General features: G+C 72.2%; 103 protein-coding genes and 1 tRNA gene (2 of these 104 only partly in view). 57 read left to right on the top strand and 47 right to left on the bottom strand.

Translation table 11 applies throughout. The features are described from left to right. Together OHA81_RS09355 and OHA81_RS09350 are read left to right on the top strand one after the other, a co-directional pair. Positions 1 to 292, top strand: partial view of a YggT family protein gene (locus OHA81_RS09355; RefSeq protein WP_030155988.1) — the 3' portion only. Its footprint begins 5 nt before the window's first position; the window shows 292 of its 297 coding nt (coding positions 6-297); its start codon lies off the left edge, out of view; it ends in the stop codon at positions 290 to 292. Positions 293 to 374: 82 nt separating this feature from the next. Next, entirely contained in the window at positions 375 to 1574 is a 1200-nt protein-coding gene (locus OHA81_RS09350) for a DivIVA domain-containing protein (protein WP_329194536.1), read from the top strand. A gap of 409 nt (positions 1575 to 1983) precedes the next feature. On the opposite strand, the gene ileS is transcribed toward OHA81_RS09350, so the two are convergent. Then, entirely contained in the window at positions 1984 to 5142 is a 3159-nt protein-coding gene (gene ileS / locus OHA81_RS09345; protein WP_329194535.1) for an isoleucine--tRNA ligase, read from the bottom strand. Positions 5143 to 5559: 417 nt separating this feature from the next. Continuing rightward, entirely contained in the window at positions 5560 to 6324 is a 765-nt protein-coding gene (locus tag OHA81_RS09340; protein WP_329194533.1) for a hypothetical protein, read from the bottom strand. Between the two features lie 61 nt (positions 6325 to 6385). On the opposite strand from OHA81_RS09340, the gene OHA81_RS09335 reads away from it, so the two are divergent. The 5 genes from OHA81_RS09335 to OHA81_RS09315 all read left to right on the top strand — a co-directional run bounded on the left by OHA81_RS09335 (position 6386) and on the right by OHA81_RS09315 (position 10865). Then, positions 6386 to 6874, top strand: coding sequence for a TraR/DksA family transcriptional regulator (locus tag OHA81_RS09335; RefSeq protein WP_329194531.1), 489 nt, complete (start codon positions 6386 to 6388; stop codon positions 6872 to 6874). Positions 6875 to 6983: 109 nt separating this feature from the next. Beyond that, positions 6984 to 7544: a signal peptidase II gene (lspA, locus tag OHA81_RS09330; RefSeq protein ID WP_329194529.1), complete on the top strand. Its 561-nt coding sequence runs from the start codon at positions 6984 to 6986 to the stop codon at positions 7542 to 7544. Between the two features lie 41 nt (positions 7545 to 7585). Further along, positions 7586 to 8527 carry an RluA family pseudouridine synthase gene (locus OHA81_RS09325; RefSeq protein WP_190182118.1) on the top strand — a complete coding sequence of 314 codons (942 nt, stop codon included), beginning with the start codon at positions 7586 to 7588 and terminating at the stop codon, positions 8525 to 8527. Continuing rightward, positions 8524 to 9006, top strand: coding sequence for a GNAT family N-acetyltransferase (locus tag OHA81_RS09320; RefSeq protein WP_329194526.1), 483 nt, complete (start codon positions 8524 to 8526; stop codon positions 9004 to 9006). The genes OHA81_RS09325 and OHA81_RS09320 overlap by 4 nt, the downstream gene beginning before the upstream one ends. Before the next feature lie 266 nt (positions 9007 to 9272). Next, positions 9273 to 10865 (top strand): Na+/H+ antiporter, encoded by a 1593-nt coding sequence (locus OHA81_RS09315; protein WP_329194524.1) that lies wholly within the window; start codon positions 9273 to 9275, stop codon positions 10863 to 10865. Positions 10866 to 10869: 4 nt separating this feature from the next. On the opposite strand, the gene OHA81_RS09310 is transcribed toward OHA81_RS09315, so the two are convergent. Continuing rightward, positions 10870 to 11922 carry a mechanosensitive ion channel family protein gene (locus OHA81_RS09310; protein ID WP_329202121.1) on the bottom strand — a complete coding sequence of 351 codons (1053 nt, stop codon included), beginning with the start codon at positions 11920 to 11922 and terminating at the stop codon, positions 10870 to 10872. A 55-nt stretch (positions 11923 to 11977) separates the two neighbouring features. On the opposite strand from OHA81_RS09310, the gene OHA81_RS09305 reads away from it, so the two are divergent. Beyond that, positions 11978 to 12547, top strand: coding sequence for a dienelactone hydrolase family protein (locus tag OHA81_RS09305; protein ID WP_329194522.1), 570 nt, complete (start codon positions 11978 to 11980; stop codon positions 12545 to 12547). A gap of 165 nt (positions 12548 to 12712) precedes the next feature. Here OHA81_RS09305 and OHA81_RS09300 read toward each other — a convergent pair whose 3' ends face one another. The 5 genes from OHA81_RS09300 to OHA81_RS09280 form a co-directional block, all read right to left on the bottom strand. Next, positions 12713 to 13657, bottom strand: coding sequence for a zinc metalloprotease (locus tag OHA81_RS09300; RefSeq protein ID WP_329202119.1), 945 nt, complete (start codon positions 13655 to 13657; stop codon positions 12713 to 12715). Positions 13658 to 13880: 223 nt separating this feature from the next. Next, complete coding sequence (locus OHA81_RS09295) at positions 13881 to 15539, bottom strand: alkaline phosphatase D family protein (protein WP_329194521.1); 1659 nt, start codon at positions 15537 to 15539, stop codon at positions 13881 to 13883. A 139-nt stretch (positions 15540 to 15678) separates the two neighbouring features. Further along, positions 15679 to 16473 carry a DsbA family protein gene (locus OHA81_RS09290; protein ID WP_329194520.1) on the bottom strand — a complete coding sequence of 265 codons (795 nt, stop codon included), beginning with the start codon at positions 16471 to 16473 and terminating at the stop codon, positions 15679 to 15681. 53 nt (positions 16474 to 16526) lie between these two features. Further along, positions 16527 to 17219 carry a hypothetical protein gene (locus OHA81_RS09285; protein WP_329194518.1) on the bottom strand — a complete coding sequence of 231 codons (693 nt, stop codon included), beginning with the start codon at positions 17217 to 17219 and terminating at the stop codon, positions 16527 to 16529. 60 nt (positions 17220 to 17279) lie between these two features. Then, entirely contained in the window at positions 17280 to 18605 is a 1326-nt protein-coding gene (locus tag OHA81_RS09280) for a DUF2252 domain-containing protein (protein WP_329194516.1), read from the bottom strand. Positions 18606 to 18764: 159 nt separating this feature from the next. On the opposite strand from OHA81_RS09280, the gene dnaE reads away from it, so the two are divergent. Beyond that, complete coding sequence (dnaE, locus tag OHA81_RS09275; RefSeq protein WP_329194514.1) at positions 18765 to 22307, top strand: DNA polymerase III subunit alpha; 3543 nt, start codon at positions 18765 to 18767, stop codon at positions 22305 to 22307. Between the two features lie 88 nt (positions 22308 to 22395). Here dnaE and OHA81_RS09270 read toward each other — a convergent pair whose 3' ends face one another. Further along, on the bottom strand, positions 22396 to 22560 hold the full coding sequence (locus tag OHA81_RS09270) for a hypothetical protein (protein ID WP_329194512.1): 165 nt from the start codon (positions 22558 to 22560) through the stop codon (positions 22396 to 22398). A 213-nt stretch (positions 22561 to 22773) separates the two neighbouring features. Here OHA81_RS09270 and OHA81_RS09265 point away from each other — a divergent pair, with 213 nt between their 5' ends. The 4 genes from OHA81_RS09265 to OHA81_RS09250 are packed head-to-tail and all read left to right on the top strand — an operon-like array spanning position 22774 to position 26602. Further along, complete coding sequence (locus OHA81_RS09265) at positions 22774 to 24093, top strand: NYN domain-containing protein (RefSeq protein WP_329194510.1); 1320 nt, start codon at positions 22774 to 22776, stop codon at positions 24091 to 24093. A 22-nt stretch (positions 24094 to 24115) separates the two neighbouring features. Then, on the top strand, positions 24116 to 25171 hold the full coding sequence (locus OHA81_RS09260) for an ABC transporter ATP-binding protein (RefSeq protein WP_443056485.1): 1056 nt from the start codon (positions 24116 to 24118) through the stop codon (positions 25169 to 25171). Next, positions 25168 to 25944 (top strand): ABC transporter permease, encoded by a 777-nt coding sequence (locus OHA81_RS09255; protein WP_329194508.1) that lies wholly within the window; start codon positions 25168 to 25170, stop codon positions 25942 to 25944. Before OHA81_RS09260 ends, OHA81_RS09255 begins: the two co-directional genes overlap by 4 nt. A gap of 34 nt (positions 25945 to 25978) precedes the next feature. Further along, the gene (locus OHA81_RS09250) at positions 25979 to 26602 is read left to right on the top strand and encodes a hypothetical protein (protein ID WP_329194506.1); all 624 of its coding nucleotides are present in this window, start codon (positions 25979 to 25981) and stop codon (positions 26600 to 26602) included. Between the two features lie 47 nt (positions 26603 to 26649). On the opposite strand, the gene ybaK is transcribed toward OHA81_RS09250, so the two are convergent. From ybaK to OHA81_RS09235, 3 genes are read right to left on the bottom strand one after another with little or no spacing between them, the layout of a single operon-like run. Further along, positions 26650 to 27147, bottom strand: a complete 498-nt coding sequence (gene ybaK / locus OHA81_RS09245; RefSeq protein ID WP_329194504.1) for a Cys-tRNA(Pro) deacylase — start codon at positions 27145 to 27147, stop codon at positions 26650 to 26652. Next, positions 27147 to 27887 (bottom strand): LON peptidase substrate-binding domain-containing protein, encoded by a 741-nt coding sequence (locus OHA81_RS09240; RefSeq protein ID WP_329194502.1) that lies wholly within the window; start codon positions 27885 to 27887, stop codon positions 27147 to 27149. The genes ybaK and OHA81_RS09240 overlap by 1 nt, the downstream gene beginning before the upstream one ends. Before the next feature lie 34 nt (positions 27888 to 27921). Continuing rightward, on the bottom strand, positions 27922 to 29520 hold the full coding sequence (locus OHA81_RS09235) for an oxidoreductase (protein ID WP_329194500.1): 1599 nt from the start codon (positions 29518 to 29520) through the stop codon (positions 27922 to 27924). Positions 29521 to 29655: 135 nt separating this feature from the next. On the opposite strand from OHA81_RS09235, the gene hisD reads away from it, so the two are divergent. The 8 genes from hisD to hisF are packed head-to-tail and all read left to right on the top strand — an operon-like array spanning position 29656 to position 35357. Next, positions 29656 to 30978 (top strand): histidinol dehydrogenase, encoded by a 1323-nt coding sequence (gene hisD / locus OHA81_RS09230; protein ID WP_329194498.1) that lies wholly within the window; start codon positions 29656 to 29658, stop codon positions 30976 to 30978. Further along, entirely contained in the window at positions 30975 to 32084 is a 1110-nt protein-coding gene (locus OHA81_RS09225; RefSeq protein ID WP_329194496.1) for a histidinol-phosphate transaminase, read from the top strand. Before hisD ends, OHA81_RS09225 begins: the two co-directional genes overlap by 4 nt. Then, positions 32081 to 32674 (top strand): imidazoleglycerol-phosphate dehydratase HisB, encoded by a 594-nt coding sequence (gene hisB / locus OHA81_RS09220; protein WP_136230470.1) that lies wholly within the window; start codon positions 32081 to 32083, stop codon positions 32672 to 32674. Before OHA81_RS09225 ends, hisB begins: the two co-directional genes overlap by 4 nt. Before the next feature lie 2 nt (positions 32675 to 32676). Then, a complete protein-coding gene (locus tag OHA81_RS09215; protein ID WP_329194494.1) occupies positions 32677 to 32844 on the top strand; it encodes a hypothetical protein in 168 nt (55 codons plus the stop codon). Then, entirely contained in the window at positions 32841 to 33491 is a 651-nt protein-coding gene (hisH, locus tag OHA81_RS09210; RefSeq protein WP_329194493.1) for an imidazole glycerol phosphate synthase subunit HisH, read from the top strand. Before OHA81_RS09215 ends, hisH begins: the two co-directional genes overlap by 4 nt. Then, positions 33491 to 34222 carry a bifunctional 1-(5-phosphoribosyl)-5-((5-phosphoribosylamino)methylideneamino)imidazole-4-carboxamide isomerase/phosphoribosylanthranilate isomerase PriA gene (gene priA, locus OHA81_RS09205; protein ID WP_329194491.1) on the top strand — a complete coding sequence of 244 codons (732 nt, stop codon included), beginning with the start codon at positions 33491 to 33493 and terminating at the stop codon, positions 34220 to 34222. Before hisH ends, priA begins: the two co-directional genes overlap by 1 nt. Beyond that, a complete protein-coding gene (locus OHA81_RS09200; protein ID WP_329194489.1) occupies positions 34219 to 34605 on the top strand; it encodes a RidA family protein in 387 nt (128 codons plus the stop codon). The genes priA and OHA81_RS09200 overlap by 4 nt, the downstream gene beginning before the upstream one ends. Then, entirely contained in the window at positions 34602 to 35357 is a 756-nt protein-coding gene (hisF, locus tag OHA81_RS09195; RefSeq protein WP_329194487.1) for an imidazole glycerol phosphate synthase subunit HisF, read from the top strand. Before OHA81_RS09200 ends, hisF begins: the two co-directional genes overlap by 4 nt. A gap of 75 nt (positions 35358 to 35432) precedes the next feature. Here hisF and OHA81_RS09190 read toward each other — a convergent pair whose 3' ends face one another. Continuing rightward, entirely contained in the window at positions 35433 to 36065 is a 633-nt protein-coding gene (locus OHA81_RS09190; protein WP_329194485.1) for a TIGR03085 family metal-binding protein, read from the bottom strand. 92 nt (positions 36066 to 36157) lie between these two features. On the opposite strand from OHA81_RS09190, the gene hisI reads away from it, so the two are divergent. From hisI to lgt, 11 genes are all read left to right on the top strand, one after another. Continuing rightward, positions 36158 to 36514: a phosphoribosyl-AMP cyclohydrolase gene (gene hisI, locus OHA81_RS09185; protein WP_329194483.1), complete on the top strand. Its 357-nt coding sequence runs from the start codon at positions 36158 to 36160 to the stop codon at positions 36512 to 36514. A 19-nt stretch (positions 36515 to 36533) separates the two neighbouring features. Then, positions 36534 to 38024, top strand: a complete 1491-nt coding sequence (locus OHA81_RS09180) for an anthranilate synthase component I (protein WP_329194480.1) — start codon at positions 36534 to 36536, stop codon at positions 38022 to 38024. A 14-nt stretch (positions 38025 to 38038) separates the two neighbouring features. Continuing rightward, on the top strand, positions 38039 to 38695 hold the full coding sequence (locus tag OHA81_RS09175) for a TIGR02234 family membrane protein (RefSeq protein ID WP_329194478.1): 657 nt from the start codon (positions 38039 to 38041) through the stop codon (positions 38693 to 38695). Positions 38696 to 38792: 97 nt separating this feature from the next. Further along, positions 38793 to 39044, top strand: a complete 252-nt coding sequence (locus OHA81_RS09170) for an HGxxPAAW family protein (RefSeq protein WP_329194476.1) — start codon at positions 38793 to 38795, stop codon at positions 39042 to 39044. A gap of 87 nt (positions 39045 to 39131) precedes the next feature. Further along, positions 39132 to 39611, top strand: coding sequence for a DUF2752 domain-containing protein (locus tag OHA81_RS09165; RefSeq protein ID WP_443056483.1), 480 nt, complete (start codon positions 39132 to 39134; stop codon positions 39609 to 39611). 190 nt (positions 39612 to 39801) lie between these two features. Next, a complete protein-coding gene (gene trpC, locus OHA81_RS09160; protein WP_190182089.1) occupies positions 39802 to 40611 on the top strand; it encodes an indole-3-glycerol phosphate synthase TrpC in 810 nt (269 codons plus the stop codon). 7 nt (positions 40612 to 40618) lie between these two features. Continuing rightward, complete coding sequence (gene trpM / locus OHA81_RS09155; RefSeq protein ID WP_329202657.1) at positions 40619 to 40828, top strand: tryptophan biosynthesis modulator TrpM; 210 nt, start codon at positions 40619 to 40621, stop codon at positions 40826 to 40828. A 196-nt stretch (positions 40829 to 41024) separates the two neighbouring features. Continuing rightward, positions 41025 to 42299 carry a tryptophan synthase subunit beta gene (gene trpB / locus OHA81_RS09150; protein ID WP_329194471.1) on the top strand — a complete coding sequence of 425 codons (1275 nt, stop codon included), beginning with the start codon at positions 41025 to 41027 and terminating at the stop codon, positions 42297 to 42299. Beyond that, positions 42296 to 43114: a tryptophan synthase subunit alpha gene (gene trpA / locus OHA81_RS09145; protein WP_329194469.1), complete on the top strand. Its 819-nt coding sequence runs from the start codon at positions 42296 to 42298 to the stop codon at positions 43112 to 43114. The genes trpB and trpA overlap by 4 nt, the downstream gene beginning before the upstream one ends. Before the next feature lie 95 nt (positions 43115 to 43209). Then, positions 43210 to 44208 carry a DsbA family protein gene (locus tag OHA81_RS09140; protein WP_329194467.1) on the top strand — a complete coding sequence of 333 codons (999 nt, stop codon included), beginning with the start codon at positions 43210 to 43212 and terminating at the stop codon, positions 44206 to 44208. Between the two features lie 78 nt (positions 44209 to 44286). Next, the gene (lgt, locus tag OHA81_RS09135; RefSeq protein WP_329194464.1) at positions 44287 to 45348 is read left to right on the top strand and encodes a prolipoprotein diacylglyceryl transferase; all 1062 of its coding nucleotides are present in this window, start codon (positions 44287 to 44289) and stop codon (positions 45346 to 45348) included. Between the two features lie 91 nt (positions 45349 to 45439). Here the strand turns inward: lgt and OHA81_RS09130 are convergent, their stop codons facing one another. From OHA81_RS09130 to OHA81_RS09100, 7 genes are all read right to left on the bottom strand, one after another. Next, positions 45440 to 46261, bottom strand: coding sequence for an HpcH/HpaI aldolase/citrate lyase family protein (locus tag OHA81_RS09130; RefSeq protein WP_329194462.1), 822 nt, complete (start codon positions 46259 to 46261; stop codon positions 45440 to 45442). Further along, positions 46258 to 47502, bottom strand: coding sequence for a CaiB/BaiF CoA transferase family protein (locus OHA81_RS09125; protein ID WP_443056754.1), 1245 nt, complete (start codon positions 47500 to 47502; stop codon positions 46258 to 46260). The genes OHA81_RS09130 and OHA81_RS09125 overlap by 4 nt, the downstream gene beginning before the upstream one ends. Before the next feature lie 68 nt (positions 47503 to 47570). Continuing rightward, complete coding sequence (rbsK, locus tag OHA81_RS09120; protein WP_329194458.1) at positions 47571 to 48530, bottom strand: ribokinase; 960 nt, start codon at positions 48528 to 48530, stop codon at positions 47571 to 47573. Then, entirely contained in the window at positions 48527 to 50260 is a 1734-nt protein-coding gene (locus tag OHA81_RS09115; RefSeq protein ID WP_329194457.1) for an ADP-ribosylglycohydrolase family protein, read from the bottom strand. The genes rbsK and OHA81_RS09115 overlap by 4 nt, the downstream gene beginning before the upstream one ends. Continuing rightward, positions 50257 to 51411: an ADP-ribosylglycohydrolase family protein gene (locus OHA81_RS09110; protein ID WP_329194455.1), complete on the bottom strand. Its 1155-nt coding sequence runs from the start codon at positions 51409 to 51411 to the stop codon at positions 50257 to 50259. The genes OHA81_RS09115 and OHA81_RS09110 overlap by 4 nt, the downstream gene beginning before the upstream one ends. Then, the gene (locus OHA81_RS09105) at positions 51408 to 52589 is read right to left on the bottom strand and encodes an ADP-ribosylglycohydrolase family protein (RefSeq protein WP_329202115.1); all 1182 of its coding nucleotides are present in this window, start codon (positions 52587 to 52589) and stop codon (positions 51408 to 51410) included. Before OHA81_RS09105 ends, OHA81_RS09110 begins: the two co-directional genes overlap by 4 nt. A 605-nt stretch (positions 52590 to 53194) precedes the next feature. Then, positions 53195 to 54181 (bottom strand): ADP-ribosylglycohydrolase family protein, encoded by a 987-nt coding sequence (locus OHA81_RS09100; protein WP_329194453.1) that lies wholly within the window; start codon positions 54179 to 54181, stop codon positions 53195 to 53197. Between the two features lie 312 nt (positions 54182 to 54493). Here OHA81_RS09100 and OHA81_RS09095 point away from each other — a divergent pair, with 312 nt between their 5' ends. The 3 genes from OHA81_RS09095 to OHA81_RS09085 all read left to right on the top strand — a co-directional run bounded on the left by OHA81_RS09095 (position 54494) and on the right by OHA81_RS09085 (position 61622). After that, the gene (locus tag OHA81_RS09095) at positions 54494 to 55225 is read left to right on the top strand and encodes a VIT1/CCC1 transporter family protein (RefSeq protein WP_329194452.1); all 732 of its coding nucleotides are present in this window, start codon (positions 54494 to 54496) and stop codon (positions 55223 to 55225) included. A gap of 378 nt (positions 55226 to 55603) precedes the next feature. Next, on the top strand, positions 55604 to 60169 hold the full coding sequence (gltB, locus tag OHA81_RS09090) for a glutamate synthase large subunit (protein ID WP_329202113.1): 4566 nt from the start codon (positions 55604 to 55606) through the stop codon (positions 60167 to 60169). Beyond that, positions 60162 to 61622: a glutamate synthase subunit beta gene (locus tag OHA81_RS09085; protein WP_329194450.1), complete on the top strand. Its 1461-nt coding sequence runs from the start codon at positions 60162 to 60164 to the stop codon at positions 61620 to 61622. The genes gltB and OHA81_RS09085 overlap by 8 nt, the downstream gene beginning before the upstream one ends. 465 nt (positions 61623 to 62087) lie before the next feature. Here the strand turns inward: OHA81_RS09085 and OHA81_RS09080 are convergent, their stop codons facing one another. The 4 genes from OHA81_RS09080 to OHA81_RS09065 are packed head-to-tail and all read right to left on the bottom strand — an operon-like array spanning position 62088 to position 64975. Continuing rightward, on the bottom strand, positions 62088 to 62591 hold the full coding sequence (locus OHA81_RS09080) for a hypothetical protein (protein ID WP_329194448.1): 504 nt from the start codon (positions 62589 to 62591) through the stop codon (positions 62088 to 62090). Between the two features lie 11 nt (positions 62592 to 62602). Continuing rightward, positions 62603 to 63112, bottom strand: a complete 510-nt coding sequence (locus tag OHA81_RS09075; protein ID WP_329194447.1) for a hypothetical protein — start codon at positions 63110 to 63112, stop codon at positions 62603 to 62605. A gap of 36 nt (positions 63113 to 63148) precedes the next feature. Further along, positions 63149 to 64477 (bottom strand): hypothetical protein, encoded by a 1329-nt coding sequence (locus OHA81_RS09070; protein WP_329194445.1) that lies wholly within the window; start codon positions 64475 to 64477, stop codon positions 63149 to 63151. A 30-nt stretch (positions 64478 to 64507) separates the two neighbouring features. Then, the gene (locus OHA81_RS09065) at positions 64508 to 64975 is read right to left on the bottom strand and encodes a hypothetical protein (protein ID WP_329194443.1); all 468 of its coding nucleotides are present in this window, start codon (positions 64973 to 64975) and stop codon (positions 64508 to 64510) included. Positions 64976 to 65322: 347 nt separating this feature from the next. Between OHA81_RS09065 and OHA81_RS09060 the strand changes: the two genes are divergently transcribed. After that, positions 65323 to 66618, top strand: a complete 1296-nt coding sequence (locus tag OHA81_RS09060; RefSeq protein ID WP_329194442.1) for a glycoside hydrolase domain-containing protein — start codon at positions 65323 to 65325, stop codon at positions 66616 to 66618. A gap of 27 nt (positions 66619 to 66645) precedes the next feature. Here OHA81_RS09060 and OHA81_RS09055 read toward each other — a convergent pair whose 3' ends face one another. Continuing rightward, positions 66646 to 67146, bottom strand: coding sequence for a pyridoxamine 5'-phosphate oxidase family protein (locus OHA81_RS09055; RefSeq protein ID WP_329194441.1), 501 nt, complete (start codon positions 67144 to 67146; stop codon positions 66646 to 66648). Positions 67147 to 67201: 55 nt separating this feature from the next. After that, on the bottom strand, positions 67202 to 67804 hold the full coding sequence (locus OHA81_RS09050) for a PadR family transcriptional regulator (protein WP_443056753.1): 603 nt from the start codon (positions 67802 to 67804) through the stop codon (positions 67202 to 67204). An 86-nt stretch (positions 67805 to 67890) separates the two neighbouring features. Here OHA81_RS09050 and OHA81_RS09045 point away from each other — a divergent pair, with 86 nt between their 5' ends. From OHA81_RS09045 to OHA81_RS09035, 3 genes are all read left to right on the top strand, one after another. Beyond that, entirely contained in the window at positions 67891 to 68619 is a 729-nt protein-coding gene (locus OHA81_RS09045; RefSeq protein WP_329194439.1) for an SDR family NAD(P)-dependent oxidoreductase, read from the top strand. Further along, positions 68616 to 69497 (top strand): alpha/beta hydrolase, encoded by an 882-nt coding sequence (locus OHA81_RS09040; protein ID WP_329194438.1) that lies wholly within the window; start codon positions 68616 to 68618, stop codon positions 69495 to 69497. Before OHA81_RS09045 ends, OHA81_RS09040 begins: the two co-directional genes overlap by 4 nt. A 126-nt stretch (positions 69498 to 69623) precedes the next feature. Beyond that, positions 69624 to 70361, top strand: a complete 738-nt coding sequence (locus OHA81_RS09035) for a class I SAM-dependent methyltransferase (RefSeq protein WP_329194436.1) — start codon at positions 69624 to 69626, stop codon at positions 70359 to 70361. On the opposite strand, the gene OHA81_RS09030 is transcribed toward OHA81_RS09035, so the two are convergent. Together OHA81_RS09030 and OHA81_RS09025 are read right to left on the bottom strand one after the other, a co-directional pair. Then, complete coding sequence (locus OHA81_RS09030) at positions 70348 to 71346, bottom strand: acyl-CoA dehydrogenase family protein (protein WP_329194434.1); 999 nt, start codon at positions 71344 to 71346, stop codon at positions 70348 to 70350. The two genes, OHA81_RS09035 and OHA81_RS09030, sit on opposite strands and share 14 nt — an antisense overlap. Continuing rightward, a complete protein-coding gene (locus OHA81_RS09025) occupies positions 71346 to 72491 on the bottom strand; it encodes an acyl-CoA dehydrogenase family protein (RefSeq protein ID WP_329194432.1) in 1146 nt (381 codons plus the stop codon). The genes OHA81_RS09030 and OHA81_RS09025 overlap by 1 nt, the downstream gene beginning before the upstream one ends. Positions 72492 to 72546: 55 nt before the next feature. Here OHA81_RS09025 and OHA81_RS09020 point away from each other — a divergent pair, with 55 nt between their 5' ends. The 5 genes from OHA81_RS09020 (at position 72547) to OHA81_RS09000 (ending at position 77400) form a co-directional block, all read left to right on the top strand. Further along, positions 72547 to 73365, top strand: coding sequence for an SDR family oxidoreductase (locus OHA81_RS09020; RefSeq protein ID WP_329194431.1), 819 nt, complete (start codon positions 72547 to 72549; stop codon positions 73363 to 73365). Between the two features lie 26 nt (positions 73366 to 73391). Next, positions 73392 to 74006 (top strand): TetR/AcrR family transcriptional regulator, encoded by a 615-nt coding sequence (locus tag OHA81_RS09015; protein ID WP_329194429.1) that lies wholly within the window; start codon positions 73392 to 73394, stop codon positions 74004 to 74006. Positions 74007 to 74026: 20 nt separating this feature from the next. Then, a complete protein-coding gene (locus OHA81_RS09010; RefSeq protein ID WP_329194428.1) occupies positions 74027 to 75184 on the top strand; it encodes an acetyl-CoA C-acetyltransferase in 1158 nt (385 codons plus the stop codon). A gap of 255 nt (positions 75185 to 75439) precedes the next feature. After that, positions 75440 to 75643 carry a cold-shock protein gene (locus OHA81_RS09005; RefSeq protein ID WP_008743912.1) on the top strand — a complete coding sequence of 68 codons (204 nt, stop codon included), beginning with the start codon at positions 75440 to 75442 and terminating at the stop codon, positions 75641 to 75643. A 101-nt stretch (positions 75644 to 75744) separates the two neighbouring features. Further along, positions 75745 to 77400 (top strand): DEAD/DEAH box helicase, encoded by a 1656-nt coding sequence (locus OHA81_RS09000; protein ID WP_329194427.1) that lies wholly within the window; start codon positions 75745 to 75747, stop codon positions 77398 to 77400. Positions 77401 to 77508: 108 nt separating this feature from the next. On the opposite strand, the gene OHA81_RS08995 is transcribed toward OHA81_RS09000, so the two are convergent. From OHA81_RS08995 to OHA81_RS08975, 5 genes are read right to left on the bottom strand one after another with little or no spacing between them, the layout of a single operon-like run. After that, complete coding sequence (locus OHA81_RS08995) at positions 77509 to 78432, bottom strand: tyrosine-protein phosphatase (RefSeq protein WP_329194425.1); 924 nt, start codon at positions 78430 to 78432, stop codon at positions 77509 to 77511. A gap of 38 nt (positions 78433 to 78470) precedes the next feature. Further along, entirely contained in the window at positions 78471 to 79538 is a 1068-nt protein-coding gene (locus OHA81_RS08990) for an NAD(P)H-dependent flavin oxidoreductase (RefSeq protein ID WP_329194423.1), read from the bottom strand. Positions 79539 to 79542: 4 nt separating this feature from the next. Continuing rightward, a complete protein-coding gene (locus tag OHA81_RS08985; RefSeq protein ID WP_329194421.1) occupies positions 79543 to 80274 on the bottom strand; it encodes a CoA-transferase subunit beta in 732 nt (243 codons plus the stop codon). Next, positions 80271 to 81122, bottom strand: a complete 852-nt coding sequence (locus tag OHA81_RS08980) for a CoA transferase subunit A (RefSeq protein WP_329194419.1) — start codon at positions 81120 to 81122, stop codon at positions 80271 to 80273. The genes OHA81_RS08985 and OHA81_RS08980 overlap by 4 nt, the downstream gene beginning before the upstream one ends. Then, a complete protein-coding gene (locus tag OHA81_RS08975; RefSeq protein WP_329194417.1) occupies positions 81119 to 81868 on the bottom strand; it encodes an enoyl-CoA hydratase family protein in 750 nt (249 codons plus the stop codon). The genes OHA81_RS08980 and OHA81_RS08975 overlap by 4 nt, the downstream gene beginning before the upstream one ends. Positions 81869 to 81924: 56 nt before the next feature. Between OHA81_RS08975 and OHA81_RS08970 the strand changes: the two genes are divergently transcribed. From OHA81_RS08970 to OHA81_RS08960, 3 genes are all read left to right on the top strand, one after another. After that, positions 81925 to 82689: an SDR family oxidoreductase gene (locus OHA81_RS08970; RefSeq protein ID WP_329194415.1), complete on the top strand. Its 765-nt coding sequence runs from the start codon at positions 81925 to 81927 to the stop codon at positions 82687 to 82689. A 1-nt stretch (position 82690) separates the two neighbouring features. Continuing rightward, positions 82691 to 83602: an SDR family oxidoreductase gene (locus tag OHA81_RS08965; protein WP_329194414.1), complete on the top strand. Its 912-nt coding sequence runs from the start codon at positions 82691 to 82693 to the stop codon at positions 83600 to 83602. 232 nt (positions 83603 to 83834) lie between these two features. Next, positions 83835 to 84689, top strand: a complete 855-nt coding sequence (locus tag OHA81_RS08960) for an alpha/beta fold hydrolase (RefSeq protein WP_329194413.1) — start codon at positions 83835 to 83837, stop codon at positions 84687 to 84689. A 32-nt stretch (positions 84690 to 84721) separates the two neighbouring features. Here the strand turns inward: OHA81_RS08960 and OHA81_RS08955 are convergent, their stop codons facing one another. Further along, entirely contained in the window at positions 84722 to 85612 is an 891-nt protein-coding gene (locus OHA81_RS08955; RefSeq protein ID WP_329194411.1) for a hypothetical protein, read from the bottom strand. Positions 85613 to 85765: 153 nt separating this feature from the next. On the opposite strand from OHA81_RS08955, the gene OHA81_RS08950 reads away from it, so the two are divergent. From OHA81_RS08950 to OHA81_RS08930, 5 genes are all read left to right on the top strand, one after another. Continuing rightward, positions 85766 to 86548 (top strand): serine protease, encoded by a 783-nt coding sequence (locus OHA81_RS08950; RefSeq protein WP_329194409.1) that lies wholly within the window; start codon positions 85766 to 85768, stop codon positions 86546 to 86548. Between the two features lie 249 nt (positions 86549 to 86797). Further along, complete coding sequence (locus OHA81_RS08945) at positions 86798 to 87154, top strand: chorismate mutase (RefSeq protein WP_329194408.1); 357 nt, start codon at positions 86798 to 86800, stop codon at positions 87152 to 87154. A 41-nt stretch (positions 87155 to 87195) separates the two neighbouring features. Then, entirely contained in the window at positions 87196 to 89700 is a 2505-nt protein-coding gene (pepN, locus tag OHA81_RS08940; RefSeq protein WP_443056481.1) for an aminopeptidase N, read from the top strand. Positions 89701 to 89873: 173 nt separating this feature from the next. Beyond that, positions 89874 to 91313: a pyridoxal phosphate-dependent decarboxylase family protein gene (locus OHA81_RS08935; protein ID WP_329194405.1), complete on the top strand. Its 1440-nt coding sequence runs from the start codon at positions 89874 to 89876 to the stop codon at positions 91311 to 91313. Next, the gene (locus OHA81_RS08930) at positions 91285 to 92694 is read left to right on the top strand and encodes a lysine N(6)-hydroxylase/L-ornithine N(5)-oxygenase family protein (RefSeq protein ID WP_329194403.1); all 1410 of its coding nucleotides are present in this window, start codon (positions 91285 to 91287) and stop codon (positions 92692 to 92694) included. Before OHA81_RS08935 ends, OHA81_RS08930 begins: the two co-directional genes overlap by 29 nt. Before the next feature lie 111 nt (positions 92695 to 92805). On the opposite strand, the gene OHA81_RS08925 is transcribed toward OHA81_RS08930, so the two are convergent. After that, a complete protein-coding gene (locus OHA81_RS08925) occupies positions 92806 to 94620 on the bottom strand; it encodes a bifunctional metallophosphatase/5'-nucleotidase (protein ID WP_329194400.1) in 1815 nt (604 codons plus the stop codon). Positions 94621 to 94749: 129 nt separating this feature from the next. Between OHA81_RS08925 and OHA81_RS08920 the strand changes: the two genes are divergently transcribed. Then, complete coding sequence (locus OHA81_RS08920; protein ID WP_329194398.1) at positions 94750 to 95454, top strand: SIMPL domain-containing protein; 705 nt, start codon at positions 94750 to 94752, stop codon at positions 95452 to 95454. Between the two features lie 145 nt (positions 95455 to 95599). Continuing rightward, a complete protein-coding gene (gene pyk, locus OHA81_RS08915) occupies positions 95600 to 97027 on the top strand; it encodes a pyruvate kinase (protein WP_329194396.1) in 1428 nt (475 codons plus the stop codon). Between the two features lie 65 nt (positions 97028 to 97092). Here the strand turns inward: pyk and OHA81_RS08910 are convergent, their stop codons facing one another. Beyond that, entirely contained in the window at positions 97093 to 97803 is a 711-nt protein-coding gene (locus OHA81_RS08910; protein WP_329194395.1) for a helix-turn-helix domain-containing protein, read from the bottom strand. Positions 97804 to 97967: 164 nt separating this feature from the next. After that, a tRNA-Leu gene (locus OHA81_RS08905) sits at positions 97968 to 98040 on the bottom strand. Between the two features lie 100 nt (positions 98041 to 98140). On the opposite strand from OHA81_RS08905, the gene OHA81_RS08900 reads away from it, so the two are divergent. Then, positions 98141 to 98794: an ANTAR domain-containing response regulator gene (locus OHA81_RS08900; RefSeq protein ID WP_329194394.1), complete on the top strand. Its 654-nt coding sequence runs from the start codon at positions 98141 to 98143 to the stop codon at positions 98792 to 98794. A gap of 72 nt (positions 98795 to 98866) precedes the next feature. On the opposite strand, the gene OHA81_RS08895 is transcribed toward OHA81_RS08900, so the two are convergent. The 9 genes from OHA81_RS08895 to OHA81_RS08855 form a co-directional block, all read right to left on the bottom strand. Next, the gene (locus tag OHA81_RS08895; protein WP_329194392.1) at positions 98867 to 99583 is read right to left on the bottom strand and encodes an ABC transporter ATP-binding protein; all 717 of its coding nucleotides are present in this window, start codon (positions 99581 to 99583) and stop codon (positions 98867 to 98869) included. Then, positions 99580 to 100593 (bottom strand): ABC transporter ATP-binding protein, encoded by a 1014-nt coding sequence (locus OHA81_RS08890; RefSeq protein ID WP_329194390.1) that lies wholly within the window; start codon positions 100591 to 100593, stop codon positions 99580 to 99582. Before OHA81_RS08890 ends, OHA81_RS08895 begins: the two co-directional genes overlap by 4 nt. A gap of 3 nt (positions 100594 to 100596) precedes the next feature. Next, positions 100597 to 102420 carry a branched-chain amino acid ABC transporter permease gene (locus tag OHA81_RS08885; RefSeq protein WP_443056479.1) on the bottom strand — a complete coding sequence of 608 codons (1824 nt, stop codon included), beginning with the start codon at positions 102418 to 102420 and terminating at the stop codon, positions 100597 to 100599. Further along, positions 102417 to 103346: a branched-chain amino acid ABC transporter permease gene (locus OHA81_RS08880; RefSeq protein ID WP_329194386.1), complete on the bottom strand. Its 930-nt coding sequence runs from the start codon at positions 103344 to 103346 to the stop codon at positions 102417 to 102419. Before OHA81_RS08880 ends, OHA81_RS08885 begins: the two co-directional genes overlap by 4 nt. Before the next feature lie 105 nt (positions 103347 to 103451). Continuing rightward, complete coding sequence (locus OHA81_RS08875) at positions 103452 to 104684, bottom strand: branched-chain amino acid ABC transporter substrate-binding protein (RefSeq protein ID WP_329194384.1); 1233 nt, start codon at positions 104682 to 104684, stop codon at positions 103452 to 103454. A gap of 301 nt (positions 104685 to 104985) precedes the next feature. Beyond that, positions 104986 to 105480: a Tat pathway signal sequence domain protein gene (locus OHA81_RS08870; protein ID WP_329194382.1), complete on the bottom strand. Its 495-nt coding sequence runs from the start codon at positions 105478 to 105480 to the stop codon at positions 104986 to 104988. A 134-nt stretch (positions 105481 to 105614) separates the two neighbouring features. Beyond that, complete coding sequence (locus tag OHA81_RS08865; protein WP_329194381.1) at positions 105615 to 105755, bottom strand: hypothetical protein; 141 nt, start codon at positions 105753 to 105755, stop codon at positions 105615 to 105617. A gap of 57 nt (positions 105756 to 105812) precedes the next feature. Then, complete coding sequence (locus OHA81_RS08860) at positions 105813 to 106271, bottom strand: PaaI family thioesterase (protein WP_190182036.1); 459 nt, start codon at positions 106269 to 106271, stop codon at positions 105813 to 105815. A 58-nt stretch (positions 106272 to 106329) separates the two neighbouring features. Further along, positions 106330 to 108600, bottom strand: coding sequence for an FdhF/YdeP family oxidoreductase (locus tag OHA81_RS08855; RefSeq protein WP_329194378.1), 2271 nt, complete (start codon positions 108598 to 108600; stop codon positions 106330 to 106332). A 146-nt stretch (positions 108601 to 108746) separates the two neighbouring features. Here OHA81_RS08855 and polA point away from each other — a divergent pair, with 146 nt between their 5' ends. Beyond that, on the top strand, positions 108747 to 111467 hold the full coding sequence (polA, locus tag OHA81_RS08850; RefSeq protein ID WP_329194377.1) for a DNA polymerase I: 2721 nt from the start codon (positions 108747 to 108749) through the stop codon (positions 111465 to 111467). 33 nt (positions 111468 to 111500) lie between these two features. Here polA and OHA81_RS08845 read toward each other — a convergent pair whose 3' ends face one another. After that, positions 111501 to 112388 carry a DUF4184 family protein gene (locus tag OHA81_RS08845; protein WP_329194375.1) on the bottom strand — a complete coding sequence of 296 codons (888 nt, stop codon included), beginning with the start codon at positions 112386 to 112388 and terminating at the stop codon, positions 111501 to 111503. 149 nt (positions 112389 to 112537) lie between these two features. Here OHA81_RS08845 and OHA81_RS08840 point away from each other — a divergent pair, with 149 nt between their 5' ends. Next, a protein-coding gene (locus tag OHA81_RS08840; protein ID WP_329194374.1) for a lytic transglycosylase domain-containing protein crosses the window boundary here: on the top strand, positions 112538 to 112970 show its 5' end (the start). 803 nt of this gene lie beyond the right edge of the window; the window shows 433 of its 1236 coding nt (coding positions 1-433); its start codon is at positions 112538 to 112540; the stop codon falls past the right edge of the window.

Here is a 112970-nt window from a genome sequence, read left to right as displayed (position 1 = left end):
CGTCGCACTGCAGGTGGTCTACATCGCGCTGATGTGCTTCCTTATCGTGCTGATCTTCCGACTGGTCATGGACTACGTGTTCCAGTTCGCACGCTCATGGACACCCGGCAAGGCGATGGTGGTCGTTCTTGAGGCCACCTACACTGTCACCGATCCACCGCTCAAGCTTCTCCGGCGTTTCATCCCGCCGTTGCGTCTCGGGGGCGTGGCACTCGACCTGTCCTTCTTCGTTCTGATGATCATCGTTTACATCCTCATCAGTTTCGTGAGCACCGCTGCGAGAAGCGTGTGAACGATGAGCTTCTCCGCGCGCGCGGGGACGATCCCGATACGGTCTTGCCGACTGCCGACGACTACGTAGAGGTGAAGAAGACATGCCGCTGACTCCCGAGGACGTGCGGAACAAGCAGTTCACGACCGTCCGCCTCCGAGAAGGCTATGACGAGGACGAGGTCGATGCCTTCCTCGACGAGGTCGAGTCCGAACTGACGCGCCTGCTGCGCGAGAACGAGGACCTGCGCGCGAAGCTGGCCGCCGCTACGCGAGCCGCCGCGCAGAACCAGCAGCAGCAGGGCATGCGCAAGCCCGAGCCCCAGGACCAGCGAGGCCCCGGAGGCCCCGTCCCGGCGGCCATATCCGGCCCGCCGCAGCAGCAGCCGCAGATGGGCCCGCCGCAGCTGCCGGGCGGCCAGCCGCAGCTCCCCGCCGGCCCCGGCGGCCACGGCCCGCAGGGCCCCGGCCCGATGGGCGGCCCCATGCAGCAGCACGGCATGGGCGGTCAGCCGCAGCAGATGGGACAGCAGCAGCAGATGGGCCAGCAGCCCATGCAGCAGCAGTCCATGGGCGGCCAGAACCCGCTCGGCCAGCCCATGGGGCAGCAGATGGGCCAGCAGATGCAGCCGATGGGGCAGCAGATGCAGCCCATGGGCCAGCCCATGCACCAGCAGCAGCCGCAGCTCCCGCAGCAGGGCCCCGGTGGCGACAGCGCCGCCCGCGTCCTGTCGCTCGCGCAGCAGACCGCCGACCAGGCGATCGCGGAGGCCCGCTCCGAGGCCAACAAGATCGTCGGCGAGGCCCGTAGCCGCGCCGAGGGCCTGGAGCGGGACGCCCGTGCCAAGGCCGACGCGCTGGAGCGGGACGCGCAGGAGAAGCACCGCGTCGCGATGGGCTCCCTGGAGTCCGCCCGCGCCACGCTGGAGCGCAAGGTCGAGGACCTGCGGGGCTTCGAGCGCGAGTACCGTACGCGCCTCAAGTCCTACCTGGAATCGCAGCTGCGCCAGCTGGAGACCCAGGCCGACGACTCCCTCGCCCCGCCGCGCGGTCCGTCCGGTCCGGCGCTGCCGCCGTCGCCGGCCCCCTCGATGGCTCCGGCCGGTGCGATGGGCCACTCCATGGGCGGCCCGTCCCCCATGGGCGGTCCCTCCCCGATGGGCGGCGGTCCGTCCTACGGCGGTCAGCAGCAGATGTCCCCGGCGATGACGCAGCCGATGGCTCCGGTGCGGCCGGCTGCGCCGCAGCCGATGCAGGCGCCGTCTCCCATGCGGGGCTTCCTGATCGACGAGGACGACAACTAAGCGGTACGCCTCTTCGGCGACAGCAGCAGTCACGGGCCGGGCCCGGTTCCCCTTCGGGGGCACCGGGCCCGGCCCGTTTCCCGCCACCGGGGGAAGGTGTCTTCGGGTGCGGCGCCGTTGCCGGGGCTCCGCCCCGGGCCCCGCGCCTCAATCGCCGGCGGGGCTGGTTTGGGCGGGCGGGGTCTGCGCGCCATCGGGCCTTGGGGTACGGCGCCGTTGCCGGGGGCTCCGCCCCGGGCCCCGCGCCTCAATCGCCGGCGGGGCTGGTTGTGGGCGGGCGGGGTTTGGCCGGGGCTCGGGCGCCGGCGGGGCGGGTTGTGGGCGGCTCGGTTCGGGGGTCGGGCGCCGGGGGGATACGGGTGTGGCCCGGCCCCCGCGAGGGAGACCGGGCCACAGGTGGTCGGGGTGGCTATGCCTTGCGGAGGCGGAACGTGAGGCCCAGGGACTCGTCCGTGAACGGGTCCCCGTACCCCGCATCGGCTTCGCCCGGGGCGAAGTCCGTCGCCAGGACCTCGTCCGCGATCAGCGCCGCGTGGTCCGTGAGGGCCGTCGTCACCTCCGGGTCCGTCGCGGACCACCGCAGCGCGATCCGGTCCGCCACGTCCAGCCCGGAGTTCTTCCGGGCCTCCTGGATCAGGCGGATCGCGTCACGCGCCAGGCCCGCCAGCCGCAGCTCCGGCGTGATCTCCAGGTCCAGCGCCACCGTCGCACCCGAGTCGCTGGCGACCGACCAGCCCTCGCGCGGGGTCTCCGTGATGATGACCTCCTCAGGGGTGAGGGTGACCGTCTCGCCGTTCACCTCCACCGTCGCCCCGCCCGAGCGCAGGGCCAGGGACAGGACCGCCGCGTCGGCCGCGGCCACCGCCTTCGCCACGTCCTGCACGCCCTTGCCGAAACGCTTGCCCAGCGCGCGGAAGTTGGCCTTCGCCGTGGTGTCCACCAGCGAGCCGCCGACCTCGGAGAGCGAGGCCAGCGAGGAGACGTTGAGCTCCTCGGTGATCTGGGCGTGCAGCTCCGGCGTGAGCGACTCGAAGCCCGAGACCGCCACCAGCGCCCGCGACAGCGGCTGGCGCGTCTTGACGCCGGACTCCGCGCGCGTCGCCCGGCCCAGCTCCACCAGGCGGCGGACCAGCTGCATCTGCTGGGACAGCACCGGGTCCACCTGGGCCGCGTCCGAGTCCGGCCACGACGACAGGTGCACCGACTCCGGCGCGTCCGGCGTGACCGGGACGATCATGTCCTGCCAGACCCGTTCCGTGATGAAGGGGGTCAACGGGGCCATCAGCCGGGTCACCGTCTCCACCACGTCGTGCAGCGTGCGCAGCGCGGCCGCGTCGCCCTGCCAGAAGCGGCGGCGCGAACGGCGGACGTACCAGTTGGACAGGTCGTCCACGAAGGCGGACAGCAGCTTGCCGGCGCGCTGGGTGTCGTAGGACTCCATCGCCGCGGTGACCTCGGCGGTCAGCGTGTGGAGCTCCGACAGCAGCCAGCGGTCGAGGACCGTGCGGTCCGCCGGCGCCGGGTCGGCCGCCGAGGGCGCCCAGTTCGACGTACGGGCGTAGAGGGCCTGGAAGGCGACGGTGTTCCAGTACGTGAGGAGCGTCTTGCGGACGACCTCCTGGATGGTGCCGTGGCCCACGCGGCGCGCCGCCCACGGGGATCCGCCCGCCGCCATGAACCAGCGCACCGCGTCCGCGCCGTGCTGGTCCATGAGCGGGATGGGCTGCAGGATGTTGCCCAGGTGCTTGGACATCTTGCGGCCGTCCTCGGCGAGGATGTGGCCCAGGCAGACCACGTTCTCGTAACTGGACTTGTCGAAGACGAGCGTGCCGACCGCCATCAGCGTGTAGAACCAGCCGCGCGTCTGGTCGATGGCCTCCGAGATGAACTGCGCCGGGTAGCGCTTCTCGAAGATCTCCTTGTTCTTGTACGGGTACCCCCACTGCGCGAACGGCATCGACCCCGAGTCGTACCAGGCGTCGATGACCTCCGGAACGCGGACCGCTTCGAGGGAGCAGCCCTCGTGGGTGCACGTGAAGGTGACGTCGTCGATGTACGGGCGGTGCGGGTCCAGGGCCGACTGGTCCGTGCCCGACAGCTCCGAGAGCTCCGCGCGGGAGCCGACGCAGGTGAGGTGGTTCTCCTCGCAGCGCCAGATGGGCAGCGGGGTGCCCCAGTAGCGGTTGCGGGACAGCGCCCAGTCGATGTTGTTCTTGAGCCAGTCCCCGAAGCGGCCCTGCTTGACCGAGTCCGGGAACCAGTTCGTCTTCTCGTTCTCCCGCAGCATCGCGTCCTTGACGGCGGTGGTGCGGATGTACCAGGACGGCTGCGCGTAGTAGAGCAGCGCGGTGTGGCAGCGCCAGCAGTGCGGGTAGCTGTGCTCGTAGGCGATGTGCTTGAAGAGCAGGCCGCGCGCGTCGAGGTCGGCGGTCAGCCGCTCGTCGGCCTTCTTGAAGAAGACGCCGCCGACCAGCGGGACGTCCTCCTCGAAGGTGCCGTCGGGGCGGACCGGGTTCACGACCGGCAGGCCGTACGCGCGGCAGACCGCGAGGTCGTCGGCGCCGAAGGCGGGGGACTGGTGGACCAGACCGGTGCCGTCCTCGGTCGTGACGTACTCGGCGTTCACGACGTAGTGGGCGGGCTCGGGGAACTCGACCAGGGAGAACGGGCGCTCGTACGTCCAGCGCTCCATCTCCTTGCCGGTGAAGGACTCGCCGGTGGCCTCCCAGCCTTCGCCGAGGGCCTTCTCCAGCAGCGGCTGGGCGACGACCAGCATCTCGGAGTCCTCGGCGCCGGTACGCCGCGCGACGACGTACGTGACGTCCGGGTGCGCGGCCACGGCGGTGTTGGAGACGAGGGTCCAGGGCGTCGTCGTCCAGACCAGCAGCGAGGCCCGGCCGGCGAGCGGGCCGGAGGTCAGCGGGAAGCGCACGTAGACCGAAGGGTCCACGACGGTCTCGTAGCCCTGCGCCAGCTCGTGGTCGGACAGGCCGGTGCCACAGCGCGGGCACCAGGGGGCGACGCGGTGGTCCTGGGTGAGCAGGCCCTTGTTGAAGATCTCCTTGAGCGACCACCACACGGACTCGACGTACTCGGGGTCCATGGTCCGGTACGCGTCGTCCAGGTCGACCCAGTAGCCCATCCGGGTCGTGAGCTCGGCGAACGCGTCGGTGTGGCGGGTCACGGAGTCGCGGCACTTGGCGTTGAACTCGGCGATCCCGTACGCCTCGATGTCCTGCTTGCCGTTGAAGCCGAGCTCCTTCTCGACGGCGAGCTCGACGGGCAGGCCGTGGCAGTCCCAGCCGGCCTTGCGGGCGACGTGGTAGCCGCGCATGGTGCGGAAGCGGGGGAAGACGTCCTTGAAGACGCGGGCCTCGATGTGGTGGGCACCGGGCATGCCGTTCGCGGTGGGCGGGCCCTCGTAGAAGACCCACTCGGGGCGGCCCTCGGACTGGGCCAGGGTCTTGTCGAAGGTCTTGTTCTCGCGCCAGAAGTCGAGGACGGCGTGCTCAAGGGCAGGCAGGTCGACCTGGGCGGGTACCGGGCGGTACTGCGGCGGTGTGGTCATGAGGCTGAACTCTTCCTCCGGCGGGATGCGACTTCCGTCCGGAGGGACGAGAGCCGTGTGCTGCTCCCGCGGTACCACCCTCCTTGGCCGCCGGACAGCGCCGGTGGCCCCCTCATTGGGGTGCGAAGCCGGTTCTACTGGCCGTCGTGACGGCTTTCTTCCGGCGGCTCCGGGGTGATCCTTCACATCGCGCTCGCCCCCGGGCTCTCACCGTCCCCGGGTCGCTCCTGGCTGCGTCCGACGCTACTCGTCCCCATCCATGCCTTTCGCTGGGCCCAGTGTACGGGGCCGGGCGGTGCCCGGCCGACCGGTTTTGCCGGGCGGGGCGGGGGCGGGGGCCGACCCGGGCGGGGCCTGCGCGTGACCCGGATGGGCCGACGGGGCCGGTCGGAGCCCTGCCGGGACGGGAGGGGCGGATTACCGGGCTTCCGGCTGGGCACAACGGATGCAGGTTGGCCACGACGGATGCGCGCCCCGTTGCCGTGGGGCTGGAGCCGATTTATCGTTCCGGCACGATTCGCGAGCAATGATCACAGTATGTGAAGGGGCCGCGGCCATGGTGGCGAAGAAGACCGCCGGGACTACCGAGAAGGCTGCCGAAAGGGCGGCCGGGGCCCGTGCCGGGACGGACGCACCGGCCGGGAAAGGGGCCGCCACCAGGAAGGCAGCCGAGACCGGGCCCGCCACGAAGAAGGCGGCGGTCAAAGCGGTGAAGGAGGCCGCCGGGAAAAGGGCGGCGGAGAAGACGACGGCGTCCGCCGCGAAGGACACGAGAAAGGCACCGGCGACAAAGGCACCCGCGAAGAAGGCGCCCGGGAAGAAGTCAGCCGCCGACGAGGCACCCGCCGAAAAGGCCCCGGCCGAGAAGGCATCCGCGACCAAGGCACCCGTGAAGAAGGCAGTTGTGGAAAGAACAGCTGTACAGAAGGCGCCCGCTCCCCAGACATCCGCCACCAAGACGTCCGCCACCAAGAGAGCAGCGACCAAGACGCCGGCTACCAAGCCGGCAGCGGGCAAGCCGGCTGCGACCAAGGCACCCGCGACCAAGGCGCCGGCGGCCAAGGCGCCCGCGAAGAAGGCGCCCGCCAAGAAGGCGCCCGCCAAGCGGTCGGCGACGGCGTCCGCGACGGCGTCCACGGAGAAGGCGACGGCCGCCGCGAAGACGACGGCGAGCAGGGCCACGGCCAAAACGGCCGGGGCCGAGGGGGCGGCGCAGGCCGCGACAGAGACTGGAGCCCGCAAAGTGGTTGCCAAGAAGAGCACCGGCGCGACGCGCAAGACGGCCGAGGCCGCCACCAGTGGCCTGCCCAAGGCGGCCTCCGCCCCCGTGGCCCCCGGTGAGCTGCCCGTACGCCCCGGCGAGGACCCCTGGACGCCCGAGGAGGTCGCCGGGGCCAAGTCGGAGCTGTCGAGCGAGGTGCTGCGGCTGCGCGCCGAGCTGGAGGCGTCCGAGCAGGCCATCTCGGGTCTCATGCGGGACTCCGGCGACGGCGCTGGCGACGACCAGGCCGACACGGGAACCAAGAACATCACCCGGGAATCCGAGCTGGCCCTCGCGGCGAACGCCACCCTGATGCTGGAGCAGACCGAGAGGGCCCTGGAACGGCTGGAGGCGGGCACGTACGGCTTCTGCGAGAACTGCGGGAAGCCCATCGGCAAGGCCAGGATGCAGGCCTTCCCGCGGGCCACGCTGTGCGTGGACTGCAAGCAGAAGCAGGAGCGCAGGCACTGAACCGGCCCGGGGAGGCGGCGCGGCCCACCGGACCCTGACGTACCCTCGTGTCTCGTCAGGGTCCAGGAACCTGCCGGGAACCTGGTTCGTGCTAGTTCGAGGGACTCACGTGGCAGAGGCGGAGCGCATCATCGGTACGCCCGACGTCGGAGACGGCGTGGAGCCGGAGCCGACCGAGCCCAAGGGGCGCCGGCGGATCGCGGCGCTGCTCGTGGTGGCGGTACTCGCGTACCTGATCGACCTCGGCAGCAAGATGGTCGTCGTCGCCAAGCTGGAGCACCAGCGGCCGATCGAGGTCGTCGGCGACCTCCTCAAGTTCGAGGCCATCCGCAACCCCGGGGCCGCGTTCGGCTTCGGCGAGGCCTTCACGATCATCTTCACCTGCATCGCGGCCACCGTGATCGTGGTGATCGTCCGGCTGGCGCGCAAGCTCTACAGCCTGCCGTGGGCGATCGCGCTGGGCCTGCTGCTGGGCGGCGCCCTGGGCAACCTGACCGACCGGATCTTCCGTTCGCCGGGCGTCTTCCGCGGGGCGGTCGTCGACTTCATCGCGCCCACCCACTTCGCCGTGTTCAACCTCGCGGACTCGGCGATCGTGTGCGGCGGCGTCCTGATCGTCCTGCTCTCCTTCAAGGGTCTGGACCCGGACGGCACCGTCCACAAGGACTGATCGCGGGACTGCCCGTCTGCCGAGTCCTGCATACTCGACAGGTGAGTACGATTCCCGAGATCCGCACCCTGCCCGTTCCCGATGGCCTCGAGGGCGAGCGCGTCGACGCCGCCATCGCCCGTATGTTCGGATTTTCCCGGACGAAGGCGGCCGAGCTCGCGGCCGCAGGGAAGGTGGCGGTCGACGGCAGCGTCGTCGGGAAGTCCGAACGCGTGCACGGTGGCGCCTGGCTCGAAGTCGAGATGCCCGCGCCGCCGCGGCCGGTCGAGCTCGTCGCCGAGCCGGTCCCCGGCATGGAGATCGTGCACGACGACGACGACATCGTCGTCATCATGAAGCCGGTGGGCGTCGCCGCCCACCCGAGCCCCGGCTGGACCGGCACCACCGTCATCGGTGGCCTCGCCGCCGCCGGTTACCGGATCTCCACCTCCGGCGCGTCCGAACGCCAGGGCATCGTGCACCGCCTCGACGTCGGCACGTCCGGCCTGATGGCGGTCGCGAAGTCCGAGCGTGCGTACACCTCGCTCAAGAACCAGTTCCGCGAGCGCGTCGTGGACAAGCGCTACCACGCGCTGGTGCAGGGGCACCCGGACCCGATGAGCGGCACCATCGACGCGCCGATCGGCCGTCACCCGAGCGCGGACTACAAGTGGGCGGTGACCCAGGAGGGCAAGCCCTCCGTCACCCACTACGACCTGATCGAGGCCTTCCGCGCGGCCTCGCTGCTCGACATCAAGCTGGAAACGGGCCGCACGCACCAGATCCGCGTGCACATGTCCGCCCACCGCCACCCCTGCGTCGGCGACCTGACCTACGGCGCCGACCCGACCGTCGCCAAGCGGCTCGGACTGACCCGGCAGTGGCTGCACGCCGTGCGCCTCGGCTTCGAGCACCCCGCGGACGGCCAGTGGGTGGAGTTCGAGAGCCACTACCCGGCGGACCTCCAGCACGCGCTGGACGTGATCCGGGCCGAGAGCGAGTGACGTCCTTCACGTCCTTCACGTCCTACACCGTCCGCGTCGCGGAGTCCGAGGCGGACCTCGCGGCGTGCTTCGCGGTGCGCACCGAGGTGTTCGTGGTCGAGCAGTCCGTGCCGGAGTCGGTCGAGTACGACGCCTACGACGCGGGCGCCGTGCACGTACTGGCCGAGGGGCCGGACGGGAAGCCGCTGGGCACCGGCCGGCTGCTGTACGGGCCGGGGGCCCTCGGCAAGACGGGTTCCCCCGAGGTCGGCTCCCTCGGGCGGCTCGCCGTGAGCGCCGCCGCGCGTGGGACGGGCGTGGGCGCGGCGCTGGTACGGGCCATCGAGGCGGAGGCCGTCCGGCTGGGGCTGACCGCGGTGGACCTGGGCGCGCAGACGCATGCGCTCGGCTTCTACGAGCGCCTCGGTTACGTGGCCTACGGCCCGGAGTTCCACGAAGCGGGCATCCCGCACCGCTCCATGCGGCGCCCCTTGCCGTAACGCGCCGCCGGCCCATCTTCCGGCCCCACCGGCGTTCGGGCGCGAACCCCGCCCCGCTGGCCCCACCAGCCCCGCCGGCGTCTCGGCATCTTCCAGCCCCGCCGGCGGGGCTGAGTTGTCCCGAACCCGCGCCTCGAACGCCGGCCCGGCTGACAGTTGCCCCCGGCGCCAGCCGCAACGCCGGCGGGGCCGGGTTGGTCCGACACGGGCGTGGCGGGAGGGCCCTACCCCGAGGGCGAGCGGCAGCGTAATGGCAGGGTGGGGGAGTGGATCAGCTCGCTCTGCTTTTCGTACTGCTGCTCGGCGCCGTGGTCACCGTGCCGCTCGGGGACCGCCTGGGGCTGCCCGCGCCCGTGCTGATGACCATCGGCGGGGTGGTGATGGCGCTGCTGCCGGTCGTACCGAACGTCGACATCCCGCCCGAGTACATCCTGCCGCTGGTGTTGCCGCCGCTGCTGTACGCCTCCGCGCAACGCACCTCCTGGCGCCAGTTCGCCGCCAACGTCCGTCCGATCCTGCTGCTCGCGGTGGCCCTGGTCTTCGTGACCACGGCGGCCGTCGCCGCCGTGGCGAACGCCGTGGTGCCCGGGCTGCCGCTGGCCGCGGCCGTCGCGCTCGGCGCGCTCGTGGCCCCGCCCGACCCGGTGGCGGCCACCGCCGTCGCCGGGCAGTTGGGACTGCCGCGCCGACTGGTGTCGATCCTGGAGGGCGAGGGCCTGTTCAACGACGTCACCGCGATCGTGCTCTACCACGTGGCCGTCGGCGCCGCCGTCAGCGGCACCTTCTCCTGGCCGGACGCCCTCGGCGAGTTCGTGCTGTCCGCCGTGGTGGCCCTGGCGGTGGGTCTGGCCCTCGGGTGGGTCACCAACCGGCTCATGGGCCGGCTCGGGGACGCCACGCTGCAGATCGGGCTGACGCTGCTGGTTCCGTTCGTCGCGTACACCGTGGCGGAGGAGCTCCGGGGCTCGGGCGTGCTCGCCGTGCTGGTGACCGCCCTGTTCCTCGCCGAATACGCGACCGACGCCGACGACGTGCTGGGGCGGCTGGCCGGGCACACCTTCTGGGAGATCGTCGACACGCTGGTCACCGGGGTCGCGTTCGGGCTGATCGGGCTGGAGCTCCACCACGTCTTCGGAACCGCACGCGGCCGCGAGCTGGAGATGGCGGGCTGGGCCGCGGCCGTCGTGGCGGTGGTCGTCGGCGTACGGCTGCTCTGGCTGCTCCCGGCGGGCTGGCTGGCGAAGCGGCTGCACAAGCGGCGCGACTACGCCGAGGAGATCCCGGTGAGCTGGCGGGAGAGCACGGTCATGTGGTGGGCCGGGATGCGGGGCGTGGCCTCGGTGGCGCTGGCGCTGGCGATCCCGCTGAGAACCGACGCCGGTGAGCCCTTCCCGGGGCGGGACCAGATCGTCTTCATCGCCTTCGCCGTGATCATGGTGACGCTGCTCTGCCAGGGACTGACCCTGCCCTGGCTCGTGCGGCGCCTCGGTGTCGAGGCCGATGAGGACGCCGAACGCGAGACGGAGCGGCGGCTCGCCATCCGCGCCGCGAAGGCCGCCAAGCGGCGGCTGCAGGAGATCGAGGGGAACGAGGACCTCCCCGACGACCTGCTGGAGGTCCTGTACCGCAGGGCCTACGACGTGGGCGCCAGGATCAGCCCCGACATGGTCGACGAGGAACGGCGCGAGGCGTACGCGAAACGGGTGGAGCGGATCCGCGACGTCCAGCGGATCCAGCGGGAGATGATGTCGGCGGCCCGGCACGAGGTGCTGGCCGCGCGCAGCGAACCCGGCGCCGATCCGGAGATCGTCGACCGGGTCCTGCGCCACTTGGACGTGCGCAGCCTGCGCAACCCTTGAGGGGCTAACCCCGCCGGGGAACCGGGGGGCGGAGCGCGTCGGCCGTCGTCAGGCGGGGGAGGGCGTACGGGTGGTGGGCCACCAGCCAGGCGATGAGGCGTTCGCGGACCGCGCACCGTACGGTCCACAGGTCGTCGGCGTCCTTCGCCGTGACCATGGCCCGGACCTCGATGGTGTTGGGTGTGGTGTCGGTCACCACCAGGCCGCTCGCGCGCCCGTCCCACTCCGGGGTCTCCTTGAGGATCACCGCGAGCTCCTCGCGCATCTGCTCGACCGGCGCGGAGTGGTCCAGGTGCAGGAAGACCGTGCCCGTCATCTGCGCGCCGCCGCGGGACCAGTTCTCGTACGGCTTGCTGGTGAAGTACGAGACCGGCATCGTGATGCGGCGTTCGTCCCAGGTGCGGACCATCAGGAACGTGAGGGTGATCTCCTCGACGGTGCCCCATTCCTTGTCCACCACCACGGTGTCCCCGATGCGGACGGTGTCGCCGAAGGCGATCTGCAGGCCGGCGAAGAGGTTGCCCAGCGAGGACTGCGCGGCGACACCGGCCACGATGCCCAGCACACCGGCCGAGGCCAGCATCGAGGTCCCGACCGTACGCATCGCCGGGAACGTCAGCAGCATGGCCGCGATGGCGACGACGGAGACGACGGCCGTCACCACCCGCTGGATGAGCGTGACCTGGGTGCGGACCCGGCGGACCCGCGCCGCGTCGCGGGAGCCGGAGGCGTAGCGGGCGTAGCCGGAGTCGACTATCGCGGTCGCGATCCGGACGAGGAGCCAGGCGGTGGAGGCGATGAGGATGAGGGTCAGGGTCCGGCCGACGCCGTCCGCGTGCTGCGGCAGGATGCGCGCGGAGCGGTAGGAGCCTCTGAGCAGCGCCGTGCACAGCACGATCTGGAACGGCACCCGGCAGCGGCGCAGCTGGTCCCACAGGGGAGTCTCGTGGTGTCGGGCATCGGCACGGCGCAGCAGCAGGTCGAGCACCCACCCGGCGAGCAGGGTGATGACCAGCGAGCCGCCGATGACCGCGACGGGGCGAAGGACGTTCTCCATCTCCATGCGGGCAACCTAACCGGATCGCGCTTTCGGAAACTGGCACGATGGGGGAATGAACATCCTGCTCTTCCATTCGACGTACGGGCTGCGGCCCGCGGTGCACGCGGCGGCCGACCGGCTGCGCGCGGCGGGACACACGGTCCAGGTGCCCGACCTCTTCGAGGGGCGTACGTTCGGCACCGTCGAGGAGGGCATGGCCCACCAGGACGAGATCGGCCGTGACGAGCTGCTCAAGCGGGCCGTGCTGGCCGCCGCGCCCTACTCCGACCAGGGCCTGGTCTACGCGGGCTTCTCCTTCGGCGCCTCCGTGGCGCAGCACCTGGCGCTGCATGACGAGAAGGCGCGCGGCCTGCTGCTCCTGCACGGCACCTCGGACCTGGAGGACGGCGCCTCGGCCGACGGGCTGCCCGTGCAGCTGCACGTGGCCGACCCGGACCCGTTCGAACCGCACGACTGGCTGACGGCCTGGTACCTGCGCATGCAGCGGGCCGGGGCGGACGTGGAGGTGCACAGCTACCAGGGCGCCGGGCACCTGTTCACCGATCCGGAACTCGACGACTACGACGCGCAGGCCGCCGAGCAGACGTGGAAGGTCGCGCTGGCCTTCCTCGACAGCCTGTAGGCGGCCCCGTCGGCCCCGTCGGCCCCGTCGGCCCCGTCGGCCCCGCCAACGCGTGCGGCGCACGGGCAGGGGCCCGGTCCGGCTTCCGCCGGGCCGGGCCCCTGTTCACGTGGCCGCCGTCCGCCGCCGCCGCGACGGGCGCCGATCAGGCGGGGTAGCCGCTGATCAGGCGCGGTAGGCGGTCCACATGCTCTTCATGCGGGCCACCTGGCCGGCCGTGAACTGGTACATGCAGGAGTCGTACGTGTAGTCCATGAAGTTGTGGATCGGGTCGACGCCCGTCTTGGTGGTGCAGCTGTCGCGGCCGGTCGGGCACTCGAACGCGGCGCTCTTCTCGGCCGGGGTGTCGGAGACGGAGTCACCGCTGCCCGAGCAGCCGCCCTGGAAGGTGTGGTACAGGCCCATCCAGTGGCCGACCTCGTGGGTCGCGGTGTCGCCCTCGTTGTAGTTGGTGGCGGAGCCGCCGGGCAGCGAGGTGTTGAGGATGACCACGCCGTCCATCGTCGGCTGCGAGGCGTAGGAGCTGGGGAAGGTGGCCCAGCCGAGCAGCCCGCCGCCGAGGTTGGCGGTGTACAGGTTCAGCGCGTTCTTGCCGCCCTTGCGCAGGGCGGTCTTCATGTCCTTCTCGGCCTGGGTGCCGTCGGAGACGTTGTACCAGGCGGCGTTGTCCGTGTAGTCCGTGCCGGCGAGGCTGAACTGGTAACCGGTGTCCGCGTTGTTGGTGCCCTGGCCGCTGTAGGCGGCGTTCAGCACCGAGATCTGGTTGCTGATGTCGGTCGCCGTCAGCTTGCCGGCGGTGCCGGAGGTGATGACGTGCACGTACACCGGGATGGTGGTCGCGGTGACGGCGCCGGCGCGCATGCCGTCCAGCTGCTGGGGGGTGGCCTGGGACAGCTTCTTCTTCAGGTCCGCGTCCATGGCCTTGACCTGGGCGTCCGAGATCTCGTTCGGGTCGGCCGCGTGGTGGTCCTTGGGGCGGGCGACACGGGCGTTGGCCGAGGCGTCGGCGGACTGGCCGGTACACGCCTCCGGGGACTTGGCAGCGGCGACGGTCGTGGGAGCCGTCAGCGGGGCGAAGGCCAGGGTGCCGGCCAGGACGGCCGTACCCATGAGACGGCGGCGGAGCAGGGGGGATATGCGGGCGTTGGCGCGCACGTTGACTCCTCGCGAAGCGTGGTGGGGGGTGAGGGACGTCCTCACGCTGACGCGCAGCTTACGTGTGCATGTCAGCAGAATGGCAAGATCTCGTAGGTTAAAGATTTGTTGCCGAGGGAGCGGAAAGGGCGCCTGGTATGAACCAGACGCCCCTCCTCACCGCAAATTTGACGCTCCGTCAGCGAACCGGACGGTCGGCCCGTTCCACCCTCTGCGTGCCGCTGAGGGTGCGGTACGACCTGGACCACGTCGACGTGGCGTCCTGGCGCCGCTTGTCGGAAACGATGTAGTAGTCCATCTGCGAGCGCTCGGCCGTCACGTCCAGGACGCCGTACCCGTGTGAGTCCATGTCCAGCCACTTGACGTGCCAGTTCGCGGCCTTGATGGCCGATTCGGCGACCAGCGAGGCGGTGTCGGCCGGCACGTGCAGCAGGTCGTCGATGTTGTCGGAAGTCACCGACGTCACCACGAACTCGGTCGCCGCCGAGCCCGAGGCCGGGTACGTCGCCTTGTTCACCGGGACGTCGTTCGCCCACGCCATGTGGATGTCGCCGGTCAGGAACACCGTGTTCTTGATGCCCTGGTCCTTCAAGTGGCCCAGGAGTTCCCTGCGATCGTCGGTGTAGCCGTCCCACTGGTCCACATTGATCGCTATGCCCCCTTCGGGCAGCCCGAGCAGCTTGGTGAGCGGCTGCAGCAGGTGCGCGGGCAGTGAGCCGAAGGCCACCGGCGAGATCATCACCGAGGTGCCGACCAGCTGCCAGGTCGCGTGCGAGGCCGACAGGCCCGACTTGAGCCAGTCCAGCTGGGCGCGCCCGGTGATGGTGCGCTCCGGGTCGTCCACCGCGCCGTCGCCGATCTTGGTCTGCTGCGAGCGGAAGGTGCGCAGGTCCAGCAGGTGCAGGTCGGCGAGGGTGCCGAAGCGCAGCCGTCGGTAGACGGTACCGGCGATGGAGGGGCGTACGGGCATCCACTCGAAGTAGGCCTGCTTGGCGGCGGCCGCGCGGGCCGCCCAGTCCCCCTCGGTGCCCGGGGTGTGGTTCTCCGCCCCGCCGGACCAGGAGTCGTTGGCGAACTCGTGGTCGTCCCAGATCGCGACGATCGCGTGCGCGGCGTGCAGTGCCTGGAGGTCCGCGTCCGTCTTGTACTTGCCGTGCCGGACGCGGTAGTCGGCGAGGTCCACGATCTCGTGCTGCGGCTCGTGCTGACGTACGACGTACTTGGCCTCCGGGTAACCCCCGGTCTGGTACTCGTAGATGTAGTCGCCGAGGTGCAGGACCGCGTCCAGGTCGGTCCTGGCGGCCAGGTGGCGGTACGCGGAGAAGTAGCCGGCCTCCCAGTTGGCGCAGGAGACCACGCCGAAGCGCACGCCGGCCGTGCCGGAGTCGGCGGCCGGGGCGGTCAGGGTGCGGCCGACGGGGGAGACGGTGGCGCCGGCGGTGAACCGGTACCAGTAGACGGTCTTGGGCCGCAGGCCGCGGACGTCCGCCTTGACGGTGTGGTCGGCGGCGGCGGTCGCGGTGACGGACCCGCTCGCGACGACGCGGGAGAAGGACTTGTCCTCCGCGACCTCCCAGCCGACCCGGGTGTCCGGGCCGAGGCCGGAGCCGGGCACGGCGGCGCCGGTCGGGGTGACGCGGGTCCACAGCAGGATCCCGTCGGGCAGCGGGTCGCCGGAGGCGACGCCGTGCAGGAACGCGGGGGCGGAGCCCGCCGCGTGGGCTGCGCCGGCGCCCAGGGCCGCGATCGGCGCGAGCGCGGCCGTGGCGGCGGCGGCCTTGACGACCGTGCGGCGGCGGGGGTTCGCCGAGGCGGAAGAAGAGAGATGACTGGTCACGGCCGATCATATTACTGATCGGTATGACTTCCGGAATACCCTCGGTAAGGCAACGGGCGAGCGAACTCTGGGAGTTCGCCCGCCCGTTGCCCGCCCGTTCGCCCGCCGGTTTCCCCGCAGGTCGTCCCGGCAGGGGGAATCAGCCCGCCAGGGCCTTGTCGATCGCCGCCGTGTACGCCTCGGGCGTGGACGGGGTGTCGATCTTCTTGCCGTCCATCTTGAGCGTCGGGGTGCCCGTCACCCCGGACTTGTTGAAGGCCTTCGCCATGTCCATCGCCCACCGGTCGTACGTGCCGTCCTCGACGGCCTTCTTGAACTCGGCGTTGCCCTTGAGCGCCGGAACCGTGTCAGCCACCTTGATCAGGTAGTCGTCCTTGGCGAAGCTGTCGACGGTCTCGTCCGGGTGCAGCTCCTTGGAGTACAGCGCCGCCTTGTAGTCGAGGAAGGCCTCCGGGCTGACGTTCAGCGCCGCGCCCAGCGCGCTCAGCGCGTTCTTCGATCCCTCGCCCTTGGCGCCGTTGTCGATGAAGGTGGCGCCGAAGTAGTGGAGCTTGTACTTGCCCGCGTCGACGTCCTTGCGCACCTGCGAGCCGACCGCCTGCTCGAAGGCCGCGCACGCCGGGCAGCGCGAGTCCTCGTAGAGCTCCAGGGTCTTCTTCGCGTCCGCCTTGCCGATGACGACCGTCAGGCCGTCGTCACCCGTGGTGTTCTTCGGCTTCACCAGCTCCGCCTTGGCGGCCTTCTCCCAGTGGGTGGGCTGGGTGTTCTGCACGACCAGGTAGCCGACGCCGCCCGCGACCGCGAGGGCGGCGACGACCGCGCCGGCCACGAACAGCTGGCGGCGCGCCCTGGCCCTCTTGGCCTGCTTCTCGCGCTCGATGCGCAGCCGCTCGCGGGCCGCCGCCTTGTTCGCCTGGCTGTTGCGTGCACTCATGTCGATCTCCGTGGAATTTCCGTGTGCAAGGGATGGGGGTCTGCCGTACCGGGTCAGGCGCTCGCGAGCGCCCCACGCCGTACGGGAGGTCCCCGCCGTCCCACGGAATGCGCCGGGAACCGGGTACGGGCCCCCGCACCCCGGGGCGCCGGCCGCACTGCCCGGCGCGCCGGCCCGCCCGCCGCCACCACCGCGGACACCGCCCACAGCAGCGGCCGGAACGCCAGGGCGCCGACGGCCCGCAGCAGCCGGCCCAGTGCCCGCTCCCCGTACCGCAGCCATACGGCGGCCAGCAGCCCCGCCGACACGTGGGCGCCCAGCAGCAGCCAGGGCGTCCACGGCCCGGCCGCCGCGAGCAGCGCCGCCGGATCGGAGGCGGGACCCCCCACCCCGGCCAGCGGTCCCCCGACCGGGGCGCCGCCACAGAGTTCGTCCAGGCCCAGCGCGTGCAGCGGTCCGGCGACCGGGCCGCCCGCAGGGCCGTAGCAGAAGTGCTGTCCGGCGGTGAAGACGGTGTCGGCCGCCAGCTCCAGCGGCACCAGCAGCCCCGCGATGGCGCCGAGGCCCCGCTCCCGGCCGGCCAGCGCGAAGGCGAGCGCGAACACGGCGGCGAAGGCCCCGCCCACCAGCGCGGGGGGCAGTGGCACCCGGGACAGCACGACGTGCGAGCCGGTCGAGAGCAGCACGACGAGCGCGCTGAACAGCGCGGCCCGCAGCCCTCGGATCCCTGCCCCGGATATGTCCATCCCGGCGAGTCTGCCACGACAGCCTGTGAATCCGGGGCCGGGGGGCGGGGCGGGCCCCGACTACGGCGTGAGACGACCGTTGCGGAACAGGTCCACGAAGATCTGGTGGTCGGCGCGCGCCCGGGCCCCGTAGGCGTGGGCGAAGTCGACCAGCAGCTCCCCGAAGCCCTCCTCGTCGGCGGCGATCGCCGCGTCGATGGCCCGCTCGGTGGAGAAGGGGACCAGGGAGTGGCCGCTCTCCGCCTCGTCCGCCGACGCGTGCATGGTCGCCGTCGCCCGGCCCAGGTCCGCGACGACGGCCGCGATCTCCTCCGGGTCGTCCAGGTCGGACCAGTCCAGGTCCACGGCGTACGGGGAGACCTCCGCCACCAGCTGGCCCGCGCCGTCCAGCTCCGTCCAGCCCAGCCACGGGTCGGCGTGCGCCTGCAGGGCCCGCTGGGAGATCACCGTGCGGTGCCCCTCGTGCAGGAAGTACTCCCGCACGGCCCGCTCGGTGATGTGCCGGGACACCGCAGGGGTCTGCGCCTGCTTGAGGTAGATCACGACGTCGTTCTCCAGGGCGTCGCTGTGCCCCTCCAGCAGGATGTTGTACGAGGGCAGCCCGGCCGAGCCGATGCCCACGCCCCGCCGCCCCACCACGTCCTTGACCCGGTAGGAATCCGGCCGCACCAGGGACTCCTCCGGCAGGGTCTCCAGGTACCCGTCGAAGGCGGCCAGCACCTTGTAGCGGGTGGCCGCGTCCAGCTCCAGCGTGCCGGGACCGGAGGTGAAGCGGCGCTCGTAGTCCCTGATCTCGGTCATCGACGCCAGCAGCTCGAACCGGGTCCGGGACCGGGCCGCGCGCAGGGCCTCCAGCAGCGGGCCCTCGGAGGTGTCCAGCGTGAAGGACGGGACCTCCTCGTGCTTGGCGCCGGCCGCCAGGCGGTGGATCCGCTCCCGGTAGGCGGCCGCGTAGATCCGCACCAGCTCGCTGATCTGGCCGTCGCTGAGCGCCTTGGTGTAGCCGAGCAGGGCGACGGAGGCCGCGAAGCGCTTGAGGTCCCAGGTGAAGGGGCCGACGTACGCCTCGTCGAAGTCGTTGATGTTGAAGATCAGCCGGCCGTTGGCATCCATGTACGTGCCGAAGTTCTCGGCGTGCAGGTCGCCGTGGATCCACACCCGGCCCGTCCGCTCGTCCAGGTACGGGCCGCCGTGCCGGTCCCGCTCCAGATCGGCGTAGAACAGGCAGGCCGTGCCGCGGTAGAAGGCGAAGGCGGAGGCCGCCATCTTCCGGAATTTCACCTGGAAGGCAGCGGGGTCGGCGGCGAGCAGCTCACCGAAAGCGGTGTCGAACACGTCGAGTATCTGCTCGGCGCGCTGCTCGTTCGTCGTCTCGGGGACCGCCATGGCGGGTTCCTCCTGGTGGCGCGTGTGCCAATCGGTTTTCGGACAGGTGTTCCTGGCCGGTGCAACGCCTGACCGTACCGGTCAGTGCCCCGGATGTGTCACCGGCCCGACGTAGGATTCGAAGTCGCCCCCCACTCCCGTCGCCGGAGGACCCCCACCGTGACCAAGCCGCCGTTCACGCACCTGCACGTCCACACCCAGTACTCGCTGCTGGACGGTGCCGCGCGGCTCAAGGACATGTTCAACGCGTGCAACGAGATGGGCATGACGCACATCGCGATGTCCGACCACGGCAACCTGCACGGCGCCTACGACTTCTTCCACTCCGCGCAGAAGGCCGGGGTCACGCCGATCATCGGCATCGAGGCGTACGTGGCGCCCGAGTCCCGGCGCAACAAGCGCCGCATCCAGTGGGGCCAGCCGCACCAGAAGCGCGACGACGTCTCCGGCTCCGGTGGTTACACCCACAAGACGATCTGGGCGGCGAACGCCACCGGCCTGCACAACCTCTTCCGGCTGTCCTCCGACGCGTACGCCGAGGGCTGGCTCACCAAGTGGCCCCGCATGGACAAGGAGACCATCGCCAAGTGGTCCGAGGGGCTGATCGCCTCCACCGGCTGCCCCTCCGGCGAACTCCAGACCCGCCTTCGCCTCGGCCAGTTCGACGAGGCCCTCAAGGCCGCCTCCGAATACCAGGACATCTTCGGCAAGGAGCGGTACTTCCTGGAGCTGATGGACCACGGCATCGAGATCGAGCGCCGGGTCCGCGACGGGCTGCTGGAGATCGGCAAGAAGCTCGGCATCCCGCCGCTGGTCACGAACGACTCGCACTACACGTACGCGCACGAGGCCACCGCGCACGACGCCCTGCTGTGCATCCAGACCGGCAAGAACCTCTCCGACCCGGACCGCTTCCGTTTCGACGGCACCGGCTACTACCTCAAGTCCACGGACGAGATGTACGCCATCGACTCCTCGGACGCCTGGCAGGAGGGCTGCGCCAACACCCGGCTGGTCGCCGAGCAGGTCGACACCGAAGGCATGTTCCAGTTCCGGAACCTGATGCCGAAGTTCGACATCCCCGAGGGCTACACCGAGGTCACCTGGTTCCGCGAGGAGACCATGCGCGGCATGCACCGCCGCTACCCGGGAGGCATCCCGGAGGACCGGATGAAGCAGGCCGAGTACGAGATGGACACGATCATCTCGATGGGCTTCCCCGGCTACTTCCTCGTCGTCGCCGACTTCATCATGTGGGCCAAGAACCAGGGCATCGCGGTCGGCCCCGGCCGCGGCTCCGCGGCCGGTTCGATCGTCGCGTACGCCATGGGCATCACCGACCTCGACCCCCTGACCCACGGCCTGATCTTCGAGCGCTTCCTCAACCCCGAGCGCGTCTCCATGCCCGACGTCGACATCGACTTCGACGAGCGCAGGCGCGTCGAGGTGATCCGGTACGTGACCGAGAAGTACGGCGCCGACAAGGTCGCCATGATCGGCACCTACGGCACCATCAAGGCCAAGAACGCGATCAAGGACTCGGCGCGCGTCCTCGGCTACCCCTACGCGATGGGCGACCGCCTCACCAAGGCCATGCCCGCCGACGTCCTCGGCAAGGGCATCCCGCTCTCCGGCATCCTCGACCCCAAGCACCCGCGCTACGGCGAGGCCGGCGAGATCCGCGGGATGTACGAGAACGAACCGGACGTCAAGAAGGTCATCGACACCGCCATGGGCGTCGAGGGCCTGGTGCGCCAGATGGGCGTCCACGCAGCCGGCGTGATCATGTCCAGCGAGACGATCACCGACCACGTACCCGTCTGGGTGAGGCACACCGACGGCGTCACCATCACCCAGTGGGACTACCCGAGCTGCGAGTCGCTCGGCCTGCTCAAGATGGACTTCCTGGGCCTGCGCAACCTCACGATCATGGACGACGCCGTCAAGATGGTGAAGGCCAACAAGGGGATCGACATCGATCTCCTGGCCCTCCCGCTCGACGACCCGAAGACCTTCGAGCTCCTCGGCCGCGGTGACACCCTCGGCGTCTTCCAGTTCGACGGCGGCCCCATGCGCTCGCTGCTGCGCCTGATGAAGCCCGACAACTTCGAGGACATCTCCGCCGTCTCGGCCCTGTACCGGCCGGGCCCGATGGGCATGAACTCGCACACCAACTACGCCCTGCGCAAGAACAAGCAGCAGGAGATCACCCCGATCCACCCCGAGCTGGAAGAGCCGCTCGAAGAGGTGCTCGCGGTCACCTACGGCCTGATCGTCTACCAGGAGCAGGTTCAGAAGGCCGCCCAGATCATCGCCGGGTACTCGCTCGGCGAGGCCGACATCCTGCGCCGCGTGATGGGCAAGAAGAAGCCCGAGGAGCTGGCGAAGAACTTCACCATCTTCCAGGCCGGTGCCCGCAAGAACGGCTACAGCGACCAGGCGATCCAGGCGCTGTGGGACGTGCTGGTCCCCTTCGCCGGCTACGCCTTCAACAAGGCGCACTCCGCCGCCTACGGCCTGGTCTCCTACTGGACCGCCTACCTCAAGGCGAACTTCCCGGCCGAGTACATGGCCGGCCTGCTCACCTCGGTCAAGGACGACAAGGACAAGTCCGCGATCTACCTGAACGAGTGCCGCCGCATGGGCATCAAGGTGCTCCCGCCGAACGTCAACGAGTCCGAGCCGAACTTCGCCGCCCAGGGCGACGACGTGATCCTCTTCGGCCTCACCGCGGTGCGCAACGTCGGCCAGAACGTCGTGGACTCGATCATCAAGACCAGGAAGGCCAAGGGGAAGTTCTCCTCCTTCCCCGACTTCCTGGACAAGGTCGAGGCCGTCGTCTGCAACAAGCGGACCGTCGAGTCGCTGATCAAGGCCGGCGCCTTCGACGAGATGGGCCACACCCGCAAGGGCCTGGTCGCCCACCACGAATCGATGATCGACAACGTGGTCGCGGTCAAGCGCAAGGAGGCCGAGGGCCAGTTCGACCTGTTCGGCGCAATGGGTGACGAGGGCGCCGCCGACGAACCCGGCTTCGGGCTCGACGTGGAGTTCTCCGACGTCGAGTGGGAGAAGTCGTACCTGCTCGCCCAGGAGCGCGAGATGCTCGGCCTCTACGTCTCCGACCACCCCCTCTTCGGCCTGGAACACGTCCTGTCGGACAAGACGGACGCCGGCATCTCCCAGCTCACGGGCGGCGAGCACTCCGACGGCGCCCTCGTCACCATCGGCGGCATCATCTCCGGCCTCCAGCGCAAGATGACCAAGCAGGGCAACGCCTGGGCGATCGCCACCGTCGAGGACCTCGCCGGTTCCATCGAATGCATGTTCTTCCCGGCGACCTACCAGCTCGTCTCCACCCAGCTGGTCGAGGACACCGTCGTCTTCGTCAAGGGCCGCCTCGACAAGCGCGAGGACGTGCCCCGCCTGGTCGCGATGGAGATGATGGTCCCCGACCTGTCCTCCGCCGGGACCAACGCCCCCGTGGTCCTGACCATCCCCACCGTCAAGGTCACCCCGCCGATGGTGACCCGTCTGGGGGAGATCCTGCGCCACCACCGGGGCAACACCGAGGTACGGATCAAGCTCCAGGGGCCGCGCACGACCACCGTCCTGCGCCTCGACAAGCACCGCGTCCAGCCCGACCCCGCGCTCTTCGGCGACCTCAAGGTGCTCCTCGGCCCGTCCTGCCTGGCCGGCTAGGGCACGCCGCTCCCACGCGCGAGGGCGCGCCCGGAACTCCGGGCGCGCCCTCCCCGCAGGTGCGGGGAACCGTCGGTCGTGGGGACCGTCAGTTGTGGCCGAACTTCTTCTCCTTGCGCTTGCCCGCCATGTGCATCGGGCTCGGCGCCGACGACGGCTCGGGAGAGGTCTGCACCGAGCTCTTCGACTGATCCTGGGCCTGAGCGCGGTCCGAGGTCTTGGCGGGCTGCCGGGTGTTCTTGTTCTTGGCCATGGGAAGCCTCCGTGAGGGGTGTAGGGGCCAGGGCCGCCTTCACACTCACACAGCACCGGAAACCGCGCATTTTGGATCATTGCTCCGCGCAGTCGCGGGCCCGTCGCGGGTGATACGTGAGATACGCCACGCCGATGATCGAGTTCCGGCCGTCAACACCCTTGCGGTCGGGCAGACTCGGGGAAAACCTATCGAGGACCCCCAGGGAAGAGGGTGGAACGCGTGGACCGCTGCGTCGTCCTGGTGGACGCCGGCTACCTGCTGGGCGCCGCCGCCAGCCTTCTCGCTGGGGAGCCCTCCCGCTCCCGCATCACCGTCGACCACACCGCCCTCATCCAGGGCCTGCGCGAACGCGCGGAAGCCGACACCCAGCAGCCGCTGCTGCGCATCTACTGGTTCGACGGCGCCCCCGACCGGGTGCCCCAGCCCGAGCACCGGCGGCTGCGCGTGATGCCCCGGGTCACCGTCCGCCTCGGCGCCCTGACGCGCAGCGACGGACGCTGGGCGCAAAAGGGCGTGGACGCCGCCATGCACGCCGAACTCACCGAACTGGCCCGCAACCGGGCCTGCTCGGACGTCGTCCTCGTCACCGGCGACGGAGACCTGCTGCCCGGGCTGATGTCCGCCAAGGAACACGGGGTCGCCGTCCACCTGTGGGCCGTCCAGGCCGCCGACGGCGACTACAACCAGTCCGAGGACCTCGTCGCCGAAGCCGACGAACGCCGTGTCCTGGACCGGGTCTGGATCACCCGGGCCGTCCGCGCCAAGGACCTCTCCGGACTGTGCTCCCCGGCGCCCGCCCCGCGCCCCGAGATCGCCGCCATCCTCTCCGCCCCGCTGCCCGAGGCGGCGCTCGCCGAAGCCGCCCGCAACGGCACCCCCGCGGGCGCCCCCACCACCGCCGAGCGCGCAGCGCCCGTACCGGCCCCCGCCGCCGAAGGCGCCGCCGAGGGGACCGGCGAGGGCGCCAGACCCGTACCCACCCCGAAGGACCTCGCCGCCCTGCGCGCGCCCGGCGTCACCGCGGCCCCGCAGAACGCGGCCGGAGCGCCGGCCAGCCCGGCCGGCAGCGCCCTGCGCTGGTCCTCCGACAAGGGCTGGATCGACCGGGCCGGACCGCTCGGCGAACCCGCCGAGACCGCCTCCCTGCCCACCCTCGCCCAGCTCACCAGCGCCGAGCAGCGCTGGGCGGACCGGGAGGAGGACATCACCACCGTCGGGGGTGACCCGTTCGAGGTCGGCCAGGTGTTCGCCCGGCGCTGGATGGAACGGCTCCCCGAAGTCGGCCACCTGCAGAAACTCGCCACCATGTACCCGCGGATCCCGCACCGCATCGACGGGGAGCTGCTGCGCTACGCCGCCCGGTTCGGCCTGCTCGCCCACAAGGACGACCAGATCGACGAGCACGACCGGTACGCCATCCGGGCCGGCTTCTGGCGCGAGATCGACGTCCGCGCCGCCGCCGAGCACGTGACGGGCCCGGGCGCCGCCGTGCCCGGGCCGGCGGCGACCCCGGCGGCCGACCAGGGATGAAAGCCGCGTAGGCTGCTCCCTCGTGAGCACGGGCACAGCAAGCGCGAAACAGGACACGGCACCGGCCGCGGCTGTGACCTCCGAGGCGGGTGCCCGCGACGTCGTCTGCGCGGTACGCGGCCTCGTCAAGACCTACCCGGCGGTGCGCGGCCGGCGCGGGGCCCCCGCCCTGCCCGAGACCCGCGCCAACGACGAGATCAGCCTGGACGTCCGGCGCGGCGAGGTGTTCGGCCTGCTCGGCCCCAACGGCGCCGGCAAGTCCACTCTCGTCCGCCAGCTCACCGGCCTGATGCGGCCCGACGCCGGAACCGTGACGCTGCTCGGCCACGACCTCGTACGCCACCCCGAGCGGGCCTCCCGCCTCCTGGCCTACCTCGGCCAGGAATCCACCGCCCTGGACGAGCTCACCGTCGCCCTGGCCGCCGAGACCACCGGCCGGCTGCGCGGACTCGGCGCGCGGGCGGCGCGCACCGCGCGGGACGCCGTACTGGAGGAACTCGGGCTGACCGCGCTCGCCGGACGGCCCCTCAAGAAGCTCTCCGGCGGCCAGCGGCGGCTGGCCTGCTTCGCCGCCGCGCTGATCGGCGAGCGGCCCGTCCTGGTCCTCGACGAGCCCACCACCGGCATGGACCCGGTGGCCCGGCGCGCCGTGTGGAGCGCCGTCGACCGGCGCCGCGCGAGCCACGGGGCCACCGTCCTGCTCGTCACCCACAACGTCATCGAGGCCGAGACCGTACTGGACCGGGTCGCCGTCATCGACCACGGCCGGGTCATCGCCTGCGACACCCCGGCCGGACTCAAGGCGACGGTGTCCGGCGAGGTACGGCTGGAGCTGGTGTGGCGCACCGCCGCGCCGCTGGAGGTGCCGGAGGTCGCGGAACTGGCCCCCGCGGCCGTGGTCTCCGGGCGGCGCTGGGTGCTGCGGCTGACGCCCGACCGGGCGCGCGCCGCCGTCGCCGCGGTGACCGGCGGGCCGGCCTTCGCCGCGCTCGACGACTTCACCCTGGCCACGCCGAGCCTGGAGGACGTCTACCTGGCCCTGGGGGGCCGCGCCTCGAAGGGGCTGGTGAAGTCGTGACCGCCGCCGTCACTTGCGCGGGCGCGCTGGCGCCCCGGGCCCGGTTCTTCCCCGCGCTCGCCGCGGTGTACCGGGCGCAGCTGTCCCGGGCGCGGGTGGCGCGGATCCCGCTGCTGTTCGTGGCCACCTTCCAGTCCGTCGGGATCATGATCCTGATGCGGGGCGTGGTGGACGGCGGCTCCGAGGCGCGGGCGGTGGTCGCCGGATCGTCCGTACTGGTCGTCGCCTTCGTCGCGCTGAACCTGCTCGCGCAGTACTTCGGCCAGCTGCGGGCCGGCGGGGGGCTCGACCACTACGCCACCCTGCCGGTGCCGCCCGCCTCCGTGGTGCTGGGCGCGGCCGCCGCCTACGCCTCCTTCACGGTGCCGGGAACGCTGGTGACCGCGGGGTTCGGGTGCGTGCTGTTCGGGCTGCCGATGGGCGGGCTGTGGATCCTGGGCGCGGTGGTGCCGCTGGCCGGGGCCGCGCTCGCGGGCCTGGGCGCGGCGCTCGGACTGCTGGCGCCCCGGCAGGAGCTGGCGACGCTGGCCGGGCAGCTCGGCATGTCGGCGGCGCTGCTGCTGGGGGTGCTGCCGCCGGAGCGGATGCCGGACGTGATCGTGTGGACGCGGGACCTGCTGCCCTCGACGTACGGGGTGGAGGCCTTCGCGCGGACCTTCGCTCCCGACCCCGACTGGGCGGCGGTCCTCTTCGACCTGGGCGTGTGCGGTGCGGTGGGCGTGCTGTCCCTGGCCGTCGCCACCTGGGCCTACCGGCGGGCAGCGGTCCGCTGACACCGCCGGCCCGGGGACCTGGCACGATGTGCGGGTGACCGAAGCCGTGACCCCGCAGCCGTCCCCGCCCCCGTCCCCCTTCGAAGAGGGCGCGCCGCCGCCCCGGAAGACCACGCCGGGCGATGTCCGGGACGGCGCCGCCGTCACCCTGGTGGTGGGGGTGGCCGGAGTGCTGCTCGGGGTGCTGTGGGCGTGGCTCGCGCCGAAGGTCCAGTACGTCTCCAACGGGCAGGCCGTGTTCCTGCGGAACTCCGAGGGCGAGGCGCGGATCGGCGCCGACGGGACGTTTCTGCTGCTCGCGGTCGGCTTCGGGCTGCTGAGCGCGGTCGCGGTCTTCCTGTGGCGGCGCCGGGGCGGGGTGCCGCTGGTGATCGGCCTGGGGGTGGGCTCCCTGTTCGCGGCGCTGGTGGGCTGGCGGCTGGGCCTGCGGCTGGGCCCGTCCGCGAACCTCCCGGCGGCGGCCGCGAAGGCGGGCCAGGGCGTCGCGTTCGACGCCCCGCTGCAACTGCTGGCGCACGGCGCGCTGCTGGCGTGGCCGTTGGCGGCCCTGGCCGCCCACCTCGTCCTGACGGCCGTCTTCACCCGGCCGGACCCCGCCTGGCCCCCGTACCCGGTCCCTTCGCCCCACACCCACGCCCCGGACCCGTCGCGGCCCTGACCGGCGGTGCCGCCGGCCCCGCCGGCGTGTGGGGCGCCCGGCGCGGGCTACCGGGCGATCGGCGCGACCACGGCCGACGTCAGCGACGTCAAGGTGGCCGGCGCCAGTTCGACCTCCAGGCCCCGGCGTCCCGCCGACACGCAGATCGTGCGGTGCCCGGACGCCGACGCGTCCACGACCGTCCGCAGCGCCCGCCGCTGCCCCAGCGGCGAGATGCCCCCCAGCACGTACCCCGTCGTCCGCTCCGCCAGCGCCGGGTCGGCCATCGCCGCCCGCTTCGCGCCCACTGCCCCGGCCAGCGCCTTGAGGTCGAGCGAGCCCGACACCGGGACCACCGCCACCGTCAGCACGCCGTCCACGTCCGCGACCAGCGTCTTGAACACCTGCGCCGGGGAGACGCCCATCTTCTGCGCCGCCTCCTGCCCGTACGAGGGGTGCGCGGGGTCGTGCTCGTAGGCGTGCGTGGTGAATTCGGCGCCGGCCGCCGTCAGGGCCGCGATCGCCGGGGTCGCCGCCCCGGTCGCCCCCGCCTTCTTCTTCCCCATCAGTTCAGGCTCGTCGGCGCGCGCGTCAGGTCGACCGCCGGCAGCGACGGCAGGTGCCGGATCACGGCCGTCTCCGTACGCAGCAGTTTCAGCTCCTCCGCCAGGCGCGTCGCCGTGTCGGGGGCCTGGAGCAGCCGCTGCCGCGCCGGGATGTCCAGTACGACCGCCGCCGCGACCAGGTACGAGACCACCGACGGCTCGTCGGGCAGTTCGGGCGCCGTGGACAGGGACCGCTCCCGCGCTCCCGCCAGCCGCTTCTGGTAGTTCCGGAACGCCCGCAGCACGCCCTCGGCCAGCGCTCCCGCGCCGTCGCCCGCGTCCTCCGTCAGCTCCTCCAGCTCGGCGACCAGGTACGGCCCCGAGGCGTCGACCGACAGCAGCCGCACCCGGGAGGTGCCGGTGGCCAGCACTTCGAAGCTGCCGTCCTCCCGCTCCCGGATCGTCGCGGCGTCCGCGATGCAGCCCACCCGGTGGAAGGCCTGGATCGGGTCCGCGCCGAAGCCCGCCGCCGGGCCGCGCTCCGGCAGCGTCGTCTGGTCGGGCAGACCCGGCGCGGTCGGTGCGACCTCCCAGCCGTCCCGGATCGCGACGACCGCGAAACGCCGCGGCTCGTCCTCGCCCGTCTTCTGCAACTCGCGCATCATGGCGCGATAACGCTCCTCGAAGACGTTCAGCGGCAGCACGAGGCCGGGGAACAGCACCGAGTTCAGCGGGAAGAGGGGCAGGCGAACGGAGGTCACGAGGCACAGGGTAGTGGCCCCGGGCCCGCAGCCGTCACCCCCGCCTCAGCAGCCGGGAGGCTCCCGCCGCCACCGTGGTGGCCAGGATCCACCCCAGCACCACGAGCGCCGAGGCGCACCACTGCCAGGCCCCGCCCGGCTTCCACTGGCCCTCGTGCCCCAGATCGATCACCGGCAGCAGCAGATCCAGGGCGTACAGGGCGGCACTCCACTGCGGATGCTCGTCCTCCTTGATCGGCGGCGGCGGGTGCCGGTGGAACAGCAGCGTGCCCGCCGCCCACAGCACCGCCATCCACAGCGCCGCCCGCCCCGGCCGGTACCCGTAGACCACCGTCCAGTCCTGGAGGTAGCCCCAGGCCTTGGCCGCGGGCGGCAGGGTCGCGCGCCGCCGCCGCTGCTTGGCCAGCAGCACCTCCCGGGCGTCGGCGTCCTCCCCGCTGGCCCGCAGCACCGCCGCCAGCCGCTCGTACGGCTCCGGCGAGTACTCCACGGTGGCCGCCTCCACCCAGGCCAGCCGGCGCGGCAGCGGGAAGTGCCCGCGGGGCGCGAGGATCTCGTACGAGAACCCCTCCATCACCAGCCGGCCCGGCCCCGGCCAGCTGGTGGACAGGTCGACCAGCTTGACCACCTTCGCCCCCGACAGCACGACCCGGCCCTGCTCGGGCTGCGCGCCGACGAAGCGCAGCTCCGGCGTGCTGATCCGCCGCAGCGACACCTCCTGCTCGGGCGACAGCAGGAACCGCGCCCCGTAGAAGTCGATCGCGTCACCGAAGCGGCCGTCGTCCAGGCGCATCCCGCCCTCGCACTCGAACGCCTGCGAGGCCTGGCCGGGCGCGGGCGTCTGTCCGACCCCGTACGGCGGCGTCTGCGTCCCCGAATCGCCCGGGGAGGAGTACAGGGCGATCGACGTCAGGTACAGGGTCCGCTCGACGGTCAGCTGCGGCGCGTTCAACGCGCGCCGCCCGACCGGGTTGCGCAGCCGGGCGCCGCGCAGGTTCATCGACACGCCGACCTTCGCGCCGCGCAGGCTGATCTCCCCGTAGGTCTCCAGCATGTCGCCCTGGAAGTCCTGGGCGACCGACATCCCGTCGGCGGTGATCGCCCGGCCCTTGTTGTCGGGCCGCACCACCGCGCGGCTGATCAGCAGGTCGGTGCCGATCTGCGCGTCCGTCAGCCGGATCCCGCGGGCCACCCGGGACGCGAGCAGGTGCAGGTCCCCCTCGGTGTGCAGCCGGGCCGCCTCCAGCCGGGGGATCGCGCAGTTCACCAGGCGCAGGGTGCAGGCCCGCGTCTCGGCCAGCTGGAGCTCGCTGTCGAAGCGGCACGACTGGAACTCGACGTACGGCTCGACCCTGCCCCCGGACAGCTCCAGCCGCCCCAGGATCCGGACGCCGCGCAGTTTCAGCGCCACCACCCGGCCCGGCACCGGAGGCGGCCCGTGGAGCAGCAGCAGCGCCACCACCTCGGCGCGGACGCTGCGCTCCGGTCCCCAGGGCCGGTCCGAATGCGGGTCGTCCTGGGCCGCGACACGCGCACTGAGATCACAAGTGCGACCCGTGCGGTACGCCTCCCACATGCGGTGCTCGGCGTCGGTGAGATCCACCGGCTCCGTCTCCGCGCGTACCTCCGCCATGGCGGCCCCCCTCCGCAGTCACATACGTGTAGGGGAACGCTAAGCGGCCGCTGTGACATCCGGGGACGCCCGGGGCGTGTATCAGCCAGTGATACGGGCGAACGGTGGCGGGAGCCGGTCTGAGAGAATTGGCACGTGATCTCTCGTATCGACCTGCGCGGTGACACCCTCCCCGAGGGTGGCGCCCTGCGCGATCTGCTGCCCCGTGCCGAGTTCGACGTGGAAGCCGCCCTGGAGAAGGTGCGGCCCATCTGCGAGGACGTGCACCATCGTGGCACGGCGGCGCTGATCGAGTACGCGCGCAAGTTCGACGGGGTCGAGCTCACCCGGGTCCGGGTCCCTGCGCAGGCCGTCGCGGCCGCCCTGGAACAGCTGGATCCGGCCGTCCGCGCCGCCCTGGAGGAGTCCATCCGGCGCGCCCGGATCGTGCACCGGGGCCAGCGCCGCAGCGAGCACACCACCCAGGTGGTCCCCGGCGGCACCGTGACCGAGAAGTGGGTTCCCGTCGAGCGCGTCGGCCTGTACGCGCCGGGCGGCCGCTCGGTGTACCCGTCCTCCGTGGTGATGAACGTCGTCCCCGCCCAGGAGGCCGGGGTCGGGTCCATCGCGCTCGCCTCCCCGCCGCAGGCCGAGTTCGGCGGCCTGCCGCACCCGACGATCCTCGCCGCCTGCGCCCTGCTCGGCGTCGACGAGGTGTACGCGGCCGGCGGAGCCCAGGCCGTCGCGATGTTCGCGTACGGCACCGAGGAGTGCGCGCCCGCCAACATGGTGACCGGCCCCGGCAACATCTGGGTCGCGGCCGCCAAGCGCTACTTCACCGGGAAGATCGGCATCGACACCGAGGCCGGCCCGACCGAGATCGCCGTCCTCGCGGACTCCACGGCCGACCCCGTGCACGTCGCCGCCGACCTGATCAGCCAGGCCGAGCACGACCCACTGGCCGCGGCCGTCCTGGTCACCGACTCCGAGGAGCTCGCGGCGGCCGTCGAGAAGGAGCTGGAACCGCAGGTCGCGGCCACCAAGCACGTCGAGGACCGGATCAAGCCGGCCCTCGCGGGCAAGCAGTCCGCGATCGTGCTGGTCGACAGCCTGGAGGACGGCCTCAGGGTCGTCGACGCGTACGGCGCCGAACACCTGGAGATCCAGACCGCCGACGCGGCCGCCTGGGCCGCCCGTGTGCGCAACGCCGGCGCGATCTTCGTCGGCCCCTGGGCGCCGGTCTCGCTCGGCGACTACTGCGCCGGGTCCAACCACGTCCTGCCCACCGGCGGCTGCGCCTGCCACTCCTCCGGCCTGTCCGTGCAGTCCTTCCTGCGCGGCATCCACATCGTCGACTACACGCGCGACGCCCTCGCCGAGGTCGCCCACCACGTGGTGACCCTCGCCGAGGCCGAGGACCTGCCGGCGCACGGCGCGGCCTTGAAGGCGCGCTTCGGCTGGAAGGTGCCGAACCAGTGACCTTCGGCATCGACGACCTCCCCATCCGCGACGAACTGCGCGGCAAGTCCCCCTACGGCGCCCCGCAGCTCGACGTGCCCGTCCAGCTGAACACCAACGAGAACCCGTACGAGCTGCCCGAACCGCTCGTGCGGCGCATCGCCGAACGCGTCGCCGACGCCGCCCGCACCCTCAACCGCTACCCCGACCGGGACGCGGTCGAGCTGCGGACGGAGCTCGCCAAGTACCTCACCCGCACCGGCAAGCACCCGGTCTCCCGGGAGAACGTCTGGGCCGCCAACGGCTCCAACGAGGTCATCCAGCAGCTGCTGCAGACCTTCGGCGGGCCCGGGCGGACCGCGATCGGCTTCGAGCCCTCGTACTCCATGCACGCGCTCATCGCGCGCGGCACCGGCACCGGCTGGATCTCCGGCCCGCGCCGGGAGGACTTCCGCGTGGACGTGGAGGCCGCCGAGCAGGCGATCGCCGAGCACGCGCCCGACGTCGTCTTCATCACCTCGCCCAACAACCCCACGGGCACCGCGGTCGAGGCGGAGACGGTCCTGGCCCTCTACGAGGCCGCGCAGGCGGCCAAGCCGTCCCTGGTGATCGTGGACGAGGCGTACGTGGAGTTCAGCCACCGGGACTCGCTCCTGCCGCTGATCGAGGGCCGCCCGAACCTGGTGGTCTCCCGGACCATGTCCAAGGCCTTCGGCGCCGCCGGCCTGCGCCTGGGCTACCTCGCCGCGCACCCGGCCGTGGTCGACGCCGTCCAGCTCGTACGGCTGCCGTACCACCTCTCGGCCGTCACCCAGGCGACCGCGCTGGCCGCCCTGGAACACACCGACACGCTCCTCGGCTACGTCGAACAGCTCAAGGCCGAACGGGACCGCCTGGTCGCCGAGCTGCGGGCCACCGGCTACGAGGTCACCGAGTCCGACGCGAACTTCATCCAGTTCGGCAGGTTCGAGGACTCCCACACCGCCTGGCAGAAGATCCTCGACCAGGGTGTCCTGGTCCGGGACAACGGCGTACCCGGATGGCTGCGGGTCACCGCGGGCACCCCGGCAGAGAACGACGCGTTCCTGGAAGCGGTTCGCGCACTGAAGAAGGAGCAGCACGCATGAGCCGCATCGGACGGGTCGAACGGACCACCAAGGAGACCTCGGTCGTCGTCGAGATAAACCTCGACGGAACCGGCAAGGTCGACGTCTCGACGGGCGTGGGCTTCTACGACCACATGCTCGACCAGCTCGGCCGCCACGGCCTCTTCGACCTCACGGTCAAGACCGACGGCGACCTGCACATCGACAGCCACCACACCATCGAGGACACCGCCCTCGCCCTCGGCGCCGCCTTCAAGCAGGCCCTCGGCGACAAGGTCGGCATCTACCGCTTCGGCAACTGCACCGTCCCGCTGGACGAGTCCCTCGCCCAGGTGACCGTCGACCTGTCGGGCCGCCCCTACCTCGTGCACACCGAGCCCGAGAACATGGCGCCGATGATCGGCTCGTACGACACCACGATGACCCGGCACATCTTCGAGTCCTTCGTCGCGCAGGCCCAGATCGCCCTGCACATCCACGTCCCGTACGGCCGCAACGCCCACCACATCGTGGAGTGCCAGTTCAAGGCCCTCGCCCGGGCCCTGCGCTACGCCGCCGAGTTCGACCCCCGCGCGGCCGGCATCCTGCCCTCCACGAAGGGCGCCCTCTAGCCGTGAACGGCCTCAACACCATCCTGATCGTCTTCGGCCTGTTCCTGGCCGGGGGCGTGTACTCCTTCCAGAAGCAGAAGATGCCCCTGTCGGTCGTCATCCTGCTCGCCATCGGCTCCGCGATGTGCCTCGCCGCCGGAGTCCTGCGAATCCAAGGAATCTGGGCATGAGCGCAGTACGCCCCACCAAGACCGTCGTGGTCTTCGACTACGGCTTCGGCAACGTCCGGTCCGCCGAGCGGGCGCTCGCGCGGGTCGGTGCGGACGTCGAGATCACCCGCGACTACGACAAGGCCATGGACGCGGACGGGCTGCTCGTCCCCGGCGTCGGGGCCTTCTCCGCCTGCATGCAGGGACTCAAGGACGTCCGCGGCGACTGGATCATCGGGCGCCGGCTGTCCGGCGGCAGGCCCGTCATGGGCATCTGCGTAGGCATGCAGATCCTCTTCGAACGCGGCATCGAGCACGGCGTGGAGACCGAGGGCCTGGACGAGTGGCCCGGCACGGTCGGCCCGCTCAAGGCCCCGATCGTGCCCCACATGGGCTGGAACACCGTCGACGCCCCCGAGGACAGCCAGGCCTTCGCCGGCCTCGACGCCGACGCCCGGTTCTACTTCGTGCACTCCTACGCGGCGCACGACTGGAGCCTGGAGGTCACCAACCCGCTGATCCGCGCCCCCAAGGTCACCTGGGCCACCCACGGCGAGCGTTTCGTCGCGGCGGTGGAGAACGGGGCCCTGTGGGCCACCCAGTTCCACCCCGAGAAATCCGGCGACGCCGGCGCCCAGCTCCTCACCAACTGGATCGAGACCCTGTGATGCCCGCACCCACGCTTGAGCTGCTCCCCGCGGTCGACGTCCGCGACGGCCAGGCCGTACGCCTCGTGCACGGCGTGTCCGGCAGCGAGACCTCGTACGGCTCCCCGCTGGAGGCGGCCCTCGCCTGGCAGCGCGCCGGCGCCGAATGGCTGCACCTGGTGGACCTGGACGCCGCCTTCGGCACCGGCGACAACCGCGCCCTGGTCGCCGAGATCACCGGCGCCATGGACATCAAGGTCGAGCTGTCCGGCGGCATCCGCGACGACGCCTCGCTCGCCGCCGCCCTCGCCACCGGCTGCACCCGCGTCAACCTCGGCACCGCCGCCCTGGAGACCCCCGAGTGGGCCGCCAAGGCGATCGCCGAGCACGGCGACAAGATCGCCGTCGGGCTCGACGTGCGCGGCACCACCCTCAAGGGCCGCGGCTGGACCAGCGAGGGCGGGGACCTGTACGAGACCCTGGCCCGCCTGGACTCCGAGGGCTGCGCCCGGTACGTCGTCACCGACATCGGCAAGGACGGCACGCTGACCGGCCCCAACCTGGAGCTGCTGCGGGGCGTCTGCGCCGCCACGGACCGGCCCGTCGTCGCCTCCGGCGGCATCTCCTCGCTGGACGACCTGCGGGCGCTGTCCGAGCTGGTGCCGCTGGGCGTCGAGGGCGCCATCGTCGGCAAGGCCCTGTACGCGAAGGCCTTCACCCTGGAAGAGGCCCTTCGGGTGGTGTCCGCATGAGCGCCTCCGACGCCGTGCGCCGGATCTCCTCCGGCGGCCCCTACGAGGACGTCATCGGCTACAGCCGGGCCGTCGCACTGCCCAACGGCCTGGTCCTGGTCTCCGGCTGCACCGCGGCCGACGGCGGCGGCCCCTACGAGCAGGCGATCACCGCCTTCGGCGTCGCGTTCAAGGCGTTGGAGCAGGCCGGTCTCGGCCCCGAGCACGTGGTGCGCACCCGGATGTACCTCACGCACGCCCGGGACGTGGACGACGTGGGCCGCGCCCACAAGGAGCTGTTCGACGCGGTGCGCCCCGCCGCGTCCATGATCATCGTTTCCGGCTTCGTCGACCCGTCCATGGTCGTCGAGGTCGAGGTCGAAGCGTACGGAGGTGCCGCATGACCCTGGCCGTACGGGTGATCCCCTGCCTGGACGTGGACAACGGCCGGGTCGTGAAGGGCGTCAACTTCCAGAACCTGCGGGACGCCGGCGACCCGGTGGAGATGGCCAAGCTCTACGACGCCGAGGGCGCGGACGAGCTGACCTTCCTCGACATCACCGCGTCCTCCGGCAACCGCGAGACGACCTATGACGTGGTGCGCAGGACGGCGGAACAGGTCTTCATCCCGCTGACCGTGGGCGGCGGCGTACGCACCGCCGACGACGTGGACAGGCTGCTGCGCGCGGGCGCGGACAAGGTGGGCGTGAACACGGCCGCCATCGAGCGGCCCGAGCTGATCCGGGAGATCGCGGAGCGGTTCGGCCGGCAGGTCCTGGTGCTCTCCGTGGACGCGCGGCGCACCGCGTCCGGTGCCTTCGAGGTCACCACGCACGGCGGCCGCAAGAGCGCCGGCATCGACGCCGTCGAGTGGGCGCACCGGGCCGCCGAGCTGGGCGCCGGGGAGATCCTGCTGAACTCGATGGACGCCGACGGCACGAAGGACGGCTACGACACCGAGATGATCGCCGCGGTCCGCGAGCACGTCCGCGTCCCGGTGATCGCCTCGGGCGGCGCCGGCAAGCTGGAGCACTTCCCGCCGGCCATCGAAGCGGGCGCCGACGCGGTCCTCGCCGCCTCGGTGTTCCACTTCGGCGACCTGCGCATCGGCGAGGTCAAGAACACCCTCCGCGAGGCCGGCCACCCGGTCCGCTGACGCCCGGTCCGGGCGGGGAGGGCGCTCCGGCCCACCCCGCCCCGTCCCGGTTTCCCGCTCCGGACGCTCAGGACGTCAGATTCCGAGCTTGGCCGTCGTCAGACGGGCGATGGCCTCCTTCGGGCCGTCCAGTTCCACCGCGGCCGCGTCCTGGCGGCCGAAGCAGAACAGCGTCAGCTCGCCCGGCTCGCCGGTGACCGTTACCACCGGGGTCCCCTTGTGGGCGACGGCCGTGCGGCCGTCCGGGCGGCGCAGCACCAGGCCGACCGGCGAACGGCGGCCCGTCAGGCGGGCCAGCTTCTCCAGGCGGGACCAGAGCGCGTCCGAGAACACCGGGTCCAGCTGCCGCGGCGACCAGTCGGGCTGGGCGCGCCGGACGTCCTCGGCGTGGACGTAGAACTCCACCGCGTTCGCCGCCTCGTCGATCTGCTTGACCGAGTACAGGGACAGCTTCGGCGGCCCGGTACGGATCAGCCGGATCAGTTCCTCGTAGGGCTTGGCGGCGTACTCGGCCATCGCCTTGTCCAGGCGGGCCTTGAGCACGTTCAGCAGCAGGCCGCCGGCCGCGTCCGGGCGGCGCTCCCGCACGACCACGTGCGCCGCCAGTTCCCGTGCGCTCCAGCCGTCGCACAGCGTCGGCGCCTCCGGTCCCGCCGCCTCCAACAGATCGGCCAGCAGCAGTCGTTCACGCTTCGCATGGGTAGACATGGTGGCCAGCCTACGGCCGGAACCCGCCCCGTGCCTGCTCATCAGGCGGACAGTCGTCGGTGATCGTGACCCGCGCCCGGCACAATGGCCCCATGAGTACGACCTCCCTCGATCCCGCCATCGCCGCCCGCCTGAGGCGCTCCGCGGACGGTCTGGTACCGGCCATCGCCCAGCAGTACGACACCGGTGAGGTGCTCATGCTCGGCTGGATGGACGACGAGGCCCTGCACCGGACCCTGACCACCGGACGCTGTACCTACTGGTCGCGCAGCCGTCAGGAGTACTGGGTCAAGGGGGATACTTCCGGCCACTTCCAGCACGTGAAGTCCGTCGCCCTCGACTGCGACGCCGACACCGTGCTCGTGAAGGTCGACCAGGTCGGGGCCGCCTGTCACACGGGTGCCCGGACCTGTTTCGACGCCGATGTCCTCCCGCTGGCCGCCGAATAGCTAGGTAGGGTCCCACGCCATGGATCTTGAGACGTTCCGCAAGCTCGCGGCCGACCGCCGCGTGATCCCCGTCAGCCGCAAGCTGCTCGCCGACGGGGACACCCCGGTCGGCCTCTACCGCAAGCTCGCCGCCGAACGCCCCGGCACCTTCCTGCTGGAGTCGGCGGAGAACGGCCGGTCCTGGTCCCGGTACTCCTTCATCGGCGTGCGCTCCGACGCCACCTTGACCGTCCGCGAAGGCCAGGCGCACTGGATCGGCGCCGCCCCCGTCGGCGTCCCCACCACCGGGGACCCCCTCGACGCGCTGCGCGCCACCGTCGAGGCCCTCCACACCCCCCGGGACAACGCACCGGGGACGCCCCCCTTCACCGGGGGCATGGTCGGCTACCTCGGCTACGACATCGTGCGCCGCCTGGAGCGCATCGGCGAACACGCCTCGGACGACCTGCGGCTGCCCGAACTGACCATGCTGCTCACCTCCGACCTGGCGGTCATGGACCACTGGGACGGCACGGTCCAGCTCATCGCCAACGCCATCAACCACAACGACCTCGACACCGGCGTGGACGAGGCGTACGCGGACGCCGTCGCCCGGCTCGACGCGATGGAGGCCGACCTCGCGCGGCCCGCCCCCTACGTGCCGACCCCGCTGCCCGCCTCCGAGCTGCCCGAGTTCTCCGCCCTGTGGGGCGGCGAGAAGTACCAGGCCGCCGTCGAGGACGTGAAGGAGCGGATCCGGGCCGGGGAGGCCTTCCAGGTCGTGCCGTCGCAGCGGTTCGAGACCCCGTGCAAGGCGTCCGCGCTGGACGTCTACCGGGTCCTGCGGGCCACCAACCCGTCCCCGTACATGTACCTCTTCCGCTTCGAGAACGGCTTCGACATCGTCGGGTCCAGCCCCGAGGCGCTGGTCAAGGTCGAGGACGGCCGGGCCATGGTGCACCCGATCGCCGGTACCCGGCACCGCGGCGCCACCCCGCAGGAGGACAACGAGCTCGCCGACGAGCTGCTGGCCGACCCGAAGGAGCGCGCCGAGCACCTGATGCTCGTCGACCTCGGCCGCAACGACCTGGGCCGGGTGTGCGAGCCGGGCTCCGTCGAGGTCGTCGACTTCATGAGCATCGAGCGCTACTCGCACGTCATGCACATCGTCTCGACCGTCACCGGCCGCGTCTCCGAGGGCAAGACCGCCTTCGACGTGCTCACCGCCTGCTTCCCGGCCGGCACCCTCTCCGGCGCGCCCAAGCCCCGCGCCATGCAGATCATCGAGGAGCTGGAGCCCTCCCGCCGGGGCCTGTACGGCGGGTGCGTCGGCTACCTCGACTTCGCCGGGGACTCCGACACGGCCATCGCCATCCGTACCGCGCTGCTGCGCGACGGCACCGCGTACGTGCAGGCCGGCGCGGGCGTCGTCGCGGATTCGGTGCCCGAGCTGGAGGACAACGAGTGCCGCAACAAGGCCGCCGCGGTGCTCCGCGCGGTGGGAGCGGCCAACCGCCTCCACGGCTCTTGAGCCGGTAGGGGATAGTGGGGTACGTGAGTGCCGTACCCCCGCCCCGATCCGATGCCGCGCCCGTGTCCGAGCCCGAGGCTCCCGACAGCCGCGGCGCCCGCCGCAGCGTGGCCGTCGCCCTGCTGCTCGGCGCGCTCGGCGCCACCGTCGTCCTGCTCGCCTCCGGCCGGGTCTGGGCCCGGGGCAGCGCCGTCGTCGCGGGGGGTTCCCTCCCGCTGAGCGCGGACGGGCAGGCCGTCACCGGGCTGCCGGCCGCGCTGGCCATCGTCGCGCTCGCCGCCCTGGTCGCGGTGTTCGCCGTACGCGGCAAGAGCCGGCTGCTGGTGTCCGCGCTGCTGGCGCTGAGCGGTCTGGGCGCGGCGCTGGCCGCGGTCACCGCCGCCGACGACCGCCGGGCGCTGGACGAGAAGGCCGCCACCACGACCGCGGACACCGCCGCGCGGGTGGCGGAGCTCTCCCACACCCCCTGGCCCTACGTCACCGCCGGCGGAGCGGTCCTCATCCTGCTGGCCGGACTGCTGGCCCTGCGCTTCGGCAGGACCTGGCCCGCGATGGGCGGACGCTACGAACGCGACGGCAGCCCCCGGCCGCGCAAGGCCGCGGTGGTGGACCCGGAGCGGCCCGAGGATCTGTGGAAGGCTCTGGACCGGGGCGAGGACCCGACCCACTGACAGCACGCGGCGCCCGGTGCGGGACAATGGTCATCGAGCGTTCGACACAGACCGCGTTCGGTACAGCACTGCGCGACAGAGCAACGAGGAGCAACTCATGGCGGGCACGCATCACGGACACACCCCGGCCGCCTGGACCGGTGTCATCATCGCCTTCATCGGTTTCTGCATCTCCGGCGCCTTCATGGTGCTGGCCAACCCGCTCGGCTTCTGGGCCGGCCTGGTCGTCGTCGCGCTCGGCGGTGTCGTCGGCATGGCGATGAAGGCCGCGGGCATGGGCGCCCCGAAGCCCGCGCACGAGGACCTCGCACAGGTCATCGCCGCCAACAAGCTGGCCGCGAAGGTCTGAGCCGGCCGTCGCGCCATCGGTCCGTCCGGCACGGCCGAGCGGCGCGGCTCCGAAAGGCGCGGCCCCGTCGGGCTGCGCCTTTTCGTCATGAGCGGAGACAATCACCGCGTGGACGCCTTTCACACCCCCGGTCCCGCGCACGTACGGCCCAGCGCGCCGCCCCCGGTCTCCCGGGCCCGCAGGCTCGCCGCTCCCGTGCTCACGCTGGCCGGGACGGTCGCCGCGTTCACGTACGTGGGCGCCGTCGACCCGAACCAGCCGGGCCACTACCCCGTCTGCCCGCTGCTGCGGCTGACCGGGATCCTGTGCCCGGGCTGCGGCGGGCTGCGCAGCGCGCACGCCTTCGCCCACGGCGATCTGGTGACCGCGCTCGGCGACAACGCCGTCGCCGTCCTCGGCTACTTCCTCTTCGCCGCGTTCCTGGGCCTGTGGCTCGTCCGGGCCGCGCGCGGCGGGCCGCCGCCGAGGATCGCCCTCAAGCCGGCGTACTGGTGGGGCGTGGGAGCGGTCGTGCTGGCCTTCGCCGTCGTCCGCAACCTGCCCTTCGGCTCGTCCCTGGCCCCCTGAGACGGGTGGGGCGCGGGGGGAAGCCGGTATTCCGCAGGAAGCGCATATTCCGACTGTCCAGTCCATGGGACACCCGTACGCTCCGTGCGGAGGCCGTGGCGACCTGCGGATACCATTTGAGTGCTGACCTTGCAGGGGAACGTGTCTGCAAGGCGGCCGACCGTCATCGACCCGGAAGGGGGCCGCTCGCGTGAGTGTGCTCGACGAGATCATCGAAGGGGTCCGCGAAGACCTTGCCGAACGGCAGGCCCGCGTGAGCCTCGACGAGCTCAAGGAGCGTGCCGCCAAGGCGCCCCAGGCCAAGGACGGTGTCGCCGCCCTGCGTGGCGACAGCGTCAAGGTGATCTGCGAGGTGAAGCGCTCCAGCCCCTCCAAGGGCGCGCTCGCCGCGATCGCCGATCCGGCCGGGCTCGCCGCCGACTACGAGGCGGGCGGTGCGGCGGTCATCTCCGTCCTCACCGAGCAGCGTCGTTTCGGCGGCTCGCTGGCCGACCTGGAGGCCGTCCGCGCCCGCGTGGACATCCCGATCCTGCGCAAGGACTTCATCGTCACCGCGTACCAGCTGTGGGAGGCCCGCGCCTACGGCGCCGACCTGGCCCTGCTGATCGTCGCGGCCCTGGAGCAGGAAGCCCTCGTCTCCCTCATCGAGCGGGCCCAGTCCATCGGGCTGACCCCGCTGGTCGAGGTCCACGACGAGGACGAGGTCGAGCGCGCCGTCGCCGCCGGCGCCAAGATCATCGGTGTCAACGCGCGCAACCTCAAGGACCTCAAGGTCGACCGCTCCACCTTCGAGCGCGTCGTCGAGGCCATCCCCGACCACATCGTCAAGGTCGCCGAGTCCGGCATCCGCGGACCGCACGACCTGATCGCGTACGCCAACGAGGGCGCCGACGCCGTCCTCGTCGGGGAGTCCCTGGTCACCGGACGCGACCCCAAGGCGGCCGTGGCCGACCTGGTGGCCGCCGGCGCCCACCCCGCCCTGCGGCACGGGCGGAGCTGACCCACCCGTGCCCGTCTCCCGCTCCTGCGTCCGCACCCGCCCGGGCCACGGCCCGGCCGGTGTGCCGACGGCGCACGCGCCGCTGGCGCGCGGCTGCCGCCCCCGCGGCTGCCGCGCCCCCGCCCGGCGCGTGCACGGCCGACGGGTGCGGTACGTGATCGGCTCCGAGCCCGGGCAGGTCAACGGCATGCGATGGCGCCCCTCGCCCGCGCCGTGACGACGGCTGCCCCGCCCCGGTACCCCTGACGTACCGGCCGGGCACCCTCGTACGGCCCGCCGTCCCGAGCCGCCGGCTCCGGACGCGGGCCGCTCCGTCCGTTTGCCCACCACCCCTCCCAGCGGGGTGCGCGGGCCACGGACCGGCGGCGCAATACGGTGAAGCCATCCCGTCGCACCCCGTAGGAGTAGTGGACATGTCCACCCACTCGTTCTTCATCCCGGACCCGCAGGGTCTGGTCCCCAACGCCGAGGGCTACTTCGGCGACTTCGGCGGCAAGTTCATCCCGGAGGCGCTCGTCGCCGCCGTGGACGAGGTCGCCGTCGAATACGACAAGGCCAAGAGCGACCCGTCCTTCGCCGCCGAGCTCAACGAGCTCATGGTCAACTACACGGGCCGCCCCAGCGCCCTCACCGAGGTGCCCCGCTTCGCCGAGCACGCGGGCGGCGCACGGATCTTCCTCAAGCGCGAGGACCTCAACCACACCGGCTCGCACAAGATCAACAACGTGCTGGGCCAGGCGCTGCTCACCAAGCGCATGGGCAAGACCCGCGTCATCGCCGAGACCGGCGCCGGACAGCACGGCGTGGCGACCGCCACCGCGTGCGCCCTCTTCGGCCTCGACTGCACCATCTACATGGGCGAGATCGACACGCAGCGCCAGGCCCTGAACGTGGCCCGCATGCGCATGCTGGGCGCCGAGGTCATCGCCGTGAAGTCCGGCTCCCGGACCCTCAAGGACGCCATCAACGAGGCGTTCCGCGACTGGGTCGCCAACGTGGACCAGACCCACTACCTCTTCGGCACCGTCGCCGGCCCCCACCCCTTCCCGGCCATGGTCCGCGACTTCCACCGCGTCATCGGCGTCGAAGCCCGCCGCCAGATCCTGGAGCGCGCCGGCCGCCTGCCCGACGCCGTCGCGGCCTGCGTCGGCGGCGGCTCCAACGCCATCGGCCTCTTCCACGCCTTCATCCCCGACGCGGACGTCCGACTCGTCGGCTTCGAGCCCGCCGGGCACGGGGTGGAGAGCGGCGAGCACGCGGCGACCCTGACCGCCGGCGAGCCCGGCATCCTGCACGGCTCGCGCTCCTACGTCCTCCAGGACGAGGAGGGCCAGATCACCGAGCCCTACTCCATCTCCGCCGGTCTGGACTACCCGGGCATCGGTCCCGAGCACTCCTACCTCAAGGACACCGGCCGCGGCGAGTACCGCGCGGTCACCGACGACGCCGCGATGCAGGCCCTGCGCCTGCTGTCCCGCACGGAGGGCATCATCCCGGCGATCGAGTCCGCGCACGCCCTCGCGGGCGCGCTGGACCTCGGCCGGGAACTCGGCCCGGACGGGCTGATCGTGGTCAACCTGTCCGGTCGCGGCGACAAGGACATGGACACGGCCGCCCGCTACTTCGGGCTGTACGACACCGACGGGGAAGTCGCCGAGAACGAGTTCGCCGAGGGGGACGACAAGTGAGCGCCAACGGAAACATCGAGCTGCTGTCCGCGACCCTCGCCAAGGCGAAGTCGGAGGACCGGGCCGCCCTCGTCGCCTACCTCCCGGCCGGCTTCCCGACCGTCGACGGCGGCATCGAGGCGGTCAAGGCCGTCGTCGCCGGCGGCGCCGACGTGGTCGAGATCGGCCTGCCGCACAGCGACCCGGTCCTGGACGGCCCCGTCATCCAGACCGCCGACGACATCGCCCTGCGCGGCGGCGTGAAGATCGCCGACGTCATGCGCACCGTGCGCGAGGCGTACGAGGCCACCGGGGTCCCGATCCTGGTGATGACCTACTGGAACCCCATCGACCGCTACGGCGTCGAGCGGTTCACGGCCGAACTCGCGGCGGCGGGCGGCGCGGGCTGCATCCTGCCCGACCTGCCGGTCCAGGAGTCGGCGCTGTGGCGCGAACACGCGGCGAAGCACGGGCTCGCCACCGTCTTCGTCGTCGCGCCGAGCAGCCGGGACGCGCGCCTGGCCACGATCACCGCGGCCGGCTCGGGCTTCGTCTACGCCGCGTCCCTGATGGGCGTCACCGGCACCCGGGAGTCGGTCGGCGACCAGGCCCAGGACCTGGTGCGACGCACCCGCGCCACCACCGACCTGCCCGTCTGCGTGGGCCTCGGCGTCTCCAACGCCGCCCAGGCCGAGCAGGTGGCCGGCTTCGCGGACGGTGTGATCGTCGGCTCCGCCTTCGTGAAGCTGCTGCTGGACGCCCCGGACCTGGAAACCGGGCTCGAGGGCGTGCGGGCGCTGGCGGGCGAGCTTGCGGAAGGCGTACGCAGGTCCTGACGCCGGACGGGCCGGGACCGGGGTTCTGTAGCCCGATCGAGTGGAAGTGGGAGCGGGGAGGCACGCGAGTGCCTCCCCGCTTCGTTTGGCCGCACGTGAGCGAGAAGAACGACGGTGCGAACCGCGATGCGACGAAACGATCTGCCCGAGAGCGACTCCTCGCGGAGCGCGAGCGGCAGAAGAAGAAGGACAAGCGCCGCCGGACCCTCATCGTGTCCGCGGCGGTGGTCGGCGTACTCGGCCTGGCCGCGGTCGTCGGCCTGATCGCGGCGAACACCGGCAAGGGCGACAAGTCCGCCAAGGCGGGCCCGGTGGCCGCCCCCTCCGGGGCCACCGGCAAGGACGCGCTCGCCATCCAGACGGGCAAGCCCGAGGCCAAGTCGACCCTCACCGTGTGGGAGGACTTCCGCTGCCCGGCCTGCAAGGCGTTCGAGGACAACTACCGGACCACGGTCCACGACCTGGAGGCCAGGGGACTGCTCAAGGTCGACTACCACCTGGTCACCCTGATCGACGGCAACATGAGCGGCACCGGCTCCCTCAAGGCGGCGAACGCCGCCGCCTGCGCGCAGGACGCCGGCAAGTTCCCCGCCTACCACGACGTGCTCTTCCAGAACCAGCCGCAGGAAGCCGACGACGCCTACGGCAAGAACCCCAGGCTGCTGGAGCTGGCGGGCAAGGTGCAGGGGCTGGACACCCCCGCGTTCCGCTCCTGCGTGGAGAGCGGTACGCACAACAGCTGGGTCGCGAAGTCGCACGAGGCGTTCCGCGCCGGGAAGTTCCGCGGGACGCCGAGCGTGCTGCTGAACGGCAAGGACATCTTCGCCGACCAGGCCAACCCGCTGACCCCGCAGAAGCTCAAGGAGGCGGTGGAGACCGCCGCCAAGGGCAACGGGGGCGCCGCGGCGAACCCGAAGGGGTCGGGAGCACCGTCGGCCCCGCCGTCACCGTCGGCTTCACCCTCGGGGAAGTCCTCGTCCTCCTCGTCCTCCTCGTCGTCGTCCCTGTCGTCGTCGTCCTCGTCGTCGTCCTCGGTTTCCGGCGGCAGGGCCGGCGGCGGGAGCCCGGCCAAGGCGGGAGCCACGGCGGACTGAGCGACCGTATCGATTTCACCGCAGGTTGCCGGGCGGGTTGCGGTGGGTACCGCCCGGCAGGGTAGCGTCGGTCCTGCCATGACACTTGCCTATATCCCCAGCCCGTCGACCGGCGTGATCCATCTCGGACCGATCCCGCTTCGCGGCTACGCGTTCTGCATCATCATCGGCGTCTTCGTCGCCGTCTGGCTCGGCAACAAGCGCTGGATCGCACGCGGCGGTAAGCCGGGTACGGTCGCGGACATCGCCGTGTGGGCGGTGCCGTTCGGCCTGATCGGCGGCCGCCTCTACCACGTGATCACCGACTACCAGCTCTACTTCGGCGAGGGCCGCGACTGGGTCGACGCCTTCAAGATCTGGGAGGGCGGCCTCGGCATCTGGGGTGCGATCGCGGTGGGCGCGGTGGGCGCCTGGATCGGCTGCAGGCTGCGCGGGATCCCGCTGCCGGCCTGGGCCGACGCCCTGGCCCCCGGCATCGCGCTGGCGCAGGCGTGCGGCCGCTGGGGCAACTGGTTCAACCAGGAGCTGTACGGGCGCTCCACCGACCTGCCCTGGGCCCTCAAGATCAGCGAGGGCCCGAACCGGGTCGCGGGGACCTACCACCCCACGTTCCTCTACGAGTCCCTGTGGTGCATCGGCGTCGCCCTGCTGGTGATCTGGGCCGACCGCCGCTTCAAGCTCGGACACGGACGGGCGTTCGCGCTGTACGTGGCCGCGTACTGTCTCGGGCGCGGCTGGATCGAGTACATGCGGGTCGACGAGGCGCACCACATCCTGGGCGTGCGGCTGAACGTCTGGACGGCCGTGATCGTCTTCGTGCTCGCGGTGGTCTACCTGGTCCTGTCGCAGAAGCTGCGGCCGGGTCGCGAAGAGGTCGTCGAGCCGGACCGCGGTCCGGCGGCGGGCGGGGACGCCGCGGCCGGTGCCGAGGACGTCGTGGCCGACGCCGGGGACGCCGGGCCCAAGGAGCCCGGCGCCGAGGCGACGGGGGACGAGGCCGGGGACGACGGCGCCGGGGCACCGGCCGCCTCCGCCGGGGAGAAGGCGCAGGCGCCGCAGGAGTCGCAGGACGCCGGGGCGACGGCGAAGAGCGCTCCCGATCCGGCCCCCGGGACCGCTCCCGGGGCCAAGAAGCTCTGATCCGGGCCTGCCGGAAGGCAAGGGGGCGCCGCGCGATCGCGCGGCGCCCCCTTCCGTTCCGGGTGTCGGGCGGGGGCCCGCGGAGGCGGGATCAGGAGGGGACCGGGGAGTCGCGGCGGGCGAGGGCGACCACGCGTTCCGCGCCGGCCAGTACCGCCGGGTCGACGAAACGGCCGTCGGGGAGCGCCACCGCGCCGGGGGTGAGCCGGGCCGCGGCCATGACCTGCTCGGCGGCGGCGACCTCTTCCGGACCGGGGAGGTAGGCCCGCTCGATCACGGGGAGCTGGCGGGGGTGGATCGCCGCCCTGCCCAGGAAACCCAGCGAACGGCCCCGTGCGCAGGAGACGGCCAGCGCCTCCAGGTCCCGGATGTCGGGGAACACCGACTGCGCGGGCGGGGCCAGTCCGGCGGCCCGGGCCGCGACCACCACCCGTGAGCGCGGCCAGTCCAGCCCCGCCTCGGAGCTGATCCCCAGGTCGGCCCGCAGGTCCGCCTCGCCCAGGGCCAGCCCGCGCAGGGCGGGGTGGGCGCGCGCGATCTCGTAGGCCCGCTCCACGCCCAGCGCGGACTCCAGCAGGGCGTAGAGGGCCACCCCGCCGGTGCGGGCGGCGACCCCCACGACCTGCTCGGGGGCGCAGACCTTGGGCAGGCGCAGGCCGGCCAGGCCGGGCAGCCCGGTCAGCGCGGTGAGGTCGGCGCCCGCCCAGGGGGAGTCCAGGGCGTTGACCCGGACGTGCACGGGTACCGGCGGCCGCTCGGTGAGCAGTTCGGCGGTCGCGGCGCGGGCGTACTCCTTGCGGGAGAGCGAAACCGCGTCCTCCAGGTCCACGATGACGGCGTCGGCCCCCGAGTGCAGGGCCTTCCAGACCACTTCGGGCCGGTCACCGGGTGCGTACAGCCAGCTAAGGATCATAGGGCCCCTTCCTTGCGGAGAGCGGTGATCTCGGCCCCGGTCAGGCCGAGTTCGGTGAGGACGGCGTCGGTGTCGGCGCCGTGCGGACGGCCCGCCCAGCGGATCGCGCCGGGCGTGCGGGAAAGCCGGAAGAGGACGTTCTGCATACGCAGGGGTCCCAGCTCCGGGTCGTCGACCTCGGCGATGGTGCCGAGCGCCGCGTACTGCGGGTCGGCCATCACGTCCCGTACGTCGTAGACCGGGGCGACCGCAGCCTCCGCCTCCTCGAAGGCGGCGACCACCTCGTCGGCCTTGCGCCGGGCGATCCAGCCGCCGACCGCCTCGTCGAGCAGCGGCGCGTGCGCGGCCCGGCCGGCGGCGGTCGAGAACCACGGCTCGGTGATCAGCTCGGGCCGGTCGACCAGGCGCAGGACGCGTTCCGCGACGGACTGCGCCGAGGTGGACACCGCCAGCCAGCGGCCGTCCGCGCTGCGGTAGGTGTTGCGGGGGGCGTTGTTGGCGGAGCGGTTGCCGGTGCGGGGCTGGACGTAGCCGAGCTGGTCGTACCAGAGCGGGTGCGGGCCGAGCACGGTGAGGATCGGCTCGATGATGGCCAGGTCCACCACCTGCCCCTGCCCGGTCCGGTCGCGGTCCGCGAGAGCCGCCGTCACGGCGTACGCGGTGGTCAGCGCGGCGATCGAATCCGCGAGCCCGAACGGCGGCAGGGCCGGCGGCCCCTCCGGCTCACCGGTGATCGCGGCGAAGCCGCTCATGGCCTCCGCGAGGGTGCCGAAGCCGGGGCGGCGGGCGTACGGCCCGTGCTGGCCGAACGCCGTCACGCGGGCCAGGACCAGGCGCGGGTTGGCGGCGGACAGCTCCGGCCAGCCCAGGCCCCACCTCTCCAGGGTGCCCGGGCGGAAGTTCTCGATGACCACGTCGGCGGTGGCGGCCAGCCGCAGCAGGGTGTCCCGGCCGCCCGGGGTGGAAAGGTCGAGGGTCATCGTCCGCTTGTTCCGCCCCAGCAGCTTCCACCAGAGCCCGACGCCGTCCTTGGCGGGGCCGTGGCCGCGGGAGGGGTCGGGGCGCACCGGATGCTCGACCTTGACGACCTCGGCGCCGAAGTCGCCGAGCAGGGTGGCGGCGAGGGGCCCGGCGAAGAGGGTGGCCAGGTCGAGGACGCGCAGGCCGGCGAGGGGGCCGGTGTGGGGACCGGCGGGGTCGGGGCCGGTTGCGGTGGGGCCCGGCAGGCCGGGGCCCGTCATATGGCGGCCCGCCGTCCCGGGGTCCGTCGTCTCGGGACCGGTTGCGTCGGGACCGGTTGCGTCGGGGTTCACGCCCGTGCTCCGGGGGTGGCCCCGGCCCCGGGCGCGGGGGTCTGCCCGGTCGCCGCACGCCGTTCCGCCAGGGCGAAGGCCTCCGTCTCGGCGCGGGTCGGCATCGAGTCCTGGGCGCCGGACCGTTGTACGGACAGCGCGGCGGCCGCGGACGCCCAGTGCAGGGCCTCGGGCACCGGACGGCCCTCGCCGAGGGCCACCGCGAGGGCGCCGACGAAGGTGTCCCCGGCGGCGGTGGTGTCCACCGCCCGGACGCGGGGCGCGGGCACCGTCAGCGGCTCGCGGTCGCGGGCCGAGTACAGGACTCCGGCCGCCCCGAGGGTGACCACCACCTCGGGTACGTCCTGGAGCAGGACCCGGACCGCCGCGTGCGGGTCGGTGAGCCCGGTGAGGGCGGCGGCCTCGTGCTCGTTCGGCACCAACAGGTCGATCAGGCCGAGCAGTTCCGACGGCAGCGGCTGGACCGGGGCCGGGGTGAGGACGGTCCGTACGCCGTGGGCCCGGGCGGCGCGGGCCCCCGCGAGCACGGCCTCCAGGGGCAGTTCGAGCTGGAGGAGCAGGCAGTCGGCGGCGCCGATCCGTGAGTCGTCGCCCGCCTCGAGGCCGGTGACCAGGCCGTTGGCCCCCGGGATGACGATGATGCTGTTCGCGCCCTCCCCGTCGACGGTGATGTGGGCGGTGCCGCTGGCGCCCTCGACGGTGCGCAGGGCGGCCGTCTCGACCCCGGCCTCCGCGAGCGCGGACCGCAGCCGTACGCCGAACCCGTCGGCCCCCACCGCCCCGATCATCACCACCTCGCCGCCGCAGCGGGCCGCTGCCACCGCCTGGTTGGCCCCCTTGCCGCCCGGAACCGTACGGAAGGCGGTGCCGGTGACGGTCTCGCCGAGCCGGGGAGCCTTGGGGACGTAGGCGACGAGGTCCATGTTCGTACTGCCGAGCACGGCGATGGCCGTCATGAGCGGGCTGCCTCCTGTGCGGTGAGGTGGGCGAGGGTGTCGAAACCGATGCCGTCGAAACCGGCGACGGTGGTGGCGAGGCGGTTCTTGAGGGGCGCGGCCCAGCGGTGCGGGACCTCGCCCGCGACGAGGGCGGCGAGGGAGCCGGCGGTGGCACCGTTGGAGTCGGTGTCCCAGCCGCCGGAGACGGCGCGGCAGACGGAGTGGGTGAAGTCGCCGTCGGCGTGGGTGAGGGCGGCGGCGATCAGAGCGGTGTTGGGGACGGCGTGGACCCAGTGGCAATGGCCGTGGCGGGCGTGCAGCACGTCCACGACGCGGTCGAAGTCGGTGTGCCCGGCCGCTGTGTCGATGGCGTGGCGGACGGCGCGGGCGAGCCGTGAGCGAGGGGGTACGACGGCCAGTCCGGCGCGGAGCGCGGTGTGGATGTCGGCCCGGCCGGTGGCGGCCTCGGCGAGGGCGGCGGCGACGAACAGGGCCGCGTAGACGCCGTTGGCGGTGTGGGTGAGGACGGCGTCACGGTAGGCCTGGGCCGCCGCGGCGGCCGGGTCGCCCGGGTTGGTCCAGCCGTGGACGTCGGCACGGATGAGGGCGCCGATCCATTCGCGGAAGGGGTTGTGGTGGGTGGCGGTGGCGGGGGGTTCCAGACCCTGGAGGAGGTTGCGGTAGGCGATGCGCTCGGCGGTGAAGGTGCGGCCGGCCGGGAGTTCGTCGAGCCAGAGGCGGCCGACGTCGGCGGTGGTGAAGCCCTTGCCGTGGCGCTGGAGGAGGAGCAGGCCGAGGAGGGGGTAGTTCAGGTCGTCGTCCTCGGGGGCGCCGTCGATGTTCTCGGCGAGGGAGGTGGGGGCGGAGCGGCGGTTCCAGGGGTACGCGGCCAGCAGCGCGGCGGGGACGCCGCGGGCGGTGAACCAGTCGTCCAGGGGCCAGTTGCCCGCGGCGCGGGCGAGGCGGCGGATGCCGTCCAGCGGGAGCTTCTCGACGGGCTTGCCGAGCACGCATCCGACGGCCCGCCCCACCCACGCGGCCTCCAGCCGCCGGACGAGGCCGGCCTCGGCGCGGCCGTCCCCCGGCCCTGCGGCCAGGCTGCCGCGCGGGGCGCCGGCGGCGGCGGGGCGGGGGCGCGGCTGCGGGCCGGGGTGGGGTTGCGGGACGGGGCGCGGCTCGGGCTCGCGCGCGGCGTGGGTCTGCGGGTCCGGGTGGGGGTGCGGGTCCGGGTGGGCCTGCGGGGCCGGGCGGGGTCCGGGATACGGCTCGGGACGTGCGGCCGGGGGGTTCCCGGGCAGCTGCGGTCCGGGGCGGGGCCCGGGTCGCCCCTGGGGCCGTTCCGGCTGGGGGCGCGGGGGCGGCGCCGACCGGGGAGCGGGGCCAGGGGCGGCGGCGCGGGGCCACGTGGCGGTGATGGCCTGCCAGGACTCGGGTTCGTCGGCGGCCGAGGGGCGGGGGAGCGCCGCGAGTTCGGTCAGGAGACGGGCCGCCAGGGCGCGCAGCCCGGGGCCGGCGGGGGCCGAGGAGGCGCCGGCCCGCTCCGGGGCCGGGTGCCCGCCCGCCGCGAGCCAGGCCCGCAGCAGCGGCTCCGCGTCCCGCCCGTCCTGCGCCGCCTGCCGCAGCTCGTGACCGACCAGGTCCTCGGGCTGGACCCAGGTCAGCCGTACGGCCCCCGCCGCGGCGGGCCCCTGCCCGCCGTCTCGGGCAGGTGCCGCCGGGGCGGGGCCGCCGGGGGTGGGGGACGTCATTGGAGGGCCGCGATCGTGGTGAACGCCGATTCGTGGGCGCGGCGGCGGTCCCTGTCCCGGGTGAAGACCTCGCGGGCCACCGCCGTCAGCGCCGCCGCCGGGGCGTGCAGGTCGAGCCGGCTCGCCTCCGCGACCTGCTTCGCCCACGCCTCGGGTACGGCCGAGAGCCCGTTCAGGGCCCCCGACAGCGCCCCCGCCATCGTGGCCGTCGAATCACAGTCCCGCCCGTAGTTCACCGCTCCGAGCACCGAGCCCTCGTACGCCCCGTCCGCGATCAGCAGCATGCCGAGGGCGATCGGCAGCTCCTCGATCGAGTGCAGCCGCGACGGACGCCGGGCCCCCAGCGACGGCTCGCGGTAATCCGGTCCGACCGAGTCGTACGGGGCGACCGCCTCCCGTAGCGGAACCAGCGCCGACTCGAAGTCCCGGCAGCCGCGCGCGACGTCCCGGACCGCTTCGATGGCCGCCCGGGTGCCGTCCTTCGCCAGGGACACGGCCGTCTCCACCACCGAGCCCGCCGTCGCCCCCGGCACGCACGCCGCGGCCACCGCCGCCGCGAACACGCCCGCCGCTTCCCGCCCGTACGAGGACTGGTGGGCCCCGGCCACGTCCAGCGCCTCCGCGTACGCGCCCGCCGGGTTGCCGGCGTTGACGAGCCCGACCGGCGCCATGTACATCGCCGCCCCGCAGTTGACGATGTTGCCGTTGCCCGCCTCGCGCGGATCGGCGTGCGCGTAGTGCAGCCGGGCCACGATCCACTTCTCCGCGAGGAAGATCCGCTGGAGGGGCAGGGCCTCGGCTTCGAGTTCCGGGATCCAGCGGGGGTTCGTCATCAGGTCGGGGACCAGGTGCTCGGCGATCGCGTAGGCGTCGAGGTGGTCGCGTACGGCCTCGTAGACCCGTACCAGGGCGTGGGTCATCAGGGTGTCGTCGGTGACGTGGCCGTCGCCCTTGTGGTACGGCGCGAGCGGGCGGGCGGTGCGCCAGTCCTCGTACCAGGGGCCGACGATGCCGTGCACGCGGCCGCCGTGCCGCTCGACGATCCGGTCCGGGGACCAGCCCTCCACCGGGCCGCCGAGGGCGTCGCCGACGGCCGCGCCGACCAGACAGCCGGCCGCCCGGTCGTCGAGGGTGAGGGGGGTGAGGGTCATGTCCGAATCATCCCTTGGGGTGCGGGCGTTGCGCGGGCTTTGGGTGAGGTGAGTTCCGTACGGGCGAGCAGCGCGGCGAGTTCGACCAGGTCGGTGCCGGCGAGGCGGGGGAGGGCGCAGCCGGAGAGGGTGCGGCAGGCCTCGCGCCAGGCGGCGGGCAGGCAGTCGCCGCCGCCGAGCGCGCCGGTCAGGGCCCCGGCGAGGGCGGGGGCGGAGTCCGCGACGCGCGAGAGGCAGGCGGCGGCGGGGACGGCCCGGGCGACGTCCCCACGGGCGGCCGTGACCAGGGCGAGCGCGACGGGGACGGTTTCGGCGGCGGCGATCCCGTAGCTGTAGACGTGGTCGACGATCTGGTGCTCCAGGAGCGGGACGAGGGCGAAGGCGCCGCCGCCGTCGTCGGTGCGGGCGAGCTTGACGGCGTGGCGTGCGTTGCGGCCGATCTCGGTGGCTTCGGGGAGCTGCTCCAGGGCGGCGTCGACGGCGGCGTCGGTGTCCGCGCCGGCGAGGGCGGTGGCGATGGCGGCGGCCATGGCGCGGGCGCCGTGGACGCCGTCGCCGTCCTGGGTGTAGCGGGCGTCGAACTCGGCGAGGTCCGCCGCGGCGCGGGGGTCCCCGGGGTGGACGACGGCCAGGACGCAGGCGCGGACGCAGGCGGCGTCGTCGAAGTAGTGGGGGTTGTCGTGGCCGGTGGCGGGCGGGCGCAGGCCGGCGGCGAGGTTGCCGAGGCCGGCGCGGACGGAGATGCGGGCGCGCAGGGGCAAGACGGCCGACTCGACTTCCGGGGCCCGTTCGGCGGCGGCCGCCACCTCGCTGGCCAGGGCGTTCCAGGCCAGGTCGATGGCGGCACGCATCCTGCGGGAGCGGGAGAGGTCGCTGAGCAGGACCCCGGCGGCGGTGAGCACCGACTCGGCGGCGAAGGCGGCCCACTCGGCGTCGTCGGAAGGGCCCAGGCGCAGGGGCTCGGGGGGCTGGTTGAGGGCGATGGGGACGGGGAGGGTCGTGGTGGCGTTCTGCTCGGCGAAGGTGTCGAGCTCGCGGGTGAGGCGGCGGGTCCACTCGGGCATCCGGCTGGCCCGGTGTCGAGCGGCGGGCCAGCCGGCCGCATCGCCTGCCGCGAGCCCGAGCAACAGCCCCTCGATCCGCCGGAGCCCGCCGGTCGAGGCGTCACCCCCCTGCACGGCGCCGGTACGCGCCTGCGCGCGGCCGATGTGGGATACCGCGGCGGGGGCGGTCGGGGAGGCGGGCGGAGCGGTGGCGGTACCGGTCGCGGGACGGGGGGCCTCCGCGTGCGCGGGGTCGGCGGGGCCTTCCCCGCCCGCGCCCGCCCCTGCGGGCTGCGGGCCGGCCCCCCGCCCGAAAGCCGGCCCGCTCTGGCGCACCCACCCCCCGCCGGACAGCCCCTGCGCCGCCTCGTCGCGCCGCTCCTTCGCGTGCTCCGCGTCGCGGCCTCCCGGCCGGTCGCCGGTGGGGGCGTGGGCGGGGCCGGGCTGGTGCCCGGCTGCGGCCGGCGTGGTGTGGCGCGCGTCCGCCGGTTGCTGGGTCGGCGTCTTTGGCCGCTCGTCCGTCTGGGTGCGGGCGGAATCCGGCTGGCCTCCGGTCGGCCCCGGTGTGGTGTGCCGCTCGTCGGCCGGTGGCGGGTCGTTGCCGGGCGGCCGGTCGGCCGTCAGGGGCGGGGCGGCCGTCTCGCGTCGGTCGTCCGTCAGGGGTTCGGGGGAGTCCCGCTGGTCCGCGTGCGTCTCCGGTGTGGCGGCCGGGCCCGGGGCGGGGTCGTAAGGGGGCGGGGTCATCGGGGCGGCTCGGATTCGGGGGTGAGGAGGTCCGCGATGTCCAGGACGTGGTAGCCGCGCATCGAGGGGAGGCAGCTGCCCCGGACCGGGCCGATCACCGAGGACCAGGCGGCCGGGATCGCCGCGGCCCCCGACAGCGCACCGGCCAGCGCCCCCGCCACCGCCGCGGTGGTGTCCGCGTCCCGCCCCATGTTCACCGCCGTGAGGACGGACCCGGCGAAGTCGCCCCGCGCCGCCGCGAACGCCCCGAAGGCCAGGCCCACCGCCTCCGGGGCCAGGTCCGTCCACGGGTAGCCGCCGATCACCACCGCCGAGCGCACCGCCCGCTCCCCGCGGGGCGCCGCCGTCACCGCCCTGCGCAGCGAGCGCGCCGTCCAGGAGTCCGAGGGGATCACCGACAGCGCCGCCGAGATCACCGACGCCGGGGAGCCGCCCGCCATCGCCGCCGCGACGCCCGCCGCCACCGCCTGGCCGCCGTAGATGCCCTCCCCGTCGTGGCTGACCGAGCCGTCGATCGCCACCAGTCGGGCCGCCTCCGCCGGCCGCCCCGCCGCGAAGACCCCGAACGGCGCGGCCCGCATGGCCAGCCCGTCCGACCATGCGTGCCGGTGCTGCGCGGAGATGGGCGCCGCCAGGCCCCGGCGGAGGTTCTCCAGGGTGCCGCGTTCCGAGAAGCCCGCGCCGCGGAACGGCCCGACGTCCAGGTCGGCGATCCAGTGGTGCCAGGCCCGTTCCACGTGGGTGACCGCGAGCGCCGACCCGTGGCGGGCCAGCAGCAGCCCGGAGAAGATCGCGTACTCCGTGTCGTCGGTGCCCGCCGGATCGTCGGAGACGAAGCCTTCGATCCGGCCCCACTTCGCACGGATCTGCGACGGCTTCATGTTCTCCGCGGGGGCGCCCAGCGCGTCACCCACCGCCAGCCCCAGAAGCGCGCCCCTGGCCCGTTCGAGGAGGATCTGCGGATCGCATGCAATCAGCTCCATCGCGCGCCTCTCCACTTGATGGGACTCATCATGAGCCCTTGGGGGATTTGTGCCATGGGATGACGTTTGTCGCGAGCCGCGAAACACCCCCCGAAGGCCGCCGTCACCCGGTCGCCGACCCCCGAAACCCCAGGTAAGTACGGCCTTCCTTGCTGGCGGACGAAGGAAATCGTGCGTAGTTTCGAGGTGTTCAGGGGGAGTGGCGACCTGCGCGTCGCCTTCGCGTACCCGCTCCAGGGAAGAGGCCCGAAAGGGGCTCGGAAAAGGCTCGGAAAACAGCTCGGCAAGGCTCGAAAAGGGGAGATCCGGCGCATGTCCATCATTGACACCGAAGCACCACTGCACACCGCCCACCGCGACAACCACACCCACCGTGACGTCAACGGCGGATGGCTGCGACCGGCCGTTTTCGGTGCCATGGACGGGCTCGTCTCCAACCTCGCCCTCATGACCGGCGTCGCCGGCGGTGCGGTCGCCCCGCAGACCATCGTCATCACCGGCCTGGCCGGACTGGCCGCCGGCGCCTTCTCGATGGCCGCCGGCGAGTACACCTCGGTCGCCTCGCAGCGCGAGCTGGTCCTCGCCGAACTCGACGTCGAGCGCCAGCAGTTGCGCAAGCATCCGGTCGACGAGATGGAGGAGCTGGCCGAGCTGTACGTATCGCGTGGCGTCGAGCCCGCCCTCGCCCGCGAGGTCGCGATGCAGCTCTCCCGCGACCCGGAGCAGGCGCTGGAGATACACGCCCGCGAGGAATTGGGCATCGACCCCGACGACCTGCCGTCGCCCCTGGTCGCCGCCGTCTCGTCCTTCGGCTCGTTCGCGCTGGGCGCGCTGCTGCCCGTACTGCCCTACCTGCTCGGCGCGACCGCCCTGTGGCCGGCGGTGCTGCTCGCCCTGGTGGGTCTCTTCGCCTGCGGGGCGGTCGTCGCCCGGGTCACCGCGCGCTCCTGGTGGTACAGCGGTGCGCGCCAGCTGGTCCTGGGCGGTGCGGCCGCCGGTGTGACGTACGTCCTGGGCACCTGGATCGGCGGCGCCCTAGGCTGACCGGCGCAGGAGTGAGACACTATGCAGAGCGCCGCATAAATTAATGATTACCCGGCGGTTTCGAGCACCTCACCGCAGGGCATCACACCAGGGCTCCCCATGGCTGCGGCCGCGGGGAGCTTCAGGGCAATGAAGCCCCCGCACACCTCCCGGCTCCGGGACCCCTTACTGCCTGCGTCACGCCTCGCGCAGTGTCCGCATGCTGGAACGAGATATCCGCAACGCGGGATCACGGTCATCATGTAACCTGCACGAAATTTCGCAGAGGGCCAACGTCGTCCCTCGGCACGCACCTTTGCCACGACGACGACGGGAGAGCCGATGCGTTCCGCATCCACGCACTCCGCGACCGGCCCCAGCACCACTGCCTGGTCGCCCATGGACGGTCGCCCCGCCCCCCAGGGCATGTACGACCCGCGCAACGAGCACGACGCCTGCGGCGTCGGCTTTGTGGCCAACCTCAGCGGCGAGGCCGGCCACACGCTGGTCGAGCAGGCGCTGACCGTATTGCGGAACCTCGAACACCGCGGCGCCACCGGATCCGAGCCGGACTCGGGCGACGGCGCCGGAATCCTCTCCCAGGTCCCCGACGCTTTCCTGCGCGAGGTGGCCGGTTTCGAACTCCCCGAGCCCGGCGCCTATGCCGTCGGCATCGCCTTCCTCCCCGCCGACGGCTCCGCACAGGCCGTCGCCATGGAGCAGATCGAGGCGATCGCCGCCGAGGAGGACCTGACGGTCCTGGGCTGGCGCGAGGTCCCGGTCACCCCGGACCTGCTCGGCAACGGCGCCCGCGCCACCATGCCGGCCTTCTCCCAGCTCTTCGTCAGTGGGGGCACCTCCGGGACGGAGTCCGGGGGAGGGGCGAGCGGCATCGAGCTCGACCGCAAGGCCTTCGTCCTGCGCAAGCGCGCCGAGCGCGAGGCCGGGGTCTACTTCCCCTCGCTCTCCGCCCGCACCATCGTCTACAAGGGCATGCTGACCACCGGCCAGCTGGAGCCCTTCTTCCCGGACCTCTCCGACCGCCGCTTCGCGTCGGCGCTCGCCCTGGTCCACTCCCGGTTCTCGACGAACACCTTCCCTTCCTGGCCGCTCGCCCACCCGTACCGCTTCGTCGCGCACAACGGCGAGATCAACACGGTCAAGGGCAACCGCAACTGGATGAAGGCCCGCGAGTCCCAGCTCGCCTCCGACGTCTTCGGTGACGGCGCCCTGGACCGGATCTTCCCGATCTGTACGCCCGACGCCTCCGACTCCGCCTCCTTCGACGAGGTCCTGGAGCTGCTCCACCTCGGCGGCCGCTCCCTGCCGCACAGCGTGCTGATGATGATCCCGGAGGCGTGGGAGAACCACACCTCCATGGACCCGGCCCTGCGCGCCTTCTACCAGTACCACTCCACGATGATGGAGCCCTGGGACGGCCCGGCCTGCGTTACCTTCACCGACGGCACCCAGGTCGGCGCGGTCCTCGACCGCAACGGTCTGCGCCCCGGCCGCTACTGGGTCACCGACGAGGGCCTGGTCGTGCTGTCCTCCGAGGTCGGCGTCCTCGACATCGACCCGTCGAAGGTCGTCCGCAAGGGCCGCCTCCAGCCCGGCAAGATGTTCCTCGTCGACACCGCCCAGCACCGCATCGTCGAAGACGACGAGATCAAGGCCGGGCTCGCCGCCGCCGCGCCGTACGCGCAGTGGCTGGAGGCCGGCGAGATCGAGCTGACGGACCTGCCCGAGCGCGAGCACATCGTGCACACCCACGCCTCGGTCACCCGCCGCCAGCAGACCTTCGGCTACACCGAGGAAGAGCTGCGCGTCATCCTCGCGCCGATGGCCCGCACCGGCGGCGAGCCGCTCGGCTCCATGGGCACGGACTCCCCGATCGCGGCGCTGTCCGAGCGGCCCCGGCTGCTCTTCGACTACTTCACGCAGCTGTTCGCGCAGGTCACCAACCCGCCGCTGGACGCCATCCGCGAGGAGCTCGTCACCTCGCTGCTGTCCTCGCTGGGCCCGCAGGGCAACCTGCTGGAGCCGACCGCCGCGTCCTGCCGCAGCGTGACCCTGCCGTTCCCGGTGATCGACAACGACGAGCTGGCCAAGCTCATCCACGTCAACGCCGACGGCGACATGCCGGGCATGAAGGCCGCCACCCTCTCGGGCCTCTACCGGGTCTCCGGCGGCGGCGAGGCGCTGGCCGCCCGCCTGGAGGAGATCCGTGGTGAGGTCGACGCCGCCATCGCCGGCGGCGCCCACCTCATCGTCCTCTCCGACCGCCACTCCGACGCCGAGCACGCGCCGATCCCGTCGCTGCTGCTCACCTCCGCGGTGCACCACCACCTCATCGCCACCAAGCAGCGCACCCAGGTCGGCCTGCTGGTCGAGGCCGGCGACGTCCGCGAGGTCCACCACGTCGCGCTCCTGATCGGCTACGGCGCGGCCGCCGTCAACCCGTACCTCGCCATGGAGTCCGTCGAGGACCTGCTGCGCGCCGGTACCTTCCTGTCCGGCCTGGAGCCGGAGCAGGCCATCAAGAACCTGATCTACGCGCTCGGCAAGGGCGTCTTGAAGGTCATGTCGAAGATGGGCATCTCCACCGTCGCCTCCTACCGCGGAGCCCAGGTCTTCGAGGCCGTCGGCCTGAACGAGGAGTTCGTCGGTACGTACTTCAACGGCACCGCCACCAAGATCGGCGGCGCCGGCCTCGACGTCATCGCCCAGGAGGTGGCCGCGCGCCACGCCAAGGCGTACCCGGCCACCGGCATCGCCGCGACGCACCGCGCGCTGGAGATCGGCGGCGAGTACCAGTGGCGCCGCGAGGGCGAGCCGCACCTCTTCGACCCGGACACGGTCTTCCGCCTCCAGCACGCCACCCGCAACCGCCGCTACGACATCTTCAAGCAGTACACCGAGCGGGTGAACGAGCAGTCCGAGCGGCTGATGACGCTGCGCGGCCTCTTCGGCTTCAAGTCCGACCGGGCGTCGATCCCCGTCGAGGAGGTCGAGTCGGTCGCCGACATCGTCAAGCGCTTCTCCACCGGCGCGATGTCGTACGGCTCCATCTCCAAGGAGGCGCACGAGACCCTCGCCATCGCCATGAACCAGCTGGGCGCCAAGTCCAACACCGGTGAGGGCGGCGAGGACCCGGACCGCCTGTACGACCCGGCGCGCCGCTCCTCGATCAAGCAGGTCGCCTCCGGCCGCTTCGGCGTCACGAGCGAGTACCTCGTCAACGCGGACGACATCCAGATCAAGATGGCGCAGGGCGCCAAGCCCGGCGAGGGCGGCCAGCTGCCCGGCCACAAGGTGTACCCGTGGGTCGCCAAGACCCGGCACTCCACCCCGGGCGTCGGCCTGATCTCCCCGCCGCCGCACCACGACATCTACTCCATCGAGGACCTGGCCCAGCTGATCCACGACCTCAAGAACGCCAACCCGGCCGCCCGCATCCACGTGAAGCTGGTGTCCGAGGTCGGCGTGGGTACGGTCGCCGCCGGTGTCTCCAAGGCCCACGCGGACGTCGTCCTCATCTCCGGCCACGACGGCGGTACGGGCGCCTCCCCGCTCACCTCGCTCAAGCACGCGGGCGGCCCCTGGGAGCTCGGCCTCGCCGAGACCCAGCAGACCCTGCTGCTCAACGGGCTGCGCGACCGCATCGTGGTCCAGACGGACGGCCAGCTCAAGACCGGCCGCGACGTGATCATCGCCGCGCTGCTCGGCGCCGAGGAGTTCGGTTTCGCGACCGCCCCCCTGGTCGTCTCCGGCTGCGTCATGATGCGCGTCTGCCACCTGGACACCTGCCCCGTCGGCATCGCCACCCAGAACCCGGTCCTGCGCGACCGCTTCTCCGGCAAGCCGGAGTTCGTCGTCAACTTCTTCGAGTTCATCGCGGAGGAGGTGCGCGAGCTCCTCGCCGAGCTGGGCTTCCGCTCGATCGAGGAGGCCGTCGGCCACGCCGAGCTGCTCGACACCAGCAAGGCCGTCACGCACTGGAAGGCGCAGGGCCTGGACCTGGAGCCGCTCTTCCACGTGCCCGAGCTGCCCGAGGGCGCGGTCCGCCACGCCGTGGTCGAACAGGACCACGGGCTGGAGAAGGCCCTCGACAACGAGCTGATCGAACTCGCGGCGGAGGCGCTGAACGCGCCGACCGCCGAGGAGGCGCAGCCGGTCCGCGCGCAGGTGGCCATCCGGAACATCAACCGGACCGTCGGCACCATGCTCGGCCACGAGGTCACCAAGAAGTTCGGTGGCGCGGGCCTGCCCGACGACACCATCGACCTGACCTTCACCGGCAGCGCCGGCCAGTCCTTCGGCGCCTTCCTGCCCAAGGGCATCACCCTCCGCCTGGAGGGCGACGCCAACGACTACGTCGGCAAGGGCCTGTCGGGCGGCCGGGTCGTGGTCCGCCCCGACCGCGGCGCCGACCACCTCGCCGAGTACTCGACCATCGCCGGCAACACCATCGGCTACGGAGCCACCGGCGGCGAGATGTTCCTGCGCGGCCGCACCGGCGAACGCTTCTGCGTCCGCAACTCCGGCGCCCTGGTCGTCTCGGAGGGCGTGGGCGACCACGGCTGCGAGTACATGACCGGCGGCACGGCCGTCGTCCTCGGCGGGACGGGCCGCAACTTCGCGGCCGGCATGTCGGGCGGCGTCGCGTACGTCGTCGACCTCGACCCGCGCAACGTCAACGCCGGCAACGCGGAGGCCGTCGAGGCCCTGTCGGACGCCGACAAGCAGTGGCTGCACGATGTGGTGCGCCGCCACGAGGAGGAGACCGGCTCGACCGTGGCCGCGAAGCTCCTGGCCGACTGGTCCGTGAACGCGGACCGTTTCAGCAAGATCATCCCGACCACGTACAAGGCAGTGCTCGCCGCCAAGGACGCCGCTGAGCGGGCCGGACTCTCCGAGTCCGAGACCACTGAGAAGATGATGGAGGCGGCGACCAATGGCTGACCCGAAGGGCTTCCTCACCACCCCCCGCGAGACCGCCTGTACCCGTCCCGTCGCCGAACGCGTCAAGGACTGGAACGAGGTCTACGTCCCCGGCTCCCTGCTGCCGATCATCAGCAAGCAGGCCGGCCGCTGCATGGACTGCGGCATCCCGTTCTGCCACAACGGCTGCCCGCTCGGGAACCTGATCCCCGAGTGGAACGACTTCGCCTACCGCGAGGACTGGACGGCCGCCTCCGAGCGCCTGCACGCCACGAACAACTTCCCGGAGTTCACGGGCAGGCTGTGCCCGGCGCCCTGCGAGTCGGCGTGCGTGCTCGGCATCAACCAGCCGGCCGTCACCATCAAGAACGTCGAAGTCTCGATCATCGACCAGGCGTGGGACAACGGCGACGTCACCCCGCAGGCCCCCGAGCGCCTCTCCGGCAAGACCGTCGCCGTCATCGGCTCCGGGCCGGCCGGTCTGGCCGCCGCCCAGCAGCTGACGCGGGCCGGCCACACCGTGGCGGTGTACGAGCGCGCGGACCGCATCGGCGGCCTGCTGCGCTACGGCATCCCCGAGTTCAAGATGGAGAAGGTGCACATCAACCGCCGCATCGAGCAGATGCGCGCGGAGGGCACCAAGTTCCGCACGGGCGTGGAGGTCGGCCGGGACATCGACGCCGCGAAGCTGCGCAAGCGCTACGACGCGGTCGTCATCGCGGCGGGCGCCACGGTCTCCCGCGACCTGCCGGTGCCGGGGCGCGAGCTGGGGGGCATCCACTTCGCGATGGAGTACCTGCCGCTCGCCAACAAGGTGCAGGAGGGCGACTTCATGGCGCCCCCCATCACCGCCGAGGGCAAGCACGTCGTGGTCATCGGCGGCGGCGACACGGGCGCGGACTGCGTGGGCACCGCCCACCGCCAGGGTGCCCTGTCGGTCACCCAGCTGGAGATCATGCCGAAGCCGTCCGAGGACCGCTCCGCCGGGCAGCCCTGGCCGACGTTCCCGATGCTCTACAAGGTCACCTCTGCGCACGAGGAGGGCGGCGAGCGGATCTACTCCGTCTCCACCACCCACTTCGAGGGCGACGAGGAGGGCAACGTCCAGGCGCTGCACCTGATCGAGGTGGAGTTCGTGGACGGCAAGCTGGTCCAGAAGGAGGGCACCGAGCGCGTCCTCCCGGCGCAGCTGGTCACCCTCGCGATGGGCTTCACGGGCACCGACCAGGCCAACGGCCTGGTGGACCAGTTCGGCCTGGAGCTGGACGCGCGGGGCAACATCGTCCGGGACGCCTCGTACGCGACCAACGTGGACGGCGTCTTCGTCGCGGGCGACGCGGGCCGCGGGCAGTCGCTGATCGTGTGGGCCATCGCGGAAGGCCGCTCGGCCGCCCGCGGCGTGGACCGCTTCCTGACCGGCGCCAGCACCCTCCCGTACCCGGTCAAGCCGACGGACCGCTCGCTGACGGTGTAACCGGAGCCCAGCCGGGTCCCTGCGGACGCCGGCCTCCGGCCGTCGGTGGCCGGGGCGCGGCCCCTCGTACGGTCCGTACAACGGTGTGCGGCACTCGACACAGCGCCTGCCATGGCTCCTTCCGGATGCCGTGCTCGCGCCGCTCGGCCGGGGACGGCCTTGCGGGCTTCGCCCGGCTGCGCCGGCCTCCGGCCGTCGGTGGCCGGGGCGCGGCCCCTCGTACGGTCCGTACAACGGTGTGCGGCACTCGACACAGCGCCTGCCATGGCTCCTTCCGGATGCCGTGCTCGCGCCGCTCGGCCGGGGACGGCCTTGCGGGCTTCGCCCGGCTGCGCCGGCCTCCGGCCGTCGGTGGCCGGGGCGCGGCCCCTCGTACGGTCCGTACAACGGTGTGCGGCACTCGACACAGCGCCAGCCATGTCCCCGACCGGGATGGCGGGCGCTGTGGCGTGCGCGGGCGGCGGGTCAGAGTTTGAGCAGGGCTCCGCGCCAGGTCCAGCCCGCGCCGAGGACCGCCTTCTGCAGGGGGGTCTTCATCTGCCGCGTGTCGAAGGAGAACTCCTCGACCATGCGGCGGCGGCCGTCGGGGCCCCGTTCGATCGTCCACCGCTTGGACACCGTGGTCACCTGCCCGCGGCTGTACTCGCCCGACTTGGCAAGCCTGGGGGTGTCCCCGATCCAGGTGATCTCCAGCTGTTCGTCCAGGGCCCGCACCTCGTGCCTGCCGGGGACCAGACGCATCCTGGTCTTGAGGGTCCGGTCCAGCCGGGACCGCAGGAAGAAGGAGTGCCAGGCCGGCTCCAGGACCCGCCACTCCGCCACCAGGTCCGCCTTCTCCGCGGGCCTCGCGTTCCGCACGACGTACGGCTTGTCCGGGCCGTTGACCGCGAGCAGCGCCTCCCGTACCTCCGGGGCGGACAGCGGCGTCGCACCACTGTCCGGGTGCAGGGTGCCGGTGAACCTGTCCATCAGCCCCATCGTCAGGCCCCCGTCCCGGCGTTCGGCCCGGGGTCCGGGCGCACCGTGCGCAGGAACTCCTGGAAGTCCGGGAGGACGTCGTCGTGCTGTGCGGCGGTGGCGGTCAGGATCGAGCGGACCAGCGCCCGCTTGTGCGGGTCCGTGGCGTCGGTGAGGGCCATGTAGACCTGGGACTGCACGAGCTCGCGGCGGACGCCGGCGACGACGACCGTCACGTCCAGCCGCTGCGTCAGGCCCGGCGCAGCCGCGGAGCCGACGTCGTGGCGGGTGGCCACCACCACGGACTCGGCGGCCCCGAGTACCTGCTGCACCGAGGCGTCGGCGAGCTCCTCCATGGTCGTCTCTTCCCGCAGGAAGCCACCGTCAAGGGTGATGTTGGCGGTGAACCCTTCGTCCGGCTGCGGATACAGCGCGATGAAGGCCACCTCCGACGCGCCGACCTCGTCCGGCGGTGCGGCCCGCCAGCCCTCCGGCAGGCTGAATTCGATCGGCACGGGCAGTGTCGTGGGCATCGGTGGCCTTCTTTCCGTCTGGACGGGAAACGTACATCAGTCGAACCAGCCGCCGACGGTGTGCTTGACCGACCCGGCGGTGTCACCGATCGCGTCGGCCGCGTCACCGAACGCGTCGCTGACCTTGCCGGGGTCGACCGTGAACTCGCCGCCGACGGCACCGCCGATGCCGAGTGCGCCACCGACCTTGCCGCCGAAGTGGTACTTGCCGTCGTCGCCCTTGCCGAAGTCCCACTTCAGCTCGGCACCCGCCGCGCCGTACCAGCCCTCCGCCGTCGCGCCGGCGCCGATCCCGGCGACCTCGCCGCCCCCGGCCACGCTCGCCTTCGCCCCGGCGAACGCCTGGAACTTGCCGTTGAAGCCGTCCTTGCCGAGCGAGGCACCGGCCGAGCCCTCGGCGCCGGCGAAGACCTCGGTCCGCGCGTACCCTTTGACGGGGCCGTACTCGGCGGTCCCGCCGACCAGTTCGCGGATGCCGGCGGACGCCTCGAGCTTGACGCTCGCACCCGAGTTGCTGAACCCGTAGTTCCCGGTGGCCCTTGCGCCCCCGTAGACGTCATAGACGTCGGTGAACTTGACCCCGCCCTTGGTGGCCTCTCCCGCCTGGCTCAGGTGGAACAGGTCGCCGTACAGCTTGAACGAGCCCTCCTTGCCGTTCTTGACGCCGGTGAGTTTGAAGCCCGCGTCCGGGCCGGTGATCTTGAGACCGTCGTCGTCCTTCTTGCCGTCGGGTGCGTCGGCCTCGGCCTTCTTCGCTTCCTGCGCGGCCTTCACGGCCTTCGTCAGATCACCCTCGGCGCCCGCGTTGAACCCGGTGAGCGACATGTCGGCGCCCTTGCCCAGGGCGTCCTTGTTGCTGTCGACGACGGAGGCCTCAAGGGCCAGCTTGACGTTCTGGTCGAGCTCGGAGACGGCTTTGACCCGGTCGTCGATGTGCTGCTGCCACTTGGTGACGGCCGTGCGGATGGAGGCCTCGCCGTCGGGGTCGTGGTGGTAGGCGCTGCGCTCGGAGGCAGTGAGCTTGTCCCAGTCGAAGGCGACGTGCCCCTGTTCGGAGACGGTCATGCCGGCGGCTATCGCATCGGCGCGGGCGCTTTCGACCTTGTGCTTGAGGTCGGTGAACTTCTCGTGCGCGTCCCGCAGCAGGCTTCCGATCGCCTTGGCCTGGATCTGCGCGGCCGAGTACTCGTAGCGGGTGCCCGCGAAACCCGACTGCGCGGTACCGGAGCTGACACCGTTCCAGGTGTTGCCCATGGTGATCTTCTGTACGGAGTCGCCGTAGCGCGTCTCGACCTTGCCGAGCTCGCCCGCCATCGCCTCCCACTTGCCGGCGGCGGTCGTCAGCAGGTCCAGGTTCGTGGACATGACCTCGTGGTATTTGAGCACGGCAGCCCCCTACAGACCGTTCAGCTTCGACTGCGTCGTGAACTGGTTGCGGATCCCGGTGTCGTTGCCCGTGAAGAGCCCCGACGCCCCGCGCAGTGCGCCCTTCTCGCCGTCCAGACGGGCCATCAGGTTCTTCACCTGCTGGTCCCACGTGTCCGCCACCTTTTTCAGGCCCGCGGCGGTCTCCCACCCGTCGAATCCCTTGTGCGCGGCGGTGGTGGCCTCGTCCGCGTGCTCCGCGGCCTTCTTCGTGTTCGGCTGCAACTCGTTCTCGATCGTGCCCGCCGCCGCCTTCTTGTCCGCCGGCGACGAGGCGAAGTCGGCGGGTCCCTTGCCCGGGGCGAACGGCCCGTACACGGGCGGGGACGACGGCCCCGGACCCGATGGTTCCGGTGGCACGTGATTCAGCCGCATGCCCACCTGCTGGTCCGCGCCACCCGTGGCCGAACCCCACTCCTGATCGAAATCCCCTGCCATTCTTTGGCCTCCCCGTCGGCAAGAACCCGATCATATGCACGGCTCCTGTGGGTGCGAACAAGCCACCCGCCCGTCCAACTCGCGCCGGTCCGGGCAAAAGTGGTGCGCCGCAGGCCGCGGGCTCGCCGACGCGGGTCGCTCGTGCGGGTGACCGCCGCCAGGGCCGCCGGAAAGGGGCCGCCGGGGCCGCGGCGCAGGCAGGCCGGGCCGTACCGGGGGAGTGGCGGGGGACGTGCGCCGGCCGGCCGGAGCGCTGCTCGCACCCGGCCGGGGTGTAGGCCGGACGGACCAACTGCACCGGACGACACCCCAGTTCAGCGCGGCTGCTTCTGGTAACTGTGGGCCCCATGCCGTCCCGAATGATGCTGGCCACTTTGCTGGGTGCCGCCCTGCTCGCGCCCGCCCCGCCCGCCACCGCCGACGGGCGGACCGTCGAGTACCACGGGATGCGCCTCACCGTCCCCGCGGACTGGCGCGTCGTCGACCTCGACCGGAATCCCGCAGCCTGCCTGCGCCTCGACCTCCCCACCCTCTACCTCGGGCACGCCGGCGGGCAGGGCGAGTGCACCGGCCGCGCCGTACGCAGCCGCGCCGACACCCTGCACCTGGAACCCCTCGACGGCGCCCCCGAGCGCGCCGACATCCCCACCCTGCGCACCGACGGGACCCGGCTGCCGTCGACCCCGCCCGGCGACAGCCGTGAGGTGCGCTACGCCCTGCGGTACCCCGGGGTGATGGCCACCCTGTCGTACGGGAACAGCCCCGACGCCGTACGGGAACTCCTGGCCCGGGCCCGTACGGTCACCCCCGCCACCGCCGGCCCCCCGGCGGCCGACCCCGTGAGCCCCGCCGTGGCCACGCGCCCCCTCACCGGCCAGCCGGCCTTCACCGGCACCGGCTTCGACGCCTGCACCGCCCCCACCCAGAGCGACATGGACACCTGGCGGGCCGACTCCCCCTTCCGCGCGGTCGGCATCTACATCGGCGGCCGCGCCCGGGCCTGCGCCCAGCCCCGGCTGACCTCCGGCTGGATCCGCCGTCAGGCCGATGCGGGCTGGCACCTGATGCCGATCTGGGTCGGCCCGCAGCCCTGGGACAGCTCCAGCACCGGCCTGTCCACCGACCCCTCCGAGGCCGGCGACGAGGGCGTCGAAGCCGCAGAGGGCGCGGTCGAGGCGGCCCGCTCGCTGGGCCTCGGGGCGAACACGGTGCTCTACAACGACCTGGAGCACTACACCGACCGCGACACCTGGGACGCCCCGGTCGTCGCCTACCTCACCGCCTGGACGGCACGGCTGCACGCACTGGGTTACCGCGCGGCGGCCTACGTGCACGCCGCGTCCGGGGTCCCGGCGCTGAGCGCCCACTACCACCAGGCCCCGCAGGACATGCCGGACGTGCTGTGGGTGGCCCGCTGGAACCTCTCCGCCTCGGTCACGGACGCCGACATGGGCCTGCCCGCCGGAGGCGCCCAGTGGCCCGGCCGGCGCCGCGCCCACCAGTTCCGCGGAGGACACGACGCCACGTTCGGCGACGTCACGATCAACATCGACCGCAGCCGGCTCGACGTCGACCCGGCCGCCTTCCCCCCGCTGCGGCGCGGCCGGGACCTGATCCCGTTCACCACGAAGGGCACCGCCTGAGCGGCGCAGGGCGCAGCCGCCACGCGCTCACCCCTCGCGCGGCGGCTCGTCGTCGTTGCCGCGGCGCAGCGTGCGCACGGGGTGGCCCGGGGTCCAGGTGCGGATCACCAGGTCGTCGCCCTCGACCGTGATGTGGACGACCTCCGTCAGGTCGGCGTGGAAGAGGTGGAAGGGGTGGGGGGTCTCCGTCTCCTCCGCGTACCGGTGCAGCTCCGGCGGGTCCAGCAGCTCCAGCGCACGCCCCGAGACCCGTACGTCCCCGCCGGGCATCGTCTCGTCCTCGCCCGGGTTGGAGTGCAGGGCGAAGCGCGGGTCGCGGCGCAGGTCCATGGCCTTCATCGAGCCGGGCATCATGCCGAGCCACAGCTCGCCGCCGCGGATGTCGACGTTGAGCCCGCTCAGGCGCGGGGAGCCGTCCCGGCGCAGGGTGGCCAGGACGTGGTGGGGCCGCTGAGCGAAGCGGGCCCGGACGGCCGCAGCGAAGTCCGGATCCGCCTTCTCGAACGCTGCCCAGTTGTTCGTCGTCATACGTCCATCAAAGCGCGGCCCCCGGGCGGGCGTCGCTCAGGCGCACCGCCCCGTGTCACGCGCCCGCGGGGCCGCGCTCCGTGGTGAGCGCCTCGATGTCGTCCAGCATCGCGGCGGCCAGGTCGCGCTCACCGGCGTAGTACCGCTCGGCCCACTTGAGGGTGAGCGTCGGGTACGTCCAGGCCTCCTCGCCCCCGGCCGCCGCCGCGTCCGCTTCCGCGCGCCGGCGCATCTCCTCCGCGAACTCCCTGTGGCGCCCCAGCACTTCGCGCATCTGCGCCGGCTCCAGCAGGTGGCCCAGCCACAGCCGCAGCATCGGCCCGTGCTTGAGCACCGGCGGGTCGACCGGCGCCTCGCGCGCCCATTCCCGTACGGCCGCCAGACCGGCTTCGGTGATCTCGTACACGCGCTTGTCGCGGGCGCCGCCGTCCTCCTGGCCGATCCGGCGCGAGGAGGCGTAACCGGCCTCCTCCAGGCGCCTCAGCTCGCTGTAGACCTGGCTGAACGACGGGCTCCAGTAGAAGAAGCGCAACGAGCGGTCGGCCCACTTCTTCACGTCGTAACCGGAAAGCTCCTTGCCGAAGGAGAGCAGTCCGAGCACCGCCCAGCCGGTGGCGGGCAGTGCGCGCTTGTTCGTCTCGTCTGGCACGCAGCGCAGTCTATGGCCGGTACGCGTCACGGCCCTTCCGCCCCCGGGGTATGACTGCTAGAAGTATGCCTATTAGAAACCAACAGGGGGGTTCCGTGGTCACACTGGACGGGAAAGTCGTCGTCATCACCGGCGCCGCACGCGGCCAGGGCGCGGCCGAGGCCCGGATGTGCGCGGAAGCCGGGGCACGGGTCGTCGTCACCGACGTACGGGAGGACGAGGGCCGGGCGGTCGCGAAGGAGCTCGGCGAGCAGGGGCTCTACGTACGGCACGACGTCGCCGACCCGGCCGGCTGGGCGACGGTCGTACACGAGGCGGTCACGGCCTTCGGCACGGTCTCGGCGCTGGTCAACAACGCGGCGCTGTGGCGCACCGCCCACGTCGAGCAACAGGACCCCGCCGGCTTCGAGGAGTTGCTGAGGGTCAATCTGCTGGGCCCGTTCCTCGGCATCCAGGCGGTGGCCCCACTGCTGCGCGCGGCGGGGGGCGGCTCGATCGTCAACGTCTCCTCCACCGCCGGCCTGGTCGGGATACCCGGCCACGCGGCGTACGGCTCCACCAAGTTCGCCCTGCGCGGCCTGACCCGTTCCGCGGCGCTGGACCTGGCCGGCGACGGGATCCGCGTCAACTCCGTGCACCCGGGGGCCGTCGACACCCCGATGGTCGCCCGGGCCGTCGAGGGGCGCGACTGGTCGCACGTACCGCTCGGGCGGATGGGGCGGGCGCAGGAGGTCGGGGAACTCGTGCGCTTCCTCTGCTCGGACGCCTCGTCGTACGTGACCGGCGCCGAGTTCGCGGTGGACGGCGGGATGACGGCCGGATGACCGGCGACCCCCTCTCCCCGGACGCGCGGGCGCTGTGCGACACGCTGACGGCGGGCTTCCCCGGGCCGGGCGACGTCGCGGCCCTGCGGGCGGCGGCCACCGGAGGCCGTGCCCGTCCCGAGGGCCCGGTGGTGGCCCGCGTCCAGGACACGGACGCCGCGGGTGTTCCGGTACGGGTCTACGACCCCGCGCCGGGAACGGCCGGGCGCCCCCTGGTCGTCTACTTCCACGGGGGCGGCTGGGTGATGTGCGGCCTCGACAGCCACGACCCCGTGTGCCGGGCGCTGGCGGCGGCCTCCGGCGCGGTGGTCGTCTCCGCCGACTACCGCCTGGCCCCCGAACACCCCTGGCCGGCAGCGGTGGACGACGCGCTGACGGTGCTGCGGTGGGCCCGCGCGCAGGCCGGGCCCCTGGGCTGCGACCCGGACCGGGTGACGGTGGCGGGCGACTCCAGCGGCGGCAACCTGGCGGCGGTGACCGCCCTGCGGGCACCGGGACTGCTCGCCGGGCAACTGCTCGTCTACCCGCCGCTGGACGCCTCGATGTGCTCCGCATCCGTCGACCGCTACGCGCAGGGCTACTTCCACACCGCCGCGCACATGGCCTGGTACTGGGAGCAGTACGGCGGCGACCCGGAGCACCCGCACGTCTCCCCGCCGGCGGCCGCCGACGTCTCGCAGCTGCCGCGCACCCTGATGGTCCTCGCGGACTGCGACGTCCTGCGAGACGAGGGACTGTCCTACGCCCGACGCCTCGGGGCGGCCGGCGTCGACTGCGCCGTCCACCTCTACCCGGGTGTCTTCCACGGCTTCCTGGGCCTGCCCCTGCCCGCGGCCTCCTCGGCCCTCACGGCCGCCGCGGCCTGGCTCGCGCAATAGGAGGGCGGGCACGGCAGCCGCTCCCGCACGGGCGGCCGATCTTCCCTCCGGTCCGGCACGAGGGCTGCGCCGACGGGCGCCCGACCCCGGAGGCGGGGCCCCGAACGGCGCCCGGACAATGGGGGGATGACGACGAAACCCCGTACCAGGGCGCGGTCCTTCGACGCCGCCGCCCCGCTGTACGCCGCCCACCGGCCCGGGTACCCCGGCGAGCTTTTCGACTCCCTGGAGGAGCTGGGCGGGCGGCCGCTGGACGGGGCGCGGGTGGCCGACGTCGGGGCCGGGACCGGGATCGCCTCCGGGGCGCTGAGCGCGCGCGGGGCCGACGTCGTCGCCGTCGAGCCCGGCGACGGGATGGCCGCCGAGTTCCGCCGCGCGCACCCCCGTATCCCGCTCGTGCGCGGTGACGGCGACCGGCTGCCCCTGGTGAGCGCCGGGTTCGACCTCGTCACGTACGCCCAGGCCTGGCACTGGACCGACCCCGCGCGTTCCCTCCCCGAGGCCCGCCGCGTGCTGCGCCCCGGCGGCGCGCTCGCGCTGTGGTGGAACGACATGGACTACGCCGTCCCCTGGATCGCCGAGCAGGACGCACGGATCGCGGCCTTCCTCGACGCCGCCCCGGGTGTCGCCCCGCGCGGCCTGCCGCCCGAGCCGGCGTTCACCACCCGCGAGATCCGCTGGTCGCGCCGCGTCCCCCTGGACTCCCACCTCGCCAACCACGCCAGCCACTCCATGTTCCTGATGCTGGGCGAGGACCGCACCCGGGAGTTCCTGGACGCCGAACGCACCCGCCTGGAGGCCGTGTTCCCCGACGGCGTCGTCGAGGAGCGGTACGTCGTCACGCTCAGCGTCAGCGTCCTGTGAGCGGCGGTAGCGCCTCCAGCACCTCGGCGCGGCACTGCGACGGCGTGCCCCACGCGTCCCGCAGCGGGCGCGCCTTGCGCAGCCACAGCGAGAGGTCGAGTTCCTCCGTGTAGCCGACCGCACCGTGGACCTGGAGCGCCGTCATGGCCGCCGCGTACGCCGCCTCGCCCGCGGTGAGCTTCGCCGCCGCGACCTCGCCCCGCTCCAGCGACAGGGCGCCCGCCCACAGCAACGGCCGGGCGAACTCCAGGGCCATGAGCGTGTCCGCCAGCCGGTGCTTGACCGCCTGGAAGCCGCCGATGGGCGTGCCGAACTGGGTGCGCTGCTTCGCGTACTCCACCGTGCGGGCCAGCAGCGCCTCGCCCACGCCCAGGCACTGGGCCGCCGTCAGCAGGCGCGCCCACTCCAGCGCGGCCCGCGCCGCCCGCGCCACCCGGGGGCCCGCCGCCAGCGGCTCCTGCCCGGCGGGGTCCGGCCGGAACAGGCGCCGCGCCGGGTCCGTGGACGCCAGCGGTTCCCCGGGCCCACGTGCCAGCCACAGCCCGCCCTCCTGCGACACCCGGAACCGGTACGCCGCCGCGTCCGCGTCCAGGGCGTACGGGCCCCCGCCCGGCAGGGTCAGCGTGGCGAGCACCTCCCCCGCCAGCAGCCCCGGCAGGAACCGCTTCGCCAGCGTCCGGTCACCCAGCCGGGACAGCAGTACCGCCACCGCCGCCGTCTCCACCGCCGGGCCCGGCATCCCCGACCGGCCCCATTCCACGAAGCCGAACGCCGTCTCCACCGGCAGCGGCCCCAGCCCGTCGTACGCCTCGTCGGCGGCGAGCGCGAACAGCCCCGTACCGGCCGCCCGGGCCCACAGCGCCCGCCCGGGCCCGTGCGCGCCCGCGCCCCAGGCCCGTACCGCGGCCGGGACGTCCGCCGCGCCGAGCAGGGCGCGCAGCGTACGGGCGAAATCGCGCTGCTCGTCGGTCGGCAGGAAGCGCATCAGCGGCGGCCCTTCGGGAGGCCGAGCAGCCGCTCGGCGATGATGTCGCGCTGGATCTCGTTCGTGCCCGCGTAGATCGGCCCGGCCAGCGAGAACACCCACGGCTCGGCCCACGCGCCGTCCGCCAGCTCCGCGTCCGGGCCCAGCAGGTCCAGTGCCGTCTCGTGGAGCGCGATGTCGTACTGGGACCAGAACACCTTGTTCAGGCTGGATTCGGCGCCGATCGTCTCGCCCGCCGCGAACCGGGCGGCGTTCGCCCAGGTGAACAACTCGTACGCGCGCGCCCCGACCACCGCGTCCGCGACCCGGTCCCGCACCGCCGTGTCCCCGGGAGCGCCGGCCGCCTCCCACAGCGACACCAGTCGGCGGGCCGCCGCCAGGAAGCGGCCCGGGGAGCGCAGGGTGAGACCGCGTTCGTTGCCGGTCGTGGACATCGCGATCCGCCACCCCTGTCCCGGCTCGCCGATGACGTCCTCGTCCGGGACGAACACCTGGTCGAGGAAGAGCTCCGCGAAGGCGGGCTTGCCGTCGAGCCGGCCGATGGGCCGCACCGTCACCCCGGGCGCCCGCAGGTCGAACATCAGGTAGGTCAGGCCCTGGTGGGGTCCGGCCGCGCCCGGGTCCGAACGGAAGATCCCGAACGCACGGTCCGCGAACGCCGCCCGCGAGGACCACGTCTTCTGCCCGGACAGCAGCCAGCCGCCCTCCGTGCGCTCGGCCCGCGAGGTCAGCGAGGCCAGGTCCGAGCCCGCCTCCGGCTCCGACCAGGCCTGCGCCCAGATCACCTCGCCGCTCGCCATCGGGGGCAGCACCCTGGCCCGCTGCTGCTGCGTCCCGTGGGCCAGGAGGGTGGGGGCGAGCAGGCTGATGCCGTTCTGCGAGACGCGTCCGGGGGCGCCCGCGGCCCAGTACTCCTCCTCGAACACCAGCCAGCGCTCCAGGTCCACCCCCCGGCCGCCGTACTCCGCGGGCCAGGACACCACCGCCCAGCGGCCGGAGTGCAGCAGCGCCTCCCACGCGCGGTGCGCGGCGAAGCCCTCCGCCGTCTCCAGGGACGGCAAGGGCGAGGCGGGCACGTGCGCGGCGAGCCAGTCCCGGGCCTCGGCCCGGAAGGCCCGGACCCCGGCTGTGTGCGTCAGCTCCATCAGGCGCCCGCCTCCCCGCTTCCCTAACAAGTGTTAGGTAGGTTAACGTACCGGCATGAGCAGCGTCGAGGAGTCCGACCACACACCCCGCGACCGCGCACCCCGGTACACACCCGGGCACGGGCTGCTGGAAGGCCGCGCCGCCGTCATCACCGCCGCCGCCGGCGCCGGCATCGGCGGCGCCACCGCCCGCCGCTTCCTGGAGGAGGGCGCCCGCATCGTCATCGGCGACGCGCACGCCCGCAGGCTCAAGGAGACCGAGACCGCCCTCGCCGCCGAATTCGGGGCGGACCGGGTCACCTCCCTGCCCTGCGACGTCACCGACGAGGAACAGGTGCGCGCCCTGTTCGCACACGCCGAACACGCCCACGGCGGCCTCGACGTCGTCGTCAACAACGCCGGACTCGGCGGCACGGCCGACCTCGTCGACATGGCAGACGAGCAGTGGGGCCGCGTCCTCGACGTCACCCTGAACGGCACCTTCCGCTGCACCCGCGCCGCCCTGCGCTCCCTCAAGGCGGCCCGAAGCGGCGGCGTCATCGTGAACAACGCCTCCGTCGTCGGCTGGCGCGCCCAGCGCGGCCAGGCCCACTACGCGGCCGCCAAGGCCGGCGTGATGGCCCTGACCCGCTGCGCGGCACTGGAGGCCGCGGAGTTCGGCGTACGGGTCAACGCGGTCGCCCCGAGCCTGGCCATGCACCCGCACCTGGTGAAGGTCACGAGCGGGGAACTCCTCGCCGAACTCACCGCCCGCGAGGCCTTCGGCCGCTACGCCGAGCCCTGGGAGGTCGCCAACGTCATCGTCTTCCTGGCCAGCGGCTACTCCTCCTACATGACGGGCGAGACCGTCTCCGTCAGCAGCCAGCACGCCTAGACCACGCCTGGACCGACAATGGGCGCGTGCCAACGAACAAGAAGAAAACCCAGGTGACCGCATCGCCCGAGCGGCGCCGTGAACTCCTCGACACCGCCGCGGAGGTCTTCGCCGCACAGGGCTACAACGCCACCACCGTCCGCAAGATCGCCGACGCCGCCGGCATGCTCGCCGGCAGCCTCTACTACCACTTCGATTCCAAGGAATCGATGGTGGACGAGATCCTCTCGGCCTTCCTGAACGAGCTGTGGCAGGGCTACGACACCGTCCTCGCCGCCGGCCTCGGCCCACGGGAGACCATCGAGGCCCTCGTCACCGAATCCTTCCGCGAGATCGACCGGCACCGCGCCGCCGTCGCGATCTACCAGAAGGAGTCCCGCCACCTCTCGGCGCAGCCCCGCTTCCACTACCTCTCCGACTCCCAGCGCAAGTTCGAGGACGCCTGGCTGGGCACGCTGGAGCGCGGGGTGGCCGACGGGGTGTTCCGCGCCGACCTGGACATCCGCCTGACCTACCGCTTCGTACGCGACACGGTGTGGGTGGCGGCCTCCTGGTACCGGCCCGGCGGACAGCACAGCCCCGAGGAGATCGCCCGCCAGTACCTGTCGATGGTGCTGGACGGGATCGCCCTGCGCACCTGACCCGACCCCGAGGAGTCCCCATGCCCGAGGCCTACATAGTCGACGCGGTACGCACGCCCGTGGGGCGGCGCGGGGGAGGCCTGTCGGCCGTCCACCCCGCCGACCTCGGCGCGCACGTCCTGCGGGCCCTGATGGAGCGGTCCGGGGTGGACCCGGCGGCGGTGGAGGACGTGGTCTTCGGCTGCCTGGACACGGTCGGCCCCCAGGCGGGCGACATCGCCCGGACGGCATGGCTCGCGGCCGGCCTGCCCGAGGAGGTCCCCGGCGTCACCGTCGACCGGCAGTGCGGCTCCTCGCAGCAGGCGGTCCACTTCGCGGCGCAGGGCGTGCTCTCCGGAACCCAGGACCTGGTCGTCGCGGGCGGCACGCAGAACATGTCGATGATCCCGATCGCCTTCGCCTCCCGGCAGGCGGCGGAACCGCTCGGCCTCACGCAGGGGCCCTTCGCCGGCTCGGCGGGCTGGCGCGCGCGGTACGGGGACGCTCCGGTCAACCAGTTCCACGGCGCCGAGCTCATCGCCGCCAGGTGGGGGATCTCGCGCCGGGACATGGAGGAGTTCGCCCTCCGCTCCCACGAGCGGGCCGTGCGGGCCGCCGACGAGGGCCGCTTCGACCGGGAGACGGAAGCCTACGGGGACCTGAGCGCCGACGAGGGCCCGCGCCGCGACACCAGCCTGGAGAAGATGGCGGCCCTGCGGCCCGTGGTGGAGGGCGGCACCATCACCGCGGCCGTCTCCTCCCAGGTCTCCGACGGCGCCGCCGCGATGCTGCTGGCCTCCGAGCGTGCGGTCGCCGCGCACGGCCTGCGCCCGCGGGCCCGCATCCACCACCTGTCGGTGCGGGGCGAGGACCCCATCCGGATGCTGTCCGCGCCGATCCCCGCGACGGCGTACGCGCTGCGGAAGACCGGGTTGTCGCTGGACGACATCGACCTGGTGGAGATCAACGAGGCGTTCGCCCCCGTCGTCCTCGCCTGGCTCAAGGAGACGGGCGCGGACCCGGACCGGGTCAACGTCAACGGGGGCGCCATCGCCCTGGGCCACCCGCTGGGGGCGACGGGCGTGCGGCTCATGACCACGCTCCTGCACGAGCTGGAGCGCACGGGCGGCCGCTACGGCCTCCAGACGATGTGCGAGGGCGGCGGCCAGGCCAACGTCACCATCATCGAGCGCCTGTAAGGGCGCCCGGGACACGGGCCCGCGGCGCCCGGAACGCGGGCCCGCGGCGCCGGGGACACGGGCCCGGGGACGCCGGGGACGCAGGTCACACAACGGTGTTGACCGTCCCCGGGGCTCGTGTGCTAGCTTTGGAGGCGTTGCAGTTGTGGTACCCATGAAACTTATGTGCGCCTGACGGGAATGCTCCGACAGGCGCTTTTGTTTTTTACCGGGATCTCCGGATGGGGCCCTTGCCGCCTATTCAGGAGATTCAAAATGGCACTTGGCACCGTGAAGTGGTTCAACTCGGAAAAGGGCTTCGGCTTCATCGAGCAGGACGGTGGCGGCCCGGACGTCTTCGCCCACTACTCGAACATCGCCACCCAGGGCTTCCGTGAGCTCACCGAGGGCCAGCGCGTGTCCTTCGACGTCACCCAGGGCCAGAAGGGCCCCCAGGCGGAGAACATCCTCCCCGCCTAATTTTTTCAGCATGCCGGGGTCCGCACCGCGAGGTGCGGGCCCCGGCTTGTCTGCTGTTTCGACCTTTGTTTTACCTGCCGGTTTCAGGAGGGCTTTCTCGCATGACCAGCTCCAGCTCCGCACGACCCAGCCGCCGTCCCGCCCGGGGCCGAGGAGCGGCCCAGGGACGTCCGAAGGCTGGTGCGGGACGGCAGAAGTCCGCCCCCGCCGCCAGGCCCCTAGAATTCACCATGCCCGAACCGCTGACCCCGGCGCTGCCGCCGGTCGCCGCGTTCGAGGACATGGACATGCCTGAGGCGCTGCTGAAGACCCTCGCCGCCCAGGGCGTCACCGAACCCTTCCCGATCCAGGCCGCGACCCTGCCGAACTCCCTGGCCGGCCGTGACCTGCTCGGGCGCGGCCGCACCGGCTCCGGCAAGACGCTGGCCTTCGGCCTGGCGCTGCTCGCCCGCACCGCCGGCCGCCGCGCGCAGCCCAAGTCGCCGCTCGCGCTGGTCCTCGTACCGACCCGTGAGCTCGCGCAGCAGGTCACCGACGCGCTGGCGCCGTACGCCACCGCCGTCAACCTGCGCATCGCCACCGTCGTCGGCGGCATGTCGATCAACCGGCAGTCCGGCGCCCTGCGGCGCGGCGCCGAAGTGCTCGTCGCCACCCCCGGCCGGCTCAAGGACCTCATCGACCGCGGCGACGCGATCCTCGACGAGGTCGCGATCACGGTCCTCGACGAGGCCGACCAGATGACCGACATGGGCTTCATGCCGCAGGTCACCGCGCTGCTCAAGCAGGTCCGGCCCGACGGCCAGACCATGCTGTTCTCCGCGACGCTGGACAAGAACATCGACAAGCTCGTCAAGATGTTCCTGACCGACCCGGTCGGCCACTCCGTCGACCCGTCGGCCGGCGCCGTCACCACGATGGAACACCACGTCCTGTACGTCATGGACGAAACCGACAAGAAGGCCGTGGCGACGCGCATAGCCGCCCGCGACGGCCGGGTGATCATGTTCGTGGACACCAAGCGGGGTGTCGACCGCATGGTCAAGAAGCTGCTGGCCGACGGCGTGCGCGCCTCCGGCCTGCACGGCGGCCGCTCCCAGCCGCAGCGCAACCGCACCCTGGACTGGTTCAAGACGGGCGAGGTCACCGCGCTCGTCGCCACCAACGTGGCCGCGCGCGGCATCCACATCGACGACCTGGACCTCGTCGTCAACGTGGACCCGCCCACCGACCACAAGGACTACCTGCACCGCGGCGGCCGTACCGCCCGCGCCGGGGAGTCCGGCAGCGTCGTCACCCTGGTCCTGCCCGACCAGAAGCGCGACATGACCCGCCTGATGTCGGACGCCGGGATCTCCCCGCGCACCGCGCAGATCAAGTCCTCCGACGAGGAACTGTCCCGCCTGACCGGCGCCAAGACGCCGTCCGGCATCCCGGTGGTGCTGGAGGTGCCGCAGCCCGCGCAGCCCAAGGCGCGTTCCGGCTCGGGCCGCCGCTCGGGCGGATCGCGTACGGGTTCGTCCGCGGGCGCGGCTCCGTCCGCCGGTGGTGGCCGCAGCCGCCGCTCCGGTGGCCCCGGCGCCGGGCAGGCTCCCGCCGCCGGTACGGGCCAGGCCCGCCGCGGACAGGCGGCCGGTCAGGGCTCCGGCTCGGGCGAACGCGGTCGGCGCAGCGGTGGCGCCCCCTCCGGCGGTGCGGCGGCGGCTTCTGCGCGCAGCCGCGTCGGTGGCGCGGGCCAGGGCCGGCGCCGGTCGGCCTGATCCGGCAAGAAGTACCCCGCTACGCCGGGCGGCGCGCAGTGAGCGCGCCGCCCGGCGTAGCCGTTTCCACGGTCGTATCCACGGCCGTATCCACGTCTACGGCGGTTTCTACGACCGGACCAGCCTCGTCTGCAGCTTCGCCAGGGTCCGCAGGTCCAGGCCGAGGCCGTCGGTGAGGTAGCCGTAGAAGCCGCCGTAGTCCGCCTCCATCCGGGCGGTCGCGGCGTCCAGGTAGTCCTGGCGGACCTCCTGGAGCGGGATCAGCAGATCCGGGTCCTGCATCCGGCCCGACTGCTTGAGGCCCGCCCGCACCTGGGCGTCGTAGGCCGCGCGGAAGGTGTTCGAGGCCAGGTAGTCCTGCCCGGCGCCGCTCTCGGGGACGCCGAGCGCGCGCAGCAGCACGTAACTCACCCAGCCGGTACGGTCCTTGCCCGACGTGCAGTGGTACAGCAGCGGCCCCGTGCCGTCCGCGATCTCCCGCAGCGTCGCCGCGAACTGCGCCCGGTTCTCTGCGCTGGTCACGAAGGTGCGGTAGATGTCGCGCATGTAGGCCTCGGCGCGGCCGCCGCCGAGCATCTGCTCCTGCTCGGCGGGGTCGCCGCTGGAGAGGACGGTGAGCAGGGTCGCGTACAGGCCGAGGTCGCTGACCGGGCGCGAGGTGGGGGTGAGCCCCGCGGGCAGCCGGTCGGCGCCGTCGTAGCGGACCTCCAACGGGACGCGGAAGTCGACGGCCTTGGTGAGGCCGAGGCCGGAGACGGTGGTGAGGTCCGCGGCGGTCAGCTTGTTCAGCGCGTCGGAGCGGTAGACCAGCCCCTGGCGGACCTGCCCGCCGGTGTAGGTGCGGTAGCCGCCCAGGTCGCGGAAGTTGACCGCGCCCTGGAGGGGAATCTGACGGATCGTTTCTGCTGCCGTCCGGTGCAGCCCGGGGCGGACGGGCGCCCGCGCAGCGGAGGCTGCGGTGGCGGACACGGTGGTGACGGCGAGGGCGGCGGCGAGGGCCGCCGTCACCAGGCGGATACGGACACGGCTCATCTGGGCGGCTCCTGAGGGGAGGAGGGGGAAAGGGACGGTCACCCTGGTGGGGGCAGGGTCCCGCCGGCGTGCAGTCGTACGAGTGCGCTCTGTGCCTCGGCCATGACCCGGCCGACGAGTTCCGCGCAGGACGGGAGGTCCTCGATCACCCCTGCGACCTGCCCGGACGCCATGACACCGAGGTCCGTGCGGCCCTCGACCATGGACGCTTTGAGGAGCATCGGCGTGTTCGCGGCGAGCAGGACCTGGCTCCAGGACAGGTCCTTGCCGTGCTTCATCGCCAGCCCGTCCCGCACCATCCGCGACCAGGACAGGCCCGACAGCCTGCGGAAACCGGCCGCGTGGCGCACCGCCCGGGCCAGCGCCCGGGCGCGGCCGGCCCGCTCCAGGGAATCGACCAGCTCGCTGCGCAGCATCCGGTGCGGCAGCCCGTCGACGGCCGTGGTGACGGTGACGTCCTTGACGCCCGCCCTGAGGTACTCGGCCTTGACCGCGTCCGGGACGGTCGAATCGGAGGTGAGCAGGAAGCGGGTACCCATCGCGATGCCCGCCGCCCCGTAGGCGAGGGCCGCCACGAGGCCCCGGCCGTCGTGGAAACCGCCCGCCGCTATCACCGGGATGTCCACGGTGTCGACGACCTGCGGCAGCAGCACGGTCGTGGCCACCTCGCCGGTGTGTCCGCCGCCCTCGCCGCCCTGCACGATCACCGCGTCCGCACCCCACGCCGCGACCTTCTCCGCGTGCCTGCGCGCCCCGACCGACGGGATGACGACCACCCCCGCGTCCCTGAGCCGGACGATCAGCTCCCGGGACGGCGCGAGCGCGAAGGACGCGACCCGCACCCCCTCGTCGATGATCAGCCGGGCCCGCTCGGCGGCGTCACCGGCGTCGGCGCGCAGGTTCACCCCGAACGGCGCGCCCGTACGGGACTTCACCTCGCGCACCGCGGCCCGCAGCTGTTCCAGCGTCATCGTCGCCGACGCCAGGATCCCCAGCGCGCCCGCGTTCGCCGACGCCGACACCAGCCGGGGGCCGGCCACCCATCCCATGCCGGTCTGCACGATCGGGTACCGGACCCCGACCAGCTCCGTCAATGCCGTCTCCATCGCCTCAGACCCGTACTTCCCGCTCGCGCAGGCCCTCGGGGTCGATCACCTCGCGGATCAGGCGCAGCTCCTCGGCGCTCGGCTCCCGCGTGTACGGGACGTCGTCGGGCACCGCCAGGTCGAAACCGGTGGCGTCCCGGACCTGGTCGACGGTGACCCCGGGGTGGAGGGAAGCCAGGCGCATCGAGCGGTCGGGGGTCCGGAAGTCGAAGACGCCGAGATCGCTGACCACCCGGGGCAGACGGTGGAAGCGCGTCACCCCGGCCGCCTCCGCCCGGTCGTAGCCGACGCCGCTGACCATGTCGACGCGCTCCACGAAGACCCGGGCCGAGTGCCGCGGGATCCAGTAACTCACCGGATTGTTGAGGGTGTTGACAGGTGCGCCGCGCACCCCCAGGAGCTGGCGGGCGGGCCGCTCCCAGTCCCCGATGCAGGAGATGTTCTGGTTGCCGTACCGGTCGATCTGGCTGGCGCCCATCATCACGTGCCGCCTGCCGCCGGTGACCATGGCGAGGTGACGGCGGTACGGGAGCCAGCCCTCCACCGTGCCGTCGAGCCCGACGAGCGCCGCCTCGCCGTCGGTGAGCAGCAGGTCGGGGCTGAAGGTCCGTTTCGCGAGCCGCGCGCCGACGGAAGGGACGAGGCCCATGGGGCTGGCGAGGACCTCACCGTCACCGCGCCAGGCCTCGGCGCAGGCGATCACACAGTATTCGGCGCGGGTCGGCTCACTGGTCACCGCTGCTCCTCGTGCCAGGCCTGGACGGCCGACTGGTAGGCCGACTCGCCCGGCCCGGACAGGAAGCGGGCGGCGAACTCGGGCCAGGGGGTGGACGCGTACAGCTTCTGAAAGGGCTCGTCCCGGCCGTAGTCGGGGACGCAGGAGGTGAAGTGCGCCCCGCCCGGGGTCTCCACGACGCCGGTGACGCTGTGGCGGCTGACGAGCAGGGACTGCGGCGGCCCGGACTTGGCGAGGTCGGCGCTCTCCACGAGCTGCTCGCAGGAGACGTACGCCGCGTCGGCGGCCTCGCAGAACAGGTCGTCGAAGTACGGGTCGGGGCCCAGGTACTGGGCGTTGCCGAGACGGTCGGCGCGGTTCAGGTGGACCAGGGCCGCGTCCATGCGCAGGGCGGGGACGGCGACGAACTCCTCCGCGTCGGCGTAGGGGGAGGTGACGGTCCGCAGCTCGGGGTTGACGCGCATCACGTCGGAGCCGAGGCCGGCGCGCACGGGCAGGAACGGCAGCCGGTTCGCCGCGGCGTGCAGGCCCCACATGAACATCGCCTCGTCCAGCTCGGTCAGCGTGAACGCGCCCCGCTCGCGGGCGGCCCGGAAGTGCGGCTCCAGCGGGATCGAGTCGAGGGTGGCGAAGGGGGCGACGAGCCGGCGGATCCGCCCGGCCGCGGCCAGCAGCCCGACGTCCGGGCCGCCGTACGAGACGACGGTGAGGTCGGTGATCCCGGAGCGCAGCAGTGCCCGCACCAGCGCCATGGGCTTGCGCCGCGAGCCCCAGCCGCCGATGCCCAGCGTCATCCCGCTGCGCAGCCGCCCCACCACGTCCTCGGGGGTCATGGACTTGTCGGTCATGCTTCCCGCTCCTTGCCGAAGGAGTCGCGGACCCGGTCGGCGACCCCACTGAGATTGGCCTCGAAGGTGAACCCCTGCTCGAAGCGGTAGCTGCGCCGTACGTCGACGGGGTCGATGCCGTTGATGGCCGCCTTGGCCAGCCGGATCAGGTAGCCGTCCTTGCGGGCGATCTCCGCCGCCAGCTCCAGGGCGGCGGCGCGGACCTCCGCGCGCGGGACGACCCTCCACACCGAGCCGTGCGCGTGCAGCTCTGCCGCGGTCGCGGTACGGGAGGTGTAGTACAGGGCCCGCATCAGGTGCTGGGGGACCAGGCGGGCCAGGTGGGTGGCGGCGCCGAGCGCGCCCCGGTCCAGCTCGGGCAGGCCGAAGGCGGCGTCGTCGGAGGCGACGATCGCGTCCGCGTTCCCGGCCAGGCCGATCCCGCCGCCGAGGCAGAAACCGTGGACGGCGGCCACCACCGGCACCTCGCACTCGTAGACGGCGGCGAAGGTCTCGTAACAGCCGCGGTTCGCGCCGATGAGGGAGCCGTGGCCGCTGTCGCGCTGCATCTCCTTGATGTCGACGCCGGCGTTGAAGCCCCGGCCCTCGGCGGCGAGGACGACGCACCTAACGGACCGGTCGCGGCCGGCGGCGCGCAGGGCGTCGGCGAGTTCGTACCAGCCGCTCACCGGGAGGGCGTTGACGGGCGGGAAGTCGACGGTGACCAGCGCGATGCCCTCGTCGGGGCTGGAGGTGGAGACACCCATGGGCGGATCAGCTACCTTTCCACCAAACATTTGTTAGGTGAGGAAGGTAGCAGCCGATGGAGCTCAAGGGGAGGGTGGTCGTCGTCACCGGCGGAACCCGGGGGGTGGGCGCGGGCATCGCGCGTGCGTTCCTCGCGGCGGGCGCGCAGGTGGTCGTCTGCGCGCGCCGCCCGCCGCGGCAGCCGGTCGAGGAGGACGGCCGGCAGGCGGCCTTCACCGCCGTCGACCTGCGCGAACCCCCCGCCGTCCAGGAGCTGTTCGAGGCGGTCGCCCAGCGGTACGGGCGGCTGGACTGCCTGGTCAACAACGCGGGCGGAACCCCGTACCGGCTGCTGGGGGAGGGGGAGGCGGCGCGCCATGCCCGAGTCGTCGAGCTGAACCTCCTCGCCCCGATGACGGCCTCGCTCGCCGCCTACCCGTGGCTGCGGGGGTCCCGGGGCTCGGTCGTGATGATCGGCAGCGTCAGCGGCACCCGCCCCTCGCCGGGCACGGCCGCCTACGGGGCGGCGAAGGCGGGGCTGGAGAGCCTGGCCCGCTCGATGGCCGTCGAGTGGGCGCCCGAGGTACGGGTCAACTCGGTGGTCCCCGGCATGGTGCGGACCGAACTGGCCCACTTGCACTACGGGGACGAGGCGGGCGTCCGGGCGGTCGCCGCAACCGTTCCGCTGGGGCGGCTGGCGGAACCCTGCGACATCGGGGCGGCGGCGGTGTTCCTGGCCTCGGACCGGGCGGCGTACGTGAGTGGGGCGAGCCTGCTGGTGCACGGCGGCGGGGAGCGGCCCGCCTTTCTGGACGCGGCACATGTCAACAAGGAGGACTGAGATGGGGCTTGCCGAGGGACGCGTGGTCATCGTGACGGGCGCGGGCCGGGGGCTGGGCCGCGCCCACGCGCTGGCCTTCGCGCAGGAAGGGGCGCGGGTCGTGGTCAACGACCTCGGGGTGGGACTGGACGGGCTGCCCGGCCCCGACAGCCCGGCCGCCCGGGTGGTGGCCGAGATCGAGGCGGGGGGAGGACGGGCGATCGCGCACGGCGGGGACATCGCCACCGGCGAGGGCGCGGCGTCCCTGGTCGAGTGCGCACTCGGGGCGTTCGGGCGCCTGGACACGCTGGTCAACAACGCCGGGTTCCTGCGCGACCGGATGCTGGTGAACCTGGAGGAGGACGACTGGGACGCGGTGGTCCGGGTCCACCTGAAAGGCCACTTCCTGCCGCTCAAGCACGCGGCGGCGTACTGGCGGGCCGAGGCGAAGGCGGGGCGGCCGGTCGCGGCGCGGGTGGTCAACACCTCGTCCGGGGCGGGACTGCTGGGCTCGGTCGGGCAGGGGAACTACAGCGCCGCCAAGGCGGGGATCCTGGCGCTGACGCTGGTCGCGGCGGCGGAGATGGGCCGCTACGGGGTCCAGGTCAACGCCGTCGCGCCGGCCGCGCGGACCCGGATGACGGAACGGACCTTCGCCGAGGCCATGGCGGCGCCGGGCGCGGGCGGCTTCGACGCGATGGCCCCCGAGAACGTGTCGCCGCTGGTGGTGTGGCTGGGCTCGGGGGCCTCGGAGGGGGTGACGGGGCGCGTCTTCGAGGCGGAGGGGGGCCGGATCACCGTGATGGAGGGCTGGCGGCCCGGGCCGACGGCCGAACGCGCCGCGCGCTGGACCCCGGCGGAGGCGGGCGAGGCGGCGGCGAAGCTCCTGGCGCGCGCGCAGCCCCCGGGGGCGGTGTACGGGGCGGGGGAGTAGGCGTCGCCCGCGGCGGCTGCCCGGGGCCCGCCGTGCGGAAGCGGCCGGGGGAGGGGGCGCGGCGGCTCCCGGGGCCCGTCGCAGGGGCCGGGGCGGCGGACGCGCCCCGGGCCCGGCCCCCTGGCGAGGGGTCGGGTCCGGAGGCTTCGCGCGTGCGTCGCGATATGACTACCCGCTACGCCCACGCGCTGAACCATCCTGGCCCCGACTTCCCGTCGGCGATCCTGTGATCATGCCGATTCACACGTACGAGAACACCTCCCGCACCGCCGCGGCCGGTCCGCTCACCCTCCACTACCACGAGGCCGGCCCCGCCGACGCCCCCGTACTCGTCATGCTGCACGGCGGTGGCCCGGGCGCCTGCGGCTGGGGCAACTTCGCCGACAACCTGCCCCACTTCGCCCGCCGGTTCCGTACCCTGCTCATCGACCAGCCCGGCTACGGCCGCTCCGACCTGCCGGAGCCCGACCGCGACTACTTCTCGTACAGCGCCCACGCCGTCGTCGCCCTCATGGACGGACTGCGCATACCCCGGGCCCACTTCCTCGGGACCTCGCTCGGCGGCGGCGTCGCCGCCCGGATCGCCCTCGACCACCCCGACCGGGTGGGGGGACTGCTGCTGAACGCCCCCGCCGGGCTCTCCCTGAACCTCTTCTCCGCCGAGCCGACCGAAGGCCTGCGGCGGCTCATCGAGTTCGCCGGCTCGCCCGAGCCGACCCGCGAGCAGATGCGGGCCTTCCTCACCGCCCTCGTGCACGATCCGTCCCGCGTCACCGACGCACTCGTCGAGGAGCGCCACGCCGAGGCCGTCGACCCGCGGGCCCGGCTGGGCAGCGCCCGGATGGCAGCCTCGTTCGCCAAGTGGCCGCAGGGTTCGCTGCTGTGGCGCGAGGCCCACCGCATCAGCTGCCCGGTGCTGCTGACCTGGGGACGGGAGGACCGGGTCACCCCCGTCGACGGGGCGTTCGTGGCGCTCAAGGCGATCCCCGACGCCCGGCTCCACGTCTTCCCCCGCTGCGGCCACCTGGTCCAGGGCGAGGCCGCCGAAGACTTCCAGCGCCTGGCCACCGACTTCTTCCTCCACTGACGGCCCGGCCCGAGGCGGCCGCCCCGGGCCGTTCAGGTGTCGGCATCGAGTTCCGTACGGCACAGGCCGCACCGTGCGGTGAGGCGGCCGCGCCCGGCCGGCAGCCGCAGCCGCTGGGCGCAGACCGGGCAGGGGAAACTGACCCGCAGGGCGCTGCCCCGCCCCTCGAAGCGGTACGGGGCTCCCGGCGCGGCCGTCCCGGTCCGGCGGCCGTGGGCGTAGCGGCGGCGCTCCGCCCAGGGCGCGGCCGCCAGCGGGGGCAGGCGGTGGTCCCGGTCGGCGAGCGCGCGGCCGCGCACGTGGGCCTCGTAGGCCTGCGGGCTGGTGTACCAGGCGGACAGGTCCTCGCCGAGCAGGCGGCCGCGTTTGGCGAGGACGTACCCGAACTCCTCGGGGGTGAGGTAGCCGAGCTTCTGGTGGGTGAGGGCGTCCTCGCGGTAGGCGTCGAGCAGCAGCCAGCCCGCCCCGAGGTAGGCGGCCGCGGTGTCGGTGAGGATCTCGTTCTCGGCGGTGGTGGGGAAGGCCAGGTCCAGGCGGTGCAGCAGGACGTGGGCGGCCTCGTGCGCGAGGGCGGCGGCCAGGTCGCGGCGATGGGTGCGAAAGCGCTGGTTCACCTCGACGAAGTACTCGGGCCCGGCCGTCAGCTCCACGGAGGCCGCCTCCGCCATCGTGCGGAAGCTGACGACCATCCGGGCGTCGGGCAGCCGTAGCGCGCGCACCACGGCGGAGGCCACGCGGTGCGCGCCGAGGTACAGGTCCTCGTCGTCGCCGAAGGCGGCCTCGGCGGGGGCGAGGCTCGCCCCGTACGCCAGGATCCCCTCGTAGGAGAGCCGCCGGAACAGCGCGGTGATCGCCTTGCGCACCGTTTCCAGATGCGGAAATCCGTGCGCGACGGGGCCGTTGTGCCTGCCGTTCTGCGTCATGGCGCCCTCCTCGCCGCAGTCACGGTGGCGTCCCGCGGAAGTTGTCCGAAAACGCGTTCTTGTTGCCCGGGCGGCGCCGTTGTGTCATGGCGGAGTGTCATGAACGCGTCATCACCCGTGACGCGTACGGCCCAACCCCCCACGAAAGGCAGTGTGTCGACTGTGTCCACCCTTGCCACCCTCCTGAGGCGCGCCCTGGCCGTCGGCGCCGTCGCCCTCGCGGCCGTCAGCCTCCAGCCGGGCTCCGCCACCGCCTCGCCGACCCCCGTCGTCGGTGGAACGCGGGCCGCACAAGGCGAGTTCCCGTTCATGGTCCGCCTCTCCATGGGCTGCGGCGGCGCCCTCTACAGCCAGCAGATCGTCCTCACCGCGGCCCACTGCGTCAACGGCTCGGGCAACAACACCTCCATCACCGCCACCGCCGGGGTCGTCGACCTCAACAGCTCAAGCGCCATCAAGGTCAAGTCCACCAAGGTCCTCCAGGCCCCCGGCTACAACGGCTCCGGCAAGGACTGGGCGCTCATCAAGCTCGCCAAGCCCATCAACCTGCCCACCCTCAAGATCGCCGACACGAAGGCCTACGACAACGGCACCTTCACCATCGCCGGCTGGGGCGCCGCCCGCGAAGGCGGCAGCCAACAGCGGTACCTGCTCAAGGCCACCGTCCCCTTCGTCTCCGACGCCGCCTGCCAGAGCGCCTACGGCAGCGACCTCGTACCCGGCGACGAGATCTGCGCCGGCTACGACCAGGGCGGCGTCGACACCTGCCAGGGCGACTCCGGCGGCCCGATGTTCCGCCGCGACAACACCAACGCCTGGATCCAGGTCGGCATAGTCAGCTGGGGCGAGGGCTGCGCCCGGCCCGGCTACCCCGGCGTCTACTCGGAGGTCTCCACCTTCGCCGCCGACATCAGGGCCGCGGCCGCCAACCTGTGACCACCCCCGCCCCGGCCTCCCGGCCCGCCAGGGCCGCCAGGCCGGGGCACCGCCGGGCCGGCGCACCGCCCGCCACCCCGCGCGGGGCACCGCCAGGCCGGCGCACCGCCCCCCCGTCCGCGCGGGGCGCCCGTCCGTCACCGCCCGCATCCCCACCGTCACCACGCCCCCGGGCCCGCGCCGGCCAGGTCGTCTCACTGTCCGGCCGACCAGGTCGGCAGCCCTTCACGCCACGTATTCTCGGGGACCATGAACACCAGCTACCCCGACGAGCCCGACGTCAGCGCCGGTGAGGCGAGCGGCGAGACGACCGGCGAGGACGTCACCGCCGAACTGGCCCGCCTCAGGGACAGCATCGACAACATCGACGCGGCCGTGGTCCACATGCTCGCCGAGCGCTTCAAGTGCACCCAGCAGGTAGGCCACCTCAAGGCCCGCCACCAGCTGCCCCCCGCGGACCCCGGCCGCGAGGCCCGCCAGATCGCCCGCCTGCGCCAGCTCGCCGAGAACGCGAAACTCGACCCGGCGTTCGCGGAGAAACTGCTGAACTTCATCATCGCCGAGGTCATCCGCCACCACGAGACGATCGCTGCGGGCGAAGAGTAGACCCCTGGGGCCCGGCCGCCGCATCCGGCAGCATGGGCCCCATGTCCTCCGCATTGACGCGCGACGAAGCGCAGCTCCGAGCCCAGCTCCTCGACGTCCACCACTACGCCGTCACCCTCGACCTCACCACCGGCGACGAGACCTTCGACTCCGCGACCGTCATCAGGTTCAGCGCCCGCACCCCCGGCGACACGTTCCTGGAACTGAAACCGGACGAACTGCGCTCCGTCGAACTCGACGGACACCCGCTCGACCCCGCCGCCCTCGACGGCAGCCGCCTCCCGCTGACCGGCCTCGCCGAAGGCCCCCACGAACTGCGCGTCGAAGCCCGCATGCGCTACTCCCGCACCGGCGAGGGACTGCACCGCTTCACCGACCCCGAGGACGGGGAGACGTACGTCTACACCCAGATGTTCATGGACGACGTCCAGCGCGTCTTCGCCGCCTTCGACCAGCCCGACCTCAAAGCGGTCTTCGAGTTCACCGTCACCGCCCCCTCCCACTGGTACGTCCTCGCCAACGGCATCACCACCCGCACCGGCGACCGCGACAGCGACGGCGCCGGCATCTGGACCTCCGCCCCCACCCCCGTCATCTCCACCTACCTCGCCGCCGTCGCCGCCGGCCCCTGGCACAGCGTCCGCACCGACCACGCCGGACTGCCCTTCGCCCTCCACTGCCGGCGCTCCCTGGCCCCCTACCTCGACGCGGACGCCGAGGAGATCCTCTCCGTCACCAAGGACTGCTTCGACCGCTACCACGAGAAGTTCGCCGAACCGTACCCCTTCGACTCCTACGACCAGGCCTTCGTCCCCGAATTCAACGCGGGCGCCATGGAGAACCCCGGCCTCGTCACCTTCCGCGACGAATTCGTCTTCCGCTCCGCCGTCACCGACACCGAACGCCAGCGCCGCGCCATGGTCATCGCCCACGAAATGGCCCACATGTGGTTCGGCGACCTCGTCACCCTGCGCTGGTGGGACGACATCTGGCTGAACGAGTCCTTCGCCGAGTACATGGGTTACCAGACCCTCGTCGAAGCCACCCGCTTCACCGGCACCTGGACCGAGTTCGGCATGGAACGCAAACCCTGGGGCTACGACGCCGACCAGCGGCCCTCCACCCACCCCGTCGCCCCCGACGCCGTCCCCGACACCGCCTCGGCCCTCCTCAACTTCGACGGCATCTCCTACGCCAAGGGCGCCTCCGCACTGCGCCAGCTCGTCGCCTGGCTCGGCGAGAAGGACTTCCTCGCCGGCATCAACACCCACTTCACCCGCCACAAGTTCGCCAACGCCTCCCTCGCCGACTTCGTCGATTCCCTCGCCGCCCACACCGAACGCGACGTCCACGCCTGGGCCGAGGTGTGGCTGCGCACCACCGGCGTCGACACCCTCACCCCCCGCATCGAGGAGAACACCTCCGGCTGGACCCTCACCGTCGACCACCACGGCAGCCGCCCCCACCACATCGGCGTCGGCCTCTACGACCGCGTACCGGGCAGCCGCGCACTCGAACTGCGCGAACGCCTCCACATCGACGTACCCACCGACGAGGTCCTCTCCGTCAGCGGCCCGCGCCCCGCCCTGCTCCTCCTCAACGACGGCGACCTCGGCTACGCCAAGATCCGCCTCGACGCCGCCTCCGTCGAAACCGCCCTGCGCGGCCTGTCCGCCCTCCCCGACCCGCTCACCCGCGCCGTCGTGTGGAACTCCCTGCGCGACATGGTCCGCGACGGCGAACTCGAACCGGAGGCATACCTGGAGACCGCCCGCGCACACCTGCCCGAAGAGCAGGACCTGGCCGTCGTCCAGGGCGTACTCGCCTTCGCCCGCACCCACATCGCCGCCCGCTACGTCGCCCCCGAGCGGCGCACCGCCGCCCTCGCCACCCTCACCGACACCGCCCGCGCCCTGCTGCGCCGCACCGAGGACGGATCCGACCCCGGCCTGCGCCTGGCCGCCGTACGCGTCCACATCGACAGCGCCACCCAGCCCGACACCCTCGCCGGCTGGCTGGCCGACGGCACCGTACCCGGCGGACCCGAACTCGACCCCGAACTGCGCTGGCGCATCCTGGCCCGGCTCGCCGTACTCGGCGCCATCGGGGAGGACGACATCGCCGCCGCCCTCGCCACCGACCCCACCGCCACCGGGGAGGAAGGCGCCGCCCGCTGCCGCGCCGCACTGCCGGACGCCCAAGCCAAGGAAGCCGCCTGGAACCGGCTCTTCCACGACGACACCCTGTCCAACTACCTGTTCAGCGCGACCGCCCAGGGCTTCTGGCAGCCCGAACAGGCCGACCTCGTCCGCGACTACGTCCCGCGCTACTACCCGGAGGCGGTCGCCGTCGCCGCCCGCCGCGGACCCGCCATCGGCGACGCCGCCGGCCGCTGGGCCTTCCCCGCCCACGCCGTCGACGAGGACAACCTGCGGGCCGGGCGCGCCTGCCTCGAAGACCCCGAACTCATCCCGCTGCTGCGGCGCAAGCTCGTCGACCAGCTCGACGACCTCGCCCGCGCCCTGCGCGTACGCACCGCGGGCTGACCCACCACCGCCACCGCCCCGCACGACAGGGCCGCCGGTCGAACACCCGGCCGTACCCCCCACCCGTGCGGGGCAATCCGACAAACCCCGGCGGTTACCCCATTCGGGTCTGATCGTTGTGCTGGGCGGGGACCAGGCTGTCCCCGCCCAGCCACGGTTCGAAGGACGCCCCGATGACCAGCCCGCCCGGCACCCCGCCGCCCCCGCCCCCGCTCGCCGGCGGCCCCTGCGGCGCCGACGCCCTGCGGCCCCTGCTCGACACCGTCCTCGACGCCCTGCGCACCGGAGCCGAAGAACGCGGCGGACCCCTGCCCGCCGGCGGACCCGCCACCGTCACCGCCCGCGTCCACGCCGCACTCGGCGACGTACTGCCCGCCCACGGCACCGGCGACCACGAAGCCCTGCGCACCCTCGTCCACGCCCTCACCGCCGGCGCAGCCGACCCCGCCGACCCCCTGTGCGCCGCCCACCTGCACTGCCCGCCGCTCGCCGTCGCCGCAGCCGCCGACCTCGCCGCGAGCGCCCTCAACCCCTCCCTCGACTCCTGGGACCAGGCCCCCGCCGCCTCCGCCGTCGAAGCGCTCCTCACCCGCACCCTCGCCACCGAGTTCTACGGCACCCCCCACGCCGACGCCCTCGTCACCACCGGCGGCACCGAAGCCAACCAGCTCGCCCTCCTCCTGGCCCGCGAACGCCACGGACCCCGCCTCACCGTCCTCCACGGCACCAACGCCCACCACTCCATCCCCCGCTCCGCATGGCTCCTCGGCCTGCCCCCCGCCGTCTCCCTGCCCACCCCCACCGGGACACTCGACCCCGACCGCGTCGCCGAAGCCCTCACCCGCACCCCCGGCCCCGTCCTCGTCGCCGCCACCGCGGGCACCACCGACGCCGGCCTCATCGACCCCCTCGGCCCCCTCGCCGACCTCTGCCACCAGCACGGCGCCGACCTCCACATCGACGCCGCCTACGGGGGCCTCCTCGCCCTCAGCCCCCGCCACCGCGCCAAGGTCGAAGGCCTCTCCCGCGCCCACTCCCTCACCCTCGACCTGCACAAACTCGGCTGGCAACCCGTCGCCGCAGGACTCCTCGCCGTCCCCGACACCGCCCTGCTGGCCCCCCTCGCCCACCAGGCCGACTACCTCAACGCCACCGACGACACCGAAGCCGGCCTCCCCGACCTCCTCGGCCGCTCCCTGCGCACCACCCGCCGCCCCGACGCCCTCAAGATCGCCACCACCCTGCGCTCACTCGGCCGCGACGGACTCGCCCACCTCATCGACCTCACCTGCGCCGCAGCCCACCGGCTCGCCGAACTCCTCGACGCCCACCCCGGCTTCGAACTCCACGCGCACCCCACCATCAGCACGGTCCTCTTCCGCCCCACCCCCACGGACGACGACCAGCTCGCGGCGCTACGCCGCACCCTCCTCCTCGACGGCAGCGCCGTACTCGGCCGCGCCACCGCCGACGGCCGCCTCTGGCTCAAAGCCACCCTCCTCAACCCCCACACCACGCAGCGGGACCTGCAAGCCCTCCTCACCCTCCTGGCCCCGACCCCCTCCCGGAAGGCAGCACCCACCGATGACCGCGCAGCCCGAAGCACCCCATGACCTCGTAGGAATCGGCATCGGCCCCTTCAACCTCTCCCTCGCCGCCCTCGCCCACGGCCTGCCCCGGCAAGGAACCGGCGAACTCGCCACCGCCTTCTACGACCAGCGCCGCGACTTCCGCTGGCACCCCGGACTCCTCATCGACGGGGCCACCCTCCAAGTCCCCTTCCTCGCCGACCTCGTCACCCTCGCCGACCCCACCAGCCCCTGGAGCTTCCTCAACTACCTCCGGCACAAGGAACGCATGTTCCCCTTCTACTTCGCCGAGCAGTTCCACATCCAACGCGCCGAATACGACGCCTACTGCCGCTGGGTAGCCGGCCGCCTCCCCGGACTCCACTTCGGCCACCAGGTCGACGCCGTCCGCTGGAACCCCGAACGCGACCTCTTCGAAGTCGACTTCACCCAACTCGACGCCGACGGCGAAGCCGAAGCCCTCGGCCGCACCTACACCCGCAACCTCGCCCTCGGCATCGGCACCGCCCCCCACATCCCCGAACCCCTGCGCCCCCTCGCCGAAGCCCCCACCGTCCCCGTCATCCACTCCTGCGACTACCTCGACAACCGCGAACGCATCCTCGGCGCCGAACACGTCACCGTCATCGGATCGGGCCAGTCCGGAGCCGAAGTCTTCCTCGACCTGCTCCGCGCCCGCCCCGCCGGCCGCGAACGCCTCACCTGGCTCGCCCGCACCCCCTCCTTCGCCCCCATGGAGTACTCCAAGCTCGGCCTGGAACACTTCACCCCCGACTACACCCGCTACTTCCACGCCCTGCCCGAACCCGTCCGCGACCAGCTCGTCCCCGCCCAATGGCAACTCCACAAGGGCATCGACGCCGACACCATCGCCGCCATCCACGAAGAGCTCTACCGCCGCACCCTCCACGGCGGCTGGCCCGACGCCGTCCTCACCCCCGGAGTCAGCGTCCGCACCGCCGGCCGCGTCGCCACCACCAAAGTCGAACTCCACCTCGAACACACCCAGCAGGGCACCCGCTCCCGCGTCACCACCGACGCCGTCATCCTCGCCACCGGCTACCGCGAACGCCCCCTCACCAGCCTCCTCGCCGGCCTCGACCCGTACCTGCGCAAGGACTCCTGCGGCCGACCCCGCATCGACGACCGCTACCGGATGCTCCTCGACCCCAGCATCACCGGCAGCATCTACGTCCAGAACGGCGAACGCCACACCCACGGCGTCGGAGCCCCCGACCTCGGCCTCGCGGCCTGGCGCAGCGCCGCCATCCTGAACACCCTCACCGGCAAAGAGGCCTACCCGCAGCCCGCCCGCACCGCATTCACCACCTTCGGCCTCGACCAGCGGGAACACGCCCGCCCCCACCCCGCGAGCGAACTGCTCCCACTGGTCGAGCACCCCTGACAGCGACCGGGACGAGACCGGCCACCCCGCGACCGGCCACGCCACGACCGGCCACCCCACCACCGGCCGGAAGAAGAACGGCCGGGCCGAAGAACGGCCCGACGCAGACGACTACGCGAAGACCGGCACCCCGGCCCGCGTCAGCCGCCAGTCCACCGACGCGAACTGCGCGGGATCGATCGTCCCCTTCGCCTTCACCCACTGGATGATCGTGTTGCGTATCTCCTCCGAGTTCGACCACAACTGCCCGGCCTTAGGGACGTGCGGGAAGTTCCCCCCGCCCGAGGCCCGGTAGTTGTTCACCGCCAACACGAACCGCGCCGCCGGATCCACCGGCTTCCCCTGGAAGGACAACCCCGTGATCCGCGACCCCACCGGCTGCGCGATGTCGATGTCGTACGTCAGCCCGTACACCGCGTCATAGTTGTAGTCCGGAACGCTCTCGGAGTTCGTCAACTTCGCCGGATCCACCACATCACCCGGAGCGGTACGCACGTAGTACCGCGCCGAGTACTCCAGGTAGTCCTTCACCTGCGCACCCGTCAGCAGCCGCGCCTCCAGGGTGTTCTCGAACGGGTACAGCCCCGCCGCATCCTTGATCGTCACCTGGCCGGCCGGGATCGACGCCGTCCGCGAGAAACACGAAGCCTGCGACAGCACCGGCAGCGCCGCCCACTGCGTACCCGCCAGCGCCGCCCTCACCGTCTCCGCCTGCACATGGTTGATCAGATCGATGATCGCCACGTCCTTCACCGGACCCTCCGCCGAAGACATCGCCCCCAACGACGTACCGATCACCTGGTTCACGTACCCGACGACCTTGCGGTGCTCGTCCGACAACAACCGCGTGATCTTCGGATCCTCCACCGCCGTGTTCGAGTCCAGCACCTGCGCCGCGACCCTCGCCACCGACCAGCGGCCCCGCTCCCACACCAGCTCGAAGTCGAACAGCGTCAGCCGCTGCCCCCACTTCAACGGCTCGGACAGCACCACGTCCTTGCCGGTCGCCTTGTTCTTCACCCGGTACTCGGGGATCTCCGTGTGCGCGTGACCCACCAGGATCGCGTCGATCCCCGGCACCTGCTCCGCCACCAGCCCGGCCGCGTTCTCGACGTACGGCAACTGGTCCCCGTAGCTCGACGTACCGCTCGACCCCGAGTGCGCCGCCACGACCACCACATCGGCGCCCATCGAACGCAGCCGCGGCACGAACTTCGCCGCCTGCTCCTCCAGCCCCGGGAACGTCATTTTCCCCTGCACGTTCGCCTTGTCCCAGATCGCGATACCCGGATTCGTCAGCCCCAGCACCGCCACCTTCACATCCCGCCCGTGCGGAGTCCGCAACCGGTGCATGCTGTACGGCGGGAACGCCGGCTGCAACGTCTTCGCATCCAGCGCATTCGCCCCCAACAGCGGGAAACGGCACTGCTCCTGGAACTTGCGCAGCACCGGAATGCCGTAATTGAACTCGTGGTTGCCCAACGCCGCCGCGTCGTACCCGATCGCGTTCATCGCCTGTGCCATCGGATGCACCGGACCCCGGCGCGCCGTGATCGGATCCACCTTCGCGTAGTAGTACGCCAGCTGCGTGCCCTGGATCGTGTCACCGGCATCGATCAGCAAGGTGTTGCAGCGCCCCTTCTGCGCCCGCACCCGCTCCACCAGCGTGGAGATCTTCGCGAGACCGACGTCGTTGTGCGCCTTGTCGTCGAACTCCTTGTCCGTGAAGTAATCCCAGTTGAAGACGTTCCCGTGCAGATCGGTCGTCCCCATCACCGTGAACGCATACGTACGCGGCTCCTGCTCGTGACCCGGCTGCTCCCCGCCCGCCGCGGCCGCGGCCGGAGTGCCCGCGGCCCCCGCCAACGCCACGGCCGCACCCGTCGCAGCCGAAGTACCCAGAAATGTCCTGCGGTCGAACGCCATGCCAACTCCCCTGTCTGAGGCGTATACAACGCGCGTAGATTCTGACCCACGGGTAACAAGGCACAACACCCCCACCAGGTTTCGATCCGATGACCACACCCGTACGGGCGACAGTGCGAGAGTGAAACCATGACCCAGGACGCCACGCCCCAGCCCTACGGCACCCCAGAAGTCCCGCGCGTCGCGGTCCGCGGCGAAGCCCGACTCGAAGTCGACCCCGAAATCGCCCGCATCGCCATCACCGTCGGCGCCCGCGGCACCGACCGCCGCACCGCACTCGAAGACCTCACCCGCCGCAACAACGCCGTACTCGACCTCATCAAGAGCTACGGCGACCCCGTCGAAAAACTCGAAACCGGCTCCTTCTCCATCACCCCCGAACTCACCCGCCACGGCCGCGCCGACCGCATCCGCGCCTACCACGGCCGCGTCAACATCACCGCCGAACTGAGCGACTTCACCACCCTCGGCGAACTCACCACCCGCCTCGCCGACCTCGACCTCACCCGCATCGACGGCCCCTGGTGGGCCCTGCGCCCCACCTCACCCGCCCACGGCCAAGCCCGCCGCCAAGCCGTCCTCGAAGCCGTCCAGCGCGCCCGCGAATACGCCGAAGCCCTCGGCGCACGACTCGCCGCCCTCGTCGAACTCGCCGACCTCGGCGCCGAAGACGCCACCCCCTACGGCCACCCCGCCGGAGCCGGCATGCGCACCATGGCCTACGGCGCCCCCGCCGAAGACGCCGGCGCACCCCCACTCGACCTCGAACCCCAACGCCAGACCGTCTACGCCCAGGTGAACGCCCGCTTCACCATGACCCCGCCCCAGCTCTGAAACCCACTCCGCGGGTGCTCCGGGGGTGCTCATCAGAGCACCCCCACGCACATTCAACAAATGTCAACAACCTTTTGCCCAACGGTTGTTGAGTGGACACCCGGAACCAATTTCCTACTCCCTGGTAGGGGCATACGCTCGCCTCATGCGCCGAGCAAAAATCGTTTGCACCCTGGGACCCGCCACCGACTCATACGACCAGATCAAAGCCCTGGTCGAAGCCGGAATGGACATCGCCCGCCTCAACCTCAGCCACGGCACCTACGCCGAACACGAGGAGCGCTACCAGCGCGTACGCAAGGCCTCCGACGAGACCGGCCGCAGCGTCGGCATCCTCGCCGACCTTCAAGGCCCGAAGATCCGACTCGGCCGCTTCCACGAAGGACCCGTACTCCTTGAACGCGGTGACGAATTCACCATCACCGTCGAAGACCACCAAGGCGACCGCCACACCTGCGGCACCACCTACAAAGGCCTCGCCGCAGACGTCACCCCCGGCGAACGCATCCTCGTCGACGACGGCCGCGTCACCCTCCAGGTCACCGACGTCGAAGGACCCCGCGTCCACACCACGGTCATCGAAGGCGGCATGGTCTCCGACCACAAGGGACTCAACCTCCCCGGCGTCGCCGTCTCCGTCCCCGCCCTCTCCGGCAAGGACATCGACGACCTCCGCTGGGCCCTGCGCGCAGGCGCCGACATCATCGCCCTCTCCTTCGTCCGCAGCGGCCGCGACATCGAAGACGTCCACCGCATCATGGACGAAGAAGGCCGCCGGCTCCCCGTCATCGCCAAGATCGAAAAGCCGCAGGCGGTGGAGAACATCGACGACATCGTCGCCGCCTTCGACGGGATCATGGTCGCCCGCGGCGACCTCGGCGTCGAAATGCCACTCGAACAAGTCCCGATCGTGCAAAAGCGCGCCGTCAAACTCGCCAAGCGCAACGCCAAACCGGTCATCGTCGCCACCCAAATGCTCGACTCGATGATCGAAAACTCCCGGCCCACCCGCGCCGAAGCCTCCGACGTCGCCAACGCCATCATCGACGGAACCGACGCCGTCATGCTCTCCGGCGAAACCAGCGTCGGCAAACACCCCGTCGAAACCGTACGCACCATGGCCCGCATCGTCGAAGCCGCCGAAGAAGACATCCTCGCCAAAGGCCTCCCCCCGCTCACCGAACGCAACAAACCCCGCACCCAAGGCGGCGCCGTCGCCCGCGCCGCCGCCGAAATGGGCGACTTCCTCGGCGCCAAATTCCTCGTCGCCTTCACCCAGAGCGGCGACACCGTCCGCCGCCTCTCCCGCTACCGCTCACCCATCCCCCTCCTCGCCTTCACCCCCGACCCCGCCACCCGCTCCCAGCTCAACCTCACCTGGGGCGTCGAAACCTTCCTCGGACCCCACGTCGACTCCACCGACGCCATGGTCGACCAGGTCGAAGAAGAACTCCTGCGGATCGGACGCTGCGTACCCGGCGACATCGTCGTCATCACCGCCGGCTCACCCCCCGGCGTCACCGGCTCCACCAACCTCGTCCGCGTCCACCACATCGGCGACGCCGTCCGCTGACCCCACCCACCGCGTCGGGCCCGCCCCGCCCGACGCGGCCGCCCACCCGCGGCCCCGGTACGCCACTAGTGCTTCGGCCCGATGTGGGTGTCCATGAGCGCCACGGACGCCTTGCGCGCGATGGACACGTTGAACGGGTCGCTGCCCCGGGCGAGGACCGTCCACTCGACGCCGACCTTGGTCAGGGTGTCCGTGCAGAGCCGACGGATGTCATCGGACTTGTTGGTGAAGAAGTACCGGGGGTACTCGTAGCGCTTGCCGTTCCGCACGGTCCAGTTGGTGACCCGGCACCCGTCGGAGTGGATCAGCCCCCGCAGGAACTCCCAGGGGTGGGCGTCGACGATCCCCTGCTGCCACGCTTCGAGCGCGATCCGCCGCTCGTGCTTCTTCCCGGGCCCGTGCTGGGGGAACAGGCACGGCCAGTGCTGCGAGTACGACTTGACCTCTACGCAGCCCTGTCGGCGGACGAGGCCCACTCCAGGCTGGGGCATGACGCGGTGCATGGCCTGCTTGGCGGCCTCGATCAGCCCCGGCCTTGCGGCATCGCAGTACACGGACAGGTGGTGCTGCTTGTACTTGGAGACGATGTGCCCGTCTCCGAGGTACAGGCCCAGCAGGTAGGAGTACGCCCGCTGGTCGAGTGCCCGCCCGGTGCACCTCGGGCAGTCGGTCGGCTGGACGAAGGTCTCCCCGCGACGTCTGCGATCCTGGTGCCGCCACCACCCCACGGTGCCCCGGGGCACGCCGAGCTGCTCGGCAACCACTCGGTTGGTCACGCCTCGGCGCAACAAGAGGACGGCTTCTTCTCGTATCGAAGGATTGTGCTCCACAAGGGGAGACTCGTCGCTATTCGGCTGGGTGGCCGCAATTCGAAGTTTCGTTCACCGTGACGAGTGAAGATCGCCAAACATGCACTGCGACCTTGGAATCGAAGGAGAAGTACCCCGGGTCGGATTCGAACCGACGCTGAATGGGTTTTGAATCCATTGCCTCTACCGCTGGGCTACCGGGGCCCCTTCGAAATGAAGGATACATAAGACCCTCCGTGTCACAAACATACAGGAGCTAGGTAGGCTCGGGGGAGCTGAATCGCCTTGCACCGAGGAGCACCCCGTGACCGCCGAGCACGAGTCGACGCCCACGCCCGACGCCGACCAGTCGCACGTTCCGCCGCTGACGACCCGCGTCGTCATCGCCGAGGACGAGGCGCTCATCCGTCTCGACCTGAAAGAGATGCTCGAAGAGGAGGGGTACTCCGTCGTCGGCGAGGCCGGGGACGGCCAGGCCGCCGTCGAGCTGGCCCGGGAGCACCGGCCCGACCTGGTGATCCTCGATGTGAAGATGCCGGTCCTCGACGGGATCTCCGCGGCCGAGAAGATCGCGGAGGAGTCCATCGCGCCGGTCCTGATGCTGACCGCGTTCTCGCAGCGCGACCTGGTGGAGCGGGCTCGTGACGCGGGGGCGATGGCGTACCTGGTGAAGCCGTTCAGCAAGAGCGACGTCGTTCCGGCCATCGAGATGGCCGTCTCCCGTTTCGCCGAGCTCAAGGCGTTGGAGAAGGAGGTCGCCGACCTCTCGCTGCGGCTGGAGACCCGCAAGCTGGTGGACCGGGCGAAGAGCATCCTGCAGACGCAGTACGGGCTGAGCGAGCCGGCGGCGTTCCGGTGGATCCAGAAGACGTCCATGGACCGTCGTATGTCCATGCAGCAGGTCGCCGAGGCGGTCATCGAGGACGCCGAGGAGAAGAAGCAGAACGCCGCCCAGTAGGGGCGTGGAACGCGCGTGAGGCCCGCCACCGGGAACCGGTGGCGGGCCTCACGTACGTGGTGCGGTGAAGGGTCAGTCCTCGCCGAGGTAGGCCTTGCGGACGTCCTCGTTGACGAGGAGTTCGCGGCCGGGGCCGGAGAGGACGACCTTGCCGATCTCCATGACGTGGCCCTGGTCGGCGAGCGAGAGCGCCGCCTGGGCGTTCTGTTCGACGAGCAGGATCGTCGTGCCCTGGGACTTGAGTTCGGCGATCGTCGCCATGATCTTCTGCATCATGAGCGGCGAGAGGCCCATGGACGGCTCGTCGAGCATGAGCAGCTTCGGCCGGGACATGAGGGCGCGGCCCATGGCGAGCATCTGCTGTTCGCCGCCCGAGAGGGTTCCTGCGGCCTGCTTGCGGCGTTCCCCGAGGATGGGGAAGAGGTCGTAGGCGCGCTGGACGTCCTTTTGGATGCCGTCCTTGTCGCTGCGCAGGAAGGCGCCGAGGAGGAGGTTGTCCTCGATGGTCATGCGCGGGAAGATGTGCCGTCCCTCGGGGGAGTGGGCGAGTCCGAGCGCGACGATGTCGTGTGCGGGGACTTTTTTGAGTGACTTGCCCTGGAACTTGATCTGGCCGCCGCGCGGTTTGATCAGGCCGGAGAGGGTGCGCAGGGTCGTGGTCTTGCCGGCGCCGTTGGTGCCGATGAGGGTGACGATCTCGCCCTCGTCGACGCTGAAGGAGATGCCTTTGACGGCTTCGATCTTGCCGTAGGCGACGCGGAGGTCCTCGACCTCGAGGAGTGCGGTCACTTGGCTTCTCCGTCCGTGCTGGTGGTGCTGTGCGCCTCGGTGGCCTCCGGGGTCTCGGCGGCTTCGGGGGCCGCGGGAGCGTCGGTGGCCTCGGTGGCTGCGGGTGCCTCCGTGGTCTCGGCGGTTTCCGTGGTCGCGGTGGTCTCCGCGGTGACGGGGGCCTCGGCGGTGACGGGGGCCTCGGCGGCCTCGACTTCCGCGATCTCCTCGTCGCCGGGGGCGCCTTCGAAGGGTTCGCCGAGGTAGGCGGCGACGACGCGTTCGTCGCTCTGGACCTCGGTGGCGGTGCCTTCGATGAGCTTTTCGCCCTGGACGAGGCAGGCGACGCGGTCGCAGAGGTTGAAGATGAAGCGCATGTCGTGCTCGATGACGAGGACGGCGATGCCCTTGTCCCGGATGGCGAAGATGAGTTCTTCGGTGGTCCGGGTCTCCTGCGGGTTCATGCCGGCGGTGGGCTCGTCCAGGAGGATGAGGCCGGGGTCGCTGGCGAGGGCGCGGGCGATCTCCAGCTTGCGCTGCTCGCCGTAGGGCAGGTTGCGCGCCAGGTGTTCGGCCTTGTGGGCCAGGCCGATGAACTCCAGGAGTTCCATGGCCTTCTCGCGGCTGGCTTCTTCGGCGCGGCCGAAGCTGGGCAGGCGCAGGAGGGCGGCCCAGAGGCCTTCCTTGGTGCGGGTGTGGCGGCCGACGAGCACGTTTTCCAGGACCGTCATGTTGTTGAAGAGACGGATGTTCTGGAAGGTGCGGGCGATGCCGGCGGCGGTCACCTTGAACGACTTGGGGGGCAGGACCGTGCCCTTGTACCGGACTTCGCCCTCGGTGGGGATGTAGAGGCCGGTGAGGCAGTTGAAGAAGGTGGTCTTGCCGGCGCCGTTGGGGCCGATGAGGCCGACGATCTCGCCGCTGCGGACGGTGAGGTCGACGTTTTTGACGGCGGTGAGGCCGCCGAATCGCATGGTGACGCCGCGGGCGTCGAGGACGGTCTCGGCGGTTGCCGTGGTGGTCGTCGTCATGGGTCAGACCCCTGTCTTGCCGAGGACTGTGGGCGCTTCGAGGTCCGCGTGGAGTTCGAGCTGGTTGCGCCGGTTGGGGATGAGGCCTTCGGGGCGCAGGCGCATGAGGATGACGAGCGCGATGCCGAAGACGAGGAGCTGGTATTCGCCCAGGAACTGGAGCTTGTTGGGGATCATGAAGAGGAGGGCGCCGCCGACGAGGGGGCCGGAGATGGTGCCCATGCCGCCGAGGACGACTGCGGCGAGGAGGAATGCCGAGTTCGGGGGGACGGCGTTGGCGAAGACGTACTGGTCCGGGGTGACGGTGTAGTTCACGTGGGCCTGTACGGCGCCGGCGAGGCCGGCGAGGGTGGCGCCGAGGGCGAAGGCGACGAGTTTGACGCGGAAGCCGTTGATGCCCATGGCTTCGGCGGCGGTTTCGTCTTCGCGGATGGCGACCCATGCGCGGCCGATGCGGGATTCCGCGCTGCGGCGGAAGACCATGATCACGATGAGGGTGACCAGGAGCATCAGCAGGAAGTAGTTGGCGAAGCGGCCGACGGTGAATCCGGCGATGGTGTGGTTGGCGCCGAAGTCGAATCCGAAGAGGTCGACGTTGGGGACGCCGGCGATGCCGTTGGGGCCGTTGGTGAGGTCGGGGCCGGAGACGCCGTCGAGGTTGTTCATGGAGATCCGGAAGATCTCTCCGAAGCCGAGCGTCACGATGGCGAGGTAGTCGCCGCGCAGGCGCAGGGTCGGGGCGCCGATGAGGACGCCGAAGACCATGGAGGCGGCGGCGCCGAGGAGGATGGCGGCCCAGAAGGGGAGGTGTACTCCGAAGGGGGAGTTGGGGGAGCCGGAGACCAGGGCGGCGGTGTAGGCGCCGACGCCGAGGAAGGCGACGTAACCGAGGTCGAGGAGGCCGGTGAGGCCGACGACGATGTTCAGGCCGAGGGCGACGGTGGCGAAGATGAGGATGTTGACGCCGAGGGTCGCGTACTGGTCGTCGGTCTGGGTGAGCGGGAAGGCCGCTGCGGCGGCGAAGGCGCCGACGAGTGCGACGTTGCGGTGCTTGGTGGTGAGTGCGGTGAAGCGGGCGAGCAGGCCGGCCTTGTTGAGGGCGGCGAAGCCGAAGCCGGCGGTGATGAGGAAGCCGAGGAAGAGTTCCTGGTACGGCGTGGTGATGCCGTAGGTGAAGACTCCGAGGGTGACGGCCAGGACGGCTGCGATCAGCAGGATCTCGGCCCAGGCCGGGAGGGTCCGGGCGGGGCGCGGGGTGTCGGTGGCGAGGGCGGCCTTGATGGTCGTCCAGGTGTTGCCGAGGTGGTGCTTGCGCTGTTCCCAGGGGGTGTCGTCGGGGTCCGGGGCGTCCAGGGCGGGGCGCTCGAAGGGGAGTGCGAGCGCGCCGGTCAGGGCGAGGAGGGTGACGAGGGCGACGAGGTAGCCGCCGGGTTCGAGGTTGACGACGCCGCCGAGGGTGACGGTGATGCTGATGACCGTGTACCAGGCGGTGGCGAAGGCGGCGAGTGCGGCGAGTTTGAGTGCCGCGTCGGCGCCTGCGGGGGCGAGCCAGCGCAGGCCCTTGACTCCGTAGGAGGCGAGTCCGAAGAGGGTGGTGAGGGCGCCGCCGATGAGGACGAGCCACTGGAGGCCGCCGGGGTAGCCGTAGACGGTGAGGTCTCCGGGGAAGGCGGCTGTCCAGGTCCAGGACAGGAAGCAGGAGAGGACGGTGAGGACGCCGCCTGCGGTGGCGAGGAGGCGGGCCGTCTTCTCGGGGATCGCGATGAAGCCGGTGTCGGCTGCGGTGGTCTTCGCGGTGTCCGCGGTGATGGTCGTCATGGTTCTCACGCCCTGTCCGCCACGCGCTCGCCCAGCAGGCCCTGGGGCCGCAGGAGGAGCACGAGGATGAGGAGTACGAACGCCCAGGTGTTGCCCCAGGACTGGCCGCCGAGCTGGCTCATGCCGGGGACGTCGGCGATGTAGGCGGTGGTGAGGGTCTCGGCGAGGCCGAGGACCAGGCCGCCGATCATGGCGCCGTAGATGTTCCCGATGCCGCCGAGGACGGCGGCGGTGAAGGCCTTGAGGCCGAGGATGAAGCCCATGCGGTAGTTGACTTCGCCGTACTTGAGGCCGTAGGCGACGGCTCCGACGGCGGCGAAGGCGGCGCCGAGGGCGAACGCGACCGTGATGATGCGGTCGGTGTTGATGCCCATGAGCTTCGCGGTGTCCGGGTCCTGGGCGGTGGCCTGCATGCCGCGGCCGGTGCGGGTCTTCTTGACGAAGAAGCCGAGGAAGGCCATGGAGATGGGGGCGGCGATGAGGAGGAAGACGTCACCGGTCTGGATGGTGACGCTGCCGAGGTGGAAGGCGCCCCCGGGGATCTGGGGGAAGACGACGGAGGACTTCGCGTCGGGGTACCAGGCCCATACCGCCTGCTGGAGGACGATGGAGAGGCCGATGGCGGTGATGAGCGGGGCGAGGCGGGGCGCTGTGCGCAGCGGCCGGTAGGCGAAGCGTTCGGCTCCCACGGCTATGAGGGTGGCGACGATGACCGCGCCTATGAGCATGAGCGGCAGCGCGATCCACATGGTGGTGCCGGTGGGGAGCATCAGCCAGACCGTGAGGGCTCCGAAGCCTCCGGTCATGAAGATCTCGCCATGCGCGAAGTTGATGAGCTGGACGATGCCATAGACCATCGTGTAGCCGATGGCGACGAGCCCGTACATGGATCCCAGTAGCAGGCCGTTGACCAGCTGTTGCGGCAGTTCGTGCACCGCAGGTCCTCCGAGTCTTTCGACGGATGTGACACCGCGCGGGGCGCTGTGCGCGCCCCGCGCGGCTGATGAGGGGTGAGCTGCTAGCGAGCTAGCGGAGGAGGGTCAGCTGCCGAGGGTGCCGGATTCGACGGTCTTGAAGTCGTCGCCGTCGACCTTGTAGACGGTCAGCTGCTTGTTGGTGGCGTCACCGAACTCGTCGAAGGAGACCTTGCCGGTCACACCGTCGAAGTTGACGTTCTGGACGGCTTCGAGGACCTTGGCGCGGGCGTCCGAGGGGAGCTTGCCGTTGTTGTCGTCGACGACCTTCTTGACGGCTTCGATGACGGCCCAGGCGGAGTCGTAGGAGTAGCCGCCGTAGGCCGAGTAGTCGTCCTTGTAGCCGGCCTTCTTGTAGTTGGCGATGAAGTCCTTGGCGGAGGGCAGGGTCTCGACGGGTGCGCCGACGGAGGTGCACAGGTCGCCCTGGGCTTCGGCGCCGGCGAGCTCGACGTACTTCTTGTCCTTCATGCCGTCGCCGCCGACGAGGGGGATGTTGGTGCCGGAGGCCTTGATCTGCTTGCTGAGGGGGCCGGCTGCCGGGTATTCGCCGCCGTAGTAGACGACGTCGGCGCCGGAGCTCTTGACCTGGGTCACGATCGCGGAGAAGTCCTTGGACTCCGGGTCGATGTGGCCTTCGCCGGCGACCTGGCCGCCGAGCTTGGTGAACTCGCCCTTGAAGGTTCCGGCGAGGCCGGCGCCGTAGGTCTTCTTGTCATCGATGATGAAGACCTTCTTCTTGCCCGCCTTGTTGAAGAGGTACTGCGCGGCGAAGGGGCCCTGGATGGCGTCCGTGGTCGCGGTGCGGAAGTAGCTCTTGTAGGTGCGGACCTTCTGGCCTTCGGCCCACTTGGGGCCCTGGGTCAGGGAGGGGCTGGTGTTGGCCGGGGAGATCTGGGCCAGCTTGGCGTCGTCGAAGACCTTCTGCATCGACTCGGACACCGAGGAGTTGAGCGGGCCGACGACGCCGAGGACGGTCTTGTCGGCGGTGAGCTTGGTGGCGTTCTGCTGACCGGAGGAGGCCTGGGCCTGGTCGTCGAGGGCCTGGATCTTGAAGGTGACGCCCTTGACGTACTTCTTCTCGTTGGCCTGCTTCGCGGCGAGGTCGGCGGAGTTCTTGATGCCGAGGCCGAGGGCGGAGAGGTCGCCGGTCAGCGGGGCGTCGACGCCTATGACGACCGTGGTGCCGCCACCGTCACCGGTGGAGCCGGCCTTGTCGTCGCGCGAGCCACAGGCGGTGAGAGTGAGAGCGCCTGCGGCGAGGGCGGCCGTCACGGCGATGAGCTGACGATGACGCACGATCAGTCCTTTCCTGGCGCCGCGTCCCCCCTGGGACGCGTCGAGTCGAACGCGCGGAACCGAACTGAATGGAATCCGGTGGTCGCGGTAACTGGCGGTGACTCTAAGCGGGACTTCGGACGTTATGGAGGGCTCAGGCCAATGATGTGACTCTCTTGTTATGCCACGGCGTAATACATACCGGACCGCTGCGGGTGGAACGGGGGAATTCCGGCCGGTTTCGTGCAGTCCGCATGGTGAGATCCGGCAGGACCGTGGGGCGGTTTGAGTCCTGTCCTTCCAGGACTCTGGGGCGTTTTGCTCATGACGGCGTCGGGGTGCCGACGTCTCGATCTTCGGGACAGGCCCTGGTCAGAGCGACGGAAAGATCCCGTGCATAACGGTCACCGGGGATGTAACTGTGGTCCTCTTTCAGGATTCCATTACTGAGGGTTACTTCCAGAAAAGGGAGCCCGGAATTCCGTGCTACATGCACGCAGTCGTCGACCCGAATCCCGATCACGAGCTCCCGCAGCTCCCCCTCGGCCACCACGAGGGGCAGCGCCGGCCGGATCACTACGCTCAGTGCCCGCGACGGCTGGGTGATCCGGTCGATCGAGACGGGCCGGGCGGACCCGCTGCGCACACGCACAGTGAAGGCGAACGCGAGGTCCGCCGTGGGTGGATCGACCGGTTCGCCGTAGGAGAGGGAGACGGTCTGGGAAGGTGCCGCCTGCGTCTGCGGCGCGGGCCGGGAGCGTGTGGCGTACCGGTGGGCGACCCCGAAGGCCAGTCCCGCGGCGCAGACCAGGGCCACGAGGGCGATGGCCGCCCGGCGGCGGCGTCCGTGGCGGGAGCCGGTCCACCTCGGAACGGGTCTACGGGGCTCCGCGCGCGGGACGTCGTGGTCCGAGGTGCCCTCGCCGGGCTCGACCGGCCCGATGCCGCCGCTCACGGGCGGGACCCGCCGGCCGGGGCGCCCGGGACGGCGTACGCCGTGCTCAGGGCGGCTGCGCTCAGGGCGGCTGTGCTCAGGACTTTGGTCGCCGGGCAGGCGGCGGTGGCGCGCCGCGGCGCCGGTCCGGATCCCATGCGGGGAACGCTAGACCGGCGCCGGGGGCAGCACAACTGCTGCCGGGGGAAGGGGCGTTACGAGTTCGTGTCGCGCAGGAGACAGGTGAGGCGGGCCGTGCAGACGCGCTTGTCCTGGTCGTCGGTGATGACGATCTCGAAGGTGGCGGTGGAGCGGCCCTTGTGGACGGGGGTGGCGACGCCGGTGACCAGGCCGGAGCGGGCGCCGCGGTGGTGGGTGCAGTTCAGGTCGACGCCGACGGCGATCTTGTTGATGCCGCCGTGCATCATCGCGCCGACCGAGCCGAGGGTTTCGGCGAGGACGGCGGAGGCGCCGCCGTGCAGGAGTCCGTAGGGCTGGGTGTTGCCCTTGACGGGCATGGTGCCCACCACGCGGTCGGCCGAGGCCTCCAGGATGCGGATGTCCATGCGCTCGCCGAGGTCGCCCGCCGAGAACAGGGCGGGCAGGTCGACGCCCAGGGCCGCGTACTCGTCGAGGACCTCCTGCGGGAACTTCACTGCGTGCTGCTCGCCCATGGGCCGGCTCCGTTCGTGTGTCAACGTTCGTTAACCATCTTGTCCTGGGGTCGTTCTATCAGGCCGGTTCGAAGCGCACGACGACGGACTTGCTCGCGGGGGTGTTGCTGGTGTCGGCGGTGGAGTCCAGGGGGACCAGCACGTTGGTCTCGGGGTAGTACGCGGCGGCGCAGCCGCGGGCCGTCGGGTAGTGCACGACGCGGAAGCCCGGGGCGCGGCGCTCCACGCCGTCGGACCACTCGCCGACGAGGTCGGTGTAGGCGCCGTCGGCCAGGCCCAGCTCGGCCGCGTCCTCGGGGTGGACCATGACGACGCGGCGGCCGCCGGTGATGCCGCGGTAGCGGTCGTCGAGGCCGTAGATGGTGGTGTTGTACTGGTCGTGGCTGCGCAGGGTCTGGAGCAGCAGCCGCCCCGCGGGGACCTTCGGGTATTCCACGGGCGCGGCGGTGAAGTTGGCCTTGCCGGTCTTGGTGGGGAAGCGGCGCTCGTCGCGCGGGGCGTGGGGGAGGCGGAACCCGCCCGGGCGGGCGGCACGGGCGTTGAAGTCCTCGAAGCCGGGGACGACGCGCGAGATCCGGTCGCGGATGGCTGCGTAGTCCTTCTCGAACTCCTCCCACGGGGTGCGCGAGGCCCCGCCCAGTACGGCGCGGGCCAGGCGGGCGACGATCGCGGGTTCGGAGAGCAGGTGGGGGGAGGCGGGGGCCAGGTTGCCGCGGGAGGCGTGGACCATGCCCATGGAGTCCTCGACCGTGACGAACTGCTTGCCGCTCGCCTGGACGTCCTTGTCGGTGCGGCCGAGGGTGGGCAGGATCAGGGCGCGCCTGCCGGTGACGGCGTGGGAGCGGTTGAGCTTGGTGGAGACGTGCACGGTCAGGGCGGCGCGGCGGATCGCGGCTTCGGTGACGTCGGTGTCGGGGGTGGCGCCGACGAAGTTGCCGCCCATGGCGAAGAGCACCTTGGCCTTGCCGTCGCGCAGGGCCTCGATGGAGCGGACCACGTCGTAGCCGTGGTGGCGGGGCGAGGTGATGCCGAATTCCGCGTCGAGGGCGTCGAGGAAGGCCGGTGCGGGCCGTTCGAAGATGCCCATCGTGCGGTCGCCCTGGACGTTGGAGTGGCCGCGGACGGGGCAGACGCCGGCGCCGGGCCGGCCGATGTTGCCGCGCAGCAGGAGCAGGTTCACGACCTCGCGGATGGTGGCGACGGCGTGCTTGTGCTGGGTCAGGCCCATGGCCCAGCAGACGATGGTGCGCTGCGAGGCGAGGATCATGGCCAGGGCGCGTTCGATCTCGGGGCGGGCGAGGCCCGTGGCGGTGAGGGTCTGCGCCCAGTCGGCTTCCTTGGCGGCGGCCGCGAATTCCTCGTAGCCGTGGGTGTGCTCGCGGATGAAGGCCTCGTCGGTGGCGCCGCCGGCCTCGATGACGAGCTTGTTCAGGAGGCGGAAGAGGGCCTGGTCGCCGCCGATGCGGATCTGCAGGAACAGGTCGTTCAGGGCGGTGCCCTTGAGCATGCCGAGCGGGGTCTGGGGGTTCTTGAACCGCTCCATGCCGGCCTCGGGCAGCGGGTTCACCGAGATGATCTTCGCGCCGGAGGACTTGGCCCGTTCCAGGGCGGAGAGCATGCGCGGGTGGTTGGTGCCCGGGTTCTGCCCCGCGACGATGATCAGGTCGGCCTGGTGGAGGTCTTCGAGGGAGACGCTGCCCTTGCCGATGCCGATGGTCTCGTTCAGTGCGGAGCCCGAGGACTCGTGGCACATGTTGGAACAGTCCGGCAGGTTGTTGGTGCCGAACTCGCGGGCGAAGAGCTGGAAGAGGAAGGCCGCCTCGTTGCTGGTGCGGCCGGAGGTGTAGAAGAGAGCCTCGTCGGGGGAGCCGAGGGCGTGCAGCTCCTCCGCGATGATCTCGAAGGCCCGCTCCCAGGACACGGCCTCGTAGTGGTCGGAGCCCTCCGCCAGGTACATGGGCTCGGTGATGCGGCCCTGCTGGCCGAGCCAGTAGCCGCTGCGGTCGGCGAGCTCGGACACCGGGTGCGCGGCGAAGAAGTCCGGGGTCACCCGGCGCAGCGTCGCCTCCTCGGCGACGGCCTTCGCGCCGTTCTCGCAGAACTCGGCGGTGTGCCGCTCGTCGCCCTCGGGCCAGGCGCAGCCGGGGCAGTCGAAGCCGCCCTTCTGGTTGACCTTGAGGAGGGTGCGGGCGGTGCGGGTCAGGCCCATCTGCTGCCCGGCGATCTTGAGGGTGTGCCCGATCGCGGGCAGGCCGGCCGCGGCGTGCTTGGGGGGCGCGACCTGCGGCGCGTCCTGTATGGGATCACCTGCGGGCGGCTTGGTGGCCATGTCGCTCCCCTTTGAGCAGTCGGGCATCGCGTCGGCCGGGCCGCGCGCGTTCGCGTGTCCGCACGATCCTGCCACGCCCCGCCGACATCCCGGACGGCGAGAGCTGCCGTCGGGGATTGTCACAGGGGACGCCTAGGATCGGAGGCGTGGCAGATTCAGCATCGAAGAAGACCGACCAGCCGACCGCAGCGGACCGCCCCCGCCTGATGCTCATGGACGGGCACTCCCTGGCGTACCGGGCGTTCTTCGCGCTGCCCGCGGAGAACTTCACGACCGCGACGGGCCAGCCGACCAACGCCATCTACGGCTTCGCGTCGATGCTGGCGAACACGCTGCGCGACGAGGCGCCCACGCACTTCGCGGTGGCGTTCGACGTGTCCCGCAAGACGTGGCGGGCGACGGAGTTCCCCGAGTACAAGGCGAACCGCTCCAAGACGCCCGACGAGTTCAAGGGGCAGGTGGAGCTGATCGGCGAGCTCCTGGACGCGATGAACGTGCCGCGGTTCGCGGTCGACGGCTTCGAGGCCGACGACGTGATCGCGACGCTGGCCACGCAGGCCGAGGCCGAGGGCTTCGAGGTGCTGATCGTCACGGGTGACCGGGACTCCTTCCAGCTCGTCTCCGAGCACACCACCGTGCTCTACCCGACCAAGGGCGTCTCCGAGCTGACCCGCTTCACCCCGGAGAAGGTCGAGGAGAAGTACGGGCTCACCCCGCAGCAGTACCCGGACTTCGCGGCGCTGCGCGGCGACCCGTCCGACAACCTGCCGGGTATCCCGGGCGTCGGCGAGAAGACGGCAGCCAAGTGGATCACGCAGTTCGGGTCGTTCAAGGAACTGGTGGAGCGCGCCGAGGAGGTCAAGGGCAAGGCGGGGCAGAACTTCCGCGACCACCTGGAGTCGGTGAAGCTCAACCGCGTCCTGACGGAGATGGTCAAGGACGTCGAGCTGGCCAAGGCCCCCGCCGACCTGGCCCGCGTCCCCTACGACCGCTCCGCTGTGACCGGTGTGCTGGACGTGCTGGAGATCCGCAACGCCTCGCTGCGCGAGCGGCTGCTGGCGATGGACCCGGGCGCCGCCGAGGCGCCGGCGCCCGCACCGGCGGCCGGGGTGGAGCTGGACGGGTCCGTGCTGGGCGCCGGCGAGCTCGGCCCCTGGCTGGAGCGCCACGCCGGTGAGGCGCTCGGCGTGTCGACCGTCGACAGCTGGGGCCTGGGCCAGGGCAACATCAGTGAGATCGCGCTGGCGACGGCCGGGGGGCCCGCCGCCTGGTTCGAGCCGTCGGAGCTGGACGAGGCGGACGAGCGTGCCTTCGCCGCCTGGGCCGCCGACCCGGCCAGGCCCAAGGTCGTGCACAACGCCAAGGGCCTGATGCGGGTCTTCCCGGAACACGGCTGGAGCCTCGCGGGCGTCACCATGGACACCGCGCTCGCCGCCTACCTGGTCAAGCCCGGCCGCCGCTCCTTCGCGCTGGACGCCCTGTCCAACGAGTACCTGCACCGCGAGCTCGCCCCGGCGGCCGCCGATGGCCAGCTCGCCTTCGGAGCCGACGAGACCGCCGAGGCGGAGGCGCTGATGGCGCAGGCCCGCGCCGTCCTGGACCTGGGCGAGGCCTTCACCGGCAAGCTCGACGAGGTGGGCGCCGCCCGGCTGCTCCACGACATGGAACTGCCGACCTCCGAACTGCTGGCCCGGATGGAGCGGGCCGGCGTCGCCGCCGACCGCGACCACCTCGAAGGCATGGAGCAGCAGTTCGCCGGGGCCGTGCAGCAGGCGGTGAAGGAGGCGCACGCGGCCGTCGGCCACGAGTTCAACCTCGGCTCGCCCAAGCAGCTCCAGGAAGTGTTCTTCGGCGAGCTGGACCTGCCCAAGACGAAGAAGACCAAGACCGGCTACACCACCGACGCGGACGCCCTGGCCTGGCTCGCGACGCAGACCGACCACGAACTCCCGGTGATCATGCTCCGGCACCGGGAGCAGGCCAAGCTGCGCGTCACCGTCGAGGGCCTGGTCAAGTCGATCGCCGCCGACGGCCGCGTCCACACCAGCTTCAGCCAGACCGTCGCCGCCACCGGACGACTGTCCTCCACCGACCCGAACCTGCAGAACGTGCCGGTGCGCACCGACGAGGGCCGGGCCATCCGCCGCGGCTTCGTCGTCGGCGAGGGCTACGAGTCCCTCATGACCGCCGACTACAGCCAGATCGAGCTGCGCGTCATGGCCCACCTCTCCGAGGACGAGGGCCTGATCGAGGCGTTCCTGTCGGGCGAGGACCTCCACACCACCGTCGCCTCCCAGGTGTTCGGCGTGGAACGCGACCGCGTCGACCCGGAGATGCGCCGCAAGATCAAGGCCATGTCGTACGGCCTGGCCTACGGCCTGTCCGCCTTCGGCCTCTCGCAGCAGCTGAACATCGAACCGGCCGAGGCGCGGGGCCTGATGGAGACGTTCTTCGAGCGGTTCGGCGGGGTCCGCGACTACCTCCAGCGCGTCGTGGAGGAAGCCCGCGCCACCGGCTACACCGAGACCGTACTGGGCCGCCGCCGCTACCTGCCCGACCTCAACAGCGACAACCGGCTGCGCCGTGAGGCCGCCGAGCGGATGGCGCTCAACGCCCCCATCCAGGGCACCGCCGCCGACATCGTCAAGGTCGCCATGCTCCGCGTCGACCGGGCCCTCACCGAGGCCGGGCTCACCTCGCGCATGCTGCTCCAGGTCCACGACGAAATCGTGCTGGAGATCGCTCCCGGCGAGCGCAAGAAGGTGGAGGAGCTGGTGCGCCGCGAGATGGCCGCCGCCGTCGACCTGCGCGCCCCGCTGGACGTGTCCGTGGGCGTCGGCCCGGACTGGGAGTCCGCCGCGCACTGATCGCGGCCACCGCCGCCCCGGCGCCCGTCCCCGCTACGCGGTGGGGACGGGCGTCCGCGTCTCCTCGTCACTTCCCCGGCCGGCGCCGCCCCGCCGGTTGCCTGCCCGCCGCTCGCCGCCGCGGTGACGCAGCCGCACCAGGGCCCCGTAGAGCAGCAGCGCCACCATCAGGCCGCCGCCCGCGCCGAAGCAGACGGTCGGAATGATGTCGAGGGGCGTGCGGATCCGGTCGAAGAACGTGAAGTAGCGCAGCACCCGCATCGTGACCCCCGCGCCGACGCACGCCGCCAGGAGCACAGCGGCGCACCACACCTCCGCCCGCCCCAGCGACGGCACGGACCGCGGAACGGGCGAGAGCGGCAGCCGGCGCAGGGCCGTCACCGTGAACCACAGCAGGGCGCAGGCGGCGAGCGCCGAACTGCCGTACTGGAGGTAGGAGTAGAGCGGCAGACCGAACGCGAGCGGCTCGCCCAGCGCGGGCAGGACATCGGTGCCCCACCGGTCGAGGTGCGTGAAACTGTCCCACACCACGTGCGTCAAGGAGCCGGACACCGCCGAGAGGTAGAACCAGAGCGCGAGCGCGGCCGGCCGGCGGCCCGCCCGCCAGTCCTCACCCCGCAGCAAGGCGTACGCCCTGCCCCGCCAGGCGGGTGGCAGCAGGGCGATCAGGGGCTCGCGCAGAAGCAGCCAGCAGGCCGCCATGGCGGCGGTCAGCGCGGCGTCGGCCGTCACCACCCCCGGAAGGGAGTGGGTGAACCCGCCGTACCCCATCACCCCCTCCACCACCGCGTCCAGGAAGTAGAACGTGTCGGGGGCGAACGAACCCAGTACCAGCGCGGAGGCGACCAGCGGCCCGCGGGCCCGCCCGGCCCGACGGACGGCCGGAAGTACGGCTGCCGCGTGGCTGAGAGTGAACGGCATGGTGCCCCTTCTCGTTCCCGAACGGTCCGGGACAGTATGCGGGACCTGCGCAGGAGGTGGGGGAATGGTGAAGTCCCGGCGCCTGTACGTGCCTTGTGCAGGCAGTTGACGTAGGGTCACGCGGACGTCGACGGGGAGGAGTCAGGCTCATGCGGGGACGAATACCGGCCCGGTTCGGTCGGCTGCGCAGGAGCGGCGCCGCCGCCCTAGTCTCCGCGCTGGTGGTGGCCGCGGTGACCGCCTCCCAGGGGCCCGCCTCGGGAACCGAGGACCGGGCACCGGTCGCCGCCGGCGAGGGACGCGGCCCCTCCGCGACCGCCCCGCAGGGCGGGGACTCCGCCTACTCCACCGAACTGCCGCCGCCCGTCGGGCCACAGCCGTCCGAGGACCCGACGCCCTCACCCGCGCCGACGGGTACGGCCGGGGAGTCGCACACCGAGCCGGTGGCCATGGGCGGGGCCGAGGGTGCGCGGGGGATACCGGCGAGCGTGCTCGCGGCGTACCGGCGCGCCGAGCGGAGGATCGCGGACACCGACCCCGGGTGCGGACTGCCCTGGCAACTGCTCGCGGCGATCGGCAAAG

This window comes from Streptomyces sp. NBC_00667 (assembly GCF_036226825.1).
Lineage (GTDB): Bacteria > Actinomycetota > Actinomycetes > Streptomycetales > Streptomycetaceae > Streptomyces.
Note: the sequence above shows the minus strand (reverse complement) of the source record. Positions and strands in the feature narration are given on the sequence as shown.

Excerpts from the sequence above, each read along its gene's own strand:
- OHA81_RS09350 (WP_329194536.1), top strand. The coding sequence starts at position 375 with ATGCCGCTGACTCCCGAGGACGTGCGGAACAAGCAGTTCACGACCGTC.
- ileS (WP_329194535.1), bottom strand. The coding sequence starts at position 5,142 with ATGACCACACCGCCGCAGTACCGCCCGGTACCCGCCCAGGTCGACCTG.
- OHA81_RS09310 (WP_329202121.1), bottom strand. The coding sequence starts at position 11,922 with ATGGAGAACGTCCTTCGCCCCGTCGCGGTCATCGGCGGCTCGCTGGTC.
- OHA81_RS09305 (WP_329194522.1), top strand. The coding sequence starts at position 11,978 with ATGAACATCCTGCTCTTCCATTCGACGTACGGGCTGCGGCCCGCGGTG.
- OHA81_RS09300 (WP_329202119.1), bottom strand. The coding sequence starts at position 13,657 with ATGGGTACGGCCGTCCTGGCCGGCACCCTGGCCTTCGCCCCGCTGACG.
- OHA81_RS09290 (WP_329194520.1), bottom strand. The coding sequence starts at position 16,473 with ATGAGTGCACGCAACAGCCAGGCGAACAAGGCGGCGGCCCGCGAGCGG.
- OHA81_RS09285 (WP_329194518.1), bottom strand. The coding sequence starts at position 17,219 with ATGGACATATCCGGGGCAGGGATCCGAGGGCTGCGGGCCGCGCTGTTC.
- OHA81_RS09280 (WP_329194516.1), bottom strand. The coding sequence starts at position 18,605 with ATGGCGGTCCCCGAGACGACGAACGAGCAGCGCGCCGAGCAGATACTC.
- OHA81_RS09270 (WP_329194512.1), bottom strand. The coding sequence starts at position 22,560 with ATGGCCAAGAACAAGAACACCCGGCAGCCCGCCAAGACCTCGGACCGC.
- ybaK (WP_329194504.1), bottom strand. The coding sequence starts at position 27,147 with ATGGGGAAGAAGAAGGCGGGGGCGACCGGGGCGGCGACCCCGGCGATC.
- OHA81_RS09235 (WP_329194500.1), bottom strand. The coding sequence starts at position 29,520 with ATGGCGGAGGTACGCGCGGAGACGGAGCCGGTGGATCTCACCGACGCC.
- hisB (WP_136230470.1), top strand. The coding sequence starts at position 32,081 with ATGAGCCGCATCGGACGGGTCGAACGGACCACCAAGGAGACCTCGGTC.
- hisH (WP_329194493.1), top strand. The coding sequence starts at position 32,841 with ATGAGCGCAGTACGCCCCACCAAGACCGTCGTGGTCTTCGACTACGGC.
- priA (WP_329194491.1), top strand. The coding sequence starts at position 33,491 with ATGCCCGCACCCACGCTTGAGCTGCTCCCCGCGGTCGACGTCCGCGAC.
- OHA81_RS09200 (WP_329194489.1), top strand. The coding sequence starts at position 34,219 with ATGAGCGCCTCCGACGCCGTGCGCCGGATCTCCTCCGGCGGCCCCTAC.
- hisF (WP_329194487.1), top strand. The coding sequence starts at position 34,602 with ATGACCCTGGCCGTACGGGTGATCCCCTGCCTGGACGTGGACAACGGC.
- OHA81_RS09190 (WP_329194485.1), bottom strand. The coding sequence starts at position 36,065 with ATGTCTACCCATGCGAAGCGTGAACGACTGCTGCTGGCCGATCTGTTG.
- hisI (WP_329194483.1), top strand. The coding sequence starts at position 36,158 with ATGAGTACGACCTCCCTCGATCCCGCCATCGCCGCCCGCCTGAGGCGC.
- OHA81_RS09180 (WP_329194480.1), top strand. The coding sequence starts at position 36,534 with ATGGATCTTGAGACGTTCCGCAAGCTCGCGGCCGACCGCCGCGTGATC.
- OHA81_RS09170 (WP_329194476.1), top strand. The coding sequence starts at position 38,793 with ATGGCGGGCACGCATCACGGACACACCCCGGCCGCCTGGACCGGTGTC.
- OHA81_RS09165 (WP_443056483.1), top strand. The coding sequence starts at position 39,132 with ATGAGCGGAGACAATCACCGCGTGGACGCCTTTCACACCCCCGGTCCC.
- trpB (WP_329194471.1), top strand. The coding sequence starts at position 41,025 with ATGTCCACCCACTCGTTCTTCATCCCGGACCCGCAGGGTCTGGTCCCC.
- lgt (WP_329194464.1), top strand. The coding sequence starts at position 44,287 with ATGACACTTGCCTATATCCCCAGCCCGTCGACCGGCGTGATCCATCTC.
- OHA81_RS09130 (WP_329194462.1), bottom strand. The coding sequence starts at position 46,261 with ATGATCCTTAGCTGGCTGTACGCACCCGGTGACCGGCCCGAAGTGGTC.
- OHA81_RS09125 (WP_443056754.1), bottom strand. The coding sequence starts at position 47,502 with ATGACGGGCCCCGGCCTGCCGGGCCCCACCGCAACCGGCCCCGACCCC.
- rbsK (WP_329194458.1), bottom strand. The coding sequence starts at position 48,530 with ATGACGGCCATCGCCGTGCTCGGCAGTACGAACATGGACCTCGTCGCC.
- OHA81_RS09115 (WP_329194457.1), bottom strand. The coding sequence starts at position 50,260 with ATGACGTCCCCCACCCCCGGCGGCCCCGCCCCGGCGGCACCTGCCCGA.
- OHA81_RS09110 (WP_329194455.1), bottom strand. The coding sequence starts at position 51,411 with ATGACCCTCACCCCCCTCACCCTCGACGACCGGGCGGCCGGCTGTCTG.
- OHA81_RS09100 (WP_329194453.1), bottom strand. The coding sequence starts at position 54,181 with ATGGAGCTGATTGCATGCGATCCGCAGATCCTCCTCGAACGGGCCAGG.
- OHA81_RS09095 (WP_329194452.1), top strand. The coding sequence starts at position 54,494 with ATGTCCATCATTGACACCGAAGCACCACTGCACACCGCCCACCGCGAC.
- gltB (WP_329202113.1), top strand. The coding sequence starts at position 55,604 with ATGGACGGTCGCCCCGCCCCCCAGGGCATGTACGACCCGCGCAACGAG.
- OHA81_RS09085 (WP_329194450.1), top strand. The coding sequence starts at position 60,162 with ATGGCTGACCCGAAGGGCTTCCTCACCACCCCCCGCGAGACCGCCTGT.
- OHA81_RS09080 (WP_329194448.1), bottom strand. The coding sequence starts at position 62,591 with ATGGACAGGTTCACCGGCACCCTGCACCCGGACAGTGGTGCGACGCCG.
- OHA81_RS09075 (WP_329194447.1), bottom strand. The coding sequence starts at position 63,112 with ATGCCCACGACACTGCCCGTGCCGATCGAATTCAGCCTGCCGGAGGGC.
- OHA81_RS09070 (WP_329194445.1), bottom strand. The coding sequence starts at position 64,477 with ATGTCCACGAACCTGGACCTGCTGACGACCGCCGCCGGCAAGTGGGAG.
- OHA81_RS09065 (WP_329194443.1), bottom strand. The coding sequence starts at position 64,975 with ATGGCAGGGGATTTCGATCAGGAGTGGGGTTCGGCCACGGGTGGCGCG.
- OHA81_RS09060 (WP_329194442.1), top strand. The coding sequence starts at position 65,323 with ATGCCGTCCCGAATGATGCTGGCCACTTTGCTGGGTGCCGCCCTGCTC.
- OHA81_RS09055 (WP_329194441.1), bottom strand. The coding sequence starts at position 67,146 with ATGACGACGAACAACTGGGCAGCGTTCGAGAAGGCGGATCCGGACTTC.
- OHA81_RS09040 (WP_329194438.1), top strand. The coding sequence starts at position 68,616 with ATGACCGGCGACCCCCTCTCCCCGGACGCGCGGGCGCTGTGCGACACG.
- OHA81_RS09035 (WP_329194436.1), top strand. The coding sequence starts at position 69,624 with ATGACGACGAAACCCCGTACCAGGGCGCGGTCCTTCGACGCCGCCGCC.
- OHA81_RS09030 (WP_329194434.1), bottom strand. The coding sequence starts at position 71,346 with ATGCGCTTCCTGCCGACCGACGAGCAGCGCGATTTCGCCCGTACGCTG.
- OHA81_RS09025 (WP_329194432.1), bottom strand. The coding sequence starts at position 72,491 with ATGGAGCTGACGCACACAGCCGGGGTCCGGGCCTTCCGGGCCGAGGCC.
- OHA81_RS09020 (WP_329194431.1), top strand. The coding sequence starts at position 72,547 with ATGAGCAGCGTCGAGGAGTCCGACCACACACCCCGCGACCGCGCACCC.
- OHA81_RS09010 (WP_329194428.1), top strand. The coding sequence starts at position 74,027 with ATGCCCGAGGCCTACATAGTCGACGCGGTACGCACGCCCGTGGGGCGG.
- OHA81_RS09005 (WP_008743912.1), top strand. The coding sequence starts at position 75,440 with ATGGCACTTGGCACCGTGAAGTGGTTCAACTCGGAAAAGGGCTTCGGC.
- OHA81_RS09000 (WP_329194427.1), top strand. The coding sequence starts at position 75,745 with ATGACCAGCTCCAGCTCCGCACGACCCAGCCGCCGTCCCGCCCGGGGC.
- OHA81_RS08995 (WP_329194425.1), bottom strand. The coding sequence starts at position 78,432 with ATGAGCCGTGTCCGTATCCGCCTGGTGACGGCGGCCCTCGCCGCCGCC.
- OHA81_RS08990 (WP_329194423.1), bottom strand. The coding sequence starts at position 79,538 with ATGGAGACGGCATTGACGGAGCTGGTCGGGGTCCGGTACCCGATCGTG.
- OHA81_RS08980 (WP_329194419.1), bottom strand. The coding sequence starts at position 81,122 with ATGACCGACAAGTCCATGACCCCCGAGGACGTGGTGGGGCGGCTGCGC.
- OHA81_RS08975 (WP_329194417.1), bottom strand. The coding sequence starts at position 81,868 with ATGGGTGTCTCCACCTCCAGCCCCGACGAGGGCATCGCGCTGGTCACC.
- OHA81_RS08970 (WP_329194415.1), top strand. The coding sequence starts at position 81,925 with ATGGAGCTCAAGGGGAGGGTGGTCGTCGTCACCGGCGGAACCCGGGGG.
- OHA81_RS08965 (WP_329194414.1), top strand. The coding sequence starts at position 82,691 with ATGGGGCTTGCCGAGGGACGCGTGGTCATCGTGACGGGCGCGGGCCGG.
- OHA81_RS08960 (WP_329194413.1), top strand. The coding sequence starts at position 83,835 with ATGCCGATTCACACGTACGAGAACACCTCCCGCACCGCCGCGGCCGGT.
- OHA81_RS08955 (WP_329194411.1), bottom strand. The coding sequence starts at position 85,612 with ATGACGCAGAACGGCAGGCACAACGGCCCCGTCGCGCACGGATTTCCG.
- OHA81_RS08945 (WP_329194408.1), top strand. The coding sequence starts at position 86,798 with ATGAACACCAGCTACCCCGACGAGCCCGACGTCAGCGCCGGTGAGGCG.
- pepN (WP_443056481.1), top strand. The coding sequence starts at position 87,196 with ATGTCCTCCGCATTGACGCGCGACGAAGCGCAGCTCCGAGCCCAGCTC.
- OHA81_RS08935 (WP_329194405.1), top strand. The coding sequence starts at position 89,874 with ATGACCAGCCCGCCCGGCACCCCGCCGCCCCCGCCCCCGCTCGCCGGC.
- OHA81_RS08930 (WP_329194403.1), top strand. The coding sequence starts at position 91,285 with ATGACCGCGCAGCCCGAAGCACCCCATGACCTCGTAGGAATCGGCATC.
- OHA81_RS08925 (WP_329194400.1), bottom strand. The coding sequence starts at position 94,620 with ATGGCGTTCGACCGCAGGACATTTCTGGGTACTTCGGCTGCGACGGGT.
- OHA81_RS08920 (WP_329194398.1), top strand. The coding sequence starts at position 94,750 with ATGACCCAGGACGCCACGCCCCAGCCCTACGGCACCCCAGAAGTCCCG.
- pyk (WP_329194396.1), top strand. The coding sequence starts at position 95,600 with ATGCGCCGAGCAAAAATCGTTTGCACCCTGGGACCCGCCACCGACTCA.
- OHA81_RS08890 (WP_329194390.1), bottom strand. The coding sequence starts at position 100,593 with ATGACGACGACCACCACGGCAACCGCCGAGACCGTCCTCGACGCCCGC.
- OHA81_RS08865 (WP_329194381.1), bottom strand. The coding sequence starts at position 105,755 with ATGGGATCCGGACCGGCGCCGCGGCGCGCCACCGCCGCCTGCCCGGCG.
- OHA81_RS08860 (WP_190182036.1), bottom strand. The coding sequence starts at position 106,271 with ATGGGCGAGCAGCACGCAGTGAAGTTCCCGCAGGAGGTCCTCGACGAG.
- OHA81_RS08855 (WP_329194378.1), bottom strand. The coding sequence starts at position 108,600 with ATGGCCACCAAGCCGCCCGCAGGTGATCCCATACAGGACGCGCCGCAG.
- OHA81_RS08845 (WP_329194375.1), bottom strand. The coding sequence starts at position 112,388 with ATGCCGTTCACTCTCAGCCACGCGGCAGCCGTACTTCCGGCCGTCCGT.